The sequence below is a fragment of the Streptomyces sp. NPDC048417 genome, assembly GCF_040651615.1.
Taxonomy (GTDB): Bacteria; Actinomycetota; Actinomycetes; order Streptomycetales; family Streptomycetaceae; genus Streptomyces.
Genome location: NZ_JBEZKI010000046.1, coordinates 1 through 87,202, shown reverse-complemented (window position 1 = coordinate 87,202; position 87,202 = coordinate 1). Strand labels below are relative to the sequence as shown.

General features: G+C 71.0%; 77 protein-coding genes and 4 pseudogenes. 35 read left to right on the top strand and 46 right to left on the bottom strand.

Annotated elements, in window-relative coordinates; genetic code table 11:
- The 5 genes and pseudogenes from AB0D59_RS46350 to AB0D59_RS46330 form a co-directional block, all read left to right on the top strand.
- Nucleotides 1-153 (top strand): annotated as a pseudogene (locus AB0D59_RS46350) (transcriptional regulator); the annotation flags it as partial.
- An 838-nt stretch (nt 154-991) separates the two neighbouring features.
- The gene (locus tag AB0D59_RS46345) at nt 992-1,864 is read left to right on the top strand and encodes an alkaline phosphatase family protein (RefSeq protein ID WP_362577841.1); all 873 of its coding nucleotides are present in this window, start codon (nt 992-994) and stop codon (nt 1,862-1,864) included.
- A gap of 1 nt (nt 1,865) precedes the next feature.
- Nucleotides 1,866-3,134 carry an MFS transporter gene (locus tag AB0D59_RS46340; protein WP_362577821.1) on the top strand — a complete coding sequence of 423 codons (1,269 nt, stop codon included), beginning with the start codon at nt 1,866-1,868 and terminating at the stop codon, nt 3,132-3,134.
- 14 nt (nt 3,135-3,148) lie between these two features.
- Nucleotides 3,149-4,171 carry a TolB-like translocation protein gene (locus AB0D59_RS46335; RefSeq protein ID WP_362577839.1) on the top strand — a complete coding sequence of 341 codons (1,023 nt, stop codon included), beginning with the start codon at nt 3,149-3,151 and terminating at the stop codon, nt 4,169-4,171.
- Nucleotides 4,172-4,246: 75 nt separating this feature from the next.
- Complete coding sequence (locus AB0D59_RS46330) at nt 4,247-5,167, top strand: HAD family hydrolase (protein WP_362577819.1); 921 nt, start codon at nt 4,247-4,249, stop codon at nt 5,165-5,167.
- Nucleotides 5,168-5,188: 21 nt separating this feature from the next.
- Here the strand turns inward: AB0D59_RS46330 and AB0D59_RS46325 are convergent, their stop codons facing one another.
- Both AB0D59_RS46325 and glnA read right to left on the bottom strand, forming a co-directional pair.
- Nucleotides 5,189-6,622, bottom strand: coding sequence for a hypothetical protein (locus AB0D59_RS46325; protein WP_362577817.1), 1,434 nt, complete (start codon nt 6,620-6,622; stop codon nt 5,189-5,191).
- A gap of 212 nt (nt 6,623-6,834) precedes the next feature.
- Nucleotides 6,835-8,196, bottom strand: coding sequence for a type I glutamate--ammonia ligase (gene glnA, locus AB0D59_RS46320; protein WP_362577815.1), 1,362 nt, complete (start codon nt 8,194-8,196; stop codon nt 6,835-6,837).
- Nucleotides 8,197-8,669: 473 nt separating this feature from the next.
- Here glnA and AB0D59_RS46315 point away from each other — a divergent pair, with 473 nt between their 5' ends.
- The 3 genes from AB0D59_RS46315 (at nt 8,670) to AB0D59_RS46305 (ending at nt 12,187) form a co-directional block, all read left to right on the top strand.
- Nucleotides 8,670-9,332 carry a DUF3105 domain-containing protein gene (locus AB0D59_RS46315; protein WP_362577813.1) on the top strand — a complete coding sequence of 221 codons (663 nt, stop codon included), beginning with the start codon at nt 8,670-8,672 and terminating at the stop codon, nt 9,330-9,332.
- Nucleotides 9,332-9,958 (top strand): DUF305 domain-containing protein, encoded by a 627-nt coding sequence (locus AB0D59_RS46310; protein ID WP_362577812.1) that lies wholly within the window; start codon nt 9,332-9,334, stop codon nt 9,956-9,958. Before AB0D59_RS46315 ends, AB0D59_RS46310 begins: the two co-directional genes overlap by 1 nt.
- Before the next feature lie 324 nt (nt 9,959-10,282).
- Entirely contained in the window at nt 10,283-12,187 is a 1,905-nt protein-coding gene (locus tag AB0D59_RS46305) for a S53 family peptidase (protein WP_362577837.1), read from the top strand.
- Between the two features lie 452 nt (nt 12,188-12,639).
- Here AB0D59_RS46305 and AB0D59_RS46300 read toward each other — a convergent pair whose 3' ends face one another.
- The 4 genes from AB0D59_RS46300 to AB0D59_RS46285 form a co-directional block, all read right to left on the bottom strand.
- Complete coding sequence (locus tag AB0D59_RS46300) at nt 12,640-13,860, bottom strand: MFS transporter (RefSeq protein ID WP_362577810.1); 1,221 nt, start codon at nt 13,858-13,860, stop codon at nt 12,640-12,642.
- A gap of 153 nt (nt 13,861-14,013) precedes the next feature.
- Entirely contained in the window at nt 14,014-15,066 is a 1,053-nt protein-coding gene (locus AB0D59_RS46295) for an endonuclease/exonuclease/phosphatase family protein (RefSeq protein WP_362577808.1), read from the bottom strand.
- Between the two features lie 201 nt (nt 15,067-15,267).
- Nucleotides 15,268-15,903, bottom strand: coding sequence for a TetR/AcrR family transcriptional regulator (locus AB0D59_RS46290; protein WP_362577806.1), 636 nt, complete (start codon nt 15,901-15,903; stop codon nt 15,268-15,270).
- A gap of 84 nt (nt 15,904-15,987) precedes the next feature.
- On the bottom strand, nt 15,988-17,586 hold the full coding sequence (locus tag AB0D59_RS46285; RefSeq protein ID WP_362577804.1) for an MFS transporter: 1,599 nt from the start codon (nt 17,584-17,586) through the stop codon (nt 15,988-15,990).
- A gap of 192 nt (nt 17,587-17,778) precedes the next feature.
- Between AB0D59_RS46285 and panB the strand changes: the two genes are divergently transcribed.
- The 3 genes from panB to AB0D59_RS46270 all read left to right on the top strand — a co-directional run bounded on the left by panB (nt 17,779) and on the right by AB0D59_RS46270 (nt 20,852).
- Nucleotides 17,779-18,654: a 3-methyl-2-oxobutanoate hydroxymethyltransferase gene (panB, locus tag AB0D59_RS46280; protein ID WP_362577802.1), complete on the top strand. Its 876-nt coding sequence runs from the start codon at nt 17,779-17,781 to the stop codon at nt 18,652-18,654.
- A 360-nt stretch (nt 18,655-19,014) separates the two neighbouring features.
- Nucleotides 19,015-20,022, top strand: coding sequence for an ATP-binding cassette domain-containing protein (locus tag AB0D59_RS46275; protein ID WP_362577800.1), 1,008 nt, complete (start codon nt 19,015-19,017; stop codon nt 20,020-20,022).
- Nucleotides 20,019-20,852, top strand: coding sequence for an ABC transporter permease (locus AB0D59_RS46270; RefSeq protein WP_362577798.1), 834 nt, complete (start codon nt 20,019-20,021; stop codon nt 20,850-20,852). Before AB0D59_RS46275 ends, AB0D59_RS46270 begins: the two co-directional genes overlap by 4 nt.
- A 16-nt stretch (nt 20,853-20,868) precedes the next feature.
- Here AB0D59_RS46270 and AB0D59_RS46265 read toward each other — a convergent pair whose 3' ends face one another.
- Together AB0D59_RS46265 and AB0D59_RS46260 are read right to left on the bottom strand one after the other, a co-directional pair.
- Complete coding sequence (locus AB0D59_RS46265) at nt 20,869-24,135, bottom strand: BTAD domain-containing putative transcriptional regulator (RefSeq protein WP_362577796.1); 3,267 nt, start codon at nt 24,133-24,135, stop codon at nt 20,869-20,871.
- A 67-nt stretch (nt 24,136-24,202) separates the two neighbouring features.
- A complete protein-coding gene (locus AB0D59_RS46260; protein ID WP_362577794.1) occupies nt 24,203-24,673 on the bottom strand; it encodes a DUF6578 domain-containing protein in 471 nt (156 codons plus the stop codon).
- Nucleotides 24,674-24,819: 146 nt separating this feature from the next.
- Between AB0D59_RS46260 and AB0D59_RS46255 the strand changes: the two genes are divergently transcribed.
- On the top strand, nt 24,820-25,620 hold the full coding sequence (locus AB0D59_RS46255; RefSeq protein ID WP_362577792.1) for a site-2 protease family protein: 801 nt from the start codon (nt 24,820-24,822) through the stop codon (nt 25,618-25,620).
- Nucleotides 25,621-25,656: 36 nt separating this feature from the next.
- Here AB0D59_RS46255 and AB0D59_RS46250 read toward each other — a convergent pair whose 3' ends face one another.
- Nucleotides 25,657-26,304 carry a biliverdin-producing heme oxygenase gene (locus tag AB0D59_RS46250; RefSeq protein WP_362577790.1) on the bottom strand — a complete coding sequence of 216 codons (648 nt, stop codon included), beginning with the start codon at nt 26,302-26,304 and terminating at the stop codon, nt 25,657-25,659.
- 156 nt (nt 26,305-26,460) lie between these two features.
- On the bottom strand, nt 26,461-27,318 hold the full coding sequence (gene map / locus AB0D59_RS46245) for a type I methionyl aminopeptidase (RefSeq protein ID WP_362577788.1): 858 nt from the start codon (nt 27,316-27,318) through the stop codon (nt 26,461-26,463).
- Between the two features lie 58 nt (nt 27,319-27,376).
- Here map and AB0D59_RS46240 point away from each other — a divergent pair, with 58 nt between their 5' ends.
- Nucleotides 27,377-27,610 carry a hypothetical protein gene (locus AB0D59_RS46240; protein ID WP_351731972.1) on the top strand — a complete coding sequence of 78 codons (234 nt, stop codon included), beginning with the start codon at nt 27,377-27,379 and terminating at the stop codon, nt 27,608-27,610.
- Here AB0D59_RS46240 and AB0D59_RS46235 read toward each other — a convergent pair whose 3' ends face one another.
- Together AB0D59_RS46235 and AB0D59_RS46230 are read right to left on the bottom strand one after the other, a co-directional pair.
- Nucleotides 27,611-28,879 (bottom strand): MFS transporter, encoded by a 1,269-nt coding sequence (locus AB0D59_RS46235; RefSeq protein ID WP_362577785.1) that lies wholly within the window; start codon nt 28,877-28,879, stop codon nt 27,611-27,613. It lies immediately after the preceding gene.
- A gap of 521 nt (nt 28,880-29,400) precedes the next feature.
- Nucleotides 29,401-30,003 (bottom strand): hypothetical protein, encoded by a 603-nt coding sequence (locus tag AB0D59_RS46230; RefSeq protein ID WP_362577783.1) that lies wholly within the window; start codon nt 30,001-30,003, stop codon nt 29,401-29,403.
- Nucleotides 30,004-30,083: 80 nt separating this feature from the next.
- Here AB0D59_RS46230 and AB0D59_RS46225 point away from each other — a divergent pair, with 80 nt between their 5' ends.
- From AB0D59_RS46225 to AB0D59_RS46215, 3 genes are all read left to right on the top strand, one after another.
- Nucleotides 30,084-31,163: a sialidase family protein gene (locus AB0D59_RS46225; RefSeq protein ID WP_362577781.1), complete on the top strand. Its 1,080-nt coding sequence runs from the start codon at nt 30,084-30,086 to the stop codon at nt 31,161-31,163.
- A gap of 37 nt (nt 31,164-31,200) precedes the next feature.
- A complete protein-coding gene (gene npdG, locus AB0D59_RS46220; RefSeq protein WP_351731962.1) occupies nt 31,201-31,929 on the top strand; it encodes an NADPH-dependent F420 reductase in 729 nt (242 codons plus the stop codon).
- Nucleotides 31,930-32,067: 138 nt separating this feature from the next.
- Entirely contained in the window at nt 32,068-32,250 is a 183-nt protein-coding gene (locus AB0D59_RS46215; RefSeq protein ID WP_362577779.1) for a hypothetical protein, read from the top strand.
- Here AB0D59_RS46215 and AB0D59_RS46210 read toward each other — a convergent pair.
- Nucleotides 32,240-32,911: a PhzF family phenazine biosynthesis protein gene (locus tag AB0D59_RS46210; RefSeq protein ID WP_362577777.1), complete on the bottom strand. Its 672-nt coding sequence runs from the start codon at nt 32,909-32,911 to the stop codon at nt 32,240-32,242. The genes AB0D59_RS46215 and AB0D59_RS46210 overlap by 11 nt on opposite strands.
- Before the next feature lie 96 nt (nt 32,912-33,007).
- Nucleotides 33,008-33,496 (bottom strand): HtaA domain-containing protein, encoded by a 489-nt coding sequence (locus AB0D59_RS46205; RefSeq protein WP_362577835.1) that lies wholly within the window; start codon nt 33,494-33,496, stop codon nt 33,008-33,010.
- Between the two features lie 35 nt (nt 33,497-33,531).
- On the opposite strand from AB0D59_RS46205, the pseudogene AB0D59_RS46200 reads away from it, so the two are divergent.
- The 5 genes and pseudogenes from AB0D59_RS46200 to AB0D59_RS46180 all read left to right on the top strand — a co-directional run.
- Nucleotides 33,532-33,618: pseudogene (locus tag AB0D59_RS46200) on the top strand (hemin ABC transporter ATP-binding protein); the annotation flags it as partial.
- Between the two features lie 162 nt (nt 33,619-33,780).
- On the top strand, nt 33,781-34,917 hold the full coding sequence (efeO, locus tag AB0D59_RS46195; RefSeq protein WP_362577775.1) for an iron uptake system protein EfeO: 1,137 nt from the start codon (nt 33,781-33,783) through the stop codon (nt 34,915-34,917).
- A gap of 10 nt (nt 34,918-34,927) precedes the next feature.
- Nucleotides 34,928-36,181 carry an iron uptake transporter deferrochelatase/peroxidase subunit gene (gene efeB, locus AB0D59_RS46190; RefSeq protein ID WP_362577774.1) on the top strand — a complete coding sequence of 418 codons (1,254 nt, stop codon included), beginning with the start codon at nt 34,928-34,930 and terminating at the stop codon, nt 36,179-36,181.
- A 3-nt stretch (nt 36,182-36,184) separates the two neighbouring features.
- A complete protein-coding gene (gene efeU, locus AB0D59_RS46185) occupies nt 36,185-37,078 on the top strand; it encodes an iron uptake transporter permease EfeU (protein WP_362577772.1) in 894 nt (297 codons plus the stop codon).
- Nucleotides 37,017-38,027 carry a hypothetical protein gene (locus AB0D59_RS46180; protein WP_362577770.1) on the top strand — a complete coding sequence of 337 codons (1,011 nt, stop codon included), beginning with the start codon at nt 37,017-37,019 and terminating at the stop codon, nt 38,025-38,027. Before efeU ends, AB0D59_RS46180 begins: the two co-directional genes overlap by 62 nt.
- Here the strand turns inward: AB0D59_RS46180 and AB0D59_RS46175 are convergent.
- From AB0D59_RS46175 to AB0D59_RS46160, 4 genes are all read right to left on the bottom strand, one after another.
- Entirely contained in the window at nt 38,024-38,767 is a 744-nt protein-coding gene (locus AB0D59_RS46175) for a bifunctional DNA primase/polymerase (RefSeq protein ID WP_362577768.1), read from the bottom strand. The two genes, AB0D59_RS46180 and AB0D59_RS46175, sit on opposite strands and share 4 nt — an antisense overlap.
- A 335-nt stretch (nt 38,768-39,102) precedes the next feature.
- Nucleotides 39,103-40,101, bottom strand: coding sequence for a small ribosomal subunit Rsm22 family protein (locus tag AB0D59_RS46170; protein ID WP_362577767.1), 999 nt, complete (start codon nt 40,099-40,101; stop codon nt 39,103-39,105).
- Nucleotides 40,102-40,169: 68 nt separating this feature from the next.
- Nucleotides 40,170-41,312, bottom strand: a complete 1,143-nt coding sequence (locus AB0D59_RS46165; RefSeq protein WP_362577833.1) for a serine hydrolase domain-containing protein — start codon at nt 41,310-41,312, stop codon at nt 40,170-40,172.
- A complete protein-coding gene (locus AB0D59_RS46160) occupies nt 41,309-42,763 on the bottom strand; it encodes a multidrug effflux MFS transporter (RefSeq protein WP_362577765.1) in 1,455 nt (484 codons plus the stop codon). Before AB0D59_RS46160 ends, AB0D59_RS46165 begins: the two co-directional genes overlap by 4 nt.
- 132 nt (nt 42,764-42,895) lie before the next feature.
- On the opposite strand from AB0D59_RS46160, the gene AB0D59_RS46155 reads away from it, so the two are divergent.
- Both AB0D59_RS46155 and AB0D59_RS46150 read left to right on the top strand, forming a co-directional pair.
- A complete protein-coding gene (locus tag AB0D59_RS46155) occupies nt 42,896-43,894 on the top strand; it encodes a Gfo/Idh/MocA family oxidoreductase (RefSeq protein WP_362577764.1) in 999 nt (332 codons plus the stop codon).
- A gap of 33 nt (nt 43,895-43,927) precedes the next feature.
- On the top strand, nt 43,928-44,686 hold the full coding sequence (locus AB0D59_RS46150; RefSeq protein WP_362577762.1) for an SDR family oxidoreductase: 759 nt from the start codon (nt 43,928-43,930) through the stop codon (nt 44,684-44,686).
- A gap of 238 nt (nt 44,687-44,924) precedes the next feature.
- Here the strand turns inward: AB0D59_RS46150 and AB0D59_RS46145 are convergent, their stop codons facing one another.
- Nucleotides 44,925-46,103: a D-alanyl-D-alanine carboxypeptidase gene (locus AB0D59_RS46145; protein WP_362577760.1), complete on the bottom strand. Its 1,179-nt coding sequence runs from the start codon at nt 46,101-46,103 to the stop codon at nt 44,925-44,927.
- Between the two features lie 200 nt (nt 46,104-46,303).
- Here AB0D59_RS46145 and AB0D59_RS46140 point away from each other — a divergent pair, with 200 nt between their 5' ends.
- On the top strand, nt 46,304-47,770 hold the full coding sequence (locus AB0D59_RS46140; RefSeq protein WP_362577758.1) for an ABC transporter permease: 1,467 nt from the start codon (nt 46,304-46,306) through the stop codon (nt 47,768-47,770).
- Between the two features lie 86 nt (nt 47,771-47,856).
- Nucleotides 47,857-48,642 (top strand): ABC transporter ATP-binding protein, encoded by a 786-nt coding sequence (locus AB0D59_RS46135; protein WP_362577756.1) that lies wholly within the window; start codon nt 47,857-47,859, stop codon nt 48,640-48,642.
- A 19-nt stretch (nt 48,643-48,661) separates the two neighbouring features.
- Here AB0D59_RS46135 and AB0D59_RS46130 read toward each other — a convergent pair whose 3' ends face one another.
- Together AB0D59_RS46130 and AB0D59_RS46125 are read right to left on the bottom strand one after the other, a co-directional pair.
- Entirely contained in the window at nt 48,662-49,648 is a 987-nt protein-coding gene (locus AB0D59_RS46130; protein WP_362577755.1) for an aldo/keto reductase, read from the bottom strand.
- Between the two features lie 65 nt (nt 49,649-49,713).
- A complete protein-coding gene (locus AB0D59_RS46125; RefSeq protein WP_362577753.1) occupies nt 49,714-50,040 on the bottom strand; it encodes a nuclear transport factor 2 family protein in 327 nt (108 codons plus the stop codon).
- 120 nt (nt 50,041-50,160) lie between these two features.
- Here AB0D59_RS46125 and AB0D59_RS46120 point away from each other — a divergent pair, with 120 nt between their 5' ends.
- Entirely contained in the window at nt 50,161-50,706 is a 546-nt protein-coding gene (locus AB0D59_RS46120; protein WP_362577751.1) for a DoxX family membrane protein, read from the top strand.
- Between the two features lie 113 nt (nt 50,707-50,819).
- Here the strand turns inward: AB0D59_RS46120 and AB0D59_RS46115 are convergent, their stop codons facing one another.
- Entirely contained in the window at nt 50,820-51,011 is a 192-nt protein-coding gene (locus AB0D59_RS46115) for a hypothetical protein (RefSeq protein ID WP_362577750.1), read from the bottom strand.
- 41 nt (nt 51,012-51,052) lie between these two features.
- Between AB0D59_RS46115 and AB0D59_RS46110 the strand changes: the two genes are divergently transcribed.
- Nucleotides 51,053-51,307 carry a helix-turn-helix domain-containing protein gene (locus AB0D59_RS46110; RefSeq protein ID WP_362577831.1) on the top strand — a complete coding sequence of 85 codons (255 nt, stop codon included), beginning with the start codon at nt 51,053-51,055 and terminating at the stop codon, nt 51,305-51,307.
- A 51-nt stretch (nt 51,308-51,358) separates the two neighbouring features.
- Here AB0D59_RS46110 and AB0D59_RS46105 read toward each other — a convergent pair whose 3' ends face one another.
- From AB0D59_RS46105 to AB0D59_RS46060, 10 genes are all read right to left on the bottom strand, one after another.
- On the bottom strand, nt 51,359-51,859 hold the full coding sequence (locus AB0D59_RS46105) for a flavin reductase family protein (RefSeq protein ID WP_362577748.1): 501 nt from the start codon (nt 51,857-51,859) through the stop codon (nt 51,359-51,361).
- Complete coding sequence (locus AB0D59_RS46100; protein WP_362577746.1) at nt 51,856-52,356, bottom strand: NAD(P)H-dependent oxidoreductase; 501 nt, start codon at nt 52,354-52,356, stop codon at nt 51,856-51,858. Before AB0D59_RS46100 ends, AB0D59_RS46105 begins: the two co-directional genes overlap by 4 nt.
- The gene (locus AB0D59_RS46095) at nt 52,356-53,765 is read right to left on the bottom strand and encodes an MFS transporter (RefSeq protein WP_362577745.1); all 1,410 of its coding nucleotides are present in this window, start codon (nt 53,763-53,765) and stop codon (nt 52,356-52,358) included. The genes AB0D59_RS46100 and AB0D59_RS46095 overlap by 1 nt, the downstream gene beginning before the upstream one ends.
- 1 nt (nt 53,766) lies before the next feature.
- Nucleotides 53,767-55,092 carry an NtaA/DmoA family FMN-dependent monooxygenase gene (locus AB0D59_RS46090; protein WP_362577829.1) on the bottom strand — a complete coding sequence of 442 codons (1,326 nt, stop codon included), beginning with the start codon at nt 55,090-55,092 and terminating at the stop codon, nt 53,767-53,769.
- A 5-nt stretch (nt 55,093-55,097) separates the two neighbouring features.
- Nucleotides 55,098-55,784 carry an isochorismatase family cysteine hydrolase gene (locus AB0D59_RS46085; RefSeq protein WP_362577743.1) on the bottom strand — a complete coding sequence of 229 codons (687 nt, stop codon included), beginning with the start codon at nt 55,782-55,784 and terminating at the stop codon, nt 55,098-55,100.
- Nucleotides 55,784-56,845: an LLM class flavin-dependent oxidoreductase gene (locus AB0D59_RS46080; protein WP_362577742.1), complete on the bottom strand. Its 1,062-nt coding sequence runs from the start codon at nt 56,843-56,845 to the stop codon at nt 55,784-55,786. Before AB0D59_RS46080 ends, AB0D59_RS46085 begins: the two co-directional genes overlap by 1 nt.
- A gap of 35 nt (nt 56,846-56,880) precedes the next feature.
- Nucleotides 56,881-57,996 (bottom strand): ABC transporter substrate-binding protein, encoded by a 1,116-nt coding sequence (locus tag AB0D59_RS46075; RefSeq protein ID WP_362577740.1) that lies wholly within the window; start codon nt 57,994-57,996, stop codon nt 56,881-56,883.
- Nucleotides 57,997-58,124: 128 nt separating this feature from the next.
- Nucleotides 58,125-58,979, bottom strand: a complete 855-nt coding sequence (locus AB0D59_RS46070; RefSeq protein ID WP_362577738.1) for an ABC transporter permease — start codon at nt 58,977-58,979, stop codon at nt 58,125-58,127.
- Between the two features lie 13 nt (nt 58,980-58,992).
- Nucleotides 58,993-59,820, bottom strand: a complete 828-nt coding sequence (locus AB0D59_RS46065) for an ABC transporter ATP-binding protein (RefSeq protein ID WP_362577736.1) — start codon at nt 59,818-59,820, stop codon at nt 58,993-58,995.
- Nucleotides 59,821-59,979: 159 nt separating this feature from the next.
- Entirely contained in the window at nt 59,980-60,405 is a 426-nt protein-coding gene (locus tag AB0D59_RS46060; RefSeq protein WP_362577734.1) for a hypothetical protein, read from the bottom strand.
- A gap of 192 nt (nt 60,406-60,597) precedes the next feature.
- Between AB0D59_RS46060 and AB0D59_RS46055 the strand changes: the two genes are divergently transcribed.
- The 3 genes from AB0D59_RS46055 (at nt 60,598) to AB0D59_RS46045 (ending at nt 62,219) form a co-directional block, all read left to right on the top strand.
- Nucleotides 60,598-61,020 carry a MazG-like family protein gene (locus tag AB0D59_RS46055; protein WP_362577733.1) on the top strand — a complete coding sequence of 141 codons (423 nt, stop codon included), beginning with the start codon at nt 60,598-60,600 and terminating at the stop codon, nt 61,018-61,020.
- Between the two features lie 40 nt (nt 61,021-61,060).
- A complete protein-coding gene (locus tag AB0D59_RS46050) occupies nt 61,061-61,693 on the top strand; it encodes a DUF1345 domain-containing protein (protein ID WP_362577731.1) in 633 nt (210 codons plus the stop codon).
- Between the two features lie 130 nt (nt 61,694-61,823).
- A complete protein-coding gene (locus tag AB0D59_RS46045; protein WP_362577729.1) occupies nt 61,824-62,219 on the top strand; it encodes an NUDIX hydrolase in 396 nt (131 codons plus the stop codon).
- A gap of 131 nt (nt 62,220-62,350) precedes the next feature.
- On the opposite strand, the gene AB0D59_RS46040 is transcribed toward AB0D59_RS46045, so the two are convergent.
- The gene (locus AB0D59_RS46040; protein WP_362577728.1) at nt 62,351-63,106 is read right to left on the bottom strand and encodes a sigma-70 family RNA polymerase sigma factor; all 756 of its coding nucleotides are present in this window, start codon (nt 63,104-63,106) and stop codon (nt 62,351-62,353) included.
- A 73-nt stretch (nt 63,107-63,179) separates the two neighbouring features.
- Between AB0D59_RS46040 and AB0D59_RS46035 the strand changes: the two genes are divergently transcribed.
- A complete protein-coding gene (locus AB0D59_RS46035) occupies nt 63,180-63,743 on the top strand; it encodes a PadR family transcriptional regulator (protein WP_362577726.1) in 564 nt (187 codons plus the stop codon).
- A gap of 155 nt (nt 63,744-63,898) precedes the next feature.
- Here AB0D59_RS46035 and AB0D59_RS46030 read toward each other — a convergent pair.
- The 6 genes and pseudogenes from AB0D59_RS46030 to AB0D59_RS46005 all read right to left on the bottom strand — a co-directional run.
- Nucleotides 63,899-64,045 (bottom strand): annotated as a pseudogene (locus AB0D59_RS46030) (polyprenyl synthetase family protein); the annotation flags it as partial.
- Between the two features lie 62 nt (nt 64,046-64,107).
- Nucleotides 64,108-64,947 carry a carbohydrate ABC transporter permease gene (locus AB0D59_RS46025; protein WP_362577724.1) on the bottom strand — a complete coding sequence of 280 codons (840 nt, stop codon included), beginning with the start codon at nt 64,945-64,947 and terminating at the stop codon, nt 64,108-64,110.
- Nucleotides 64,944-66,308, bottom strand: coding sequence for an ABC transporter permease subunit (locus tag AB0D59_RS46020; protein ID WP_362577722.1), 1,365 nt, complete (start codon nt 66,306-66,308; stop codon nt 64,944-64,946). The genes AB0D59_RS46025 and AB0D59_RS46020 overlap by 4 nt, the downstream gene beginning before the upstream one ends.
- 5 nt (nt 66,309-66,313) lie before the next feature.
- The gene (locus AB0D59_RS46015; protein WP_362577827.1) at nt 66,314-67,645 is read right to left on the bottom strand and encodes an ABC transporter substrate-binding protein; all 1,332 of its coding nucleotides are present in this window, start codon (nt 67,643-67,645) and stop codon (nt 66,314-66,316) included.
- A gap of 44 nt (nt 67,646-67,689) precedes the next feature.
- Entirely contained in the window at nt 67,690-69,351 is a 1,662-nt protein-coding gene (locus AB0D59_RS46010) for a glycoside hydrolase family 13 protein (RefSeq protein WP_362577720.1), read from the bottom strand.
- Between the two features lie 153 nt (nt 69,352-69,504).
- The gene (locus tag AB0D59_RS46005) at nt 69,505-70,773 is read right to left on the bottom strand and encodes an ABC transporter substrate-binding protein (RefSeq protein ID WP_362577718.1); all 1,269 of its coding nucleotides are present in this window, start codon (nt 70,771-70,773) and stop codon (nt 69,505-69,507) included.
- Between the two features lie 126 nt (nt 70,774-70,899).
- Between AB0D59_RS46005 and AB0D59_RS46000 the strand changes: the two genes are divergently transcribed.
- Genes AB0D59_RS46000 through AB0D59_RS45990 form a run of 3 tightly spaced genes read left to right on the top strand, consistent with a single transcriptional unit; the run spans nt 70,900 to nt 74,581 of the window.
- Nucleotides 70,900-71,433, top strand: coding sequence for a PadR family transcriptional regulator (locus AB0D59_RS46000; RefSeq protein ID WP_362577717.1), 534 nt, complete (start codon nt 70,900-70,902; stop codon nt 71,431-71,433).
- Between the two features lie 59 nt (nt 71,434-71,492).
- Nucleotides 71,493-72,227 (top strand): ABC transporter ATP-binding protein, encoded by a 735-nt coding sequence (locus AB0D59_RS45995; RefSeq protein ID WP_362577825.1) that lies wholly within the window; start codon nt 71,493-71,495, stop codon nt 72,225-72,227.
- A gap of 47 nt (nt 72,228-72,274) precedes the next feature.
- Nucleotides 72,275-74,581: an FtsX-like permease family protein gene (locus AB0D59_RS45990; protein WP_362577715.1), complete on the top strand. Its 2,307-nt coding sequence runs from the start codon at nt 72,275-72,277 to the stop codon at nt 74,579-74,581.
- Nucleotides 74,582-74,879: 298 nt separating this feature from the next.
- On the opposite strand, the gene AB0D59_RS45985 is transcribed toward AB0D59_RS45990, so the two are convergent.
- From AB0D59_RS45985 to AB0D59_RS45970, 4 genes and pseudogenes are all read right to left on the bottom strand, one after another.
- Nucleotides 74,880-75,389 (bottom strand): hypothetical protein, encoded by a 510-nt coding sequence (locus AB0D59_RS45985; protein WP_362577713.1) that lies wholly within the window; start codon nt 75,387-75,389, stop codon nt 74,880-74,882.
- Nucleotides 75,390-75,626: 237 nt separating this feature from the next.
- Nucleotides 75,627-76,442, bottom strand: a complete 816-nt coding sequence (locus AB0D59_RS45980; protein ID WP_362577711.1) for an SAM-dependent methyltransferase — start codon at nt 76,440-76,442, stop codon at nt 75,627-75,629.
- A 106-nt stretch (nt 76,443-76,548) separates the two neighbouring features.
- Nucleotides 76,549-76,674 (bottom strand): annotated as a pseudogene (locus AB0D59_RS45975) (IS5/IS1182 family transposase); the annotation flags it as partial.
- A gap of 69 nt (nt 76,675-76,743) precedes the next feature.
- Nucleotides 76,744-77,712: a winged helix-turn-helix transcriptional regulator gene (locus tag AB0D59_RS45970; protein ID WP_362577709.1), complete on the bottom strand. Its 969-nt coding sequence runs from the start codon at nt 77,710-77,712 to the stop codon at nt 76,744-76,746.
- A gap of 352 nt (nt 77,713-78,064) precedes the next feature.
- On the opposite strand from AB0D59_RS45970, the gene AB0D59_RS45965 reads away from it, so the two are divergent.
- A complete protein-coding gene (locus AB0D59_RS45965) occupies nt 78,065-81,781 on the top strand; it encodes a S8 family serine peptidase (RefSeq protein WP_362577707.1) in 3,717 nt (1,238 codons plus the stop codon).
- 358 nt (nt 81,782-82,139) lie between these two features.
- On the opposite strand, the gene AB0D59_RS45960 is transcribed toward AB0D59_RS45965, so the two are convergent.
- The 3 genes from AB0D59_RS45960 to AB0D59_RS45950 form a co-directional block, all read right to left on the bottom strand.
- The gene (locus AB0D59_RS45960; protein WP_362577823.1) at nt 82,140-82,574 is read right to left on the bottom strand and encodes a DUF4291 family protein; all 435 of its coding nucleotides are present in this window, start codon (nt 82,572-82,574) and stop codon (nt 82,140-82,142) included.
- 23 nt (nt 82,575-82,597) lie between these two features.
- On the bottom strand, nt 82,598-83,164 hold the full coding sequence (locus tag AB0D59_RS45955) for a hypothetical protein (protein ID WP_362577705.1): 567 nt from the start codon (nt 83,162-83,164) through the stop codon (nt 82,598-82,600).
- Between the two features lie 9 nt (nt 83,165-83,173).
- A partial coding sequence (locus AB0D59_RS45950) for a DUF6531 domain-containing protein (RefSeq protein ID WP_362577703.1) occupies nt 83,174-87,202 on the bottom strand: 4,029 nt, incomplete at its 5' end.

Sequence of the window (87,202 nt, the reverse complement as noted above, 5' to 3'; positions counted from 1 at the left end):
TCGGTGGGCCCGGTCACGGTGGACTGCGATGTCCTGACCGACGGCGACACGGAGCTCAAGATTGTCATCATGACCGCCGCGCCGGGCAGTGAGGACGAGACCAAACTCCAGCTCACCACCGTCGTCGGCCCACCGGCCGGCGCGCGCAACTGATCCGCCCCGCCCATCGGCCGACCGACGGCTCACGGTTTTCGTGACGCACCAAACCGTTGGACACGCACCGACGGGTGATCAGGACGGCCCGCTGGCGGACTGCCCGGACAGCGCCCTCGTTCCGCCTGGCCACGAACCGCGGTGCCCTGTTGACATCACCCTCGCCGCGCTGGGTGGTCGGTGGACGCCGCTGGTAGTCCGCGAGTTCCTACGCCGCGGTCAGACCACATACTCCGAACTGTCCGCCGCCCTGCCCGCTCTCTCGAAGAACAGCTGGCCAAGCAGTTGGCGGAGGTACGGGCAGAGCGGAACGAACTCGCCGTCGCCGAACGCGTCCTCGAACGGGTGAGCGAACAGCTCGCCAACGAACGGGCATCGGTCACGCCGGCGCCCGGGCAGGTGGGCGGACGAGCGGTGATGCTGATCCCGCACCGCACGTCAGGCGTGGAGGAGAGCACTCCCGCCGGACTACCAGCGCATTCTCGCCGCCGTGCGGCAGGCCGCCGGACCGGTCATGGCCCGGCAGGCCGGTGACGCTGGGAATCGACGTCAGTGTGCGGGCCAAGCTGGAACCGCTGCGCGGGAGACTGGTCAGACTCGTCGATCGCGGCTGGCTGCGGAACTACCCGACGGCGTGTCGGGCGTCGCGACGGGGCGAACGTTGCCTGTTGCGGCACCAGGCGTCCTGCGGGAGCAGTTCACCCGCTCTTCATCCGTCTGGCCGGGCGCGGTGGGACGGTGGATTATTGGCGTGTGCATGCTCTGTCCGCACCGCCACCAGCCGCTCCCTTCCCCAGCACCGGAGGTTGATGTGTCCGGCAGTTCCGCACGTTCGGCGATGCTGCGCCGAGCCCGTACGGCGGTGGCCTCCGCCACCGCCTTCACCGCGGCCGCGATCGGCCTGTGGACCGGGCTCGGCGGCACGTCCGCGCAGGCCGCGAGTGCCGTACCGACCCCGGACCACGTGATCGTCGTGGTCTTCGAGAACCACGCCTACAGCCAGGTCATCGGCTCCTCCAGCGCCCCGTACATCAACTCGCTGGCGACCGGCGGCGCCAACCTGACCCAGATGTACGCCGAGACCCACCCGAGCCAGCCCAACTACTTCGCCCTGTTCTCCGGCGCCACCCAGGGCATCACCGACGACAGCTGCTACACCGCGGGCTTCTCCTCGGCGGCGAACCTGGCCTCCGAGCAGCTCGCGGCCGGCCGCACCTGGGCCAGCTACAACGAGACCCTGCCCAGCCAGGGCTCGACCACGTGCAGCAGCGGAAACTACGCGCGCAAGCACAACCCGTGGTTCGGCTTCAGCAACGTACCGACGTCGACCGCGAAGACGTTCACCCAGTTCCCCACCGACTACACCACCCTCCCCCAGCTCTCCTTCGTGACCCCCAACCTGTGCAGCGACATGCACGACTGCTCGGTGTCCACCGGTGACACCTGGTTGAAGAACAACCTCGGCGCGTACGCGACCTGGGCCAAGACGCACAACAGCCTCCTCGTCGTCACCATGGACGAGGACAACCGCCTGGCCGGCAACCGCATCCCGACGGTCCTGTACGGCCAGCCGGTCAAGGCGGGATCGACCTCCTCCACCACCTACAACCACTACGACCTGCTGCGCACCCTGGAGGACGGCCAAGGCCTGAGCGCGCACGCGGGCAACGCGGCCTCGGCCGACGACATCACCGGGATCTGGGCGTCCTGACGTGTATGTAGCGGACAGCCGCGCGAGCACTCCGGCGGCGTCCGCGGAAGGTACCGCCCGGCCGGTGACAGCCGGGCGGTACCGCACCGCGGTCGCCCCCACCGTCCTCGCCCTCGGCACGGTCAGCCTGATCACGGACGTGTCCTCCGAGATGGTGACAGCGGTCCTGCCGCTGTACCTGGTGACGGGCCTGGGCCTGTCCCCGCTGGGCTTCGGCCTCCTGGACGGCGTCTACAACGGCTTCTCGGCGGTCGTACGCCTGGTCGGCGGCCACCTCGCCGACCGCGGCGGCGGCCGGCACAAGTGGGTGGCAGGGGCGGGCTACGCGCTCTCGGCGCTGTGCAAGCCCCTGCTGCTGATCGCCCACACCCTGACCCCCATCGGCCTGGTCCTCGCGGCGGACCGCACCGGCAAGGGCCTGCGCACGGCTCCGCGCGACGCCCTGATCTCCCTCTCCAGCACCCCGGAGACCCGGGGCCGCGCCTTCGGCGTGCACCGGGCGATGGACACGGCGGGCGCCCTGCTCGGCCCCCTGGCGGCGTTCCTGATCCTGCGGGCGACGGTGGACGGCTACGACGCGGTGTTCACGGTGAGCTTCTGCGTGGCGGTGGTCGGGGTGCTGGTCCTGGTGCTGTTCGTGCCCCGAGACCGTACCGAAGCTGCTCCTTCCGGCACGCGCCCCACCCTGCGGGCGGCGCTCGCCCTCCTCACCCACCGCGACCTGCGCCGGATCACGGTGTGCGCCCTGCTCCTCGGCCTGGCGACGGTGAGCGACTCCTTCGTCTACCTGCTGCTGCAACGCCGGCTCGGCGTCCCGGACCGCTGGTTCGCGCTGCTCCCCCTGGGCACGGCGGCCGCGTTCCTTCTCCTGGCCGTCCCCCTGGGCCGGCTGGCGGACCGCTGGGGCCGCTGGCGGGTGTTCCTGGCGGGCCACGGAGCGCTGCTGCTGGCCTACGCCCTGCTGCTCACGTCCTGGCACGGCACGGCCCTGCCCTATGCGGTCCTCGCCCTGCACGGCACCTTCTACGCGGCGACCGACGGTGTCCTGATGGCGGCCGCGTCGGACAGCGTCCCGCAGGCGCTGCGCTCGTCGGGCCTGGCACTGGTCCAGACGGGCCAGGCGGGGGCGCGTTTCGCCTGCTCACTTGCGTTCGGGGCGGCTTGGACGCTGTGGGGCGACCGTACGGCGCTGCTGCTGGCCACGGCCGCCCTCGCCGCCTGCGCCGCGTACGCCGTGTCCCTGCGCCCCTTCAGGAAGGCCGCCGTATGACCGCGCCGACATCGATGACCCTGAGGTCCCGCATCCTGATCCTCCTCTCGGCGCTGACGGTCCTGGCGGCCATAGCCCTGGCGTCCGTGCTGCACGCGTCGGCGCGGGCGGAGCGCCGCGACCAGACCCAGGCGGGCGGCCCGAAGGTCACCGCGGGGACGGTCACCCTGACCACCCCCGGCCGCATGGTCTTCCGCAACATGGCATGGGGCCCGCACCGGGACGAGCTGACCACGGTCCCGGCGACCGACCCGGCCGCCCCGCGCACCGCGTCGGGTGTGAAGTGCCTCCGTTTCTACGCCGCCGCAGGCACGGGAGTCTGCCTCCAGGCGGTCCACGGCCCGGTCTCGGACACCTACCGCGCGTTGATCCTGGACGCGAAGCTGCGCACGCGCGCCCGCTACGACGTCCCGGGCATCCCGTCCCGCGCCCGGGTCTCCCCCACCGGCCACTACGCGGCCTGGACGGCGTTCGTGGGCGGCGACTCGTACGCGGGCACGAACTTCTCCACGCGTACGGCGATCGTCGACACCCGCACCGGCGCGCTGATCCCGTCCCTGGAGGCGTTCCGCGTCCTGCGGGACGGCCACGCCTACCACTCGGCGGACAGCAACTTCTGGGGCGTGACGTTCGCTCCGGACGACCGCACGTTCTACGCGACGCTGGCGACCAAAGGCTCGACCTACCTGGTCCGAGGCGACCTGCGCACCCACACGGTCACCACGCTCCACACGAACGTCGAATGCCCGTCCCTCTCCCCCGACGGCACCCGCATCGCGTACAAGAAGCGGGTCAGGGGCCTCCCGAAGGACGCCCCTTGGCAGCTGTACGTCCTGAACCTGCGCACGATGCGCGAAACCCCGCTGGCGGAGCCCCGCAGCGTGGACGACCAGGCGGTATGGAGGGACGACCGCACGATCGTCTACGCGATGCCGGGCGACTACGGGGCGGACCTGTACGAGATCCCGGCGAACGGCACGGGAAAGCCACACCGGATCAGCGTCTCGGCGGTGTCACCGGCGTACGTCGGTCCGTAGCCGCCCCGGGTGAATGTGGGGCCCTCTCCGGGGCGGTTGCGACTCGAGGGCGTCCGCCGTGGGGAGGCACTTCCCATGCCTGTGATCTTCTTCGACATCGGGGCGACCCTGGCGGAACCCCGACTGAACCCCGACGGCTCCTTGGCGCTCCGTCCCCTGCCGCGTGTCCTGGCCGTGCTCGACGACCTCGGCGAGCTGCGCAAGGGCATCGTCTCCAACCCCGGGACGCACGAAGGTGACGCCGAACGGGTGGCGGCCGCGCTGCACGAGGCGTTCCCGGGCCGTTTCACCGACGTGGCCCTCGTGCACTGGGGCGCGAAGGACAGCCGCGCCATCTTCGACCGGGCCGTCGCGAGCGCCGGTGGGACGGCCGACGACTGTGTCTTCGTGGGCGAGGACGCCCGCGAGCGCGCGTTCGCGCGGGAGGCGGGGATGCGTACGGCGGCCCACCCGGTGTTCACCCGGGCCGCCACGGAGGACCGTCCGGTGCTCCGGTCCCGGATCGAGTCGCCCGCCGGCCCGGACGGCCCGGAGCTGGATTCGGCCGTGGACGCGACCGAGGCCGTCGTCGTGGAGGTCGTCTCCGAGCGGCTCGCGCTCGCCCTGGTGACCGCGCGGGGCGCCGAGGCGCTGCGGCGGGCGGGGTTCACGGTCGGCCTGCGAGGACCGGTGGACACCACCGGTGACGGCGTGCGGGCCGGCGCGGAGCCGGGCGTCCTCGGCGGTGAAGAGCCGGGCGTCCTCGGCGGTGAAGAGCCGGGCGTCCTCGGCGGTGAAGAGCCGGGCGTCCTCGGCGGTGAGGAGCCGGGCGTGCTCGGCGGTGAGGAGCCGGACGGGGAGGCGGAGCGGGTCGCGGCCGAGAAGTTCGTCAATGACCTGCTGGCGCGAGGCGAGGCGGTGTTCGAGGGCGAGGAGCCGACGACGCGTACGACGCATGTCATCAGGCGCGAGGACGACGGGCGGCTGACCGCCCGCCGTCTGCGCTTCTTCGGCTGACGCCGAAGCTCTTCCGGTGGATCAGTCGAAGCAGCGCCGGACCAGGGCGAGGCCCTCGCCGGTCGAGCTCCGGGCGATCTCGTGGGTCTTGATCCGCGACGGGCTGTTGTCGACGAACGCCGAGGCGGTGCGGTGCTCCTCCGGGACATCGACGCGGCCGCGCCGGAAGAGGTCCTCGAGGAACGACGTGGCGACCCGGTCGGGGTCGGCGGGCCGCAGTGAGCCGCCGGCGGGGTCGGAGGCCGCGATGCCGAACCGTCGTTCCTCCGCCGGGGCGGACAGGGTGATCGGCTGGTTCAGGCCGTACGTCGTCCCTTGGACCGTGACGGGCATCAGCCCCTCCTCGTCACCGCCGCCCGGGGTCATCTCGGCCATGCCGACGCCCCTGCGCGACACCTCCGACTCGGTGATCGACGTGGCGGCCTCCAGGGAGAGGATGCCGTGCCGGACGAACGCCGAGCGCAGGAACGGGCCGTAGCGGCCGCCGTTGCGGCGCTGGTCGGCGGCGATCATGTGGCCGGCGACCTGCGCGTAGTAGGCGGACACCACGGGCGCGGCGACGACGGCGTCCACCAGCAGCTGCCCGGCGATCTCGGCCGCGAGACCCAGACCGGCCTGGTCCCGCAGGTCCTGCTGCCGGAAGATCCCGGCGACGCATTTCAGGAAAGCGCCGCTGAACACCCGGGAGAACGAGTGCGGCTCGCTGGACAGCATGTTCGCGGGGCCGCTCGGCGGCAGCAGCACCGGGTCGCGGTAGAAGAAGCTGTTCGACATGTTCCGCAGGCAGTCGGGGTCGACCGCGCCCGGGTGGCCCTGGCGGATGGCCCAGCCCAGTTGCTCGGCCATCCGGGACACCCGCGAGGACACTTCGAGGTCGCCCTGGGTCTCGGCCAGGACGGAGCTGCGCAGCGACTCCTGCCGCAGTGCCGACACCAGCGCGCTGATGTCGCCGAACGCCTCGTGCAGGGAGGCCGCCTCCGCGCTCGACGCGCTGAACAGCTGGGGGCGCAGGGCGTCGAGGACCGCGTGTCCGGCCTCGTGCCTGACGACGTCGCCGCTCTCGCACGAGGCGACGGTGACGCCGGCCACCGTGCGGCGGAAGAACCACAGGCCCTTGCGGTCGTAGAAGGCGTTGAGGTCGTTGCCGGCGTCGAGATGGGCGGTGAGGGCGCGGCCGACCATCGGGTGCCAGTGCGTGCCGGTCGGCACGAGCGGGCCCCAGGTCTGGCAGGCGCTGCTGAGCGCGTCGGCCGCGACCCAGTAGCGGAACGCCTCGGTGCCCGGTCCCGCACTGTCCGGCTGCGGCGCGGTCTCGGCGATGGCGGCGGGGAAGGGCTGGGTGTCGAGTTGGGGAACGGCATGCGGCACGGGCATGTTGACGTGCCCGAAGGATCCGGGGTCCTCCTCGTACACCAGGATCGTCGGGATCGCGGACTGTTGTTGCTGCACCGTCACGGTGCCTCCCTGAAGGCGGGATGGATCACGGTTGGTGGAATCCCCCACAGGGAAACTGGCCAGAAGTCCCTCGTGTTCAGTACGGGGCCCCGGCAACCCGGTGTCAATTCGAACATCCCGGCCCGAACCCGCCGAACGGGTGACGGCCCCCGTGGCCGCGAGAGCACACGGGGGCCGTTCGACATCGGCTCGGGCCAGGCGGTGACCCGCCCTTACAGCACCGGCAGGTTCTTCCGCAGCTCGAAGGCGGTGACCTCGGAGCGGTACTCGTACCACTCCTGGCGCTTGTTGCGCAGGAAGAAGTCGAAGACGTGCTCGCCGAGGGTTTCGGCGACCAGGTCGCTGCGTTCCATCAGGGTGAGGGCCTCGCCGAGGTTCTGCGGGAGGGGCTCGATGCCCATCGCACGGCGTTCCGCGTCGGAGAGGGCCCAGACGTCGTCCTCGGCGCCCGGCGGAAGCTCGTAGCCCTCCTCGATGCCCTTGAGGCCGGCCGCCAGCAGGAGGGCGTAGGCCAGGTACGGGTTGGCTCCGGAGTCGATGGAGCGGACCTCGACACGCGCCGAGCCCGTCTTGCCGGGCTTGTACATCGGGACCCGGACCAGCGCGCTGCGGTTGTTGTGGCCCCAGCAGATGTAGGAGGGGGCCTCGCCGCCGGCGCCGGCGGTGCGCTCGGAGCCGCCCCAGATGCGCTTGTAGGAGTTCACCCACTGGTTGGTGACCGCCGAGATCTCCGCGGCGTGCTTCAGCAGGCCCGCGATGAAGGAGCGGCCGACCTTGGAGAGCTGGAATTCGGCGCCCGACTCGTAGAACGCGTTCCGGTCGCCCTCGAAGAGCGAGAGGTGGGTGTGCATGCCCGAGCCGGGGTGCTCGGAGAAGGGCTTCGGCATGAAGGTCGCCTGCACGCCCTGCTCCAGCGCCACCTGCTTCATGACCAGGCGGAACGTCATGATGTTGTCCGCCGTGGAGAGCGCGTCGGCGTAGCGGAGGTCGATCTCCTGCTGGCCGGGGGCGCCCTCGTGGTGGGAGAACTCGACCGAGATGCCCATCGACTCCAGCATGGTGATCGCCTGGCGGCGGAAGTCCATGCCGACGTTGGTGGGGGTGTGGTCGAAGTAGCCGGAGTTGTCGGCCGGGGTGGGGCGGGAGCCGTCCAGCGGGCGGTCCTTCAGGAGGAAGAACTCGATCTCCGGGTGGGTGTAGAAGGTGAAGCCCAGGTCGGAGGTGCGGGCCAGGGCACGCTTGAGGACATAACGCGGGTCCGCGAAGGACGGCGAGCCGTCCGGCATCAGGATGTCGCAGAACATGCGGGCCGTGCCGGGGGTCTCCGCGCGCCACGGGAGGACCTGGAAGGTGGACGGGTCCGGCTTGGCGATCATGTCGGACTCGTAGACCCGGGCGAAGCCCTCGATCGCGGAGCCGTCGAAGCCGATGCCCTCGTCGAAGGCCTGTTCCAACTCGGCCGGGGCCACGGCGACGGACTTGAGGAAGCCCAGCACGTCCGTGAACCACAGGCGTACGAACCGGATGTCCCGCTCCTCCAAGGTCCGGAGCACGAACTCCTGCTGCTTGTCCATCTTCCGCTTCCCCATCCTTGCTGGTCAGGCCGCCTGCTCCCGGTCCCACAGGAGGCGGTCGGGCACCTGAGCATCACACCACAACAGCATTTCATGCGCGTTGCGGACCATGATCGCCCCGGCGTCCTCGGCCTGAACGGCTCCCGTACGGCAGGTGTACCGCCCTGGGCCCATCTTGCCTGCTCGCACCGACATCCGTAATGGCCGATCCCGTTTCGACGCACGTCACACCCGGCCCATGGGCATGAATATCAGATGCAAACCCATCCGGGCCCCGACACCCGGCACCCGGCACGGGCCACCCGACGCGGACCGCACCCCTCCGCGCCCTCGCGTTCCGATTATCGGTTTCCTGTCGAATCACCGGCATTTCCAGGTCTTTCCTGTGTCCTCCCTACGACCGGTCCCATCCCCCCCATTACGATCAGCGGGCCCCACCTTCCACGCCCCTTTCCCCCAGAAGGACACATCCCATGGGTTCCGCGAAGAAGAGCAACAGTGCCGAGCGCAAGGCGCGCATAGAGGAGATGCGGCGCGCCGAGCAGGCGCGTGAGCGTCGCGGCCGGATCCTCACGATCGCCGCGAGCGTGGTGGTCGTCGCCGGCCTCGTGGTCGGCGGTGTGGTGCTGGTGAAGAACAAGTCCGGTGACGACTCCGCGGCGGCCGACGCGAAGACCTCGGGGCACTTCGTGACCGGCAAGGACGGGGTGAACACCTGGAAGGGCACGCTGGGCCGGACGCACGTGACGACGACCGTGCACTACCCGACCGAGCCCCCGGTGGGCGGGAACCACAACCCGGTCTGGCAGAACTGCAACGGCGACGTCTACACCACGGCGCTCGACGACATGAACGCCGTGCACTCGCTGGAGCACGGCGCGGTCTGGGTGACGTACAACAGCAAGGCGAAGAAGGCCGACGTCGACGCGCTCGCGGCGAAGGTCAAGCAGACGCCGTACACGCTGATGAGCCCGGACGACAAGCAGAAGGACCCGATCATGATGACGGCGTGGGCGCACCAGCGCACCGTGACCGGGGCCGACGACCCGAACGTGGGCAAGTTCTTCGAGGAGTTCGTGCAGGGCAAGCAGACGCCCGAGCCGGGCGCCGCGTGCACGGGCGGTAAGGGCCAGTGATGCGGTCGGTGCTCATCGCGGGTTCCGCGGTGGCGGTGCTGGTCGCGGCCGGCGCGATCACCTACGCGGTCGCGGGCGAGGACGACAACGACGGCGGCAGCGCGGTCCCGAGCGCCGACTCGGCGGACGCCGGGTTCGCCCGGGACATGGCGGTCCATCACCAGCAGGCCGTCGAGATGTCGTACATCGTGCGCGACCGCACGAAGAACACCGACGTACGGCGCCTCGCCTACGACATCGCGCAGACGCAGGCCAACCAGCGCGGCATGCTGCTGGGCTGGCTGGACCTGTGGGGGCTGCCGAAGGTGTCGGCCGATCCGCCGATGACCTGGATGGGCATGGGCGACATGGCCTCCGGCAAGGACGGTGCGCTGATGCCGGGCATGGCGACCAACACCGAGCTGAAGAAGCTGGGGACGCTGAACGGCAAGCAGGCGGAGATCTTCTACCTGCAGCTGATGACGGACCATCACAAGGGCGGGATCCACATGGCCGAGGGGTGTGTGGCCAAGTGCACCGTCGCGGTGGAGAAGAACCTCGCCCAGGGCATGGTGGACGCGCAGCAGTCGGAGTTGACGACGATGGCCCAGATGCTGAAGGAGCGAGGCGCCGAGCCGCGCGACTGAACCGGCGTACGAGGTGGGGGATTTGTCGACTTAACGGCACCGCAAGGGCTTACGGGCAATCGCAATCGATCCGTAACGTTTGGTACGGCATCGAAATCCGGTCAAAGGCCCCTAATCAACGCCCACTTGGGGTTTCCTTGGCCTTTTCATTCCCCTGGCATGAACAGTTCACCGTAAGAGTGACGTCCATCGTGTGATCCATTCACGGGCCGTTCCGCCGCCGGCCTCCCGATGATCACGCCTGACCGACCACTCCATGCGTCGAACCGCATAGCAGGGGGCAGTATGAGATCGAACCGTGCCAAGGTGCGGGCCAGCGTGAGCATGGCAGCGACACTGCCGATGATCGCCGGCGCGCTCGCACTCGGCATACCCGCGGCCCACGCCGCGGACAGCCCGGCCCGTGACACCCTGAAGGGCACCAAGCCCACCTGGGCCACGGCCAAGGCGGACAAGGGCGCCACCTCCGACAGCGCGCAGGTCAAGGCCCGCGTCTACCTGGCCGGCCGGAACGCCAACGGCCTCGCGGCCTACGCGAAGGCGGTGTCCGACCCCAGCTCGCCGCTCTACGGCAAGTACCTCAGCGCCAAGCAGGCGCAGGCCCGCTTCGGCGCCACCGCGGCCCAGGTGAAGGCCGTCAAGTCCTGGCTGGCCGCGTCCGGCCTGAAGGTCACCGAGGTCACCCAGCACTACATAGCCGTCTCCGGTGACGTGTCCGCCGTCGAGCAGGCGTTCGGCACCCAGCTGCACAACTACGCCAAGGGCTCGAAGACCTACCGCGCGCCGGTGAAGACCGCGTCGGTGCCGGCGGCCGTGAGCAGCTCCATCCTGACCGTCACCGGTCTGGACAGCGCGCCGCACAAGGCCACCCACGACGACACGCTGCCGCCCCCGGACGGCGTGTTCAAGAACGCCGGCCCGTTCTCGTCGTACTACGGCTCGAACACCGCGAGCACGCTGCCGTCGGCCTACGGATCGAAGATCCCGTACGCCATCAAGGGCTACACCGGCAAGCAGCTGCGGGCCGCCTACGGCGCCGGCGAGTACACCGGCAAGAAGGTCCGCGTCGCGATCACCGACGCGTACGCCTCGCCGACCATCGCCTTCGACGCCGGCACCTACGCCAAGAAGAACGGCGACGCGGCCTGGAAGACCAGCCAGCTGCACCAGGTGCTGCCGGGCACGTACACCAAGACCGAGGAGTGCTCGGCGGCCGGCTGGTACGGCGAGGAGACCCTCGACGTCGAGGCCGTGCACGCGGTCGCCCCGGACGCGGACGTCACCTACGTGGGCGCCGCCTCCTGCTACGACGACGACCTGCTGGACTCGCTCAGCAAGATCGTCGACAGCCACCTGGCCGACATCGTCTCCAACTCCTGGGGCGACATCGAGGCCAACCAGACCCCGGACCTCGCGGCCGCCTACGACCAGGTCTTCCAGCTGGGCGCGGTGCAGGGCATCGGCTTCTACTTCTCCTCCGGCGACAACGGCGACGAGGTCGCCAACACCGGTACGAAGCAGGTCGACACCCCGGCCAACTCGGCGTGGGTGACGGCGGTCGGCGGTACCTCGCTCGCCGTCGGCAAGGGCGACAAGTACCTGTGGGAGACCGGCTGGGGCACCGAGAAGGCGACCCTGTCCAACGACGGCAAGAGCTGGACGTCCTTCCCGGGTGCCTTCACCTCGGGCGCGGGCGGCGGCACCAGCGCGACGGTCGCGGAGCCGTACTACCAGAAGGGCGTCGTCCCGAACTCCCTCGCGACGGCGAACAGCGCCTCCGGCAACCGCGTGGTCCCGGACATCTCGGCGATCGCCGACCCGAACACCGGGTTCCTGGTCGGCCAGACCCAGACCTTCCCCGACGGGTCGCAGCAGTACAGCGAGTACCGCATCGGCGGCACGTCGCTGGCGGCGCCGACCATCGCGGCGGTCCAGGCGCTCGCCCAGGAGGCGGCAGGCGGCAAGGCCCTCGGCTTCGCCAACCCGTCGATCTACGCCAAGTACGGCAAGAAGGGCGTCTTCCACGACGTCACCGACAACCCGACCGGTTCCGGCCTCGCCGTGGCCCGAGTCGACTTCGCCAACAGCGTCGACGCCACCGACGGCCTGCTGACCTCGGTCCGCAGCCTCGGCAAGGACAGCTCCCTGTCCGCGGTGAAGGGCTACGACGACGTCACGGGCGTGGGCTCGCCGGCGGGCGGTTACGTCTCGTCGTACCGCAAGCACTGATCCGCTGCGCTGCTTGAGCGGCTGAGCTGAGGGGCGTGGGGTCCTTCTCTTCGGAGAACCCCACGCCCCTTTGCGTTACGCCGACTTGAGGGAGGCCATGAAGGGCCGTGATCGTGATGGATGCGGCCATGAGGGGATACGCGCCGCACTTCCCCGGAGCGATCTGCGGAGTGAACGCCGGGTCGGCTTGGCGGCTGTCGCAAGGTGGGGGCACGCTCGGAACCGCTGCCGAAGGCCACCTCATCCGCCCCTCCGCCCCTCCGCCCCTCCGCCCCTCCGCCCCTCCGCCCCTCCGCCCCTCCGCCCCTCCGCCCCTCCGCCCGCAGAGATACGGGAATTGGATGATGTGTGCCACCTCGGCTCCGGACGGGCCGCCCAGACCACGGATTTGCTCCAGGCCCCTGGCACGAATCCGCCAATCGCCGCACACCAGGAAAGGTCCGGTCGGTGCGTCAGGAGTGGACCGGCTCCGCGGCCTCCGGGACGTGCGAGGCGACCACCCGCTCGCGGCCCGTCGAGGGGACATCCCGCCGCCGGTCCACCGCGAACGCCACGCTCGCCACGCCCAGGCCCAGGACCGCGAGCGCCGCGCCCGCCAGTGACGGGGAGGTGACGCCGAAGCCCGCCGCCAGCGCCACGCCGCCGATCCAGGCGCCGCCCGCGTTGGCCAGGTTGAAGGCGGCCTGATTGGCGGAGGAGGCGAGCGAGGGGCCCGCCGCCGCGCGTTCCATGACCATCAGCTGGAGGGGCGAGCCGGTGATGAACGCGGCCACGCCGAGCAGCGTCACCGCCAGGGCCGCGCTCCACTGCGCGTGCATCAGGACCGGGAAGAGGAACAGCACCGCGACCATGGAGGCCAGGCCGCCGAAGAGCGTGCCGCGCATCGCGTGGTCGGCGAGGCGGCCGCCGATCAGGTTGCCGACGGTGGCACCGACGCCGAAGAGCGCCAGCAGGAGGGTCACGTCGGAGTCGGCGTACCCGGCGGAGTCCGTCAGCATCGGCGTGATGTAGCTGTACGCGGAGAAGAGCGCGCCGAAGCCGACGACCGTCGTGGCGAGGGCCAGCCAGACCGGAAGGGAGCGCAGGGCGGTCAGTTCGCCGCGCAGGCCGGAGACCGGGGCCGGGGCGTCGGCCCCTCGGATCAGCAGCGCGACCGCGGCCATCGCTGCGACGCCGATCAGGCTCACGCCCAGGAAGGTCGCCCGCCAGCCCAGGTGCTGGCCCATGAGGGTGGCGACGGGAACGCCCGCGATGTTGGCGACCGTCAGGCCCATGAACATCAGGGAGACCGAGCGGGCCTTGCGCTCCGGTGCCACCAGGTTGGTGGCGACTACCGCGCCGACGCCGAAGAAGGCGCCGTGCGGCAGGCCGCTCAGGAAGCGGGCGGCCAGGAGGGAGTCGTAGCCGGGGGCCAGCGCCGACAGCGCGTTGCCCGCCACGAACAGGGCCATCAGGGAGATGAGGACCGTGCGGCGGGGCATGCGCGCGGTCAGCGCGGCGAGGAGCGGGGCGCCGATGACGACGCCGAGCGCGTACGCCGAGACCAGGTGGCCGGCGGCGGGGATCGATATGTGCAGGTCGTCGGCGACGTCGGGCAGCAGGCCCATCATCACGAACTCGGTGGTGCCGAGACCAAAAGCGCCGACGGCCAGAGCGAGCAGGGCCAGGGGCATGGAGGGCTTTGCCTTTCGGGGAGCGGGGTTCCGTGCGGACGTGTTTAAGTTCAGCTACGGAACAAAGCATCCCAGGCCCAGTATTCCGGCAGGTTACAGCGCGGTGTCTGATTGTCCTTACAAAGGCGATCGCACCGGCCTGACCAGGGGTCTTTACGAACCCGATGTGGTCAGGTTCACACGGGCCGCGATGGGGAGGTGGTCGCTGCCCGTCCTCGGCAGGGTCCAGGAGCTCTCCGGCTCCACACCCCTCACCATGATCTGGTCGATACGGGCCATCGGGAACGCGGCCGGCCAGCTGAACCCGAACCCGCTGCCCGCGGCGCCCTGTGTGGAGCGCATCTGCGAGGTCACGCCGTTGAGGGAACGATCGTTCATCGTGCCGTTGAGGTCACCCAGGAGGATCACCCGCGGCAGACGCTCGTCGACGATGGCCTCGCCCAGCGCGTCGGCGCTCCTGTCCCGCTGCCGGGCGGTGAACCCGGCGTTCATCTTGACCCGGACCGAGGGGAGATGGGCGACGTAGACCGCGAGGGCCCCCTCCGGCGTGGCGACCGTGGCGCGCATCGCGCGCGTCCAGCCGAGCTTGATGTCGACGGCCTTCACCCCGGTCAGCCGGTACTTGCTCCACAGCCCCACGGTGCCCTCGACCGCGCGGTACTTGTACGTCGCCGACAGCGCCTTCTCGTACGCCGGTACGGCCGAGGCCTTCAGCTCCTCCAGGGCCACCACGTCGGCACCGGACGCGGCGAGTCGCTCGGCGGTGCCGGTCGGGTCGGGGTTCTCGGCGTTCACGTTGTGTGTGGCGACCGTGAAGTCGCCGCCGGTGCCGGACTTGTCGGTGAGCAGCCCGCCGAACAGGTTCAGCCAGACGATCGCCGGGAGAAGGACCGCGATGAGCGCGGTCGCCGACTTGCGCAGGACGCCGAGCAGCAACAGCACCGGGATCAGCAGGCCCAGCCAGGGCAGGAACGTCTCGGTGAGGCTGCCGAGGTTGCCGACGGCGTTGGGGATGCGGGAGTGCATCAGCATCACGCCGGCCAGCAGCAGGGCGATGACGGCGAGGACGATGCCCCGGCGCCAGATGCGTGGATCGTCGCGCCAGCCCGCCAGCAGGCGGTTCACCAGGCGCCGGAACCGGTCTCCCCGACGCTCGGGCCCCGAGCCGCCGTTGTCCGTCTCCGTCATGTACGCCTGCTGAGCCATACCGTCTGCCTCACAACCTGCCGTGCACACCGTCGTCCCCCGGGATACGACCCTAGGGGATGATCGGCTCCGATCCCGCCGTCACATGACGGCCGTACGGAAGACGAGGACGAAGACACCGGCCGAAGAGGTTCCGGTTACCGCCCGGTCAGGGTGGACTGTGACGAAACGAGCACATTCCGCCGACGGCGACAACAGCCCTTACGGCCGCGGTTCCGGTGAACTCGCAGGCTGCAGGCCGGCCAGTACCGAGTCGACGATCTGTTCGGCCAGGCCCTCGGGGAGCTCCGCGTCCGGGCGCAGGATGGCCCGGAGCAGCATCGGGCCGGTGAACATGTCGTTGGCCAGCTCGATGTCGACGTCCGCGCGGAGTTCGCCGTTCTGCTGGCCGCGGCGCAGCACCTCCTTGCCGAGTTCGCGCCGGGGGTTGACGACATTGACGTGGTAGGCGTCCCAGATCCGGGGGCTGCTCTTCATCTGGGCGAAGACGTTGTGCAGGATCGCCGACGAACGGTTCATCAGCCCCCGCTGGCGCAGCGCTTCGAGCATCACGACGAGGTCGTCGCGCATGGAGGTGCCGGGGAGTTCGGGGTCGGGGGGCTCGGCGGCGCGCATGACGTCGACGAAGAGCTCCTCCTTGCCGTTCCAGCGGCGGTAGATGGTGGCCTTGCCGACGCCGGCGGTCCGGGCGATCCGCTCGATGGACAGCTCGGCGAGCGGAACACCGTCCTCCAGGAGCTTCATGACGCCTTCCAGGATGGCGCTCTCCACCGCTTCGCTGCGGGGACGGCCCCGGGCCGGACCCACGGACCGCGGCCGGCTGTCGGCAAGCCTCACGTCATACCGTCCTCTCACTGGCTGCGGGAATTCTCCCGCAGCCCAAGCCTCCCCCCGTCGATCCGTGCTTTATCGTGCGTCAGCTCACTCGGTGGCCGCGACCAACTCCTGTTCCCGCTCGCCCTGCTGACCGGCCGGCGGCTTGCCGGGCAGGAAGAGGGCCGTGACCACGGCGCCGAGCAGCGCGACGCCCACACCGCACAGGGCGGTCATGTGCATGGCGTGCAGGAAGGCGTCGTTGGCGGGGGTGACCAGGGCCCTGCCCTGCGCGCCGAGCTTCTGGGCGACGCCCAGCGTGGCCTCGATGGACTCGCCGGCGGTCCCGCGCAGCCCGGGCGGCAGCGCGCCGAGCTTGCCCTCGATGCCGTTGCGGTACGACGTCGACAGCACCGAGCCGAGGACGGCGATACCGAGGGCGCCGCCGACCTGGCGGAAGGTGTTGCTGAGCGCGGAGGCGGAACCGGCCTTCTCCCGGGGCAGGGCCTGCATGATGACGACCGAGGTCGGCGTCATGATGTGCGCCATGCCGGTGCCCATCAGGAAGAAGACGACCTCCAGGAGCCAGATCGGGGTGTCGGCCTCGAAGGTGGCGAACATGCCCAGCATCGCCGCGATCAGCACCAGGCCTCCGGTGGTGGTGGCCCTGTTGCCGATCCGCTCCACGACCAGCCGGGCCCGCGGCGCGAAGATCAGCTGGGCGACGGCCAGCGGGAGCAGCAGCAGACCGGACTGCAGCGGCGAGTAGCCGCGCACGCTCTGGGTGTAGAAGACGGAGAAGAAGGTCACGCCCATCAGCGCGAAGAAGACCAGCGCGATGGCGGCCATGGCGGCCGAGAAGACCTTGTTCTTGAAGTAGGTGACGTCCAGGGACGGGTGGTCGCTGCGCATCTCGAAGATCACGAAGCCGGCGAGGACCACGACGCCGGCGGCGACGGTGGCGAGCACCTTGGCGTCGGTGAAGTCGGCCAGCTCGCCGCCCTTGATGATGCCGTAGACCAGCAGGACCAGGCCGACGACGGAGAGCACCACGCCGACGGGGTCGAGGCGGCCCGGACGCGGGTCGCGCGAGTCGGGCACCAGCCACAGCATCAGCGCGAGCGCGACGATCACGATCGGTACGTTCACGAGGAAGACCGAGCCCCACCAGAAGTGGTCGAGCAGCACACCGCCGGTGATCGGGCCGATCGCGATGGCGAGGCCGACGCCGCCGGCCCAGATGCCGATGGCCTTGGGCTGCTCCTGGCGTTCGAAGACGTTCATCAGGACGGCGAGGGTGGCGGGCATCACGAAGGCGGCACCGAGGGCCATCAGGGCGCGGTAAGCGATCAGCTGGTCCGGGGAGCCGGACTCGGCGGCCAGGGCGGAGCCGAGGCCGAACACGACGAGGCCGCCGATCAGCACCTTCTTGCGGCCGAGCCGGTCACCGATGAGGCCGGCGGTGAACAGCAGGCCCGCGAAGACCAGGGTGTAGGCGTTGATCGCCCACTCCAGCTGGCTCTGGGTGGCGCCGAGGCCGGTCGGGGCCGGCGTGGAGATGGTCTTGACGGCGACGTTCAGGATCGAGTTGTCGAGCACCACGATCAGCAGGCTCAACATGAGCACGCCGAGGATCGCCCAGCGGCGCCGGTGCACCTCCTCGGGTATGCGCGGGCCGATTGGAGCGTGGTCGGCAGGAGTTGTCATGACGACGAGCGTAGGCCCATTCCAATACGGCACCGTCTCGTATCTGAATTCCTTTACCGAGGCCTTACGCAAGAAGGGTGACCGATGGATCACACGGCGGTCCTCTGGCCCAGGACGGCACGAAGTGCCACCATGGAAGCGATCCGGGGACACCGTCAGGGTGCCTCGAGATGATTTGAAGGAGCCGTTGCCATGACGCAGCTCTCGGCTGCCCAGCCTGCGCAGAACAGCCCCTCCGACGGCAGCAGGACGCTGTACGGGGGGAAGGGCACCCGCCGCATCACGGTCCGCGACATCGCCCTCGCCAAGGAACGCGGCGAGAAGTGGCCCATGCTCACCGCGTACGACGCGATGACCGCCTCCGTCTTCGACGAGTCCGGGATCCCGGTGCTCCTGGTCGGCGACTCGGCGGGCAACTGCCACCTCGGGTACGAGTCGACGGTGCCCGTCACCCTGGACGAGATGACGATGCTGTCGGCGGCCGTGGTCCGCGGCACCCAGCGCGCCCTCATCGTCGGCGACCTCCCCTTCGGCTCCTACCAGGAGGGTCCGGTGCAGGCGCTGCGCTCGGCGACCCGGCTGGTGAAGGAGGCCGGTGTCGGCGCGGTCAAGCTGGAGGGCGGCGAGCGCTCGCACGAACAGATCCGGCTGCTCGTCGAGTCCGGCATCCCGGTGATGGCGCACATCGGCCTGACCCCGCAGTCCGTCAACGCGATGGGCTACCGCGTGCAGGGCCGCGGCGAGGAGGCGGCCCAGCAGCTGCTGCGCGACGCCAAGTCGGTCCAGGACGCGGGCGCGTTCGCGGTCGTACTCGAACTGGTCCCGGCGGAGCTGGCGGCCGAGGTGACCCGGGGGCTGCACATCCCGACGGTCGGCATCGGCGCCGGTCCCGAGACCGACGCACAGGTCCTGGTCTGGACGGACATGCTGGGCCTGACCCCGGGCCGGGTGCCGAAGTTCGTGAAGAAGTACGCGGCCCTGCGCGAGGTCATGGGCGACGCGGCCCGTGCCTACGCCGAGGACGTCGTCGGCGGAACGTTCCCGCTGGAGGAGCACTCCGTCCACTAGAGCCACTGCGGAAACACCACGGCCGGCCCGCCGATCTTCCCCCGTCGGTGGGCCGGCCGGCTTTTTGCGCCTGAACCGGCGCGCGCTCTCGCGGAGGTGGTTGCTCGCCGTGCGGGTTGCTCCATTGATGGTCGCGGTGGTCAGGGGGTTCGTGGTCGCGGCGGTCGTTCCGGCGTGCTCGACGGGCGGCGGCAGTAGTTCCAGCCGGTCGGTGTCGAGGGACCGGGCAGCGGGGACGGTCATGGCGGGCCCGGTACGCCGCCCCGTGTCGGCGGTTCGTAGGCGGGTTGTCGGCAGGACGTGCGCCGGTGTCGGCGGCCTGTCGGTGGTTTGTCGGTGGGGCCTGGCACGGTTCTTCCCATGACGCGAATCGACAACACCGCCGTGACCGTACGGGGGCTGGTGAAGCACTACGGCGACACCAAGGCTCTCGACGGAGTTGATCTGGACGTCCGCGAGGGCACCGTGATGGGGGTCCTCGGGCCGAACGGGGCCGGCAAGACGACCATCGTCCGGATTCTGTCCACACTGCTGAAGCCCGACGCCGGGCAGGCGACCGTCGCCGGCTACGACGTCCTGCGCCAGCCCCGCCAGCTGCGCCGGGTGATCGGGCTGACCGGGCAGTACGCCTCGGTCGACGAGAAGCTGCCGGGCTGGGAGAACCTCTACATGATCGGGAGGCTGCTCGACCTGTCCCGCAGGGACGCCCGGGCCCGGGCCGACCAGCTGCTGGAGCGGTTCTCGCTGACCGACGCCGCCAAGCGCCCGGCCGGCACCTACTCCGGCGGCATGCGCCGCCGGCTGGACCTCGCCGCCTCGATGATCGGACACCCCCAGGTGCTGTTCCTGGACGAGCCGACCACCGGTCTCGACCCGCGCACCCGCAACGAGGTGTGGGACGAGGTCAAGGCGATGGTCGGCGAGGGCGTGACCGTACTGCTGACCACCCAGTACATGGAGGAGGCCGAGCAGCTCGCCTCCGAACTGACCGTCGTGGACCGCGGGAAGGTCATCGCCGGCGGCAAGGTGGAGGAGCTGAAGGCCAAGGTCGGCGGGCGGACGCTGCGTGTGAAGCCGGTCGACCCGCTGCAGGTGCGGCCGCTCGCCGCCATGATCGACGAGCTGGGGATCACCGGGCTCGCCGGCACGACCGTGGACGCCGAGCGGGGCACCCTGCTGGTGCCGATCCTCAGCGACGAGCAGCTGACCGCCGTGGTCGGCGCCGTCACCGCCCGCGGTATCACCATCAGCTCCATCGTCACCGAACTGCCCAGCCTGGACGAGGTCTTCCTGTCCCTCACCGGCCACCGTGCCAGTGCCCCGCAGGACGCCACGCCCGCAGACGACCGCGAGGAGGTCGCCGTATGAGCGCCGTCACCACCACCCCGGGCGTCACCGCCGCCCCGGCCGCCGCCGACGCCCGGATCCCGCTGCGCGGGCATCTGCGGCACACCGGCGCCCTGATCCGCCGCAATCTGCTGTGGATCCGGCAGGACCCGGAGTCCATGTTCGACGCCGTGCTGATGCCGGTCGTCTTCACGCTGCTGTTCGTGTACGTCTTCGGCGGCTCGATCGGGCAGGCCCTCGGCGGCGGCCAGGACGGCTACGTCCAGTACGTCATCCCGGGCATGATCGCGATGATGAGCATGACGCTCTCGCAGGGCGTCGGCACCGGGTTCAGCCAGGACTTCAACTCCGGTGTGATGGACCGGTTCCGGTCGCTGCCGATCGGGCGCGGCTCGGTGCTGTTCGCGAAGATCTCCGTCGAGCTGGTGCGGATGCTGTTCGCGACCGCCGTGCTGATGGTCGTGGCCGTGCTGGTCGGGTTCCACATCACCCACTGGGGCGGGCTGTTCGCCGCCGTGGGCCTGTCCGCGGTGTTCGCCTCCTCGATCATGTGGGTGTTCCTCACCCTGGGCGTGATCCTGAAGAGCGCGCAGTCCGTGCAGGCGATGGGGTTCCTGGTGCTGTTCCCGCTGCAGTTCGGCTCGTCGATCTTCGCGCCGACGCAGTCGATGCCGGGCTGGCTGCAGGCCTTCACCGACTACAACCCGCTGTCCACGCTCGCCGACGCGGCCCGCGGCCTGATGATCGGCGGCCCGGTCGCCCACGACCTGTGGATCACGCTGGCCTGGTCGGTGGGGATCACGGCGGTGGCGGCACCGTACGCGATCTACAAGTTCCGCACCAAGAGCTGAAGTCCGGCAGTCCCGGTCAGATCAGGGCGGTGGCCTCCACGAGGGAGAGGCCGCCGCCCTCGGCGTATGCGGCCTCATAGGCGTCGTCGTCACCGAGTGCGGCGCGGACCTGTGCCTCGGTGCGGGCGCGCATCGTGCGTTCCATGCCGGAGGGGATGTGGCCGGGCGGCTGCAGGGCTTCGGCGGCACCCAGGCAGCGGGCGGCGTCCCGGGCGCGGGCGCCGCCGTCCACGCCGGACAGTGCGGTCGCGGCGACGGTCAGGCAGGAGGAGACGATGTGCGGGGTGATGGCCTGGGTCAGCGGGTCGCCGGAGTGCGCTATCGCCTCGCGCAGCTTGGCCAGGGCGTCCGTGTGGAGGCCGTCGAGGGCGTCCACCCAGGCCTCCTGGGTGAGGATCATGGCGTCGAAGACGACGAAGTGCGAGATCTTGAACTGGGTGCGCAGCAGCCGGAGTTGCTCACGGGCCTCGGCGATCCGGTCGGTCAGCAGCAGCCACACGGTGAGGAAGAGCCGGGCGGCGGGCATCGCCTCGTTGTGGCTGCTGTCGTGGTCGGCGATGACCTCGCGCAGCAGCCGTTCACCGCGCTCGATCTCGCCCAGTTCGAGCAGCGCCATGCCCAGGCGGGCGTTGAGCACGGCTACCTGGGTGCGGGCGTCGAGTCGCTGGGCGCACTCGATGGCGGCCTCGTAGTCGGCGGCGGCCTCCCGGTACTCCCCCATGCGTTCCCGGGACTCGGCACGTGCGGAGAAGGCCTCGGCGGTGCCCCAGTCGTCCCCGAGGCGCCGGAAGATCTCCAGGGCCTCGTCGGCGTCGCGGATGGCGGCACCGGCCGAGGCGGCGAAGTTGGCGAACACGTTGGCGCGCAGCTGGAGGGCTCCGGCGAGTTCCCACTCGAAGCCGGGCGTACGACGGCAGGTCTCGACGCCGGCGTCGACGATGGTGCGCAGCTGCTCCAGGCCGTCGGTCAGCATCACGGCGAAGAACCAGAACATGCCGGGGGCCCGGCAGGTCTGCGGCAGACCGGGCTCGTAGGCCTGGGTGACGGCGCGCATCTTGGCCTGCGCGGCCGGGGTCTGCCAGGCCTCCACATCGGTGTCCATGCAGGCCAGATGGGCCAGATGGATGCCACGCCGGGCCTCGGCCAGGACTTCTCCGGTGTACGGCGGCGGTGTGTCGGTCAGGCGCCGCCACACCGGTTCGGCGCGACGGACCGGCTCGGCGAAGGGGGTCGGGCCGAGAGCGATGATGTCGGCGCACCAGGTGCGGGTCTCGACCCGCTTGTCACGCAACTGCCAGTACCAGACCAGGGAGTGGGCCAGGCACAGTGCCTCCTGCTCGTCCTTGGCGGCGACGGCGTGGCGGATGGCGGTGCGCAGGTTCTCGTACTCCAGCTCCAGCCGGGCCACGGCGGCACGCTGGCCGGAGCCGCGCAGCAACGGGTCGGTGGTGCGGGCGAGTTCGCGGTAGTACGTCAGATGGGCGCGCTCGGCGGCGGCGCGCGCGCCGCTCTCGTCCAGGCGGGCGCCGGCGTACTCGGCGACGGTCTCCAGGAGCCGGTAGCGCATCCCCTGCCCGGCCGAAGGGGCCGCGACGACAAGGGACTTGTCGACCAGGGAAGCGAGCGCGTCGAGGGCGGCGGGACCGCAGACCGCCTCGGCGGCGGCCAGGTCGCAGCCGCCCGCGAAGACGGAGAGCCGGCCGAGGACGTCCCGCTCGGCCGCGTCGAGCAGGTCCCAGGACCAGTCGACGACCGCGCGCAGGGTCTGCTGGCGGGGCAGCACGGTACGGCTGCCGGAGGTGAGCAGGCGGAAGCGGTCGTCGAGCCGGTCGGCTATCTGACGGGGCGTGAGCATCCGCAGCCGGGCGGCGGCCAGCTCGATGGCGAGGGGCAGTCCGTCCAGGCGGCGGCAGATCTCCTCGCAGGCCGCCGCGGTCTCCTCGTCGGCGTCGACCGTGAAGCCGGGCCGGGCCGCAGCGCCCCGGTCGGCGAACAGTCTCAGCGCCACCGGCTCGGGCAGCGGCTCCACGGGGCGCAGCAACTCCCCCGGAACGCCCAGGGGTTCGCGGCTGGTGGCGAGGATCGTCAGGTCCGGGCAGCGCTCCAGCAGCTGTGCCGCCAGGTCGGCCGCCGCGTCGACGACGTGCTCGCAGTTGTCGAGGACGATCAGCATCCGGCGCCGGGAACAGTGGTCGACGAGCCGCTCGACCGGGTCGTCGTGCCGGTCGGCGGCGGCCCGCATGCCCTCGGCGCCGGCGCCGTAGAGCACGGTCTCGCGGGCGCCCAGCGCGCTGAGCACGGCCTCGGGGACGTCCGCCGGGTCGTCGACGGGGGCCAGCTCGGCCAGCCACACCCCGTCCCGGGCGGCGTTCCGCACGGTCTCGGCGGCCTCCTGGGACAGCCGGGTCTTGCCGGCCCCGCCGGGCCCGAGCAGGGTGACCAGGCGGGCGGCGGCGAGGTCGCCCCGGATGACCTCCAGGTCGGCCTCGCGTCCGACGAAGGAGGTGAGCCGGGCGCGCAGGTTGCCGGGCCGGGACGGCTCCTCGGGCTCCGCCGCCGGGTCGAGCAACTCGGCGTGCAGGGCGCGCAGTTCGGGCCCGGGGTCGGAGCCGAGGCGGTCGGCGAGGAGGCGTCTTACGTCGTCGTAGGCGGCCAGCGCCTCGGCGGTGCGGCCGCAGCTGTGCAGGGCGCGCAGCCGCAGCGTCTGGAGAGACTCGTCCAGGGGGTGGGCGTCGCACAGGGCGGTCAGCTCGGGCAGGGCCTGTTCGGCCTGGCCGAGGGCGAGGGCCGCGGTGTGGCGGGCGCGCAGCGCATCCAGGCGGCGGACGTCGACGCGGGCCGCCTCGGCGGTGCGGTCGGGCAGGTCGGCCAGGGCCGGGCCGTGCCACAGGGCGAGGGCGTCGTCGAGGACGGTCGTCGCCTTGGCGGGGTCGCCGTCGGCGAGCGCGCGCAGGGCTTCGCCGGTGAGCCGCTCGAAGCGGTGCAGGTCGATGTCGTCGGGGGCGGCCGCGAGGCGGTAGCCGCCGTCGGTGGACTCGATCGCGTCCGCGCCGAGCGCCCGGCGCAGCCGGCCGACCAGGGCCTGGAGGGCGCCCCCGGCGTCGGCGGGCGGGTCGGCGCCCCACACCTCGTCGACGAGCAGCCCGGCCGGCACCCCGCGCCCGGGGCGCAGCGCCAGCACGGTCAGCAGGGCACGCAGCCGTGCGCCGCCCACGGGGACGGTCGTACCGTCGGGGCGGAGGGCCTGGGTGGTGCCAAGAATCCGGTAGCGCACGGGGTCCATTGTCCCTGGGGGTGTCAGGAGCGGTCACGGGGTTCGGACGGCGGGGTGTCGAGAGCCGCCACGGGGGTCAGGGGCGCAGGACGTGCCTCGTGTCCGGGGCGGCCAGCGTGACGAGGGCGCCGCAGGTACGGCGGACCCGCCCCAGGCCGTCCACTGTGCCGAGGTCCACCTCCCCGAACCACTTCGGGCAGGCTTCGACGGACGTCGTCGTGACGGTCCCGGGCACCGGTTCCAGGCCGCGTCCGGTGCCCTGCAGCACCACCCCCTCCCCCGGCGGCGCCGGCACCGGGTCGGGCCGGTGGAAGCGGTACTCCTCCCGGACCAGGGCGACGGCGTGGACCCGGCCGGTGGTGGGGTGGTCGGGCCCGCCGTGGTTCTCCACCCAGGCCTCGGCGCCGTACCCGACGTCCTCCCGGCGGGCCTCGGCCCGGTAGGCGACGAGTTTCCAGGCCACCTCGTCGCCGACCGCGAACGGGGTGCCGCAGCACTCCATCTGCCAGTCCTCGTAGAACACCTTCAACGCCTTCGGCGGTCGCATGTCCCCAGCCTTCCGGAACCGAACGCCGGTCGCGATCCGTTTTCACCTGCGCCGAGAGGTATTTCCCGAGCACCCGACGCGCTTTTTCCCCACGCCAGGTACGGTCGGACCCGCGCCGACCGCCCCAGTCCCCAGGAGCCCCGCCCATGACCGCCACCACCACCCGCCACAGCGACCGGCGGATCAGTCCCGTCTTCGTCGGGATCCTGGCCGTCACCGCCGTCACCGGGTGGGCGACCTGGTCCGGGTTCGCCGAGCAGCCCGGCGTCGCCGTGTTCCTGTTCGTGACGGCGGCCTGGATCGTCTCGCTGTGCCTGCACGAGTACGCGCACGCGCGCACCGCCCTGCACGGCGGTGACATCACGGTGGGCGCGAAGGGCTACCTGACCCTGAACCCGCTGAAGTACACCCACGCCCTGCTGAGCATCGTGCTCCCGGTGCTGTTCGTGATCATGGGCGGGATCGGTCTGCCGGGCGGTGCGGTGTTCATCGAGCGCAGCCGGATCCGCGGCCGCTGGCGACACAGCCTCATCTCGGCGGCCGGCCCGCTGACGAACGTGGTCTTCGCCGCCGTCTGCACCGCGCCGTTCTGGCTGCACTCCCTGGACGGCGTGCCGCGCGACTTCCGTTACGCCCTCGCCTTCCTCGCCCTGCTCCAGGTCACGGCGGCGATCCTGAACTTCCTGCCGGTGCCGGGCCTGGACGGCTACGGCGTGATCGAGCCCTGGCTGTCGTACGGCATCAAGCGCCAGGTGGAGCCGTTCGCCCCGTTCGGTCTGCTCTTCGTCTTCGCGCTGCTGTGGGTGCCGTCGATCAACAGCGCGTTCTTCGACGTGATCGACGCGCTGCTGCGCGGCCTGGGTGTGGACGACGTCTCGCAGTACTGCGGTCAGGAGCTCTACCGCTTCTGGCAGGGGACGAACGAGTACTGCTCCATCGCCCAGTGAGCCCGCGCGCCGTGACGGCGTGACGCCGTCACGCCGTCACGCCGTCAGCGGGAACTCCTCGCCCAGTTCCCGGAACAGCGCCGTGTTGAGGGCGAACGCCCGCTTGCACTCGGTGACGATGCGCTGCTTCTCCAGGTCGTCGGCGTTCACCGCGTCCAGCAGTTCGCGGTAACCCCGCTTGAACGCGGCCGGGTTGGCGATGTCCTCGAAGACGTAGAAGCGGACGCCGTCGCCCTTGCGCTCGAAACCCCAGGTCCGCTCCGCGCGGTCGCGGATGATCTGGCCGCCGGAGAGGTCGCCCAGGTAGCGGGTGTAGTGGTGGGCGATGTAGCCGGCCGGCCAGGCCCCGGCGCACTCCCGCACCCGGGCCGCGTACTCCTCGGTGGCCGGCAGCGCCGTGAGCCCCGTCCGCCACCCGGCCCCGCGCAGATGCGCGAGGTCCCGCTCCAGCGCCGCCAGCCGGAACAGCTCGGGCTGCACGAACGGCCCGGCCAGCGGGTCCGACGCCAGCCGTGCGGCCCCGCTCTCCAGCGCCTCGTACACGAACCACAGCTGCTCGGTGTAGCGCGTGTACGCCGATACGCCGAGCCGGCCGCCCAGGAGGTCGCTCATGAACGTCGAGGTCTCCGCCGCCACGTGCTGCTCGTGGGACGCGGTGCGGATGAGTGTCGCGAAGGAGTCCATGGGCAACATCCTCTAAGGTAAGGCTTACCTAAGTCAATGCCTTGCCGACGCCTCGTCGGTAAAGTTACCGACACCCTGTCGGTAAAAGCGTACCCGAAAAAGGCCCGCCTTCCGAGGGGAGGACGGGCCAGGTGGAACGGCGGGGCTGCGGCGGGGCTACGGCAGGGTGAGGATCTCCGCGCCGGTGTCGGTCACCACCAGGGTGTGCTCGAACTGGGCGGTCCGCTTGCGGTCCTTGGTGACGACCGTCCAGCCGTCGTCCCACATGTCGTACTCGTGCGTCCCGAGCGTCAGCATCGGCTCGATCGTGAAGGTCATCCCGGGCTGCATCACGGTCGTCGCCTGCGGGCTGTCGTAGTGCGGGATGATCAGCCCGGAGTGGAACGACGAGTTGATGCCGTGGCCGGTGAAGTCCCGCACCACGCCGTACCCGAAGCGCTTGGCGTACGACTCGATGACCCGGCCGATGATGTTGATCTGCCGGCCGGGCTTGACGGCCTTGATCGCCCGGTCGAGGGACTCCCGGGTCCGCTCGACCAGCAGCCGGCTCTCCTCGTCGACGTCCCCGACCAGGTAGGTCGCGTTGTTGTCGCCGTGCACCCCGCCGATGTACGCCGTCACGTCCAGGTTGACGATGTCCCCGTCCTGGAGGACGGTCGAGTCCGGAATGCCGTGGCAGATGACCTCGTTGAGGCTGGTGCACAGGGACTTGGGGAAGCCGCGGTAGCCGAGCGTGGACGGGTAGGCCCCGTGGTCGCACATGTACGTGTGCGCGACCTTGTCCAGCTCGTCCGTGGTCACCCCCGGCGCGATGATCTTCGCGGCCTCCGCCATCGCCTGCGCGGCGACACGGCCGGCGATCCGCATCGCCTCGATGGCCTCCGGGGTCTGCACCTCGGGCCCGGTGTACGGGGTCGGCGCGGGTTTGCCGACGTACTCGGGGCGGCGGATGTTTCCGGGTACCGAACGGGTGGGAGAGAGCTCCCCTGGTACGAGCAGCGACTGGCCAGACATGCCAGCGAGTCTAACCAGCGGGCATGCGGGAACATGTGGATGGCGAAAGGAGCCGGTCATGGCCCTGTTCAAGAAGCGGACCGTCGGCAAGCCGGGCGAGTGGTACTACTGCCTCGAGCACAAGAAGGTCGAGGAGGGCCCCGAGTGCCCTGCCAAGGACCGTTTCGGCCCCTACGCCACCCGGCAGGAGGCCGAGCACGCGATGGAGATCGCGCGGGAGCGCAACCTCCAGTGGGAGAACGATCCCAAGTGGCACGACGCGCCGGCGGGTGACTCCTCGGACGAGGGTTGATCAGAGCTGGGTCGGTGCGGCCGCGCGCTGGGCGCGCAGCCGTACGGCGTGCTCGTTGACTCGTGCGTCGTACGACATCAGGGCGGGCAGGCACAGGGCCAGCAGGCCGACCGTGCCCGCGCACAGCAGGCCGCCCACGCCGACGGACGCCCGGACGCCCAGCCATCCGGCCATGCCGCCGGCCCGGACCTGGCCGAGGGTCGGGCCCACGGAGTACGACAGCAGCTCGATCCCGGCGAGCCGGCCGCGCAGCTCGTCGGGGATCGTCTGGTTCCACATGACGCCCCGGAAGATCCCGCTGATCATGTCGCAGCCGCCGGCGACGGCCAGCAGGAGCAGGACGAGCCATACGTTGCGCACGGCGCCGGCGGCGGCGATCGCCAGGCCCCACAGCGCGGCCGACAGCACCACCATCCGCCCGTGCCGGCGCACCCGCCCGGTCCAGCCGCTGACCAGGCTCACCAGCAGCGAACCGGCCGGGATGCTGGCATACATCAGCCCCAGGGACCACTTCGCGTCCAACTCGTCGGCCAGGAACGGCAGGACGGCGAGCGGCATCGCCAGGAACATCGCCGCGAGGTCCACGGCGTAGGTGCCGAGGAGTTCCTTGCGGCCCCAGGCGTAGCGGGCGCCCTCCGCGATGGAGCGCAGGGAGGGCTTCACGGCCTGGTGGGCGGCGGGGGACGCGGCGATCGGCAGGATCAGTACGACCGAGACGGCGAACGTGACGAGGTCGGCGCCGTACGCCCAGCCGAGGCCCGCGTACGCCACGACCAGGCCGGCGACGGCGGGGCCTGCGACGCCGCCGACGGTCCAGCGGAAGGAGTTGAGGGCCGCCGCGGCCGGGAGGTCGTCGTGGGCGACGATCCTCGGCCAGAGCGAGTCGAGGGCGGGGCGCTGGACCGAGCCCAGTGCGGAGGAGAGCGCGGCGACGGCGTACAGCGGCCAGACGGCCGGGTGCGGCAGCAGGGCGTTGAGCAGCAGGGCCGCGCTGAGCAGGCCCTGACCGGCCTCGGTCCACAGGATCAGCAGACGCTTGTCGAGGGCGTCGGCGAGGGCGCCGCCGTAGAGGCCGAAGAGGATGAGCGGAAGCAGCTCCACCGCGCCGACGGCACCTACGGCGGCCGCGCTTGTGGTGAGGTCCTTGATCTGCACCGGGAGCGCGACGAAGGTCAGGAAGGTCCCGAAGTTGCTGATCAGGCCGGAGGCCCACAGGCGGCGGAAGTCGACGGAGGCCCGCCAGGGGGCGAGGTCGGGAAGCAAGGTCACGCCGAGCCATGCTGAACGCCCACCGCCGCCCTCCTCAACCGCTTTTCCCACCCACCCACCCGACTCGGTCAGCAGAGAGGCGAGCCGAAGAACAGAGGAAGGGGCTGCTCGGTCGGGAGAGACGGGAGGCCGGGACAGCGGGAGTGGCTGGTCGGTCGCAAGAAACGCAAGGCCACGGGCCTGGCGAGAAGCTGCTCGGCCGGGAGAGACCCGAGGCCACGGGCCTGGCGAGAAGCTGGTCGGTCGGGAGAGACGGGAGGCCAGGGCAGTGGGAGGGGCTGGTCGGTCGGGAGAGACCCGAGGCCACAGGCCCGGCGAGAAGCTGGTCGGTCGGGAGAGACGGGAGGCCAGGGCAGTGGGAGGGGCTGGTCGGTCGGGAGAGACCCGAGCCCACGGGCCTGGCGAGAGGCTGGTCGGTCGGGAGAGGGGGGTTGCGGTGGGGCGTGTCGGTGTGGGGCCGCGGTTCTTCTCGGTGCTGCCGCAGGCAGGTGGTCGACCGAGTCGGGTGGGTGGGTGGGCGGCTACCAAGGGGTCGGAGGCGGAGCCGTTACCGTTTCGGCCAGCCTGGAAAGGCGGTCGCGGAAGCGGCGGCGGGCTCTCGGGGACGGGCCGTTCTCGCCTGTCGCCGCGCTGACCAGGTGCTGGACCGTGTCCAGGTCCAGTTCCGCGCCGTCCGGGACGGTGAGCGTCTCGTGGGCCATCGCCGTCAGCGCGTCGTCGGCCGTGGCGGCGAGGGCCAGTACCGTCACCCCGGCCCGGCGGGCGCTGTGGACGTGGTCCAGGAGCGGTTCCGAGGAGTCGCCCGGCGCCACCACCAGCAGCGTCTCGCCCCGGCGGGCCGCCTCGATACGGCCGAGACCGACGGCGAGATGCGCCGGGTCCGCGGGGCGGGCCCCGTGCCGTACCAGCGTCGGCGCCAACTCCGGCGTACCGGACCACGCGGCCTCGTCCACCAGGTGCGCGGCGAGATGCCACGGCTCGTACTCCGGGGTGCCGAGCAGCAGCAGTCCGCCGCCGTGCGTCACCACCGAGCCCCGCAGCGCGCCCGCGAATCTGCGCGTCGCCCCCAACCACTCGGTCCCGGCGAGCACTTCGCGCAGCAACGCGACCCGTACGGCGTCCATGCCCCCGCATACTGCCGCAATCGGTCACTCGTGACGCGGAGTTCACCCCGAATTCGCCCGCCCCGGGGAGAAGGCGACCCATGAGCGACGTAGAAGCGAGCATTCCCTTTCGCGCGGGCACCGAGGGCTACGCCAGTTTCCGGATCCCGGCCGTGGTGGTCTCCCGGGCGGGCACCGTGCTCGCCTTCTGCGAGGGAAGGGTCAACTCCGGCGCCGACCACGGGCACATCGACGTGGTGCTGAAGAGGTCCGGTGACGGCGGCCGTACCTGGGGGGCGCTCCAGGTCGCCGCGAACAACGGCGGCGACCTCGCCGGCAACCCCGCCCCCGTCGTCCTGGACACCGGCCGGATCCTGCTCGTCCACGTCCGCAGCGCCGCCTCCGCCACCGAGGACGCCATCCTGCGCGGGCAGGTGCCGGACGCCGACGGGCGGCGGGTGTGGGTGCAGCACAGCGACGACGACGGGGTGACGTGGTCCGCTCCGAAGGAGATCACCAAGACGGTGAAGAAGGCCGGGTGGCGGTGGTACGCCACGACCCCCGGGCACGCCATCCAACTGCGTACCGGGCGGGTCGTCGTGGCCGCGAACCACACCGTCGCGCCCACCGGGACCGACAACGGCACCGAGGGCAAGTACAACAGCGGCCACTGCCTGCTCAGCGACGACCGGGGCGAGACCTGGTACCTCGGCTACGTCGACGAGAACACCAACGGCTACATCAACGCCAACGAGACCACCGCCGCGGAACTCCCCGACGGGCGCGTCTACTTCAACACCCGTAACGACTCGCCGTCCCCGGGCAACCGGGCCGACGCGCACTCGAAGGACGGCGGGAAGACGCTGGTGAAGCCGTTCCGGCCGCAGGCCGGGCTCACCGCGCCGGTCTGCGAGGCCTCCGTACTCCAGCTGCGGGATCCCGACCTGCTGCTCTACTCGGGCCCCGCGGACCCCGCCACCCGCGCGCTGATGACGATCCGTGCGTCCGGCGACGGCGGTACCACCTGGCGCCCCGCCTACCCGCTCGACGGCCTGCCCGCCGCGTACTCCGACCTGACCCGGATCGACCCGGCCACCGTCGGACTGCTGTACGAGACCGGGGACTTCGGCGCGTACGAGACGATCACCTTCCGCCGGGTGCCCGTGAACCGGCTCACCTGACCGGGTGCGGCCACCGCCACGGACGTAGAGTCGGCCCATGACCTCTTCCGACACTTCCGACAGTGCACAGCAGGCGGCGGCCGAGAAGGCCCCCGCCAAGGATCCCTGGGACCTGCCCGACGTATCCGGCCTGGTCGTGGGTGTGCTCGGCGGCACCGGCCCGCAGGGCAAGGGCCTCGCCTACCGGCTGGCCCGGGCCGGCCAGAAGGTGATCATCGGCTCCCGGGCCGCCGAGCGCGCGCAGGCCGCCGCCGACGAACTCGGTCACGGTGTCGAGGGCGCCGACAACGCCGAGTGCGCGCGCCGCAGTGACCTCGTGATCGTCGCCGTACCGTGGGACGGGCACGGCAAGACGCTGGAGTCGCTGCGCGCGGAACTGGCCGGGAAGCTGGTCGTGGACTGCGTCAACCCGCTCGGCTTCGACAAGAAGGGCGCCTACGCGCTCAAGCCGGAGGAGGGCAGCGCGGCGGAGCAGGCCGCGGCGCTGCTGCCGGACTCCCGGGTCGCGGCGGCCTTCCACCATCTGTCGGCGGTGCTGCTCCAGGACCCGGAGGTCGAGGAGATCGACACCGATGTGATGGTGCTGGGCGAGGCGCGCGCGGACGTGGAGATCGTGCAGGCGCTGGCCGGGCGGATCCCCGGGATGCGGGGCATCTTCGCGGGGCGGCTGCGCAACGCCCACCAGGTGGAGTCACTGGTCGCGAACCTGATCTCGGTCAACCGCCGCTACAAGGCACACGCCGGGCTCCGCGTCACGGACGTCTGAGCGGATCCTCTGACGGGATCCTCTGAGGAGATCCTCTGAGGGGATCCTCTGAGCGGACTCTCTGAGCGGATGGGGGACACTGGTGGACGGCCACCGGTGTCCCCGGCCGATCCGACCGACCCGAAAGCGACTCCCCCTATGCCCCGCCTCGCCCTCTACTCCCTGGTCGTCTGCGTCCTCGCCGTCGTCGCCGCCGTCGTCTCCTTCGTCCAGGGCAGCTGGCTGATCGGTGTCGTCTGGGTGCTGCTGACGGGGCTGTCGTCGAACATGACCTGGTACTACGTGCGGCGCGGCCGGCAGGACACATCGGTCACCAGCTGATCCCGGGCTGGCTCTCCTCGCCCTCCAGAAGGACCCGCCCGCCGATCTCCACCCAGCCGTACGGCTGCGGTGCCGTGAGGATCTGCGAGCCCCTGCCCTGAGTGATGTTCAGGGCGCGGCCCAGCCGGTCGGTGAGCAGCAGCGCGGCCGCCCCGGTCGCCTCGTCCTCGTCGATCCCGTCGCCGCGCCCGGGAAAGCCGCGGGCCCGGACCCGCCCGGCGGACTCGTCCTCCCACGCCCAGGCGTAGATCCACTCCCCCGGTGCCGGCACCGGCAGCGCGTCCACCTCGGCGGCCGTGGCGTACTGCCGCAGGGTGCGCGGCGGGGCCCACTCGGGGCGCGCCTCGATCCAGCTGAACTCCCCGTCCAGCCGGGCGCCGACCACGCCGGCCGGTGTGACCAGTTCGGGCACGTCCAGCAGCCAGGCGGTACCGACGCAGGGGTGGCCGGCGAACGGCAGCCGCAGGGTGGGGGTGTAGATGTCGACGACCCCGCGCTCGGGGTCGTCGACGAACACGGTCTCGCTGAAGCCGAGCTTGGCCGCCAGCGCCTGCCGGTCCTCCCGCGCGGGCAGCACCGAGCCGTCGCGGACGACCCCGAGTTCGTTGCCGTAGCCGCCGTTCGCCGCGCAGAAGACACGCAGCACGTCGTAATCAGTCACTCCGGCATTGAAGCACTGCGGCGGCGGCCGGGTCGTCCCAGGCGGGAGACGCCCGGCCGGCGCCGACAGGGGACGCCCGGCCGCCGCCGACGGGGATCACGCCTCGGTACGGCGCCTGCGCATCGCGTACACCACGCCCGCGCCCGCCGCCACGGTGACCGCGGCCGCCGTGCCGAGGGCGGCGGCCGGGAGGGCCGAGCCGGTGGCGGCGAGGCTGCCGCCGGTGCCGCCGGTGGTCGAGCCGGTGACACCGCCGCTCGCCGTGCCGGAGGCGTCCGAGGCGGTGGCGGTCGGGGTGGCGGTGGAGTCGCCGTCCCCGGAGGGGAGTTGGGCGTCGTCGGTGAGGGCGACGGAGAGGTCGACCGGGTCGAGTTCGGTGCCCGCGGTGTAGTAGCCGCTGAACGCCTTCGCGCCGGCCTCGGTCAGGGTGGCGCTGACGTCGTCGAGGGTGATCACGTCGTCTTCGGGCGTCAGGTCGGCGGAGTCGGCCTTGAGGCCGGCCAGTTCCACGTTCTTCGTGGTGGTGCCGAGGCTCGTCACGTCGGCGGTGAGTACGCCCCTGCCGCCGTCGACCGTCGCCCGGATGTTGCCGAGGGTGAGGTCGAGGCCGTACGTGCCGTTTGTCGGAGGTGTACGGCCACCCGGTCGAGGTGTTCCCGCATCCGCGGACGGGCGCGGTCGTCGTCGGCCCGAAACGGCTTCCTTGACCTTCTCTTAACCATTCCTTGGTGTCAGCTTTAGGCCGCCGACATCAAGCCGTATCTGTGATCTTTCTGTGTCTGGTCAATCCCGACCCGGATGTGTATCAGTGAGGTAAGCCTCATGTAAGTTAGGCCAGCCTCACCACACCTGCCCCGCTTGGAGCCTGCATGCGTGCCGTCCGACTCACCGTCACCGCCGCCGCCACCGCGGCCGCTCTGACCGCCCTCTCGGCCTGCACGGCGAAGAGCGACGCCAAGGGGAGTGACGCGATCCAGGTAACCGCCGCCGACTCGAAGTGCGAGACCTCGACCAAGTCCGTGCCGGCCGGACACGTCACGCTCGCCATCGAGAACAAGGGCTCCAAGGCCACCGAGGTCGAGATCCTCTTCCCGGACGACCGGATCGTCTCGGAGAAGGAGAACATCGGCCCGGGGACCAAGTACACGCTCACCGCCGAGGTGAAGCAGGGGTCGTATGAAATTGCCTGCCGGCCGGGGATGAAGGGGCACGGCGTCCGGCAGAAGCTGACGGTCACCGGCTCCGGCGCGGTCGCCAAGCGCAACCCGGCGCTCGACAAGGCCGTCGCCGACTACCGCGAGTACGCGCAGGAACAGGCCGACGCGACGATCCCGAAGGTGGAGACGTTCGTCAACGCCATCAAGGCGGGGAACATAGCGGCCGCCAAGAACGCCTACGCCCCCTCCCGCGTCGGCTGGGAGACCACCGAGCCGATCGCCGAGTCGTTCGGGGACATCGACCCCAAGACGGACACCCGCGCCGACGGCCTGGAGAAGGGCCAGAAGTGGACCGGCTGGCACGCGCTGGAGAAGGCCCTGTGGGTGGACAAGAAGGTGGGCGCCGAGCAGAAGGCCCTCGCCGACGAGCTGCTCACCGATCTGTTGGACTGGCAGAAGCGGGTCGGCAAGGCCGAGATCACCCCGACCTCCATGGCCAACGGCGCCAAGGAACTCCTCGACGAGGTCGCCACCGGCAAGATCACCGGTGAGGAGGACCTCTACTCGCACACCGACCTCAGCGACTTCAAGGCCAACGTCGACGGCGCGCAGAAGGCGTACGAGCTGCTCAAGCCGGTCGCCCAGAAGAACGACGCGGCCCTGACCACCGAGCTGGACAAGCAGTTCACCGCGCTGAACACGCAGCTCGACAAGTACCGCACGACCTCGACCTCGGACGGCTTCGTGTCGTACGACAAGGTCACCAAGGCCCAGCGCAAGGAGCTGTCCGACGCGGTCAACGCCCTCGCGGAGCCGCTGTCCAAGCTCGCCGCGGCCGTCGTCAAGTAGGGGGCGGGACATGGCCGAGAAAACCAATCCGTCGCGGCGCGCGCTCATCGGCTGGGGCGGGGCCGGGCTCGCGCTCGGCGCCGCCGTCGCCGGGGGCGCGGTGGCGATGACCGAGGCCGGCGACGACATGGACCCGGCCGCCGCCGACGCCGGTGGCGCGGTGGAGTTCCACGGGGCGCACCAGGCCGGTATCGCCACCCCCGTCCAGGACCGGCTGCACTTCGCCGCGTTCGACGTGAAGACCGACGACCGGGCCGAGTTCGTCCAGCTGCTGAAGGACTGGACGGCCGCGGCCCGGCGGCTGACCGCCGGGAAGGCGATCGGCGACGGCGCCTACGGCGGGCTCGCCGAGGCGCCCCCGGACGACACCGGCGAGGCACTCGGGCTGAAGCCGTCCCGGCTGACGCTGACGATCGGCTTCGGGCCGTCGTTCTTCGAGAAGTTCGGGCTCGGGGACAGCCGCCCGGCCGCCCTGGTCGACCTGCCGCAGTTCCCTGGCGACAACTTCGACTCCGCCCGCACCGGCGGCGACCTGTGCGTCCAGGCCTGCGCCGACGACCCCCAGGTCGCCGTGCACGCCATCCGCAACCTCGCCCGGATCGGCTTCGGCAAGGTCGCCATCCGCTGGTCCCAGCTCGGCTTCGGCAAGACGTCCTCGACCACACCGGACGCCCAGACCCCGCGCAACCTCATGGGGTTCAAGGACGGCACCCGCAACATCGCGGGCACCGAGACCGACCGGCTGAAGAAGTTCGTGTGGGCCGGCGACGGCGACGGTCCCGCGTGGATGAGCGGCGGGTCGTATCTCGTCGCCCGGCGGATCCGGATGAACATCGAGACCTGGGACCGGACCTCGCTCCAGGAGCAGGAGGACGTCTTCGGCCGGGACAAGGGCGAGGGTGCCCCGGTCGGCAAGGCCAAGGAGCACGACGCGCCGTTCCTGAAGGCGATGAAGCCGGACGCCCATGTGCGGCTCGCACACCCCGACTCCAACGACGGGATCACCATCCTGCGCCGGGGCTATTCGTTCACCGACGGCACGGACGGACTCGGGCGGCTCGACGCGGGGCTGTTCTTCCTGGCCTACCAGCGAGACGTGCGCAAGGGGTTCATCCCGCTGCAGCGCAGGCTGTCGGCGTCCGACGCACTCAACGAGTACATCCAGCACGTGGGTTCGGCGGTCTTCGCGGTCCCGCCCGGCGTCCGGGACAAGGACGACTGGTGGGGCCGGACGCTGTTCTCCGAGTCCTCCAAGGGAGCGTGATCCGTGTTCTCCAACTATCTGATCGGGCTGCGCGAAGGCCTTGAGGCCTCGCTCGTCGTCTGCATCCTCATCGCCTATCTGGTCAAGACCGAGCGCAGGGACGCCCTGCGGCCGATCTGGATCGGCATCGCCGTGGCGGTGCTGATCGCCATGGGCTTCGGCTGCGCGCTCGAATTCGGCTCCCAGGAGCTGACGTTCGAGGCGCAGGAGGCGCTCGGCGGGTCCCTGTCCGTCGTCGCGGTCGGCCTGGTGACGTGGATGGTGTTCTGGATGCGGCGCACCGCCCGGCACCTCAAGACCGAACTGCACGGCAGGCTGGACGCGGCCCTCGCGATGGGCACGGGGGCGCTGGTCGCCACCGCCTTCCTCGCCGTGGGCCGCGAGGGACTTGAGACCGCCCTGTTCGTGTGGGCGTCCGTGCACGCGGCCAGCGACGGCACCCCGCGCCCCCTGATCGGCGTCGCCCTGGGCCTGGCCACCGCGGTCCTGCTCGGCTGGCTGTTCTACCGCGGCGCCCTGCGGATCAACCTCGCCAAGTTCTTCACCTGGACCGGCGGCATGCTGGTCGTGGTCGCCGCCGGCGTGCTGGCGTACGGCTTCCACGACCTCCAGGAGGCCGACTGGATCCCGGGCCTGACCAACCAGGCCTTCGACATCAGCGGCACCATCCCGCCGGACAGCTGGTACGGCACCCTCCTCAAGGGCGTCTTCAACTTCCAGCCCGACCCGACCGTGCTCCAGGTCACGGTGTGGCTGCTGTACCTGGTCCCGACTCTCGTACTCTTCTTCGCCCCGGTAGGGTTCGGCTCCGGGAAGGGGAAGGTGAAGGCACCTGATGACGCACCTGACGACCAGGGATCGCGGCCCTCGGCGGCTCCGCAGACTCCGCAGGCGTGATCGGAACGCGCTCCTGGCGGTCTCGCTGACCGCCATGTCGCTGACGGCGAGCGGCTGCGTGGTGGTGCACGGGGAGCGCGAGGTGCTCCCCACCACCACCCGCGCCGAGGCCGCCAAGGCGCTGAAGCAGTTCACGGACGCCTACAACAAGGCCGACGAGGCCTACGACGGTTCCCTGGATGCCGACTACACGACCGGCGCCCTCGCCGACATCGACTCCGCGCGCCTGAAGGCCGGGCATGTCAACAGCCCGAGCGGCAACTCCGGCCACTCGCCACTGGAGTTCGACGACGTCACGTACACCATCCCCAAGAAGGCCGGCTGGCCGCGCTGGTTCCTCGCCGACGCGCACGGCAACAAGGGCGGCGACGACCGCTGGCTGCTGGTCTTCACCCGCGACAGCCTCTCCGAGCCGTTCCAGGCGGCGTATCTGACACTGGTCGCGCCGGACGCCGTACCGAAGTTCACGACCGACAAGGACGGCTGGGCCGAGGCCGTGGCGGGCAACAGCGCCCAACTGGCCGTCTCCCCGGCCGACCTGAGCCAGGACTACGCCACGTACCTGAAGAGCGGCGGCGCCGTCTTCGCGGACGGCGCGCACACCAGCGGCTGGCGCACGGACCGCAGGAAGTCGACCAAGCCGGGCCTCGCGACCCAGTACATCGACGAGCCGCTGACCAACGGCGACTACGCGCCGCTCGCCCTGCGCACCACCGACGGCGGCGCGATGGTGTTCTTCACCACCCGCTACTACGCCAAGGAGACCGCGGCCGCGGGCACTTCCGTGCCGACGCCGAACCAGGACGTGAAGGCCCTCACCAAGGGTGAGATCAAGCAGTCGCTGACCATGGAGTTCGTCTCCAACCAGGTCGCCCTGGACCCGGCGGGCACCGGAAAGGTCTCGGTCCTCGGACGTATCCAGGGCCTGACCTCCGCGGAGGGTTCCTAGCGGCGGACCGGCCAGGCGGCGCCCACCTGGCCGGACTCCTCACCGGCGTGCCGGGCTCCGGCGTCGGTGAGGATCTCCAGGAGGGTCAGCGGGTCGGGCAGCGGGTGCTCGGGGCCGCGCACCCAGCGCACCCGCCGGTCGCCGTCACCGGGCAGCCGGGCGGGCGGCACGAGGACGTAGGACCCCCGGCAGTGCCAGCGCAGGCCGGGGTGCTCGTCCATGGTCTCGGGGTGACAGTCCAGCTCGCACGGCCACCACTCGTCCTCGTCCTCCGGGGTGCCCCGGGTGAGGGTGAAGAACAGCATGCGGCCGTCGTCGCTCTCGGCGACCGGACCGACCTCGACCCCGTTCGCGAGCAGCCGCTCCAGCGCCGGCCGGCCGGCCTCCAGGGGGACGTCCAGGACGTCGTGCGTCATCCCGGTCGCGGTGATGAAGTTGGCCTGCGGCTGGTGCCGGGCCCAGCGCTCGATCTGGGCGGGGTCGGTGGTGGACTGCGTCTGCCACGCGAACGACACCGGGTGCCGGGCCGGGGTGGGACAGCCGACACGGTCGCAGGAGCAGCCGTAGCCGGGGGCGGGATGCGCGGCGGGGGCCAGCGGGAGGCCCGCCTCGGCGGCGGCCAGCAGCAGGGCGGCACGGCCGTCGTCGTCGGTGGCAGCGGCTTCCTTGGGCCGCCGTCCGAGCAGCCGCTGGGAGAGTTTGCCCTGCCGGCCACTACGGCCGCGGAACGTCCCGCTCATATATTGCCTCGCCTCGCTGTGGTCCGGACAGCATGCCTTATCGTCCCATCTGGGCGTGAAGGGGGGTACGCGAGGGTCGAGAACCCGGGCAGGACAAGGGGCGGGAAGGCCTCACCGGGGCGATAGGGCGATAAGGGCGATAGGTGGTGGCCGGCGCCAGACCCTCACACTGGAGTGATACGGGATCGCGGGAGTTAGAGCTTCTCACCGGAGCGATTTGAGCGATTAAGACTCACGGCTCACGCGAGTTACGCCTTCTCACTGGAGCGGTAAGGGCTCACGGCTCACCTCACGCGAGTTACACCCTCCGCTGAAGCGACAAAGGCTCGCGGGAGTTACACCCCCGAACCCGGCGGTGGCCACTCGTCGCCCCAGTCCGCGTCCCGCGCCGCCTTGTACAGGTCGCCGTGCCGTTTGGTGATCGTCGTGCGGCGCAGCTGTTCGTCCCTCTCGCACAGGTCGAGGAGGACCTGGCCCTTGCGGATCTGCGGGCGCCGGACCACCCGGGCCGACGCCGGGGCGGCCGGGAAGCGGGTGGCCGCCACGTAGCTGAACTTCTCGTCCTCGTAGGCCAGCGACCCGCCCTTGACCTGGCGGTGCAGGGAGGAGCGGCTGACCCGGGCCGAGAAGTGGCACCAGTCCGTGCCGGGGACGATCGGGCAGGCGGCGCTGTGCGGGCAGGGCGCGGCGATCCGGAAGCCGGCGGCGATCAGGCGGTCGCGGGCCTCGATGACCCGGGCGTAGCCCGCCGGGGTGCCGGCCTCCACGATGACGACGGCCTGCGCGGCGTTCGCGGCGGCGTCGACGAGGGCGGCGCGGGCGGCCTCGTCGAGTTCGTTGAGGACGTACGACACCGTGACCAGATCAGTGCTCTCGATGGTGAGCGCCGCTCCGATCCGAGAGCGCCGCCACACCGCCTCCCGCAGCTCCGGGTTGGCCGTGGCGATCTCCCTGCCGAGGGCCAGCGCCGGCTCGGCCCAGTCGAGGACCGTCACCGGCCGCGTCCCGGCCCAGGTGTCGGTCACCGCCCAGGTCGCCGCGCCCGTACCGCCGCCGACGTCCACATGGCTCCCCGGCACCCAGCCCTCCGGCACCGCGTCGGCGAACGCCGCCAGCGCCGCCCGTACTGCCTCGAAGGTCGCCGGCATCCGGTACGCCGCGTAGGCCACCACGTCCGCCCGGTCCCGCAGGATCGGCGCGTCGGTCGGGGTGGCCCCCCGATAGCTGGCGATCAGCCGCTCGACGGCTCCGGCGGCCTGCTTCGGAGGAAGGCCGTCGAGGAGGTCGGAGAGCGTGGCGCGGAGCCGGTCGGCCGGGGATGCGGGGTGGTTCACCCGGCGATTGTAGGGGCGCCCGGCGTCGCGCCGGCCGCCCCGGGGCCGCCGCCCGCCGGGCCGTGCCCTCACACCCCGGACGGGCTGAGGAACACCGCCCTCGCCAGCCGGGTCGCCGCCGCCGCTCTCGGGGCGCTGTCGCCCGGCCGCCGCCGTGGATGGACGGTGTTGGCCAGCAGGACCAGGAACGTGTCCGTCGCCCGGTCCAGCACCAGGCTCGTCCCTGTGAACCCGGTGTGCCCGGCCGCGCCCCGTCCCGCCAGTTCGCCCATGAACCACGGCTGGTCCACCAGGAACCCCAGGCCGGGCGGGGCCAGCAGCAGGTCCACGAAGTCGGGGCCGAGGACCCGCGCCGGGCCGTACGCACCGCCCGCCAGCAGCGTCCGGCAGAAGACGGCCAGGTCCCGGGCCGTGGAGAACAGGCCCGCGTGCCCGGCCACCCCGCCCAGCGCCCAGGCGTTCTCGTCGTGCACGACACCCCGCAGCATGCCTCGGTCCGCCTTGGCCCACGGCCGCCGCTGGTCCTCGGTGGCCGCCGCGCCCGGGCAGGGGCCGAAGTCGGTGGCGGTCATCCCGAGCGGGCGGGTGATGCCCTCGCGGACGAGGACGTCGAGGGTGCGGCCGGTGATCCGCTCCAGGACGTGCTGGAGGAGGAGCATGTTGAGGTCCGAGTAGCGGTAGGCGCCGGGTGCGCTGCTCGGGGCCTCGGCGCGGAGCAGCTCGAGGCGGGCCGCGTCGTCGGGGCAGTCGTGGAGCGGGAGTTCGGGGCGCAGCCCGGAGGTGTGGGTGAGGAGCTGGCGGACGGTGATGTGGTGGACGGCGGCCGCCCGGAAGTCGGGGAGGTAGGCGCCGACCCGGGCGTCGATGCCGAGGGTGCCGCGTTCGAGTTGCTGCGCGGCGGCGACCGCGGTGAAGAGTTTGGTCAGGGAGGCCAGGTCGAAGGGGGTGTCGACGGTCATCGGGACCCGCGCGGCGGGCGGCATTTCGGCACCGGCGTCGGCGTCGGCGTCGTACGCCGACCAGCGCACCGCCCAGCCGGCCGCCTGCTGCACGGCGATCACGGGTCCGCGTCCGGCGACCACCACGGTCCCGGCCGCCCAGGGCCGCTCACCGGCGGTGAGGGCACGCACTTCGCGCACGAGGTGCCTGAGTTCCGCGGGGTCGAGCCCGGCCCGTTCCGGTGTCTCGACGCGCAGTCTCGGTACGCTCAGCTCTCCTCCCCCTTTCTCGACTTCGCTTTTCTCGGCTTCGTCCGGATGGGGGCACCCCCATCCTCCATCCCCGCACGTGTGTTCCCCCGCACGGTCCAGGGACGGCACATTCCCACGAAGCAGGCCAGCGCCACCAGTGTCCCCGCCAGTTGGACGACCGCCATGGGCACGGCGGTTCTCTCCCCGGCGATCCCGACCAGCGGCGAGGCGACCGCGCCCACCAGGAACGAGGAGGTCCCGAGCAGCGCGGACGCCGATCCGGCGCTGTGCCGGGTGCGCAGCAGGGCGAGGGACTGGGCGTTGGGGAGGGCGAAGCCCATCGCGGACATCAGCACGAACAGGGCGGTGGCGACGGGGGCGAGGCCGACCGGACCGAAGACCCCGGTCGACATGAGGAGCAGGGCGCTCGAGGCGAGCACGGTCACGGCCAGGCCCGCGCCCAGCACCTTGTCCAGGCTGACCCGGCCGACCAGCACCTTGCCGTTGATCTGCCCGGCGATCACCAGCCCGACCGAGTTGAGCCCGAAGAGCAGGCTGAAGGTCTGCGGGGAGGCGCCGTAGATCTCCTGGATGACGAAGGGCGAGGCACTTATGTAGGCGAAGAGCGCGGCGAAGGCGAAGCCGCCGGCGAGCATGTAGCCGGTGAAGGGGAGGTCGGCGAGCAGGGCGCGCATGGCGCGTACGGCGGCGGCCGCTCCCCCGGCGTGCCGGTCGGCGGCCGCCAGGGTCTCCGGGAGCGTCGCCCACACCACCGTGGCGAGGACGGCGCCGACGACCGTCAGGACGACGAACACGCCCCGCCAGTGGGTCACCCGCAGGATCTGCCCGCCGATCAGCGGGGCGACGATCGGGGCCGCCCCGGAGACCAGCATCAGGGTGGAGAAGAAGCGGGCCATCGCGACGCCGTCGTAGAGGTCGCGTACGACGGCCCGGGCGATGACTATGCCGGCCGCGCCCGCGAGGCCCTGGGCGAGGCGGAAGGCGACCAGGGTCTCGACGTTCGGCGCGACGGCGCACAGGGCGGTGGCGGCGACGTAGACGGCGAGGCCGGCCAGCAGCGGGCGGCGGCGGCCCCAGCGGTCGCTCATCGGGCCGACGACCAGCTGGCCGAGGGCCATGCCGGCGAGGCAGGCGGTGAGGGTGAGCTGGACGGTCGCGGCGGGGGCGTGCAGGGAGCGGGTGACCTCGGGCAGCGACGGGAGGTACATGTCCATCGCCAGCGGCGGCGTCGCGGTGAGCGCGCCGAGGACCAGCACCAGCAGCAGGCCGGCCCGGCGGACGGCAGGGGCGGGGGCGGAGGCGAAGGTCGAGGCGGGGGTGGAGGCGAGGGTGGAGGCGAGGGCCGAAGCGAGGGTGGAGGTGGGGGTGCCGGGCCCGTGGGGTGCGGGTACGGGTGCGGGTGCGGCGGTGTCCTGGGTGTCCGATGTCGGCGGTGCTGGCTGCTCGGGCATGTGCCCCCTCGCTCTCTCCTGAAGTCGCGCGTTCGCCGAGTCCCTGCCTTGGTGGATCCCGATGTCCGCCGCCTATGCTCTCAGCTCGTAGGGACTGCCTGGAAACACATGAGCGAGGGTGGGGCGGCCGGGATGGCTGAGCAGAGTGTGCGGTGGGGGATCCTGGCGACCGGCGGGATCGCGGCCGCGTTCGCGGCGGACCTGGTGGATCTGCCGGACGCGGAGATCGCGGCGGTGGCCTCGCGGTCCCCGGCGTCGGCGGAGGCGTTCGCGGAGCGGTTCGGGATCGGGCGGGCGTACGGCGACTGGGAGTCGCTGGCCCGGGACGAGGACATCGATGTCGTGTACGTCGCCACTCCGCACTCGGCACACCGGGCGGCCGCCGGGCTGTGCCTGGAGGCGGGGCGGAACGTGCTCTGCGAGAAGGCGTTCACGATCGACGCCCGCGAGGCCGGGGAACTGGTCACGCTGGCGAAGAAGCACGACCGCTTCCTGATGGAGGCGATGTGGATGTACTGCAACCCGCTGGTGCGGCGACTCAAGGCGCTGGTCGGCGACGGGGCGATAGGCGAGGTACGGACCGTGCAGGCGGACTTCGGGCTCGAGGGCCCGTTCCCGCCGGCGCACCGGCTGCGGGACCCGGCGCTGGGCGGGGGCGCGCTGCTGGACCTGGGCGTGTACCCGGTGTCGTTCGCGCATCTGCTGCTCGGCGAGCCGGACGGGCTGTCGGCGCGAGCGGTGCTCTCTGACGAGGGCGTCGATCTCCAGACGGGTGCGCTGCTCTCCTGGGAGAGCGGTGCTCTCGCGGCGGTGCACTGCTCCATCGTGGGCGGCACCGGCACCACCGCCTCGGTCACCGGCTCCCGGGGCCGGATCGACATCCCGGACGGCTTCTTCAACCCCGAGCGCTTCGTCCTGCACCGCGACGGCCGCGACCCGGAGGAGTTCGCCCTGGACCCGGCCGACGGCCCGCACAACACCCTCCGCCACGAGGCCCGGGAGGTCATGCGCGCCCTGCGGGCCGGCGAGAAGGAGTCCCCGCTGGTCCCGCTCGACGGCACCCTCGCCGTCATGCGCACCCTGGACACACTCCGGGAACTGGTCGGCGTGCGCTACGCGGGCCAGGCGTGACCTGAGGGGCCGCGCTCCCTAGGCTGCGGCCCCATGAATGCCAAGCAATCGAAGATCGCGGTGGTCACCGGTGCCGGTTCCGGTGTCGGGCGGGCCGTGGCCGTGGAACTGCTGCGGGCCGGCTGGTCGGTGGCGCTGGCCGGGCGGCGCCCCCGGACGCTGGAGGAGACGGCGGAGCTGGTGCCCGAGGGCGCCTGCCTCGTCGTACGCACGGACGTGGCGCAACCGGAGGACGTGGCCGGGCTGTTCGCGGCGACCGTGGCGCGGTTCGGGCGGGTGGACCTGTTGTTCAACAACGCGGGGACGTTCGGGCCCGGCGGGGTGCCCGTGGAGGATCTCGCCTACGACGCGTGGCGGCATGTCGTGGACACCAACCTCAACGGGGCGTTCCTGTGCGCGCAGGCGGCGTTCCGGCAGATGAAGGAGCAGGAGCCGCAGGGCGGCCGGATCATCAACAACGGGTCCATCTCGGCGCACACGCCCCGACCGAACTCCGCCCCCTACACCGCGACCAAGCACGCGCTGACCGGCCTCACCAAGTCGCTGTCCCTGGACGGGCGGCCGTACGGGATCGCGGTCGGGCAGATCGACATCGGCAACGCGGCCACGGACATGACGGCCCGGATGCAGACCGGCGCCCTGCAGGCGAACGGGGAGATCGCCCCGGAACCCGTGATGGACGTGGCCGATGTGGCGCGTACCGTCCGGCACATGGCCGAGCTGCCCCTGGCGGCGAACGTGCAGTTCGCGACGGTGCTGGCGACGGCGATGCCGTACGTGGGGCGGGGCTGAACCACCGTTCAGCCCGGGTCTTCGCAACGTGCACAAGCGGAATTCAAACGTCCGCGGTATTGCGGCCGCTAACGCGCCTATGCTCAACATTCCTCCACCAGAACTTCACAGTTGAGGCTCTGGTGTTCCGCCGACCACATCGAGGGGGAGGCGGCAGCCGTCCCACCGGACCGGGTGGGGGTGGGCCCGTGCGGTACCGCGGGTACGCACCGGTGGGCGGGACGGCTGCCGCGTGACGTCAACCCGCCGGTGTGTCGGCCGAGTCGGCGCCGGCCGCCCGGCGACGCCGGCGCAGCGCCCAGGCGCCCGCGCCCAGCAGCGCGAGCGTTCCCGCGCCGCCCTCCGCGAGCCGCCACGGCGACGGTCCGGACGCCCCCGAACCGGCCGCGGCCCCCGTCCCGGCCGCTCCCGCGGCGCCCTTGGCCGCCGTCGGCGACGGGCTCGCGCCCGCCCCGCCCTCGCTCAGCGGATCGACCAGCGTGCCCACCGCCTGTGCCGAACTCCCCTTCCCGAAGCCCCAGTCGAGCAGCGCGGCGGTCTCCTCGTAGACGGCGTTGCTGCCGCTGTCGGGGTGCATCACGGTGACCAGCAGGGTGCGGCCGCCCCGGGTGGCGCCGCCGGTGAAGGTGTTGCCGGCGTGGCTGGTGTAGCCGTTCTTGACGCCGAACAGGCCCTTGTAGACGCCGAGTCCCCAGGAGCCGGTGAGCAGGCGGTCGGTGTTCTGGATCTGGAAGGTCTTCTTGCCCCCGGCCGGGAAGTTCGCGGTCCTGGTCCCGCAGTAGCCCCGGAAGTCGTCGTCCTTCAGCCCGTGCCGGGCGAAGAGGGTCAGGTCGTAGGCGGAGGACAGCTGGCCGGGGTGGTCGAAGCCGTCGGGGCTGACCACGTGGGTGTCGAGGGCCTGCAGGTCGGCCGCCTTGGCCTGCATCTCGGCGACGGTCCGTGCGATGCCGCCGTTCATGTGCGCGAGGACGTGCACGGCGTCGTTGCCGGAGCGCAGGAAGACGCCCTGCCACAGCTGCTCGACGGTGTAGGTGATGCCGGGCTTGATGCCGACCAGGCTGGAGCCGGCCGGGACGTCGGAGACGTCGGTGTCCTTGACCTTGTAGCGCTCGGTCCGCTCGAACTTCTTCAGCACGGTGTCCGCGAACAGCATCTTCAGGGTGGACGCGGGCGCCAGACGCCGGTGCGCGTCGAAGGAGGCCAGCACCTCCCCGCTCTCGCAGTCGGCGAGCAGCCAGGCATGGGCGGTGATCTTCTTGGGGAGGCCGGTGGCACCGCGCACCTGGACGCCGCCGCGGGCGAGGCGCTCGCCGCCTATGACGGTGGTGGCACGGGCAGGGGTGGCGGCTGCCAGCGGGAGGGCGGCGGCCGTCAGCCCGAGGGCGGCACGCCGGGTGAGCCGAGAAGAATCGCGCATCCGGGGACCGTACACCGACCGCGACAGGGGTTACCTGGCAGTACCCCCTCGGTGGCGGAGGAATTTGCCGTCTTATGAAAGTTTGATAAGACCTTCCCTTTTCTCAGCTCTGACACATCTTTTACCCAGGCCGACTCAAAGGTTTCTCCCTAGCTTGAGCTCGCGTCCACAGCGGGCGCCAAGAACCTTCGAGGAACGGGATGTTTGGCATCTATCTCAAGCGCGAGCTGGGCCGTAGAAAGAAGGCGGCCCTGGTCATCGCACTGGGTCTGGCGCTCGGAATCGCGCTGGTCATCACGGTCAACTCGGTGTCGGCCGGCATGACCCAGGCGCAGGACAAGGTCCTCAAGTCGCTTTACGGCCTCGGTACCGACATGACGGTCACCAAGGCCCGTACGGCACCCACCTCGGGCAGCTCCGGCGGCCCGAACTTCAAGTTCGGCGCCAAGTCCAGCAGCAGCTCCACGCAGAGTTCGGACCGGGTGCAGACGCAGGGAGGTCAGGCCCTGAAGTCGACCCTGGTCACCCAGGTCGCCGCACAGAAGGGCGTGGAGAGCGCGGTCGGAGCGCTCTCCCTCAACGTCACCAAGGTCGACGGCTCCTTCACCCAGGGCAAGGCGCAGAGCTCCAGCGGCAGCAGCAACAGCGGCGGCGGCCAGGGCCAGCCGGGCGGCGGCACCTCCACCGGCCAGCCCCAGGTCCAGGGCGGCGGCGCCAACTTCAACGTCAACAGCTACTCCGTGGCCGGCGTAGACGTCGCCCACCAGGGCCTCGGCCCGCTGGCCTCGATGAAGATCACCTCGGGCAAGACCTTCACCTCGGCGCAGACCGGCACCAAGGTCGCGGTGGTCAGCAAGTCGTACGCCAAGGAGAAGAAGTACAAGGTCGGCTCGACCTTCAAGATCTCCGGCACCAAGTTCACGGTCATCGGCATCGCGACCCCGGACAGCAGCGAGTCCGACACGGACGTGTTCATCCCGCTGAAGCTGGCGCAGACCCTCGGCGACGCCAAGAACCAGGTCACCACGATCTACGTCAAGGCGACCGACTCCAAGCAGATCTCCACCGTGAAGAAGGAGATCACGTCGAACATCTCCGGTACGACGGTCACCACCTCCGCCGACCTGGCGTCCACCGTCTCCGGTTCCCTCTCCACCGCCTCCAGCCTGGCGACCAGCGTCGGCAAGTGGCTGTCCATCGCGGTCCTGGTGGCGGCCTTCCTGGTGGCGGCGCTGCTGACCTCCTCCGCGGTGTCCCGCCGGGTGCGTGAGTTCGGCACCCTGAAGGCACTGGGCTGGCCCTCCCGCAACGTGACCCGCCAGGTCGTCGGCGAGTCCATGGTCAACGGCCTGTTCGGCGGCGCCCTCGGCATCGCCCTCGGCGTCGGCGCGGCCTACGTGGTCACCGCGATCAGCCCGAAGCTGACCGCCCAGGTGGGCAGCACCACCGGCGGCGGTGGCGGCATGGGCGGCGGCCCGGGCGGCGGCGGCCCCGGCCAGCAGGCCACCCAGAACACCCTGGAGATCGCGCTGACCGCACCCGTCTCCCTCACCACCATCGCGCTCGCGGTCGGCCTCGCGGTCACCGGCGGTCTGATCGCCGGCGCGATGGGCGGCTGGCGCGCTTCCCGGATGCGCCCGGCGGACGCCCTGCGCAGCGTCTCGTAACACCGCCGGCCCCTGAACCGGGGCGCCGCGCCGCCACTCCCCCCGGGACGCGGCGCCCCACCCCCTTACCACCTTGTGGAGAACCCATGTACAGACTCACCGGAGTCACCAAGCGCTACACCCGGGGCAAGGAGACGGTCGAGGCGCTGCGCGGCGTCGACCTGACCATCGAGGACGGCGACCAGCTCGTCATCCAGGGCCCGACCGGCGGCGGCAAGTCGACCCTGCTCCAGATGATCGGCGGCCTGGACCGTCCGACCGAGGGCAGTGTCGAGCTGGACGGCGTGGACCTCGCGCGGATCAGCGAGGCGAAGCTGACCCGGCTGCGCGCCGAGAAGATCGGCATCATCTTCCAGTCGTTCAACCTGATCCCGACGCTCACCGCGCAGGAGAACGTCGAGACCGCCCTGGTGCCGCTCGACGTGAAGCCGGCCGAGCGGCGCGAGCGGGCGGCTCAGGCGCTGCGCTCGGTGGGCCTGGGCGAACGCCTCACCCACGCCCCCGCGGAGCTCTCCGGCGGCCAGCAGCAGCGGGTCGCCATCGCCCGTGCGCTGGTGAAGAAGCCGAAGGTGCTGCTCGCCGACGAACCCACCGGCAACCTCGACGAGGGCACCCGGGACGACATCATGGGCCTGCTGGAGGGCCTGTGGCACGAGTACCGGCTGACCTTCATCATGGTCACCCACGACTCGTCCATCGCCCGCCGCGCCCCGCGCCTGGCCACCATCAAGGCCGGCCAGATCACCCTCACCGAGCAGGGCCGCGGACAGCAGTACGCGCAGCAGGCGGCCGGCCACGACGGCTCGCAGCAGCAGGGCTACGGCCAGCAGCCGTACGTGCAGCAGCAGTACGGCGGCGGACCGGGCTACTGACCCGCCCGCGGGGGGCCGTTCAGCGCCCGAGCAGTTGGTCGATCTCGGCCAGCTGCCCGGCGGTGAGCGGCCCCTTCGCCATCGCCCCGGCGTTCTCCTCGGCCTGGGCGACGGACCGGAACCCTGGGATGGGGACCGTCCGCGGGCTGCGGGCCCAGATCCAGGCGAGGGCGCCCTGTGCGAGGGTCCGGCCGCCGCTGGTGAGGACGTCACGCAGGCCCTCGATCCGCTCGACCCACTGGGGGTCGGCCCCGGACCCGTCCCCGAACCCGGGCAGCCAGGCCGGCGGCCTGCTCCGGATGTCCCCGGCCGTGGCCGCTGCTCGCCGCCCGCCCAGCAGCCCCATGGCGAGCGGACCGCGGTTGATGCTCGCAAGCTCCAACCGCTCGGTCAGGGCGATGAGTTCCGGTGCGTCCTGAAGCACATTGAGGGTGTGTTGTACGGCCGTGCAGTGCGGCCCTTCGGCGAAGACGGCGGCGCGGGCGGGATCGTCGGTGCTCCAGCCGTAGGCGCGGATGAGTCCCTCCTCGGTGAGTTCCTCGCAGACGTCACGGAGTTCGGCGGCCCGGGCCGGGTCGGCGTCGGAGAGGTGCAGCTGGTAGAGGTCGACGTGGTCGGTGCCGAGGCGGCGCAGTGAGGCGGTGAGGGCGCGGCGGAGGTAGGCCGGGGAGTCGTCGTGCCCGGTGAGCGTCCGGCTCTCCTCGTCGAAGACGTTGCCCCACTTGGTGGCGATGACGACGTCGTCCCGGCGCTTGCCGAGGGCACGGCCGAGGACGCGCTCGCTGTGCCCGGTGCCGTAGGTGTCGGCGGTGTCGAAGAAGGTGACGCCGAGGTCGAGGGCGCGGTGGACCGCCCGTACGGACTCCTCGTCGTCGACCTTGCCCCAGCCGAGCGGCTGTCCGGTGCCGTCCTGCCACTCGCCGCCGATGGCCCAGCAGCCGAAGCCGAGCGCACTGACCTCGATGCCGGAACGTCCCAGGGTCCTGGTGGTGCTGTAGCTGTCCATGCCCGAGACGCTAGGAGTTGAAGCGCACGCGAAGGCAAGGGGGCGGACAGCGGACAAGGGTGCGGTCAGGCCTGCCCGGTCTCGAAGCGGGAGATACGGCCGTCGTCCTCGACGGTGAAGGACCACTTGGTGCGCATCTCGCCCCAGGTGTCGTTGCGGTAGCCGGCGACCAGGGAGCGGCCGTCGCGGGACTCCTTGTCGACGTCGAGGTGACCGTGCGAGGAGAAGATCTCGCGGTCGAGCCAGTCGGCGAGGTCCCGGTCGGAGCCGTCGTCGGCCATGGTCGCGTCCGGGGTGAGGAGCTCCAGGAGGCTCGCGCGGTCACCGGCGTTGACGGCGCCGACGAAGGCGCGGACGGCCGGGTCGCTGAGTCTGTCCGTGTGGATCGTCATGTCAGTCAGCGTCACACCGCGGCCGGGGGCCCGCCACCCTAACGGCGCCGAGGACGGGCCGGTCGGGTGTCCCGGTGCGACGGTGGAGACCTGATCGCACCCCCGGCCGGAGGAGCCACCGTGACCTGCTACGACCGACGTGATGTGGGCCTGCTGCTGCTCCGGCTGGGGACCGGCGGGGTACTGGCGGCGCACGGCGCGCAGAAGCTGTTCGGCTGGTTCGGCGGGGGCGGGATCGAGGGCACCGGCCAGTTCATGGAGTCGGTGGGGTACGCGCCCGGACGGCAGAGCGCGCTGGCGGCGGGGCTCGCGGAGACGGGCGGCGGCACGCTGCTGGCGCTGGGCCTGGCGACCCCGGCGGCGGGTGCCGCGGCGGCCGGCGCGATGGCGGGCGCGGCCGCGCTGCACATGCCGAACGGCTTCTTCGCGGCGGAGGGCGGCTACGAGTACGCGGCGAGCCTGGGCCTGGCCGCCGCGGGCCTGGCGGTCTCGGGTCCCGGCCGGCTCTCCCTGGACCACACCTTCGGGCATGTCTTCGACCGGGGCTGGATGGTCCCGGTGGCGCTGGGCGTGACGGCGGCGGTCACGGCGGTGGTGGTCGGGGCCCGGAACCAGCGGATGCGGCGGGAGCGGGAGGGCGAGCAGGAGGTGTTGTTCGAGGAATGACCGCCGGGCCGGGCGGGGCGGGCTCCGGTGGGTCAGGCTCGGCCCGGGGTGTCCGCGGGGCGGGCTCCGGGTCAGGCTCGGCCCGGGGTGTCCGCGGGGCCGGCGCCCGTCGGTCAGAAGCCGGTGAGCGTGGTCTTGCCGATGGCGGCGCCGGTCTCCTGGATGCGGTGGGCCTCGCGGACGTTGGCTGCGTTGATCGGGCCGAGGTCCCGGGTGGCAGTGCTGGTCAGGATGCCCGCGTCGGCCAGGCGGGCGACCTGGGTGAGGATGTGGTGCTGCATGGCCTGGTCGGCGGTCTGGAACATCGACCGGGTGTACATGAACTCCCAGTGGAACACGCCCTGCCCTGGGCGCCCTGGAGGACGGCCCGCGCCGCTTCGGCGCCCTGCGCGCCCGTCTCCAGGGCGTGAGCCCCAAGGTCCTCACCCAGACACTGCGCCGCCTGGAGGACCACGGCCTGGTCCACCGCGAGATCTACCCCGAGGTCCCACCCCGCGTCGAGTACAGCCTCACTCCACTCGGCATGGACGCGTGCGCCCCGCTGGCCCACCTGCGGAACTGGGTGGAGACGAACATCGACCGGTTTCCGGAGGCTGTCTGAGGACGACGGAGGCAGGGTTGCAAGACGGTGCAGGTCGGCCCGGCCCCGGCCTCACCCCGCCAGCATCTTCAGTTCCCGCCGGTGCCACACCACCGGACTCCGGTCGTCGTCGGTCATCATGGCGAGGACCCGGAGCACGATGATGTCGTGGTCGCCGGCCGGGTAGGTGTGCTCGACGGTGCACTCCAGCCAGATCGGGGCGCCCTCCAGGAAGATGGCGCCCGATGCCGTCTCCAGGGTGCCGAGGCCGACGAGCCGGCCCTCCTTGCTGCGGGACGCGAGCTGACGGGCCTTGCCGCTGTGTTCCTCGCCGAGAACGGAGACACCGATCGTCCGTGCGCGGGCGAGCGTCGGCCAGGTCGTCGAGGTTCGCTGGATGGCGAAGGAGACCATGGGCGGGCGGTGGGAGACGCCGACGGCGAACGACGACACGATCATGACGGTCGGTTCGCCGTGGACGCGCGCGGAGAGGGCGGCGACGCCGGAAGGGAATCCGGAGAACGCCGTTTGTATGTCGCCGGGATCCGAGGTGAAGCCTTCCGGCGTCGTCATCGCGGGGCCCTCGCCTTCGCCGCGTCGAGTACGGTCGGGCCCCACTGGGCGGTCCAGCAGGCCATTGAGTCGTCCGTGGTGTAGGTGGAGTCGACTTGGTAGAGGCCCTGCGCGGGGCAGGTCGCGCCGAGTTCGACGAGCACCGGTTCGAGGGTGAGTTCGGGGGCGAGCGCGTGCGCCGGGCCCGCGCCGAGCATGAGGGGCAGCGCCACCTGCCCGGCGAGGCCCGTCGCCGTGGGGAACTGGTCGAGGAAGAGTTTGAGCAGGCCGGTGTAGGTGCCCTTGTAGGTGGGGCAGGCCGCTATCACGACATCGGCGCTACGCGCCCGCTCGACGGCCGCGGTGACGTCCGGGTCGCCCCAGGCGAGCAGGCCGGGCCCGAGTCCGGCGACTTCGAGGACCTCACAGTCCAGGCCGAGGGCCGCGGCGAGGCGTTCGGCGGCGTCGCGGGTGCGGGAGGCGGCCTTGGGGTTTCCGACGACGGCGACAGCCTTCATCAGGCGACTCCTGTGGGTAGTCGGGGGGTGGCGGCGGTTGTCCCGGGAGGTCCCGCGCCGGGGTGGTGGCCGGTCCGGAGGAGCACGGAGGCGAGGAGAGTGAGCAGTCCTACGGCGGCGAGTGAGCCCAGGGTGGCCGCGTAGCCGAACCCGGCCAGCAGGACGGCGCAGACCGCGCTGCCCAGGACCGCGCCGAGTTGTTTCATGGCGTTGAAGGTTCCCGACGCCGCCCCGACCTCGTCCGGGGCGACCGTGGTCACGGCGGCGATGGAGAAGGGCGACCAGACGAACGAGTTGGCGACCCCGTACACCGCGAAGGCGGCGGTCAGGACGGGGATCGGCGCGTCCGTGGCGACCAGCGCCGCCGAGGCTCCGACGGACAGGACGAGCGCCGACGAGCCGACGACGGCGACGGCACGTGCGCCGATCCCGTTGTTGAGGCGGGCCGAGACCGGGGCGCCGAGCACGCACACCACGCCCATCGGTACGAGGGTGAGCGCCGCCGCGCCGGGGCTGAGCCCGCGCTCCCGCTGGAGGTAGAGCATCAGCGGGATCATCGCCGAGCCCGAGCAGAAGGAGGCCGCGGCAGCGCCCCACGCCGCGGTGCCGAACCCGCGGCTGCGCAGTACGGCGATCGGCACCAACGCCCGCTGCCCCGACCGGCGTTGCAGCCAGACGACCATGACGACGAGCAGCGCGCCGGCGGCCGCGAGCAGCCAGCGCGGGACGCCCCCCACGTCGGCGCGCGCCGCGTCCGTGCCCTGGACGCCGAGGACGAGCGCCCCGGCACCGGCCGCGTTCGCGCAGATCGCCCAGACCGGGACGGCGGCCTTCTGGCGGGGCAGGGCGGGTACGAACGCTGCCACTGCCGCCATCGTCGCGATGCCGACGGGCACGTTGACCCAGAACACCGCGGGCCAGCCGCCGGCGGCGACGAGCAGGCCGCCCAGCAGGGGGCCGGCGGCCACCGCCGCCCCGCCGACCGCACCCCACACGCCGAGCGCGACGGCGAGGCGGGGCGGTTGGAACAGCGCCTTGATGAGGGTGAGGCACTGCGGTGTCATCAGCGCGGCGCCGACGCCCTGGACCACCCGCCAGGCGACGAGGGCCTCGACGGTCGGTGCCAGCGCGCACAGCAGCGAGCCGAAGGTGAACGCCGCGAGGCCGGCGAGCAGGACACGCCGGTGGCCGTAGCGGTCGCCCAGCCGGCCCGCGATGATCAGGGGAACCGCGCAGGCGATGAGGTAGCCGCTGTTGACCCAGATCGCGAGGGTCTCGGTGGTGTGCAGGCCGCTGATCAGTGCGGGCAGGGCGACCGAGGTGACGGTGCTGTCCAGCAGCAGCATGAAGAACCCCGCGCACAGGCTGGTGAGGGCAAGCCGGTCGCGCCGCCCGCTCCCTGCGGTCATCTCACACCGCCAGGTTCTCGCGGAGCGTGGTGCCGGGGTAGGCGGGGGCGAGGCTGTCGCGGCGGCGCAGCTCGGGGAGGAGGAGCTCGGAGATGTCGGCGAAGCCGGAGGGCATGGCCAGCGGGCTGGAGAACATGAATCCGCCGCGCGATCCGCTCGCCGTGAAGTTCTCCTCCAGCGCGTCGGCGACGGTGGCGGGGTCCCCGACGATGCCGTGGTCGAGCCCGGTCGCCCTGCTGCGAGCGTGCGCGAAGAACTCCTCGCGGCTCATCGTGCGCTCGGCGCCGAACTCCGCGACGAGCGAACCGACGAGACCGGCCGGGCTGGCGTTGGCCGCGACGATCTGGTCCCGCAGCTCGCCCAGGCGGAAGGACTCCGGGAGCGTGGAGAGGTCGTAGCCCATGTTGTGGGAGAGGTGGGTGGCGACGGTCTCCTCGTTCCAGAACGCGAGTGCCGCGTCGCGGCGGGCCCGTGCCTCGGCCGTCGTACGGCCGACGATGACCTGGGTGGCCCACAGGATGCCCACGCCGGCCGGGTCGCGGCCCTCGGCGAGGAGCGCCTCGTCGAGCAGCTTGCGGTGCCGCTGCTGGGCGGCGAGGTTGCCGCCGAAGCCGAAGATCAGGTCGGCGAAGCGGGCGGAGGCGGCGATGCCACGGGGCGAGTTGCCGGCCTGGACGATGAGCGGGTGGTGCTGCGGGCTCGGCACGGAGGCGAGCGGGCCCTTCACGGTGAAGAAGCGGCCCTTGTGGTCGATGGGGTGCACCTTGGCCGGGTCGGCGAAGCGGCCCGTGGCCCGGTCGCGCACGATGGCGTCGGGTGCCACCGAGTCCCACAGGGCACGGCAGACCGCGACGAACTCCTCCATCCGCTCGTAGCGCAGGTCGTGGTCCATCAGCTCGCCGAACCCGTAGTTCGCCGCGTCCGCGCCGCGCGTGGAGGCGACCACGTTGAAGGCGATACGGCCGCCGGTGACGTGGTCGAGCGAGTTCAGCAGCCGGGCGACGTAGAACGGGTGCATGAAGGTGGACGAGTAGGTCAGTCCGAAGCCGATCCGTTCGGTGACCGTGGACATCGCCGCTATGACCGGGGACATGTCGTGGCGCGGCCACTGGATGCCCCACTCCACGGCCGGTTCGATGCTCCCGCGCCAGGTGCTGGGAATGCCGCTGCCGTCGCCGAAGAACAGCAGGCCGACGCCGGCGCGTTCGGCGGTCCGGGCCAGCTCCATGTACATGCGGACGTCGGGGAAGTCCGTCCCGATCCAGGAGCCGGGCCGGGCCCAGGCGCCCTCGGTGTGGGTGAAGGAGAGGTCGAAGCCGATGTGCATGCCGTTCACCGGGCGCCCCGCTTCCACAGGCCGACGACCTCGTCGGCGTCACTGAGTACGGCGACGTTCAGGCCCAGTTGCACCAGGGCGGCGGCGTTGACGTCGAGGTCGTAGGCGGCGGTGGCGTCCCGGGGGACGACGACCGGCCAGTCCAGCTGCACGGCGTCCTGGGCGGTGGCGTACACACAGCACTCGCTGGTCAGGCCCGCGACGGTCAGCCAGCCGCAGCCAGCCCCGCGCAGCCGCGCGTCGAGGTCGGTGCCGAGGAACCCGCTGTAGCCGCGCTTGACGACCCGCTCCTCCCCCTCGGCGGGCCGCACCCGGTACCACTGCGCGCCCGCCGTGCCGAGGACGCACGGCTCGTCCGGGCCCATGGGGGCGTCGTAGTCGCCGCCGCGCAGCCAGTTGCTCGCTCCCCAGGGGCGCCCCGGATCGCTTCCCAACTCGACCCAGAAGACCGGTACTTCGGCCTCGCGTGCGGCGGTGACGAGGAGTTCGATGCGGGTGACGGCCAGGTCGACGGCCGAAAGACAGTCATCCGTCAGGCCGTAGGCCGCCAGGCGGTTAGGTGCGGCGAAGTCGCGCTGTACGTCGACCACGGCCAGCGCAGGCCCGCTGCCGGGCCGGGTGAGGTGGGCGAGTTGTCTCTCCCGCAGGCTCAGTCGTGTCTCCCGCGGGTCGGTGCCGGGCATCAGGCGGTCACCTCGTCCCGGGCCCGCAGTTCGGGCAGCACGGTCTCGCCGAACAGCAGCATGTCCTCGTCGTACTCCGGGAAGATCAGCATGAGTCCGTCCAGGTCGGCCTCGCGCACGATGTACTCGATGTGGTCGGTGACGGTGCTCGCCGATCCCGCGACGTACGGGGTCTGGAACGCCGCCTCCCCGTCCGCCCCGTCGGCCCAGGCGCGGGCCTGTTCCTCGGGGATGCCCCAGGTGCTGCGCATACGGGCGAGCGCCTCCCGGTCGAGGCCGGCACCCCACTCCTTCACCTTCTTGGCGGCCAGTTCGTCGGTCTCGTCCTGGACGACGGTGAGCATCGAGTAGGTACGGCAGACGCGGCCGGCCGCCGCGGCCCGCTCGTGGACGTCCGCCGACAGCATGCGCATCTCGTCGAGGCTCTCGGCGGCGAGGAAGGCGCCGTCGGCGTACCGGGCCTGGAAGCGGCGGGCGTCCTCGGAGCGGCCCGCGTTGATGAGGGTCGGGCGGACCGCCGGACGCGGGCGGGACTCGCAGGCGTCGAGGTCGAAGTACGGCGTGTGCATCGTGACGGAGTCCTCGGCCCACAGCCGGGTGACCGCCTCCGTCCACAGCTCGGTCATCCGGTAGCGGTCCTCGTGGCTGAGTTCCGGGTCCCACTCGCCGAACTGCTCGAACTCGCCCGCGTAGGAGCCGTTGACGATGTTCATGCCGGCGCGGCCGCCGGAGATGTCCTGCAAAGTGGCGAACATCTTCGCGGCGACGGCCGGGTTGTGGACGTTCGCGTGCAGGGTCGCCCAGATCCTGACCCGGCTGGTCGCCTCGGCGAGGGCGGCCATCATGGTCATCGATTCGAGCGAGCGTCCCCAGTGGTCGGTGCTGCCGCCGAAGCCGCGCCACTTCGCCATCGACATGACGAAGTCGAGGCCGATGGTCTCCGCGTGCACGGCGGCGCGCTTGTTCCAGGCGTAGCTCGCCTCGGGGTGCGGGGCGGTGGTGGACAGCATCCAGCCGCCGTTCCCGATGGGGAGGAAGATTCCGTACTCTTTCGTGGGCACGTTGCGGGCCTTTCCGTCGAGGTGGTGCGAGAGCGCTACGGAGCCGGCCAGACGAGCTTGCCGTCCGCGTAGACGTTCTTGACGAAGGACGAGTCGAACCAGGTCCCGGCCTTGTCGGCGGTCACGGCGGCGGGCACGATCGCGAACTGGTGCAGCATGGCGACGAGCGCCGTGACGTTCGCGGGGTCCAGGCCGCCCAGCGGCTGTCCGGGGGTCGGGTTGTCCTTGACGACCTGGGTCTCGGTCTTCCAGATGGTCGCGTTGAGTTTCCTGTCGTACGTCGGTCCCGACAGGTCGGCCGCGTAGCCGACGCACTCGGTGATGTGGGCGGCGCTCGCCGAGCAGTAGTCGTAGGCGTGCAGGGCGGCGCGCAGGACGTCCTCGACGGCGTGCGGGTGGGCCTTGGCGAAGGCCGGGTTGACCGCCATCGCGCCCAGCGAGCTCGGGACGTCGTAGTCGACCGGCTTCCAGACGGTGACGTCGTGGCCGGCCGCCTTGAGCTGGTTGGGCTCGTTGGAGACGAATCCGGTGAGCGCTTCGAGCCCGCCCTGCTTGCGGGGCAGGACGGAGGGGTCGTAGCCCTCCTTGACCAGTTTGAGCGAGTCCCACTTCACGTCGGCCTTGACCAGCATCGCCCGGACGGCGGCAGGCACATAGCCCTTGTGTCCGACGACCTTGCCGTCGAGTTGCGTCAGCTTCGTGATGTCGCCGTTGGTCATCAGGATGTCCAGGCCGGCGTCGGAGTACGAGGAGACGCCGGTGATGTCGATGCCGTTGGCGCGGGCCTGGATGACGTCCTGCTCGGCGACGGGGCTCACGGTGGCCTGTCCGCTGGCGAGCAGCTTGGTGTTCTGCGAGGTGTCGCCGGTGCCGGGCTTGAGGGTGACGTTCAGGCAGAGGTCCTTGAAGTAGCCGAGCTTGCTCGCGGCGATGTACTCGAGGATCGACGCCGACGACTGGTACTGGTAGCCGGACAGGTAGGTGATCCTGCCGGCGGCCTTGTTCTCGGCACAGCGCTCGGCGGAGATCGCGGATCCTTCCGAGCCCTTCGAGGTGGTGGCGTCGGATCCGGAGCCGCAGCCCGCGACGACGGCCGTCAGGGCTACGGCGGCAAGGCAGGCGAGGCCGGATCTGGCGAGGCGCGACTGCATGGGTGACTCCAAACTGGCGGTGTCCGCCGGGCGTTGGTGTGCAGATGGCTGTGCGGGGGTGAGGGCATGGGTGCCGGCGCCCCGGCCGTCGCGGGCCACGGGCGGAAGGAAGGGTGCCGGGGGCTCGGTCAGTCCTGCGCGCTGTCGTGCCAGTGCAGGACGCGGCGTTCGACCAGGGTCACGGCGAGCAGCAGCAGGACGCCCATGACGGCGAGGACGAGGATCGAGGCGTACACGACGGGGAGTTGGTTCATCGACGAGGCCACGCTGATCACGGTGCCGAGGCCGCGGGTCGACCCGGCCGCCGACATCTCGGCCACGACGGCACCGATGATCGACAGCGGGAAGACGATGCGCAGCGCCGCGAACAGGAAGGGCAGCGCGTGGGGGACGCGTACGTACCAGAGGAGTTCGACGCGGCCTGCGTCCATCGTCCGGTACACCTGGAGCACCTGCTGAGGCACCGACCGCAGCCCTGCCGCGGTGTTGATGAGGATCGGGAAGAAGCAGATCAGGGCCGCGATGACGAGTTTGGGCAGCGGTCCGAAGCCGAAGGCGACGACCAGGGCGGGCGCGATCGCCACCAGCGGGGTCACGTTGAGGACGACCGCGATCGGCATGACCGCCCGCCGCAACAGCGGGAGTTCGCTCGTCAGCACCGCGAGGACGAACGCGGCGGCGAACCCCGTCCCCAGACCGGCCGTCGCCTCGCCCAGGGTGACCAGGGCGTTGTCGACGTAGTAGCCGAACTCGGAGGTGAGCGAGGCGCCGACCTTCGGCAACGGGGGCAGGAGGTAAGGCAGTTCGTCGGCGCCCCACTGCCACAGGACCGCGAGCAGGGCCAGCATCACGAGGAGCGGCGCCCAGACGGCGGGGCGGATCCAGGCGATCCGGGACTTCGGGTGCCGCAGGCTGTAGCGGGACGGTTCGGCGGGCGGCTGGGCGCCGGTGGCGGGCGCGGTGCGTTCGTCGGCCACGGTCATCGGTCTCGTCCCCTCACGCCGCTTCGCCGTGCCAGGCGCGGCGCAGTCGGTCCCGGATCAGGTCCTCGTACTCGTGGAAGCGGCGCTGCCCGAAGAGACGGTCGCCCCGCGGCCGGTCCAGGTCGACCTCGATGGTGTCGACGACGCGGCCGGGGTGCGGGGCCATGACGACCACGGTGTCGGAGAGCCGGACGGCCTCGGACACGGAGTGCGTGACGAACAGGACGGTCGTCTTCAGCTCGTCCCAGAGGTCGAGGAGCTGGTCCTGCAGACTCTCGCGGGTGAACTCGTCGAGCGCCGAGAAGGGCTCGTCCATGACGAGGACGTCGGGCCGCAGACCGAAGGCGCGGACGATCGCGGCCCGTTGCCGCATACCGCCGGAGAGCTGGGCGGGGAGCTTGTGCATGGCCTCCCCGAGGCCGGCCTTGACCAGGAGTTCCCGCATGTCCGCAGCACTGGTCGCCGTCCTCTCGGCGTTGCCCGCGATCCGCTCCCGGCGCCGCACCGCACCCTTGTTGATCTTCTGAGGCAGGGTGACGTTCCGCAGCACCGACAGCCACGGCAGCAGGGCCGGGCTCTGCGGCACAAGGCCGATCATCTTGGCGGCGCACGCCTCGGCCGGCGGCACACCGTGCACCCGTACGGTGCCGTGGTCGGGTTCCTCCAGTCCGGCCGCGAGCCGCAGCAGCGTCGACTTGCCGCAGCCGCTGGGCCCGATCAGGCTGACGAAACGGCCCACCGGTACCGACAGGTGAACATCTTCGAGGGCGGTCGTCGCGGTGGGTCCGAATCCGTAGACCCGGCGTACCGACCGCAGGTCGAGTGCCGGCGTACCGGTCACCTTCACGCTCCCATCCATGTCGCGAGCACGAAGGCCCGATCCTGGAAGTCGGAGAGCGTGCGTAGCGAGTGCGGCACTGCCACGCGGAAATCCGCTTAGGTGCCTCCGACCCTAGGAACCCTGTGTTTCATCCAGCCGCTGCGGTCCGTTTCATCGGCTTTACGTCCGGCGCGGCAGTGTGATGACGTTGTCGCCGTCGAACACGTAGACCTCGACGCCGAGATCCGCGGCGGCACGTGCCACCCAGCCGCCCAGCGCCTGCACGATCACCTCGGTGATGAGGAGGACCGTGCGCTCGGCGGTCGGCACCGAGTTCCGCAGCCACAGCAGCTTGAACATGTCCGCCATGACCTTGTTGCGGTAGGCGGGCTTGTAGGCGCCCTGGTTGCCGACGAGTTGGACGAGGACGCGACCGGCGGCGTCGATCCCCTCGACCTCGACACGGCTGCCGTCGGGCAGCATGAGCGGCCTCGGACGCAGCGCGGTGCCGAGCCGGTCCCCGAGGGCGAGCAGCATGCGGCGTTCGGCGGAGCCCTCGGCGAACCGGCTCCACTCGGTGGGGGCGTCAAGCACTGTCAGTCGCACGTCCCGGAGTCTAGGAACGTCCCGTTTCGCAGGTGTTTCCTGCTCCGGGCCGGAGTCAGCAGATGCCGGTCCGGATCGCTACGGCGGCGGTGATCGGGGCGCGGAACCGGCGGCTGCGGCGGGAGAAGGAGGGTGGGCAGGGGGCGCTGTTCGAGGAGTAGCCGCCGGGCGGGGCGGGGCAGGCTTCCCGCCATGACGGAACAGACGGAACAGACGGAACAGCGGACGACACCGCCTGCGAAAGCCCCGGACCTGTGGACCTCCGTCGAGGGCCTCTGGACCTGGCTGGACGCCAACCGCACGCACGACGGCGAGACCGGCCTCGTGCTGCGCATGCTCAAGCTCACGGAGGAGGTCGGCGAGGTCGCCCAGGCGGTGATCGGCGCGACCGGCCAGAACCCCCGCAAAGGCGTCACCCATACATGGGAGGACGTGCAGGGGGAGCTGTGCGATGTCGTGATCACGGCACTGGTGGCGTTGCGGACGCTGACGCCGGACGCGGAGGGGGCGTTCGGGCGGCATCTGGCGCGGGTGACGGAACGCTCGCTGGGCCCGTCGACGGCCACTCGCCTCTCGGACGGCTCCACGCCCCGCCGTGCCGATCAGACGCCGTGAAGCGCGCTGACCGGCGGCGACGGGTCTACCGTGATGATCCATGAGACGCTCGTTGCCCCTGGATGCCGTGCCCCGCCTCACCGGCGCGGCGATCGTCGGGGCGGTGGTCGGCGTGACCGTGGCGCTCGCGACAGACGGAGCACTGGGCGCACTGTGCGCGATCGCCGCGACGGAACTGTCCTTCGTCCTGGCGGGCTGGGCGGTGCTGTGGCCGATGGACGCCACGGCCACCCACCGCAACGCACGGCGTGAGGACTTCCGTCCCGTGACCGATGAACTCGTGGTGGTCGCGGTGGCCCTGTGCGGACTGGCCGCCATCGTCCTGCTGCTCCTGCGTGGCAAGGCCGACCCCGGCCATGTGGCGGCCGCGACCGCCCTGTGCGGCGTCTTCACGGCCTGGGCCGCGCTGCATCTGATGTACGCCGCCCGTTACGCCTACGTGTATTACGAGTCCGCGGGCGGGATCGACTTCAACTCGGACGACCCGCCGGCGTACCGGGACTTCTTCTACTTCAGCTACAACCTCGGCATGACCTATCAGGTGTCCGACACCGATGTCTCGAGTTCGGCGATCCGGGCGATCGTGCTGCGTCACACACTGCTGTCCTACGTCTTCGGCACCGGCATTCTCGCCACCGCCATCAATCTCGTCGTGGGAATCGTCAGCGGCTGAGGGGCGGCTCCAGGGCGGGTCGGGCCGGTGCGGCCGTACGGCGTGAGCCGGTGTGTCCGGGGTAGGGAAGGATCATCGCGCTGACGTGGCCGGCCGGCGGTCAGGCGGAGCGGGAAGGCAGGGGTGGGCCATGACGTCGGAGCAGGCCGCCGGGAGCGTGGTGGGTGCGGTCGTCGTGTACGACGGGCGTCTGCTGCTGGTGAACGAGAAGGGCGGCTGGGAACTGCCGTCCGGCACTCCTGAACCAGCCGAATCGGCGACGGCCACCGCGGCGCGCCTGGTGTACGAGCTGACGGGCTATCTCGTCGACGGCTCGACGCTGCTACGGCCGACGGACACGGCTTCGCCGGATACCGCTCCGCCGGACGCGCGTTCGTTCGCGGTGTGCCAGTTGTTGTCGGAAACCCCGTCCGCGGAGGCGCGGCTCGGCCCGGAGCAGCTCCGCTGGTCCCCGTTCGCGGAAGCCATCGCCGCCGGGCTTCCCGGACCCGTACGTGTCTATCTGGAGGGCCACACGCCCGTATAGGAGGACCGGCCCCGGTGATCACCCACCTGCACAGGTAGGGCGTCGAACTCTGCGCCTGCTTCACCGCCTTGAGGACGGCAGGGCGACCCCCGAAGGACGGACGAACTCGCGCTCAGCGGACCGCCTGAACGTCAGGAGGCCGGTGCGGGACCGACGGCAGCCCGCTCCCGGGCGGCGTCGAGCATCCGGCGGGCCTCGACACGGCTGGCGCGGACCCGTTGCCTGGCGTCACCGTGCGCGACGTCCGCGGTCGCGGCCAGGGCCGCCGCCAGCTCGGCCCGCCCCCGGCTGAGCCGGCTGCGCACCGTCCCCACCGGCACCCCGCACGCGAAGGCGACCTGCTCGTAGGAAGCGTCCCCGGCCGAGAGGTAACGCAGCACCAGCGGCATGCGCAGCACCGGGGACAGCTCCTCCATGGCCGCCCAGATCCAGTCCCGTACGGCGGTGCGCTCCAGCCACTGCTCCGGGCCGGCGTCCGGGGCCGGCAGGGGCACTTCCTCCACCGGCCGGACCAGGGCGGAGTGCCGCAGCACCGCCCGGCTCCCGTTCCGCACGATCATCCGCAGCCAGGCGCCCACCGCCGCCGGATCGCGTACGTCCCCGATCCGCAGCAGCGCGGTGAGCGCCGCGTCCTGGAGCACGTCGTCGACGTCGGTTCCCGCCCCCAGCACGCTCCGTGCCACCGCCCGCATCCCCGCCCGGTGCCGCTCCAGCAGCACCCCCAGCGCGGCCACCTCGCCGGACTGGGCCGCCCGCGTCAGCACCGCGTCCTGCACGCACGCGGCCTCAGCGGCTTCCCGAAGCATCGCGTCCCCCTGTTCCGGATCCCGGGCCATGGCGAGCACCGCGAGGTTCCAATTTTGACAGGTGGAACGTAGAAGCTCCATAACCAACATGTCAACATCGGAACGTGGGAGTGCGACCTGTCAATATTGGAGGGCGACGGGTTAGAGTGCGGGCATGAGCCTTCGTCACGCCCTTCTGGGTCTGCTTGTCTTCCGCCCCGGCAGCGGCTACGACCTCCTGAAGATGTTCAACACCTCGCTCGGCTACGTCTGGCCGGCCAAGCAGAGCCAGATCTACGGCGAGCTGACCAAGCTGGACGCCACCGGCCTGATCAAGGTCACCGACGAGGGTCCGCGGGGCCGCAAGCAGTACTCGCTCACCCCCGAAGGGCATGCGGAGGCGCGGCGCTGGCTGGCCGAGACGGAGGAGCACCGGCCGCAGCGCAACCCGATGCTGCTGCAGACGTTCTTCCTGGGACTCCTGCCGCGCGAGGAGGCCGTGGAGCGGCTTTTGCGGCACGCGGACACCGCCGCGAAGGAGTACGACGCCCTGCTGGCGCTGCGGGATTCGGAGGACTGGGACCGCGACGCGCTGACCGAGTGCGGCCGGCTCGTCCTGGAGCACGGCCTGCGCCAGCGCGTCCTGGAACAGGAGTGGGCCCACTGGGCGGCCGAGCAGCTCCGCGAGGGGCACGTCAAGGAGCCGGCCAACCGGCCGGAGGCACCGGAACCGGACTAGAAGCGGTACGGCAGGGCCGTACCGGTCGCCGGGCCGCAGGCGCGCGGAGCGCTGTGGGTGAGTGGGGCGCTGTGGGTGAGTGGGGCGCTGCGGGTGCGCGGGGCGTTGGGGCGTTGTGGGCGGGCGGGGCGTTGGGGCGTTGTGGGCGGGCGGGTTCAGTGGGAGCGCTCGACGCTCCAGTGCGGCAGCAGCTCGAAGAAGGCGACCGCCTCGCTCCGCCAGCGCGGCCGCCAGCCCTCGGCCACCAGGGCGGCCTGCTCGGCGTGTTCACGCATCCGCGCCCGTAGCCGGCCGGCCACCCCGCGCGCCTCGGCCTGACGTACCCGGTGTGCGGGGCGTGCGAGCACGCCCCGCACACCGGGGGCTATTTGACCGACCCCGCCATCACGCCCTGCACGAAGTGCCGCTGGAAGGCGAAGAACACCACCACAGGCACCACCAGCGACAGGAACGCGCCCGGCGCCAGCACATCGATGTTGCTGCCGAACTGCCGGATCTGCGACTGGAGTTCGACGGTCAGCGGCTGCGAGGAGCTGTCCGCGAACAGCAGGGCCACCAGCATGTCGTTCCAGACCCACAGGAACTGGAAGATGGCGAGGCTGGCGATCGCCGGCCGCCCCACCGGCAGCACCAGCCGGGTGAAGATCCGCCATTCGCTGCCGCCGTCCATCCGGGCGGCCTCCAGCATCTCCCTGGGCATCTCGGCGAAGTAGTTCCGCAGCAGGAACACCGCGAACGGCAGTCCGTACGCCACATGGAACAGCACCACACCGGGAATCGTGCCGAACAGGCCCAGCTGCCCGAAGAGTTTGGCGACGGGCAGCAGGCCGATCTGTACCGGTACCACCAACAGGGCGACCACCAGCAGGAACACGGGTTCGCGGCCCGGGAAGTCCAGCCAGGCGAAGGCGTATCCGGCCAGCGCCGCCACCACGACCACCAGCGTGGTCGCCGGCACCGAGATCAGCACGGTGTTCCAGAAGGCCCGGGTCATGCCCGAGTTCTTCAGCAGGGCCGAGTAGTTGTCGAAGGACAGCTGCCCGGGGCTGGCGAGCGCCGTCCACCAGCCGCTGCTCGCCGAGTCCTGCGAGGACCGCAGCGAGGACAGCAGCAGCCCGGCGAGAGGGGTGAGCCAGACCAGCCCGACCACCACGAGGAAGGCCTGCACCACGGCGTTGCCCAGGCCGCGCCTGATCACGTTCATCGCTGACTCCTCCGGAAGCGCCGGACGTTGAAGGCCATGGCGGGGATGACCAGGACCAGGAGCAGCACGCCGAGCGCGCTGCCGAGCCCCTGGTTGTTGCCGCCGCCGAAGGACACCAGCCACATCTGGGTCGCGAGGACGGTCGCGTCCTCCTGCACCGGCCCGGGCGCGATGATGTACACGAGGTCGAAGACCTTCATCACGTTGATGACGAGGGTCACGAACACCACGGTGAGCACCGGCGCCAGCAGCGGCACGGTGATGCGCCGGAAGATCTGCCACTCGTTGGCGCCGTCCATCCGGGCGGCCTCAAGGGCGTCCCGGGGCAGAGCGGCCAGCCCGGCTCCGATCAGTACCATCGCGAACCCGGTCCAGATCCACAGGTAGGCCCCGATGATGGCGGGCGTGACGAGGGCGGGTCCGAGCCAGGAGACGCCCTGGTAGGGCTGAGCGAAGTTCGAGGCCGGCAGTTGCACTTCGTAGGAGCCGGCCGCAAGTCCCGTGAAGTGGAAGGAGCCGTCGGCCGCAGTGCTGGTGCTCGCGACCGCCTTGCCGTCGGCGCGCACCGCCTCGACCTTCATCCGCGGCAGCCCGCTCTCCGTACGGTCGACCACACCCGGGCTGCCGCCGCCGCCCGGGGTGAAGTCCAGGTAGACCACCCCGCCCAGTTCACCGGCCGTGGCCCGGCGTTGTGCCGCCGGGTAGGCGGGCCGTGCGCCGCCGGGCAGGTCCTTCGGTGCGACGCCCACCAGCCCGAGCGTCACCGTGTCGCCCGGCCCGAGGTTCGCGGCCGTGCGGTACGAGCCGTCCTTCTCGGCCGTGAGGTCCTGGCCGGTGCGGGCGCGGGCGGTGGGGTACTCGGCGGTCCCCTTGAACGCGTTGTGCACGGTGACCACGGCCGCGTTGAGCACGCCCTTGTGCGGGTCCTCGTCGTAGGCGAGCCGGAAGATGATGCCGGCGGCCAGGAAGGACACCGCCATCGGCAGGAACAGCAGCAGCTTGAAGGCGGTCGCCCAGCGCACCTTCTCCACCAGCACGGCGAGGATCAGCCCGAGCCCGGTGAGCAGGGTCGGGGCCACCAGCACCCAGATCACGGTGTTGCGGATGGCCTTGAGGGTCGCCGGGTCGCGGAACATCTCGGTGTAGTTGTCGCCGCCGACGAACCTGGTGCCGGACGCGTCGAAGAAGCTCCGGCCGATCGAGAACAGCACCGGGTAGACGACCAGCGCGCCCAGCAGGAGCAGGGCCGGGAGGACGAAGAGCAGGGCGATGATCCGCCCGCGGCGCCGGGTCCGTCTGGCACGTTCGGCCTGCCCGGTCGACGGTGGGCTGGTCTTCTCTGAGACCACGGTCGCGGTCACGGCCGTCAGCCCTTGTAGGCCTTGGCCGCGGCACTTTCCAGCTGTGCGGCCGTCGCCTTCGGGTCGGCCGGGTCGGCGAGGAAGTCCTGGAGGATCTTCCACTCACCGGCGCCCTTGGTGCCGCCGAAGGCCGCGGGTGCCTGGTCGGACATGTCGAAGCGGACCGAGTCGCCGCCGCCCACCAGGGACTTGGCGATGGCGCGGGTGACGTCGTCGCCGTAGGAGGACAGGTCCAGGTTCTTGTTCGGGGAGAGGAAGCCGCCCTCCTTCGCCCAGACGGCCGCGGCCTCCGGCGTGGCCAGGTACTCCAGGAGCTTCATGCCGGCTGTGGCGTTCTTGGCCGCCTTCAGGACGACCGCCGCGTCACCGCCGCTGACCACGGGCGCCGTGCCGCCGTCGACGGCCGGGAACGGGAAGAACGTCGCGTCCTTGCCGATCGTCTTGCCGAACTGGTCGTGGGCGACGCCGGCGACGAAGTCGCCCTCGTAGACCATGGCGGCCTCCGGCTTGGGCCCGAAGACCTTCTCCACCGAGCCCGGGAAGTCGGTGTTGAGGGCCTCCTTCTGGCCGCCCGCGATCAGCTGCTTGTCCTTGAAGAGGGTGCCGAGCGTGCCGAGGGCCTTGACCACGGACGCGTCGGTCCACTTGAGCTTGTGGGCGGCGAGGGCGTCGTACTTCTCGGGTCCGGCCTGGGAGAGGTAGATGTTCTCGAACCAGTCGGTGAGGGTCCAGCCGTCCTCGCCGCCTATGGAGAAGGCGGCGAGCCCCGAGTCGGAGACGGTGTGCCCGTCCTTCAGCAGCTCGGCCCAGCTGGTGGGCGGCTTGACGCCGGCCTGGTCGAGGGCGTCGGGGCTGTACCAGACGGTGGACTTGTCGGCGGCCTTGAAGTAGAGGCCGTAGAGGGTGCCGCCGACGCTGCCGTAGTTCTTCCAGACCGGCGCGAAGTTGCTGTCCACGGACTGCTGGGTGGTCTTGGACAGCGGCTTCAGCCAGCCGCTCTTGGCGAACTGCTGGAGCACGCCGACCTGCGGGACCATGACGACGTCGGGGGCGTTGCCACCCTCGATCTTGCTGCCGATGACGGTGGAGACGTTGTCGCCGGTGGAGACGAACTGGGTCTTGGCGCCGGTCTTCGCGCTGAACGCGTCGAGGACCTTCTGGAAGCTCTTCAGTTCGTCGCCGGACCAGACGCCGGCCACGGTGACGGTCTGGCCGCTGAGCGCCTTGTCGCCGCCGCCGGCCGAGACTGGGCCGCCGCTGCCTCCGCAGGCGGTGGCGCCGAGCGCGAGGGCGAGGGCGGTGCAGCCGGTGAGCAGGGTGGTGCGTCGTCGCATCATCATTGATGTTCCTTCGGGAGAGCGCGAGTCGAACGGGGGTGGGGTCAGAGGTCGTTGATCCACCAGGCGGCGGTGGAGCCGGGCAGTACTCCGGCGGGGCAGGGGCCGCTGGCGAGCAGGGGGGTGCCGGAGACGGGTGCGGGGGTGGGTGCCGTACCGAAGTTGACGGCGCAGACCAGGCCGTCGCCGCGGACGAAGCCGAGGACGCCGGGCGGGGTGTCCAGCCACTCCAGTGGGCCGTCTCCCAACTGAGGCAGCTGGGACCTGAGTTGGAGTCCGTCGCGGTACAGGTGCCAGAAGGAGCGGGTGTCGGCGAGGGCGCGGTCGGTGGCGTACTCGGCGAAGTAGTCGGGCTGCGGCAGCCAGGGCCGGGCCCCTTCGGCGCCGGAGGTGAAGCCGAACGGGGAGGCCTGCCCGGACCACGGGAGCGGGACCCGGCAGCCGTCGCGGATCCGGGCCCGGCTGCCGGTGCGCCGGAAGATCGGGTCGGTGAGCACGTCGTCGGGCAGGTCGACGACCTCGGGCAGGCCCAGTTCCTCGCCCTGGTAGATGTAGGCGGCGCCGGGCAGCGCCAGCATCAGCAGGGCGGCGGCGCGGGCCCGGGCGGCGCCGAGTCCGCTGCCCTCGGGGGTGGGTTCGCCGTAGCGGGTGACCGTGCGCACCTGGTCGTGGTTGTTGAGGACCCAGGTGACCGTGGAGCCGGTGCCGGCGATGTCCTGCATGGCCTCGCCGATGACCTTGCGGAAGGCGTCGGCGTTCCACGGGGCGCTCAGCAGGTCGAAGAAGAAGGCCTGGTGGAGTTCGTCGGGGCGGACGTACAGCGCGTGGTCGCGGGCGGTGGGCACCGACACCTCGCCGACGAGGAGGCGTTCGCGGCCGTCGCGTGCCGTGTACTCCTCGCACACCGCCCGCCAGTGCCGCCAGACGTCGTGCACCTCGGGCTGGTTCCAGGCCAGCGGGTTGACCGAGTCGCGGGTGCGGGCGTCGGCCTCCGGGTCCGGGGAGTCGGGCAGCTCGGGGTGCTTGAAGAGACCGGCGGCGACGTCGATGCGGAAGCCGTCGACGCCCCGGTCGAGCCAGAAGCGGAGCACCTGGTCGAACTCGGCGGCGACCTCGGGGGTGCGCCAGTTCCAGTCGGGCTGCTCGGGCGCGAACATGTGCAGGTACCACTGTCCGGGCCGGCCGTCCGGCTCGGTCACCCGGGTCCAGGCCGGGCCGCCGAACATGGAGTGCCAGTTGTTGGGCGGCTCGGAACCGTCGGGGCCCCGGCCGTCGGCGAAGTGGAAGCGGCCGCGCTCCGGGCTGCCGGGTGCTGCGGCGAGGGCCTGCCGGAACCACGGGTGTTCGTCGGAGCAGTGGTTGGGGACGATGTCGAGCAGCACCCTGATGCCGAGCCGCCGGGCGGCCGCCGTCAGCAGGTCGAACTCGGCAAGGTCACCGAAGAGCGGGTCCACGTCGCGGTAGCCCGCCACGTCGTAGCCGTGGTCGTGCTGGGGCGAGGGGTAGAAGGGGCTCAGCCAGATCCCGTCGACACCGAGCTTCTTCAGGTACGGCAGCCCGGCCCGGACGCCGGCCAGATCGCCGATGCCGTCGCCGGTGCTGTCCAGGAAGCTGCGGACGTACACCTGGTAGATCACTGCGTCACGCCACCAAGGGTGCTTGTTCAACCCGTTGACCTGTCTCTGCGAGGGGCAGCCGTTATGCATGCATGTTAAGTAGACGTGTCGAGAAGGTGTCAACGAGTAAGGCGAAAGCTACTGCCGAGTTGGGTTGCCATATCAGGAAATACTGCCCACTGAAGGGCACAGAAGAGACCGTGGCGTTACCTAACACGTAACTAGCGACAGGTGACTACCGGACTATCGGTCGGAGAGGGCGGCCAGCTCCCGCGCCAGTCGGCGCACCGCCGCCGCGGGCGTCTCGTGCCCGGTCATCGCGTCGTGCACGACGGCCTGCACCACCAGGCTGACCTGGTCGTAGCGCGGGCTCTTGGGGCGCGGCCGGGCCGTCTGCACGCTGGCGCGCAGCGTCGGCAGATAGGGGAACTCCCGGATCAGCGCAGGATCGTCGTACAGCGCGGCGCGCACCGGCGGCAGCGCGCCGCGGGTGAGGACCTGGCGCTGCACGGGCGCGCTGGTGAGGTACGCGATCAGCCGCGCGGCCGAGTCGGGGTGCCGGGCGTGCGTGTTGACGGCCAGGTTGGAGCCGCCGAGGACACTGGTCCCCGGCCCGTCGCGTCCGGGCAGCGGTACGGCGCCGACCTTGCCGGCGACCGCCGAGCCCTTGGCCGAGGCGCCGACGTACGCGTACGGCCAGTTCCGCAGGAAGAGCAGGTGACCGTCCTGGAAGGCCTGCTTGGACTCCTCCTCCGTGTACGTCAGCGAGGCCTTGGGAATCCAGCCCTCCCGCACCCCGCGGGCGAGGAACCCGATGCCCTCGCGGGCCGCCGCGGAGTCGACGGTGACCTTGGCGCCCTCGTCCCCGAGGATGGTGCCGCCGGCCGAGTAGACGGCCTCGGCGGCGTTCACGGTGAGCCCCTCGTAGGGCAGGAACTGGCCCGCGTAGCCGCCGAGTCCGTACTTCGGCGCGATGGTCTTCGCGTCCCGCTCCAGCTCGGCCCAGGTGCGCGGCGGGCGCACCCCCTCCTCGGCGAGGATGTCCGCGCGGTACAGGAGCAGGCCGGCGTTGGTGACGTACGGGACCGCGTACAGCCGTCCGTCGTAGGTCGCCGTGTCGACGACCCGCGGCAGGAAGGTGCCCAGCGGGAAACGGTCGCGGGGCAGCGGCCGGATCCAGCCCGCCGCCGCGAACTCCGAGGTCCAGGCGACGTCGATGTTGAGGACGTCGAACCGGCTGCGGTCGCCGCCGCGCAGGTCGGTGACCATCTGCGCGTGTGCCTCGTCGGCGGAGTCGGGGAGTTCGACGAGGGTGACCCGCTCGCCCGGGTGGGTGCGGTTCCAGCCCTCCAGGAGCGGGCCGAGATAGCCCGTGAGGTCCCCCGCGGTGGCCACGGTCAGCGGGCCGCGGCCGCCGCCGCCCTGTCCGGGGTGGGCCCCCGAGGCGACGTAACCGGTCATGACCACGACCAGAGCCAGGAGACCCCTACCCGCGGCACGCAACCACCGCATAGGTTCCTCCCTGTGCACCGCGACCGCACGGGGCACCTTCACCCCGAGTCGGAGGCCATGTATACCTGTTAGGTATGGGCGATACTAGGGTGCGGAGCACAATCGGTAGACAGGAGGACTGCACACGTGCGCCTGCCCCTCCTGGCACTCCTCGCGCGCGGTCCGGCCCACGGCTACGAGCTGAAGCAGGACCTTGAGCAACTGCTGGGCTCCGCGTACCCTCAGCCGAACGTCGGCCAGGTCTATGTGACCCTGGGCCGTCTGGAGAAGCAGGGGCTGATCGAGGGCGAGGACGTCGAGCAGTCCAGCCGGCCCAACAAGAAGGTCTACCGCCTCACCGAGGCCGGGCAGGACGAACTCCGCGCCTGGTTCGAGAAACCCGAGGACGAGCCCCGGGTGCGGGACGAGTTCTTCATGAAGCTGGCGCTCGCTCCGCGGACCGGACTCGCCGACCAGATCGCCCTGATCAACCGGCAGCGGCGGCAGTACCTGACCACCATGCGCAGCCTGTCGAAGCTGGCCGCCGCCGAGAACCGCGACAACCGGATCGCGCATCTGCTGATCGAGGGCGCGATGCTGCACCTGCAGGCCGACCTCGACTGGCTGGAACGGTGCCAGGAAGAACTGGAAGACCTGGCAGGACTGGAAGAACTGGAATGACTGGAGGAGCCGGATTGAGTGACGCTCCCGCTCCTGTGCTGCGCGCCGGGGGTCCGGCCATGCTCGCGCTGCGCGCCGAGGGCCTGGTCAGGACACACCACGGCGAGGGCGCCCCCGCCCGTGCCGTACGCGGGGTGGACCTCTCCCTGCGGCCGGGCGAGTTCGTCGCCGTCACCGGTCCGTCCGGGGCCGGCAAGTCGACGCTGCTGCATCTGCTGGGCGGACTCCAGCGGCCCGACGCCGGCAGCGTCTGGCTGGACGGCACCCGCGCGGACGACTGGAGCGAGGCCCGCTGGGCCGTCGAGCGCCGCAAGCGGATCGGGATCGTCTTCCAGTTCTTCAACCTGGTGTCGAACCTGTCGGTCGCCGACAACGTGGAGCTGCCCGCGCTGCTCGCCGGTGTCCCCCCGAAGCAAGCACGGACCAAACGCATGGAACTCCTCGCCGAACTGGGCCTGGACGGCAAGGACCGCAGCCTGCCCGGCGAACTGTCCGGCGGCGAACAGCAGCGCGTCGCCCTGGCCCGCGCCCTGGTCAACCATCCCCCGCTGCTCCTCGCCGACGAACCCGCGGGCAGCCTGGACAGCAAGGGCACCCGCGAGGTGATGCGGCTGCTGTCCCGCTTCCACGCCCGCGGCCAGACGATCCTGCTGGTCACCCATGACGCCCGGCTGGCCAGCGCCGCGGACCGGGTGATCAGCTTCTTCGACGGCCGGATAGCCGACGACGCGGAACTCGACGGCACGCCCACCCGCGGCACCGGAATATCCGGCGTGCTGGAACTGACGGACTGACGGGCCGACATGCGGACGTACGACGTCCCCCCGAGGGACTGAGGCGCATGCGGGCCACCCTGCGCTGGGCGCACTCCGATCTGCGCACGCACCGCGGCGAGGCACTGTTCCTGGTGCTGGCCACGGTCGGAATCGTCCTGTCCCTGCTGCTGGCGACGGCCCTGTTCGGCTACGCCACCAACCCCTGGCAGCGCGTCTTCGAGCAGAGCCGCGGCGCGCACGTGTGGATCCACACCGCCAGATCCGCGCAGTTGGAAAAGCTCCGTGGGCTGGACGGCGTGGAGTCGGTCGCGGGCCCGTACGCCACCGAGTCCACCACTCTCACCTCCCACGGCACCCGCGCCGCCGTGGAACTCCGCGCCACCCCCCAGCACCTCACGATCGGCCGCCCGCTGCTCGCCTCCGGCCACTGGCTCGACCCGGCGAACCCCGACGGCGTGGTCCTGGAGAGCCATCTGGCCCGCGCCCTGCTCGCCGAGCCCGGCGACACGCTCACCCTGCTCGGCACCGCCCGGACGGTGACCGTGCTCGGCATCGCCGACAGCGCCGAACCGCGCTACGACCCGGACGAGCAGCCCGGCCTCGTCTGGGCCCCGCCATTCGTCGTCCACACCCCGAACGGCCAGGTCATCGGGTTGCGCCTGACCAACCCCGACGACACGGACTTCCCCGTGCAGCGCGCCGTGACCGTCCTGGGCTCCGGCGTGATCGGCGAGGTCGCCACCTGGCAGCAGGCGCGCGCCGAGGCACAGGGCGACAACCGGCTGCTCGGCCAGGTCCTGGGCCTGTTCGGACTGGGCGCACTGATAGCCGCGGGCCTGGCCGTCCACGGCGCGATCACCACCCGCATCCGCGGCCATCTCCGCGACATCTCCATCCTCAAGGCGATCGGCTTCACCCCGGAGCAGGTAGTCCGCGTCTTCCTCCTCCAGCACATCGCGTACGCGCTGCTCGGCGCGGTGACCGCGGCCGCGCTGACGCGGTCCCTGGGCAGCAGACTCCCCGGCCGCCTCGGCGACGCGATCGCCCTCTGGCAGAGCCTGCCCGGCCACACGGTGACGCTCGTCGCGATCCCGGCCGGCGCGATGCTGTTCATCGCCGCGACGACGGGACTGGCCGCCTGGCGGGCGGGGCGGGTACCACCGGTCCCGACGCCGCTCCCGTCGATCCGCGGCGCCGCCGCCATCGCCCCGCAGTCCGCCGGACACCTCTCCGCCCTGGCCCGGCGCGCACTGGGCCTGCGGGTACCCCCCGTCCTGGTCCTGGGCTGGCACACCGCCTTCGCCCGCCGGACACGCTCACTCACGACCGTGGCGCGGCTGGCCCTGCCCCTCCTCCTCATCGTCGTGGCGATGAGCGCGTGGACCACCATCAGCCGCTTCCACAGCGAACCCGGCCGGATCGGCCTCCCGGCCGCCCTCACCGTCCACGCGGACGCGGGCCTCGACGACCGGGACACCCGCGCCCTGCTGGCCCGTGACCCGCAGGTGACCGCCGCCTATCCGGGCGTCGAGGTGGCCGCGCTGGCTCCGGGACAGAACGCCACGATCGCCCTGCGCGGCTTCGGCACCCAACGGGACCCCTACCCGTACGCCCTGGCCGAGGGCCGCCCCCCGCGCCGCACCGACGAGGCAGTGGCCGGCCAGGGCCTGCTCGACCTGCTGGACGTGCGCGTCGGCACCTGGATACGGATCACCGTCAGCAACCAGCCGCAGATCCTGCACATCGTGGGCCGCAGCATCGAGACGGAGAACGCGGGCCGGGTCATCTCCACGTCCCTGGACACCCTGCGCGAGAACGACCCCGCCCTCGCCCCCACCCTGTACCAGGTCCGCCTGCGCCCCGGCACCGACGTGCGCCAGGCCGCCGGTCGGTTGACCGCAGCCGGAGACGGCCGCCTGGACGTGCACACCGTGACCAACCCGGCGGACGGACTCGCACCGCTGCGCGGAGTGGCGGCCGGCGTGATAGCCGTCCTCGCCCTGATCGGCCTGATCGAACTCCTCACCACCATCGGCGGCACGGTACGCGAGGGCGAACGCGACCTGCTGGCCCTCAAAGCCATCGGCCTCTCCCCGCGCCAGATCACGGGCGTCACCGTCACGGCCACCGCCTGCACCGCACTGGCAGCGGTCCTGGCGGGCACGGCCCTGGGCGCCCCGCTCGCCCGCTGGCTGATCAACACACAGGGCAGGTCGAGCGGTATCGGGGCGGGCATCGCACAAGGCCCGCCGGTGGTGCTGTTGGCCGTGTTCGGCACGGCCGCGGTCCTGGGCGCGGCGGCCCTGTCCGCCCTCCCGGCGACCCGCGCGGCCAGGCGCCGCCTGGCGGACACGCTGAGCGCGGTGGCCTGACCGACACCGCCGACCCGCTACCTTCCCGTCCGCCTGGGCCGCGCACTCCTGCCGTCATGGTTTCCGCGCAAGCCCACCGTGCTCGCCGACGACCTCCGGAGCGCCCGAACCGGCCCCGGCCGCCACTCCGTCCCCGACACGACACCGGGTTCGACGAGCTCCAGACCATGCTCGGAGTCCAGAAGGTCAGCAGCGCACCCGAGCGGGTCGTCGCCACCCCGGCGACCGGCCCGCTGCGGAAGCCGACCGGCTCTCCTCCCTGCCGGCCCTGGTGGAAACACACCCCGGCCGTGCGGGGTCACCAGGTGTGAGCCACGTCCACCACGAGATGGTTGGCCGTCTGGAAGACCCGGAACGGCAGCCGGGCGCGGACGCCCAGTCCGGCCTGGGTGTAACCCTCCGAGCCACCTGTGACCTTGAACTCCCGGAAGGTCCGGTACCCGGTGACGCTGACGGAAGGAAGCGGCGGGTAGGGCTGTCCGGTCGCCGGGTCGTAGCGCGGGGCGAACAGCGAGATCTCCAGAATGGCTCCGCCCTTGATCGGCACCACGACGTCGCTCGGGTCCTGGTGCAGTACGTCGACGTAGCGGACGGTGTAGCCGATCGGGTCGGCCGCCGTGCCCTGGGCGTCGAAGACCAGCCGGTCGAAGCACTCGTGCTGTCCGGCCCTGACGTCGGCCAGTCGCCTGGAGGCAGCAGAGTCACCGGCCTTGTCCAGGCTTCCCCACGTCACGGCACAGTCCACGGCCGTCGGCGCGGCCACCGCCGGAACCGTGCCGGCCAACAGACCGCCGCCCGCCAGCGTCATCGCGGCCAGTGCAGTACCTATCCGTCGCATGACTACCCCCGGTAGCTCGCGTAGGTGTGTGTCTGTTCAGACCGGCGGCCTTCCGGAAGGTTGTGCGTAGTGGAGTAGCCCATTGCGGCGCAGGGGCCCGTCCAGCACCAGCTGCCCCTAAGACCACAGCGTTTCCCGCGTGCACCGCCACCTGGCGCTGTTCTTCCTGTCCTGTGCCAGCGGGCGCAGACCGCACCACTCCTGTCGTTACGGCTTACGCGCGAGTCCACCGTGCTCGGCGATGACCTCCGGGGCGCCCGAACCGGGCTCCGGCCGCCACTCCGTCACCGAGACGACACCGGGCTCGACAAGCTCCAGACCGTCGAAGAACGCGGTGATCTCGTCGATGGAGCGCAGGTTGTACGGAACGGCGCCGCTGTTGTTGTAGGCGTCCTGGGCCTGCTCGAAGACCGGGTCGATGCCACGCGACCCGTCATTGATGGAGAGGTAACTGCCCGAGGGCAGGGCGCCCATCAGCCGGGTGCCGATGGAACGGGCCTGGTCGTAGTCGGCGACATGGCCCAGGATGTTGCTGAGGATGAGCGCGGTGGGACGACCGAGGTCCAGCGTCCTGGCGGCGGCCTCAAGAATCCGGTCCGGATCCGTCACGTCGGCATCGATGTAGGCGGTCGCGCCCTCGTCGGTGGAGTAGAGCAGCGCACGGGCGTGGGTGAGCACCATCGGATCGTTGTCGACGTAGACGATCCGCGCCTCGGGAGCGAGCCCCTGGGCGACCTCGTGCGTGTTCTGCGCGGTCGGAAGCCCGGTGCCGACGTCCAGGAACTGCCGGATGCCCGCCTCGGAGACGAGATACCCGATGTTGCGACGCAGGAAGGCCCGGCTGGAGCGGGCGATGGTGACGATCCCGGGAAACACCTCGGTGTACGCGTCACCGGCCGCCTCGTCGACGGGGTAGTTGTCCCTGCCGCCGAGCCAGTAGTTCCAGATACGGGCGGAGTGCGGCACCGACGTGTCGATCTTCTGCTGGTCCGCCGGCTCGGGCGTCGTCACAGGGTCGCTCATGAGTCGCGTACGTCCTTCAACCGGGCGGGGATCAGTCGCGGCACATCCTACGATCGAACTCCCTTTTCTTGCTTGCCAGTTCAGTCTTCCTTCCGAGTGGCTGGCCGAGAACCGCGTTCAATGCATCGCGGAGTTCGACGGATGCCGGCTTTCCGGTGGGCCCGCGATCGAGCCGGGCTTCCCTCCAGGTTGTCAACGTCGCTTCGATCAAGCCCCATCGGGCGTCGGACAGATCACTGGGCTACGCAACCTATGGACCCCATAGCGCACTTGACCGGCTCATGCACACCTGAGCGTTCACTCAGATCCAGCCTCGCTTGGCGGCTTCGGTGCCCAGCTGGAAGCGGGTATCGAGGCCGAGCCGGTCCGCGATCGCGGCGATGCGGCGGGTCACGGTGCGCGCGCTCGTCCCCAGTTGCCGGGCGATCGCCTGGTCCTTGTAGCCCGCCTGCAGCATTCTCAGCAGCAGGAGATCGTCCGTGCTCGGCTGGTCGGGGGTCTCCGGGGCCGTCGAGGCGATGGGTTGAGCCCGCTGCCAGTAGACGTCGAACAGCTCGAGGATCGCATCGAGCAGACCCGACTGATGGACGACGGCAATTTTGTCGTACTGTCCTCCGATCAGTGCGACCAGCGCGACCCGACGATCCATGATCCGCAGCCGGAACGGCAGAGACGGCAGGAGCCGGGCCTGCTCGCCGAGCTTGGCCAGGCGGGTGATCAGCTCGAATCGGCCAGGCAGCTCCAGCCCCTCCGGGGTGTAGACGGACCGTATGTCGAGGCCGCGGCCCAGCAGCTCCATCGTGAAGGTCTCCTCCAACTCGACGCTGTACGGGCCCAGGTACGGAGGCCGGTCAAGAACCCAGAAGTGGGTGCGCATCGATTGGGTCAGCTCGGCCACCCGTAGCGTGACCGCCGCCTCACCGGAGATCACCTCCACCAGCTCGGTCGGATCCCCCTGCAGCCGGTTGGCGCGGTACTCACTCGCCAGGTCGTCGACCGCGTCCCACACCGCGGTGAACGCCGCCTCGGTATCGGCCCGGCGCCTGGCGAGCAGGGCGCTCAACGCGGTCCGCGGGCTGACCGGCCGGTACTCGCCGTGTCGTTCTCTTCGCAGCACGCCCAGTTCCACCAACCGGGCCACCGCGTGGTGTATCCGGCTGGGTGTGGCGCCCAGGTGTTCGGCGATCTCCCGCGCCGTCCGGTCCGGCTCGGCCAGATAGGTGCGGTAGACCCGCTCGTCGAACTCGCTGATCCCAAGGGCGTCGAGCACCGGGCATCCTCCTCGTCGTCACCTCCCGGCGGGCCGTCGGGCCGGCAGTGGCGCGATTCGCCAGCTGGCGATATCAGACACGAGCCTGGTCTATACATCTCCCCGCCACAAGCCTTAACTCTGATCGTCCACGCCTGCCGCGATCCCAGAACCCTCACGATCGATCGGCCATCGGCTCCCCCTCCCCCTCTCCCCTCCCCTCTCCCCTCCCCTCCCCTCCCCTCTCCCTCCCTCTTCTCCCCCTTCTCCCTCCCGCCGATCCGTCACTTCAGCCATGAATCGCCTGCGGGCTGCCCCCGGCCCCACGGAACAGTCAGGGAATCCCTTGAGATCATCACCGAGACGCTGGAGTGTGTTCGCCGTCGCCGGCGCCGCCCTCCTGTCGTTGGCCCAACCCGCCGCCCTGTCCGCCGCCCACGCCGCGGCAGCCACGACCAACGGCTCCGACGCTCCCGCCGCGCAGCGCGACGTGCCGCCGGGAATCCACTCGGTCACCCTGATCACGGGTGACGTCGTTGTCACACGGCAGTCCGGTGCCGGCCGCGGCACCGTCGATGTGCGTGGTGCCGCCGGGGCGGAAGCCCAGGCGCACATCATGGAGACGAACGGCGACCTGTACGTCTACCCCGACTCCGTTCTCCCCTACCTGGCGGCGGGCACGCTGGACAGGCGCCTGTTCAACATCAGCCGGCTCGTCGCGGACGGCTACGACGACGCACATCGCGATCAGTTGCCGCTGATCGTCTCGTACGACAGCAAAGCCGCCACAGGGCTGCGTTCCGCTACCCCCGAGGGCGCTACCCGGGTCAGGGCCCTCGGCAGTGTCCAGGGTGCCGCGCTGGCCGAGGACCGGGAGCGGTCGGCGGACTTCTGGCGGGCTGTCACCTCCGCGCCTGCGTCGGGCTCGAGGACCACGGCAGCCGCCTCCGCGTCCGGCAGACCGGCCTTCGGCGAGGGCATCGCCCGCATCTGGCTCGACGGTGTCGTGAAGGCGGACCTCGCCGAGTCCACCGCCCAGATCGGCGCACCGCAGGCGTGGCAGGCCGGTGACACCGGGCAGGGCGTGGACGTCGCCGTCCTGGACACCGGTGTCGACGCCGAACACCCTGACCTGGCCGGCCGGATAGCGGCCTCGCAGAGCTTCGTCCCGGACGAGGACGTGACGGACCGCCATGGGCACGGCACCCACGTCGCGTCCACCATCGCCGGCACCGGAGCCGCGTCGGACGGCAAGGAGAAGGGCGTCGCCCCCGGCGCGCGCCTGCACATCGGCAAGGTGCTCTCCGACGAGGGTTCCGGCCAGGACTCCTGGGTGCTGGCCGGCATGGAGTGGGCCGCGGTGGACCAGCACGCGGACATCATCAACATGAGCCTGGGCTCCTCGGAACCGTCCGACGGCACCGACCCCCTCAGCACGGCGGTCGACCGCCTCAGCGCCGAGACCGGGGCCCTGTTCGTGGTCGCCGCGGGCAATACCAGTACGGACCACAGCATCGGCAGCCCGGCCGCGGCTGACGCCGCCCTGACCGTGGGAGCCGTCGACTCCTCGGACGACATCGCCTACTTCTCCAGCCAGGGCCCGCGCGTCGACGGCGGGCTCAAGCCGGAGATCAGCGCGCCCGGCGTCGACGTGCTGGCGGCACGCTCCCAGTACTCGCCGTTCGGCGAGGGCAGCTACCTGACGTTCAGCGGGACGTCCCAGGCCACCCCGCATGTCGCGGGCGCCGCGGCCCTCCTCGCGGCCGCGCACCCCGGGCTGACCGGCTCCCAGTTGAAGGACCTCCTGGTGAGCAGCTCGAAGCAGACGCCCAAGTACGACGCCTTCCAGGCGGGCAGCGGCCGGGTGGACGTCCCGTCGGCGCTGAGCGCCGACGTCTTCGCCTCCGCGACGGCGTTCGCCGGCCAGGTGACGACGGGTGCGTCCGACGCCGTGAAACGCCCGGTCACGTACACCAACACAGGTGCCGTTCCGGTCACCCTCGACCTGTCCGTTCAGGCCCCGAACGCCCCCGCGGGAATGTTCCGGTTGTCCGCCCCCGAGGTCGTCGTGCCGGCGCACGGCACCGCCGAGGTCACGGTCACCATCGACGGCTCCCAAGCGACGGGGAACGGCCGCTGGAGCGGCCAGGTCGTCGCGGCCGACACCGCGGGGAAGGTCGTCACCCACACGGCGGTGTCGCTGGGCGACGTCACCCACAAGCTGACCGTGGTCCTCAAGGACGCACACGGAAAGCCCATGTCAGGGGTCATCGAACTGCTGCGGTCCGGCGACGACGCGCCCCAGTTCTGGCTCGTCGACGAGACCGGCACATCCCAGATGTACCTCCCGAACGACGTCTACTCGGTGCTGTCCTTCAAGGCCGTGCAGGGCATCCACGGCCCGCACTCGATGGGGATGGCACTGCTCGGTGACCCCGAGGTCGTGATGGACCACGACGCCACGGTCACCCTGGACGCCACGAAGATCGAGCGGATCGACATGACCACGCCGCAGCGGACCGAGGCGACCTACCAGCGCCTGGAGTACGCCCGCTCGATGGGCGGCCAGCTGTGGCGCGACTACATGGAGACCCAGACCAACTACGACAGCCTGTGGGCCCAGCCCACCACGCACAAGGTGACCCACGGCGACTTCTACCTCGGCGCCCGCTGGCGCAAGGAGCAGCCGGCACTGGCCATCGCGACCAAGACCACCGAGTTCACGGACGCCCACCGGCAACAGGACGTCACCCCGCTGTCCCCGGGCCACTACAGGCTTCCGCTCGTGGCCGCCGGCGACGGCACGAACGCGGACTACGCCGGTGTGGACGCGCGGGGCAAGGCGGTCGTCGTCCGCCGCAACGACACGATCAGCGACGCCGACCAGGCCATCGCGGCGATCAAGGCCGGCGCCAGGCTCCTGCTGGTCGTGAACAACACACCCGGGCGAGGGTTCCGGAGCTACAGCGACGACGAGTGGACGCACACCCCCGCCAAAATCGACGTCGCGCTGTTGAGCACGGACGAGGGCGAGAAGCTCCTCGGCCAGGCCTCCGCTCACGGGGCGGCGCTCTCGGTGGACTCGCAGCCGGTCAGCCCTTACGTGTACGACCTGATGTGGACGTGGCACAACCAGATCCCGGACCACCTGGTCGTCCAGGGCGGCCCGAAGAACCTCGCGCGGGTGAACGTCACCTTCGACAGCCCCGACCCGACCCTGGGCGGCGGTGAGTTCCGCTTCGACTGGCCGGTCTACAACAGCACCTGGGGCATCGGCACGACCATGCGTGAGCCGATGAACTCCCAGCGGGTCGACTGGGTCTCCACCGGACCCGGATACTCCTGGAGCCAGGAGGCGTACGTCGACGACCTGCTCTACGAGATCGAGCCGCGCTCCACCTACCGGGCGGGCAGCACGCAGACCCAGGAGTGGTTCAAGCCCATCGAGCGCCCGTACCTGAACGACAACTACCATCCGCCCACCCGCAGTGGGAGCCGGCTGACCCTCGACGTCCCCGCCTGGGGCGGCTCGGACCACGTCGGCATGTCCATGGACTACGAGCGCACACGGCAGTCCCTCACGCTGTACCAGGGTGACACCCAACTGGCCCAGAACGCGGGGAACACCATGGTGCAGGCCGACGCACCCGGTGCCGGCAAGCTGCCTTACCGTCTCGTCCTGGACGCCGGCCGGGACAGCACGGTGAGCCCGTACTCCCCCACGACGCACACCGAGTGGGACTTCGCCTCCAAAGCCCCGTCGGGCGACGAACAGGCCGTCCTGCCGCTGCCGCAGATCAAGTACGCCGTCAGCACGGACGCGGCCGGGAAGACCGCCAGGAACACGACGCTCACGGCATCGGCCACCCAACTCCCGGGTGCCGTGGGCGCAGGCAAGCTGTCGGCGGTGACCCTGGAGGTGTCCTACGACGACGGCCGCACCTGGCGGAAGATCACCAGCGGACATGACGGTCGGTTCGGGCTGTCCGCCCCGAAGCAGGCCCGGTTCGTCTCGCTGCGGGCACACGCCCACGACAGCGCCGGCAACGCGGTCGCACAGACCGTGATCCGGGCCTTCGGCCTCCGCTGACCAAGAGCAGGCCGCAGATACGCGGGACCTGAACCACTGGTGCGGCGGACCACCCCCCCCGGGGTGGCCCGCCGCACCGAGGCGTCATCGACATCTGTTTACGGCATCTGTCGCAGCATGGGACGTCGGGTCGGGTCGGGCCACGTCCGGTCGGGTCGGGTGATGACTACGCCCTCGCCGATTCGTCCTCCCAGGACCTCGAGCGCGAGACGCTGCACGGAAGGCGCTGGACCTCGAAGACGCAGACACGGACGGAGCGAGCGCCCTGCGGATTCAGCGGCGTGAGGTGAGCGGCGCACCGGTGGACGGCGGGGATACCCACTCGTCGCCGACGGGCTGATCCTGAGTCGGGAACTCGCTATCCGTGACGGAGCGTTGATGATGCTCGCCACGTACGGCGGCTACTACAGCGCGACGACGCTCGGAGGCACCTTCGGAAGCGGAGGACTCGAAACCGCCGCCGTGTGGTCGATGGCGGGGGGCGGTCATCGCGATGGTGGTGCGAGGCGAGGGGCTCTGACTGAGGCCAGGGCCGCACTGCTGATTGTGATGCCCCCCCCTGTGGCCGGCCTCCCCTTCGGGGCGACTCGCACCCTACAAGCGACTTCCCGGCCTGGGCCCGGTCCTCGTGCACACCAGGCTGGAAGTGGCTGAGGGCCGCGTGCGCCAGCGCCCGTTCGAACCCGGCCCGTTCCATGTCGATCCGCAGAATTGTTTCCTGGTTCAGCTTCCGGGCCGAGCCGGATATGCCTGATACACCGCGATCGTGGAATCGGCGTATGCCGCCCCGCACGATTCGGACCTGCTCTGCCTCCGTCACCGACCGCGCACCTCGGACGCCCACGTACCCGCCTTGTGAACCTCCGGTCCCTCGACGTGTGTGGCACCGGCTACGTACAGCAGCCACAGCAGCTCAAGGGAGCCGAAGAAGGACTCCCCCCAACTGTCGACCCAGACACGGAGCCGCGACGGCCCCACCCGGACGACGTCCCAGAACTCCCAGCCGCGAGAATCCTCTTCCGGGTCGAACCGATAGATCCAGTTCTGCAACGACCAAGGGCCTCCACCGCTACGGTCCACGTACGCGGTGCGGCCGCGTCCGGCGAATTCCTGTGACGGCGCCTCACCGTCCCGGACCGAGACCGCCTTGAACCAGTCGGGGAACTCGTCCGTCGGCAGGTCTTCATCACCGAACTCCGCCGTGCAGGCGAGGTGGAGGGCAGCCGACAGAACGTGACGTACGCGTAGCGCGTACGCCTCGGGGGTCGTCCCCTCGAATACATCGACGGTGAAAGCGGCCAGAACCGGCGGAGCCGACTCGGTCGCGGGGCGCTGCCGAACGCGGTCCAGTTCGGCGGCGACACTCTCCTCACTGTGGATCATCGCACGATCCTATCTTTCCTGTACGACATCTCCGGAGCCCTTGATGATGTTGTCGCGGAGTTCATCGAGGAGCTTGGCCGGGATCCCGTAGAGGTCCTTCCCCTTGGTCGGATCGGAGATTTCCGGGTACTCCTGGAGCAGGCCTTTCCATTCCGTGCGGGTGAAGGCGTCACCATCAGGATGATCATCCTTGTTCTGCGGCAGAGCGGACTCACGGATCTTGATCAGATAGTCTTCGGGGATCTTGAAGGTGACGATCTGACCGTCGTCACCCCGGTATTCCAATGTGTGCTTGATATTGCCGCTCATGTTCAGATAGAGCTTGCCCTTGCCGGTGATTGTCACCTCGCCGTTCTCACCGATGTGAATCCGCTGGCTCAATGGGTGGTCGGTCTGTTTGCGGTAGACCGAGATCAGGTCCTCGCCGCACTCTTCGAGACCGAGTGGATCGGTCCTGGTGTACGGGTTGTGGACGTAGGTGTTGGGGTTGGGGGCGGGGCTGAGACCTAGGGGGTCAGGGGTGAGATAGCGGGCGGTTTCGGGGTCGTAGTGGCGGAAGTAGTTGTAATGGAGGCCGGTTTCGGGATCGTTGTACTGCCCGGGGAAGCGGAGGGGGGTGTAGGTGGTGGCATCGCTGCTCCAGGTGGTGGCGCCCCAGAGGGTGCTGCGGGCGCGCCAGGCGATATCCCCTTGTTCGTCGACGAGTTCACGGGGAGAGCCCACGAGATCCGTGACGATCGCGAAGAAGCGGGAGTCGATCTCCTGTTGAGGTGCATCGGCCGCGGTGATGCGTTCGGTCTGGGCGATGGGTTTGAGGCCCTGGTGATCCCAGGTGAGGGTGACGGGGTTCGGGAGGTCGGCGGATTGCGTGGTCTGTTCGCAGAGTGTCGCGCCGTCCCACGTGAAGTCGACGCGCTCCGCGACGGTTTCGCCGTCCGTCGCGAGGCGGAGTTTGGCGGTGCGGCGGCCCAGGGGGTCGTAGGTGTAGCGCCAACGGGTGCCGTCGGGGGTAATGACCTGGGTGAGGCGGTCTTCCGCGTCCCATTGGTAGTGCCAGGTGTCGGGTTTGCGGGACAGTCGGGTCTTCTGCCGCAGGGTGATGCGGCCGAGGGCGTCGTGTTCATAGCGAACGTTGCCCGCGCGGGTGATCCGGGTGCCGGTGTAAGTACGGGCGCCCGTGGCCTCGCCTCCGGGGTGTTGGGCAGGCCAGGTGGCGTGTGTCTGGTTGCCGGCGTTGTCGTAGGCGTAGGTCTCGGTCCAGTTGTGGGCGTGGACTGCGGTGACGCGGCCGGTCGGGTCGAGGTCGAAGTGGCGGGTGCCGTCGAGCTGGTCGTCGATGCTGGTCACGTAGCCGTCGGCACGGTAGCTGTAGGACCGGTGCTGTAGCGTGCGGCCGTCCGCTCGGGTCACCGACTGGGTGGTCAGGCGGCCCAGGGCGTCGAAGCCGTGTTCAAGAGTGGCTGTCCCGCCGATGCGGCGCGTCAGCTCCCGGCCTGCTTCGTCGTAGGCGAAGTCGATGCTGCGGCCGGAGACCTGCATCCCGGTGGGGCGGCCGGTGGCGTCGTAGGACCAGGTGGTGGTGGCGCCGGTGGGGGTGGTGCGGCTGGTCCGGCGGCCCAGGATGTCGTAGGTGTAGGTCTGAGTGCGGCCGTTGACCGTCTCCGCGCTCAGGCGTCCATCGCGGTCGTTGAGCAGCGTGAAGGTGGTGCCGTCCGGACCGGTGGCCCGGGCAAGCTGATCGGTCAGGTCGTACGCGTAGGTGGTTTGCCGGCCGGCCACGTCCTTGAGGGTTGTCCGGCCCAGTTCGTCACGTTCGAAGCGGATCGTCTCGCCGAGCACGTTGGTGCGGCTGGTGAGCTGTCCCGCCGCGTCGTAGGTGTAGGTCAGGGTGCGGCCGTCGAAATCTGTCTCCGTGACCAGTCGTCCGGCGGCGTCGTGCTCGTACCTCCAGGTCAGACCCTGGGGGTTGGTGACCCCGGTCAGGCGCAACTCGGTGTCGTAGGCGAAGGCGTACCGAACGCCGTCCGGGCCGGTACGCGCCGACAACAGGTCGAAGTACGTGTACTCGAAGCGGGAGACGGCGCCCGTGGCGTCGGTGTAGCTGGTGCGGTTTCCCCCGTTGTCGTAGGTCCACGACTCGGTGGTGCCGTCCGCGGCGGTGCTGCGAGCCGGCTTCCCGTCGACGGTCCACTCCAGGCGAGTCACGTTGCCGAGCGGGTCGGTGAGTGTGACGGGACGGCCGAACGCGTCCAGCGTGTGCCGGGTCGAAGCTCCGCACGGGTCGGTGATGTGTTCGGGAACTCCGGCGGCGTTGGACTGGATGCGGGTGGTGTGCCCGAGTGCGTCGGTGACGCTGGTGAGGCGGCCCGCTCGGTCGTAGACGGACTTCCTCACGGCTCCCGACGGAGCTGTGGCAGAGGTCAGATTTCCACGCTCGTCGTATGCACAGTCCCACTGCCTGCCGTCCGTGCCGACGACGGTCACCGGCAGCCCCAGTTCGCCGTACGTGACTTGAGCTGTCCGGCCGTCCGGTCGGCCGGCGGAAACGACCCGTCCGTTCTCGTCCCGTTCGTAGCGGATGGTGCGGCCGAGCGGGTCCGTCTCCGAGACGAGTTGGAGGTCGCCGTCCCACTCCTGGCGGGTGGGGTTGCCGAGCGGGTCCGTTTCACGGATCAGGCGCAGCGCCTCGTTGTGTTCGTAGGTGCGGATGTGGCCGAGGGAGTCGGTGACGCGGGTCGTGCGTGATGCCTCGTCGTACGCGAGGGCGGAGGCGAGGGCGCCTCCGGTGCCGCCGGTGGCGGTGACTCGGCCTTGGTCGTCGTACCGGTACCAGTAGGTCGTGTTGTTGCGGTCGGTCCAGGAGGTGATGCGGCCTTCGGGGTCGTAGGTGTAACGCCGCGGCAGGCCGGAGGAGTTGGTCTCCTCGGTGAGGTGGCCGTCCTCGTAGCCGAAGGTGACCAGGGTGGTGCCGGGCCGGTCCGGGTGGGCGGGGTCCGTCAGACGCAGGCCGGTGATGCGGGAGCGAGCGGGGTCGTGGTCGAGAACGATGCGGTAGCCGCCGGAGTGGACGACGGCTGCGGGGATGTCGCCCGTCTTGTACTCGATGGTGACGCGGTTGCCGTTGCGGTCCTGGATGTACTGCAACGGCAGGTCGACGGCCGTGTCGTCGGCCGCGGGCACAGGGCTGTGGAAGACGTGGTCCAGGCCCGCGTCGGGGTCGTGAACGCGGATACCGCCGTCGATCTCGGTGTCCCAGGACAGCAACAGGCGTGAGCCGGGGGTGTTCGGTCGGACGGGTTCGCCGGTGTCGGGATCAGGGGCCGGGAAGCAGAGACGTGCGCCGTCCGCGGCCGCGTAGACGAAGCCCTCCTCGTCGGCCTGGACGCGCTGGTCGAGGGTGGAGGCCCAACTGGGCCCGAACCAGCCGCCGAAGCGGTACGAGGAGATGTGCGTGCGCTCCAGAACCAGGGGCAGCACGCCCGGCAGGGACACGTCGGTGCGGGACAGGGCCATGTCACCGGTGGCCACGTCGATCGGGTCCCGCACAAACGTCTTGATCAGGTTGCGGATCGAGGCGGGCAGCTTGTTGAATCCCGGGTTCAGCTTCAGCCGCTCGAAGGCCGCGCAGTCCAGCCCCATCGACTTGCTGAGCCTGGCCAGCGCCGCGGGCCCCAGCGCCTTCAGCCCCTTGCCGAGTGCCTTGCCCAGCACCCCGAACCCGACGCCCATCACCGCGCCCTCGGCCAACAGACCAGCCAGCTTCTCCGGGTCCTTGAACGCCCCCGGATCCTCCAACAGGGTCTGGAACGCCGTGAACTCCATGCCCCCCTTGGCCATCCGAGCCACCTCGGCGACCCCACGGATCTCCTTCAGCGCCTTCAGCGCCCGCTCCACCCCCCGGATGACCTCCATGATCCCGCGCACGGCGGTCCCGAGGGCGGTCCCCTCCTCCTCGATCCGCCCGACCAGCGCCAGCACCTTCAGCGCCCGCTCCCCGGCCATCAGCGTGGACGCCACCTCCGAGGCTCCCGCGGTCAG

Bases quoted from the DNA above. Each gene is read 5' to 3' on its own strand.
- AB0D59_RS46345 (WP_362577841.1), top strand. From the start codon at position 992: ATGCTGCGCCGAGCCCGTACGGCGGTGGCCTCCGCCACCGCCTTCACC.
- AB0D59_RS46335 (WP_362577839.1), top strand. From the start codon at position 3,149: ATGACCCTGAGGTCCCGCATCCTGATCCTCCTCTCGGCGCTGACGGTC.
- AB0D59_RS46330 (WP_362577819.1), top strand. From the start codon at position 4,247: ATGCCTGTGATCTTCTTCGACATCGGGGCGACCCTGGCGGAACCCCGA.
- glnA (WP_362577815.1), bottom strand. From the start codon at position 8,196: ATGGACAAGCAGCAGGAGTTCGTGCTCCGGACCTTGGAGGAGCGGGAC.
- AB0D59_RS46315 (WP_362577813.1), top strand. From the start codon at position 8,670: ATGGGTTCCGCGAAGAAGAGCAACAGTGCCGAGCGCAAGGCGCGCATA.
- AB0D59_RS46310 (WP_362577812.1), top strand. From the start codon at position 9,332: ATGCGGTCGGTGCTCATCGCGGGTTCCGCGGTGGCGGTGCTGGTCGCG.
- AB0D59_RS46305 (WP_362577837.1), top strand. From the start codon at position 10,283: ATGGCAGCGACACTGCCGATGATCGCCGGCGCGCTCGCACTCGGCATA.
- AB0D59_RS46300 (WP_362577810.1), bottom strand. From the start codon at position 13,860: ATGCCCCTGGCCCTGCTCGCTCTGGCCGTCGGCGCTTTTGGTCTCGGC.
- AB0D59_RS46295 (WP_362577808.1), bottom strand. From the start codon at position 15,066: ATGGCTCAGCAGGCGTACATGACGGAGACGGACAACGGCGGCTCGGGG.
- AB0D59_RS46285 (WP_362577804.1), bottom strand. From the start codon at position 17,586: ATGACAACTCCTGCCGACCACGCTCCAATCGGCCCGCGCATACCCGAG.
- panB (WP_362577802.1), top strand. From the start codon at position 17,779: ATGACGCAGCTCTCGGCTGCCCAGCCTGCGCAGAACAGCCCCTCCGAC.
- AB0D59_RS46275 (WP_362577800.1), top strand. From the start codon at position 19,015: ATGACGCGAATCGACAACACCGCCGTGACCGTACGGGGGCTGGTGAAG.
- AB0D59_RS46270 (WP_362577798.1), top strand. From the start codon at position 20,019: ATGAGCGCCGTCACCACCACCCCGGGCGTCACCGCCGCCCCGGCCGCC.
- AB0D59_RS46265 (WP_362577796.1), bottom strand. From the start codon at position 24,135: ATGGACCCCGTGCGCTACCGGATTCTTGGCACCACCCAGGCCCTCCGC.
- AB0D59_RS46260 (WP_362577794.1), bottom strand. From the start codon at position 24,673: ATGCGACCGCCGAAGGCGTTGAAGGTGTTCTACGAGGACTGGCAGATG.
- AB0D59_RS46255 (WP_362577792.1), top strand. From the start codon at position 24,820: ATGACCGCCACCACCACCCGCCACAGCGACCGGCGGATCAGTCCCGTC.
- AB0D59_RS46250 (WP_362577790.1), bottom strand. From the start codon at position 26,304: ATGGACTCCTTCGCGACACTCATCCGCACCGCGTCCCACGAGCAGCAC.
- map (WP_362577788.1), bottom strand. From the start codon at position 27,318: ATGTCTGGCCAGTCGCTGCTCGTACCAGGGGAGCTCTCTCCCACCCGT.
- AB0D59_RS46240 (WP_351731972.1), top strand. From the start codon at position 27,377: ATGGCCCTGTTCAAGAAGCGGACCGTCGGCAAGCCGGGCGAGTGGTAC.
- AB0D59_RS46230 (WP_362577783.1), bottom strand. From the start codon at position 30,003: ATGGACGCCGTACGGGTCGCGTTGCTGCGCGAAGTGCTCGCCGGGACC.
- AB0D59_RS46225 (WP_362577781.1), top strand. From the start codon at position 30,084: ATGAGCGACGTAGAAGCGAGCATTCCCTTTCGCGCGGGCACCGAGGGC.
- npdG (WP_351731962.1), top strand. From the start codon at position 31,201: ATGACCTCTTCCGACACTTCCGACAGTGCACAGCAGGCGGCGGCCGAG.
- AB0D59_RS46215 (WP_362577779.1), top strand. From the start codon at position 32,068: ATGCCCCGCCTCGCCCTCTACTCCCTGGTCGTCTGCGTCCTCGCCGTC.
- efeO (WP_362577775.1), top strand. From the start codon at position 33,781: ATGCGTGCCGTCCGACTCACCGTCACCGCCGCCGCCACCGCGGCCGCT.
- efeB (WP_362577774.1), top strand. From the start codon at position 34,928: ATGGCCGAGAAAACCAATCCGTCGCGGCGCGCGCTCATCGGCTGGGGC.
- AB0D59_RS46180 (WP_362577770.1), top strand. From the start codon at position 37,017: ATGACGCACCTGACGACCAGGGATCGCGGCCCTCGGCGGCTCCGCAGA.
- AB0D59_RS46175 (WP_362577768.1), bottom strand. From the start codon at position 38,767: ATGAGCGGGACGTTCCGCGGCCGTAGTGGCCGGCAGGGCAAACTCTCC.
- AB0D59_RS46160 (WP_362577765.1), bottom strand. From the start codon at position 42,763: ATGCCCGAGCAGCCAGCACCGCCGACATCGGACACCCAGGACACCGCC.
- AB0D59_RS46155 (WP_362577764.1), top strand. From the start codon at position 42,896: ATGGCTGAGCAGAGTGTGCGGTGGGGGATCCTGGCGACCGGCGGGATC.
- AB0D59_RS46150 (WP_362577762.1), top strand. From the start codon at position 43,928: ATGAATGCCAAGCAATCGAAGATCGCGGTGGTCACCGGTGCCGGTTCC.
- AB0D59_RS46145 (WP_362577760.1), bottom strand. From the start codon at position 46,103: ATGCGCGATTCTTCTCGGCTCACCCGGCGTGCCGCCCTCGGGCTGACG.
- AB0D59_RS46140 (WP_362577758.1), top strand. From the start codon at position 46,304: ATGTTTGGCATCTATCTCAAGCGCGAGCTGGGCCGTAGAAAGAAGGCG.
- AB0D59_RS46135 (WP_362577756.1), top strand. From the start codon at position 47,857: ATGTACAGACTCACCGGAGTCACCAAGCGCTACACCCGGGGCAAGGAG.
- AB0D59_RS46130 (WP_362577755.1), bottom strand. From the start codon at position 49,648: ATGGACAGCTACAGCACCACCAGGACCCTGGGACGTTCCGGCATCGAG.
- AB0D59_RS46125 (WP_362577753.1), bottom strand. From the start codon at position 50,040: ATGACGATCCACACGGACAGACTCAGCGACCCGGCCGTCCGCGCCTTC.
- AB0D59_RS46115 (WP_362577750.1), bottom strand. From the start codon at position 51,011: ATGTTCCAGACCGCCGACCAGGCCATGCAGCACCACATCCTCACCCAG.
- AB0D59_RS46105 (WP_362577748.1), bottom strand. From the start codon at position 51,859: ATGACGACGCCGGAAGGCTTCACCTCGGATCCCGGCGACATACAAACG.
- AB0D59_RS46100 (WP_362577746.1), bottom strand. From the start codon at position 52,356: ATGAAGGCTGTCGCCGTCGTCGGAAACCCCAAGGCCGCCTCCCGCACC.
- AB0D59_RS46095 (WP_362577745.1), bottom strand. From the start codon at position 53,765: ATGACCGCAGGGAGCGGGCGGCGCGACCGGCTTGCCCTCACCAGCCTG.
- AB0D59_RS46090 (WP_362577829.1), bottom strand. From the start codon at position 55,092: ATGCACATCGGCTTCGACCTCTCCTTCACCCACACCGAGGGCGCCTGG.
- AB0D59_RS46085 (WP_362577743.1), bottom strand. From the start codon at position 55,784: ATGCCCGGCACCGACCCGCGGGAGACACGACTGAGCCTGCGGGAGAGA.
- AB0D59_RS46075 (WP_362577740.1), bottom strand. From the start codon at position 57,996: ATGCAGTCGCGCCTCGCCAGATCCGGCCTCGCCTGCCTTGCCGCCGTA.
- AB0D59_RS46070 (WP_362577738.1), bottom strand. From the start codon at position 58,979: ATGACCGTGGCCGACGAACGCACCGCGCCCGCCACCGGCGCCCAGCCG.
- AB0D59_RS46055 (WP_362577733.1), top strand. From the start codon at position 60,598: ATGACGGAACAGACGGAACAGACGGAACAGCGGACGACACCGCCTGCG.
- AB0D59_RS46050 (WP_362577731.1), top strand. From the start codon at position 61,061: ATGAGACGCTCGTTGCCCCTGGATGCCGTGCCCCGCCTCACCGGCGCG.
- AB0D59_RS46045 (WP_362577729.1), top strand. From the start codon at position 61,824: ATGACGTCGGAGCAGGCCGCCGGGAGCGTGGTGGGTGCGGTCGTCGTG.
- AB0D59_RS46040 (WP_362577728.1), bottom strand. From the start codon at position 63,106: ATGGAGCTTCTACGTTCCACCTGTCAAAATTGGAACCTCGCGGTGCTC.
- AB0D59_RS46035 (WP_362577726.1), top strand. From the start codon at position 63,180: ATGAGCCTTCGTCACGCCCTTCTGGGTCTGCTTGTCTTCCGCCCCGGC.
- AB0D59_RS46025 (WP_362577724.1), bottom strand. From the start codon at position 64,947: ATGAACGTGATCAGGCGCGGCCTGGGCAACGCCGTGGTGCAGGCCTTC.
- AB0D59_RS46015 (WP_362577827.1), bottom strand. From the start codon at position 67,645: ATGATGCGACGACGCACCACCCTGCTCACCGGCTGCACCGCCCTCGCC.
- AB0D59_RS46010 (WP_362577720.1), bottom strand. From the start codon at position 69,351: ATGCATAACGGCTGCCCCTCGCAGAGACAGGTCAACGGGTTGAACAAG.
- AB0D59_RS46005 (WP_362577718.1), bottom strand. From the start codon at position 70,773: ATGCGGTGGTTGCGTGCCGCGGGTAGGGGTCTCCTGGCTCTGGTCGTG.
- AB0D59_RS45995 (WP_362577825.1), top strand. From the start codon at position 71,493: ATGCTCGCGCTGCGCGCCGAGGGCCTGGTCAGGACACACCACGGCGAG.
- AB0D59_RS45990 (WP_362577715.1), top strand. From the start codon at position 72,275: ATGCGGGCCACCCTGCGCTGGGCGCACTCCGATCTGCGCACGCACCGC.
- AB0D59_RS45985 (WP_362577713.1), bottom strand. From the start codon at position 75,389: ATGACGCTGGCGGGCGGCGGTCTGTTGGCCGGCACGGTTCCGGCGGTG.
- AB0D59_RS45980 (WP_362577711.1), bottom strand. From the start codon at position 76,442: ATGAGCGACCCTGTGACGACGCCCGAGCCGGCGGACCAGCAGAAGATC.
- AB0D59_RS45955 (WP_362577705.1), bottom strand. From the start codon at position 83,164: ATGATCCACAGTGAGGAGAGTGTCGCCGCCGAACTGGACCGCGTTCGG.